Raw genomic sequence first — 115,343 nt, 5'->3', positions numbered from 1 at the left:
TTGCATTTCTAATTATGCGCCAACTTGGTGAAATGATTGTGGAAGAACCTGTTGCAGGTTCATTCAGCCATTTTGCCAATAAATATTGGGGTAAATTTCCTGGCTTTTTGGCAGGTTGGAACTACTGGATTCTCTATGTTTTAGTAGCAATGACTGAGCTTACAGCAGTTGCCAAATATATTAACTATTGGTGGCCTCATATTCCATCATGGATTTCAGTGCTGTTTTTCTTTATCGTCATTACGGCAATTAACCTAACAAATGTTAAGTTTTATGGTGAATCTGAATTTTGGCTCGCCATCATTAAAGTGGTTGCAGTCATATCGATGATCATTTTTGGTCTTTATCTTCTGTTCACTGCTGGACCAGATTCTACGGCGTCATTTAGCAACCTTTGGACACATGGTGGGTTTTTCCCGAATGGGTTTGATGGATTATTTTATATGCTGGCTTTTCTCATGTTCGCCTTTGGTGGAATTGAATTGATCGGTATGGCCGCAGCTGAAGCGGATAATCCAAAGAAAACTATTCCTAAAGCGATCAATCAGGTCGTGGTACGTATTCTAATTTTCTATGTCGGCTCACTGACTATTTTGCTTTCTTTAGTGCCTTGGAATCAATTGGATTTAGGTGGATTAGATAAAAGCCCATTTGTAATGATTTTTAGTCAGTTAGGGATTGGCTGGGCAGCGCACCTATTAAATTTCATTATTTTAACTGCGGCATTATCGGTTTATAACAGTGGTATGTATGCGAATAGCCGTATGCTTTATGGTTTGGCGCAACAAGGCAATGCACCTGCGGTATTTAAAAAGGTCAATAAAGAAGGCGTACCTATTCCTGCCGTATTGTTGTCTGCTGTTCTGATCTTTGGGTGCGTGTTGCTGAACTATTTTGTACCAGAAGATGCACTTGGTCACTTAATGTATGTAGTAGTAGGCGCATTGGTTCTGAACTGGGCCATGATTAGTCTGACACATTTGAAGTTTAAATCTGCAATGAAAGCACTTAATCAAAAAGTATCTTTCCCAGCACTTTGGTCTCCAGTCAGCAACTATATCGTTTTACTGTTTATTGCTGTTGTTTTGTACATTATGTGGACGCAAGGGTTTAAAGAATCGGTGATTATGATTCCTGTCTGGATTGTGGTCATGTATGTACTATATAAGTTGTTAAATTCAAAGCCATCGACTTCTGAATAAAAATTTAAAAAGTTATTGCTTCGGCAATAACTTTTTTGTTTATAATCATAAAATTATGCGCTTGTAGCTTAACTGGATAGAGCAGTTGCCTCCTAAGCGACCGACGTGGGTTCGAGTCCCGCCGAGCGCACCATCCTTATAGGATCTGAATTAATATTTGAACAAATATTAAAGAATTAACAAATCAATTAGAATTTCATAGAAGTTATTAACATTATGCTCACCTGAAATAATTTGAGCATTTTACTCCCCCTTATTTTTCCATTAATTAAATTATTATCCCAAAGAGTATCGATGTGTATTGTGTTCAGAAGAGTAATCTCCTCTCTAATAAACCGCAATACACCCAGTAAAATCCGCTTCTAGTTCTAATCGCTGTCGTTAAATCCCGTATCTGTGTTTTCAAATTTTCAAGCAATAGACTCGGTTGGAATATTCCATTCAAATTTTTGTATTTTGGTGAAGTAAATGCCTGCTGCTTCACTCGCAACTACTGCACTACCGCCTGCCGCGGGATCACCATTATTCACATACGGCAATGCTGCACCTAAGATGGCATAACTCACCATCTATGCTGCCGTATTCTTATCTTCTCCATGTCCAAACTTTTCTCCAATCTGTTGAGCTGCGTATGGTGCAAGGGTATTGGCTGCAACCTGTAAGTCAGTTTGTCCACCTAATGCACCTGTGACTGCATTTAAGGCACGACTCTTGTCTCCTCCCAGGCCCCAGTCTTGTGCTAGATCAGATGCAGCTTGATAACTCGATAAGTTATTCTTTACAATTTGCTGTTTTTTATTCGGATTCGTCCTATCTGTATACTGGAATACAATCTAGAGGTTCATAAATATAAAATATACGATTTTGATCTTTAAATCTTTCTATCCTTTTTAGCTTTATTGAGGCAAAATTTTGGCATTTGTAGTAATTAGCCCCCCCCTCCTTTGCAAATAAATACTGAGATTTAACTTCACCTTCATAATCCACTTTAAACCCATCCTTATATAACTTAGCACCATTTTTGTAAAATGTAATTTTCTCAAAATCTTCATTTGAAAGAGATATTAGAGCATAATCCCAGCTAAAATTAGTCAAATTTGATAACTTTATTATTGTTGAGTTATCTTTCATGAGTAAGTCACTATCAAATCTTTTCTGTAGAAACAAGTAATATATAATAGTTAAAACAATCATGATTAAAATAATTTGGAGAACTTTTTTCATTGTTTAATCCCCATAAAAATTGCAGTACTATTACTTTTTACCTTTTGACGTGTTTCACGTTGATTTTGTATCTCAATCCCAGCGCCTGTTTGATCTAAAGTATTTAACTTACTTTTAGCTAGCTCATATAATTGATTATTCAATTTAACCTTCTGGACACTATATGTTCCATTTTCATCTTTTATAGCTTGATATAAGCCTTCACTAGCATAAGTATCCAATACTTTTTTTGCTAAATCAGAATTACTTAATGAGGTAGAACTTAAATTCCGTCCAATTTGATTATTTAATTGATCAATTAACTCATCAGCTTTGTTTAAAGTTAAACCCGATTTCTGATTGTAATTTGTTCCCTCGTAACTTTCATGCGCATTACCAACCTCAATAGCAATATTTTTACCAAACTCTTTGGTAATCATTGCTTGCCATAGAGTATGACGTAAGGCATTACCCATACTACCTTCAAATACAACTTCATCTTTTGTATATCCTAATTTGAATAGCTCTGCTGGGTTTAATAAGTTTAATTGATAGGTTGAAGCGATAGTAGATATGTTTGGATTTAATATACTTGCAGGGTTTGGATCTACTGAACCTATCTGATAAGCAATTTGGGGATGCTTTATTGCAAATTTGGCTTGTAATAATAACTCATTATTCTCCACCGCATTCTGCCCAACCACACTAGCCAATTGTGCATTAAAAGCTGAATCTCCTACCGTGCCTCCAACCACTGCGCCTATCGCTGCGGTCAAATCTCGGATTTGGGTCTTTGCATCTTCTGGTAATAGGTTTGGATCGAACTGTCCTGTTTGTGGGTTAATCGCTGTCTTGCCATCATTATAGCGTTCAACTAAATAGTTGGCTGCTGCTTCACTCGCAACCGCCGCACTTCCTCCTGCCGCAGGGTTACCATTATTCACATACGCCAGTGCTGCACCTAAGATGGCATGACTCACCATTTGTGTTGTCGTATTCTTATCCTCACCATGTCCAAATTTTTCTCCAATCACATTGGCGGCATAAGGGGCTAAAGTATTCGCTGCAACCTGTAAATCAGTTTGCCCACCTAATGCGCCTGTCACTGCCATTGTGACTGCATTTAAGGCGCGGCTCTTGTCTCCTCCCATGCCCCAATCTTGGGCTAATTCTGAGGCAGTTTGGTAACTCGGTGACGTATTTTTTAGAATTTGTTGTTTTTCATTCGGATTGCTCGAAGTTTGGTATTTCTCCCATTCCTCTCCGCCTTTTGCCTGTAAGTCTGCAATCGCTTGTTGTTCTGCAACTTGCTTGTTTGCTACGGCTTGCGCTTGTTGATTCTGGCTATAGGTTCTCGTCGCTGCGGCAATCGTGGATGTCGCATTTGCAACGGTCTTTTGTTTATCCAGAATCTCTTGCAGGTTAGGTAAGGTTTCAACTTGTCGATTGGCTGTCGTAATATCACTGTGAATACCCAAGTCTTTTGCGGTTGTGGCTTTTCCTCCAATGCTGATATTGCCTTCACTTAAGGTGGCATAAGTGCTGCTGCTGTCCTTGTTTTCTTCATGCTGTGGCAAGCCTGGGCTAAAGCTGGTTGCATTACGCCAGTTTTCATTCGAGGTTGGATTGGCTGCTTTGGTTGCGTTGTTGTCGCTACCTGCTTTGTCTTTGTTGAAGCTTGTTCCACCTGATAGGCTCACGCTAGTGGTTTGGTAGTTACTTTGATTGTCGATGTTGCTATAGCTTAGGCTATTCGCTGTCAGGTCATTTTTGTCTTTAGTTGCTGTCGAGCTAATTGCACCACCTTGTAAATCCACATGATCTGCTTTGACATGATAACCACCGTCGCCTGCAAATAAGCCGCTTTGCTGGTTCACAGTGTTGGAGCTATACGAATATTGCCTGTAGCAATATTTTGTGGGGGCAACAAGACACGGGTCGTAACATAACCATCCGCAATAATTTTATTCTGGACTAGATCTAGTGCCTGATTCAGCCCCTTTACCCCGAGACAACGACCAATAATATTATTTTTGCCTTGAGTAATTTCATTAAATGCAGATAAAAAGTGTCCTGCATCTTCCCCCTGAAGCAGTATCTTTTTGATATCAAAACACGGGCTTTCACTGTGTGAACTTAAATACTGGAGTTGTTGGGATGGAATACTCATCTTAGGCTGATCAAGATGAACATTGACCTCAGGCTGGATTTGTTTTTGTAGAGCTTCATCGCGCTGTTGTTGGCGAATGCTCTGATCCGCTTGTATCTGTTGAAAATCTGATGGTTCCGCGGCATGTAGATGAACAAAAGCCAATAAACTCGTACAGAGTACATTCTTTTTATTAAATATCATTTTAGTAAACTTAGGTTAAAACATGTTAAATTTCAAAAAATAATCATAACAAAGTTTATTTATTTGTAAATATCATTTAAGTATTATTTTATACAGATCTGTCTATAAGTAAAAGTTAGAGGTGAAATTCACCGTTTACGATTCGTGGCTAGGTAAGTGATCATTACTTCATGCATTAATTTTACGAGCTGTCCCCCCATATGATTAGTTATTTTTTCGTAAGGCAAAATGATGCTATAGCTTTAGTTAATCTTAACGATGTAACAGGTATTGAACGATTCAATCCGCTCATCTAGAGGATAGATAACCCGTGAAGTACGATTTTAATTACGAAGAAAGGGGGAGGAATTTTAGCTTTAAGTGATCCGATTATATTTAAAATAGAATAAGTATTAAAATCCATTAACTTCCTAAATAATTGAACAATAAATCGCCCTATGTAAGTTCAGCCTTTCTTAGTCATCACCCATATTTAGTCACGTCCTATTCCTCCCTTATTGGTTTATAATATCTACAGCTGTTTTTCTGAATCATATTTTCAATTCAAAAATGGACAAACTGGATAAAGATCTGGACAAAACGGATAGAGATAAAATCACGCTCGCGGTTCAATCAATCTAACGTATTAGTTCAGAAAAAGGATTGGATCATGGGCTCACGTAATATGATTGAATGGCAGAATTTTGTTCAGGGATGTATCGATTTTCGCCCAGAAGAGGGTGTTTACCGTATCGCAAGGGACATGTTTACCCAACCCGAACTGTTTGACTTGGAAATGGAACTCATCTTTGAAAAGGTCTGGATTTATGCCTGTCACGAAAGTGAAATTGCAAATCCTCATGATTTTGTCACGGTTCAAATTGGTCGACAACCTCTGATTATTAGCCGTGATGCCAAAGGCGAATTACACGCGATGGTCAATGCCTGCGAGCATCGAGGTGCAACCTTGACTCGGGTTTCAAAAGGCAATCAATCAACCTTTACCTGCCCTTTCCATGCATGGTGCTATAAGTCTGATGGCCGTTTGGTCAAAGTCAAAGCACCTAGTGAATATTGTGAAGATTTCGATAAATCCAGCCGTGGCCTAAAACAAGGACGTATTGCAAGTTATCGTGGTTTCGTATTCGTCAGTCTGGATACTCAAGCAACCGATTCCCTCGAAGACTTTTTGGGAGATGCCAAAGTTTTTCTAGATCTTATGGTTGAACAGTCACCAACAGGTGAACTCGAAGTTTTGCAAGGAAAATCGGCCTATACCTTTGCAGGCAACTGGAAATTACAAAACGAAAATGGTTTAGATGGCTATCATGTCAGTACCGTCCACTATAACTATGTTTCGACAGTTCAGCACCGCCAACAAGTCAACATCGAAAAAGGTGAAGAACTCGATACACTGGATTACAGTAAATTAGGCGCAGGTGATCAAACGACTGATGATGGTTGGTTTAGCTTTAAAAATGGTCATAGCGTTTTATTCAGCGATATGCCAAATCCAACAGTACGTCCAGGCTATGCAACCGTTATGCCTTACCTGATTGAAAAATTTGGTGAAAAACGTGCGGAATGGGCAATGCATCGCTTACGTAACCTAAACTTGTACCCAAGTTTGTTTTTTATGGATCAAATTAGTTCTCAGTTACGTATTGTCCGTCCAGTGGCGTGGAATAAAACTGAAGTCATCAGTCAATGTATCGGCGTGAAAGGTGAATCTGCTGAAGCTCGACGCAATCGTATACGCCAGTTTGAAGATTTCTTTAATGTCTCTGGTTTGGGGACACCTGACGATTTAGTCGAATTCCGAGAACAACAAAAAGGGTTTCAAGCACGTCTGGAACGCTGGAGTGATATTTCACGTGGATGTCATCGTTGGGAATATGGTATGAGCAAAAATGCAGAGGATCTTGGTATTCAACCTGTAATGACAGGCCGCGAATTTACTCATGAAGGTTTATATGTCAATCAGCATGGCCACTGGCAGCGTCTATTGCTTAAAGGTCTCAATAACAAAGCCCTAGAAATGCAAGAGATCAGCTTTGAATTTGAAAGTAACATGGTTGAAGGAGTGTAATCATGTCTTTAGAACTTCATTTTTTAGTTTCACAATTTTTGATTAAGAAAGCTGAACTTTCTGATGCTTATGACTGGGACGCTTATCTTGATCTTTATGATGAAGACAGCGAATACCATATTCCGCAATGGATTGATGATCATCACTACGTACAGGATCCCAATCAGGGCTTGTCTTATATTTACTATGCAGATCGTGCAGGTTTAGAAGATCGCGTGTTTCGTATTCGTACCGGTAAAGCCGCTTCTGCAACGCCTTTGCCACGAACGTTACACACCATGAATAATATCCGTGTAAAACAAATGGATGATGGACTGATTGAAGCAAAAGTTGCATGGCAAACTCTGTATAACCGTCAAGGTTTAGAAGGTCGTTTTTATGGACATGCGACCTATATCCTACGCAAAACGGAGAATAACTTCCGTATTCGTCGCCAACATAGTGTGTTGCTGAATGACAAAATTGATTCTGTTCTCGACTTTTATCATGTTTAAGGAGAAATAGGATGGGACATTCGGTTGCTTTAAACTTTGCAGATGGTAAAACTTTTTTTATTTCAGTCAATAACGATGAACTACTACTCGATGCAGCAGTTCGTCAAGGTATTAATTTACCTTTAGACTGTCGTGAAGGTGTCTGTGGAACTTGTCAGGGAAAATGTGAAACAGGCATTTATCAGCAAGACTATGTGGATGAGGATGCATTGAGCGAACGTGATCTTTCAGAACGTAAAATGTTGGCTTGCCAAACCCGAGTTCAGTCCAATGCTGCTTTTTATTTTGATCACAACTCGGACATCTGCAATGCGGGAGAAACACTCAAAATAGAAACCAAAGTTACTCAAATAGAGCTCGTTTCTGAAACTACGGCAATTCTTCATTTGGATGCAAGTGCTTACACAGAGCAGTTGCAATTTCTACCAGGACAATATGCGCGAATTCGTATTCCAGATACCCTAGACTGGCGTTCATATTCATTTGCCAATCGCCCAAATACCCTTAATCAGCTTCAATTTCTGATTCGTTTACTGCCAAATGGCGTGATGAGCAATTATTTACGCGATCGTTGTCAAGTCGGGCAGTCTATCGTGATTGAGGCTCCATTAGGCAGTTTCTATCTGCGTGAAGTTGAACGTCCATTGGTTTTTGTTGCAGGTGGTACAGGCTTATCTGCCTTCTTAGGCATGTTGGATAATATTGCTGAGCAGGCTGATGCTCCGCCCATCCATCTTTATTATGGTGTAAATAGTGAAGCAGACCTTTGCGAGCAAACCCGGTTAAAAGCATATGCCGAGCGTATTACAAACTTTAACTATCATCCGATTGTGACGAAAGGTAGCGCTGAATGGCAAGGTAAATCAGGTTATATCCCTGAACATCTGAATAAACATCAACTGGCTGAACACGCTTTTGATATGTATTTGTGCGGTCCACCTCCCATGATTGAAGCCGTAAAAAACTGGTTAGACCAACAGGCATTACAAAACTATCGGATCTATAGTGAAAAGTTTTTACAAAGCAATACTGCACAGGTGTCATCGTAAAAACAGACTGCTATTAAATAATATAGGATAAAAAAAGCTTTCGTTTTAAAAATAAACTTCAAACCAAGAATGTGGCAAGCTCTTTAACTCAACTAAAAGGTATAAATTAAAGCCTGCCACATCGAAATGAGATGCATATGCAGAAAGTTAGAAAATAAACTATCAACAAAACGACTTTCTTATGAAAGAAATAAAATACAGTGTTTTGCCATGTCCATGCACCTATCCAGAGTTACTCTAGCGCACGTAGTGAATGATTTATTTCAGGAACTTAATCTGGATATTCAGCTATCAGAAGGCAGTAACAGCTTGCCTTTATTCTAATCACAATTTTCGACGCTTGGTGTCACTTGGGCTTTCACCAAACTCTTCACGATACGCACTCGAAAAACGGCCTAAATGTGTAAACCCCCAATCATAAGCAAGCTTTGAAATTGAAATTTTTTGATCTTCAACGGCCCGATTTAACACTTTATAAACCTGTTGCAAACGATATTTACGCAAATAGGACATCGGGCTCATGCCATAAAACTGTTGAAATTCATCATGCAACTTTGATTTAGATATGCCCACAAACCCATATAGATCTTCTATAGTCAGATCCTCACAGGCATGTTCTACGATAAAAGCTTCAACTTTCTTAAGATACGCAGGAATATATTGACCTGATAATGCCTTTAAAGCCGCAGAATAATTATTTTCCTGCGATAAAAGTAAAGCCTTAATAATAAAATTTTCATAATCCTCAGATAACATCTGTAAACCATAAAAATGATGATACTGCGACTTGAGCTGTAAAAAATTTTGAATATTACTCCACCACGTCCCGATCAGCTGTTCTGAATCAAGATGCATTTCTGGATTAAAAATAACAGGCTTATCAACCGGTTGTTTCAGCAAATCAGCTAAAACTACATGTAAACTTTTTTCTGGAATAACAACCTGTAATTTTTTGCAGTCTTTATCTATCACCAGATCTTGCCATTCAGCGTTGGAAACGATCAATCCACTTTTCTCATTTGAAAGGTAATGAACACCGGCCTTGGTTAAAGTTTGCTGTCCATGAATAGGCAGGCTAATACTATACGCCTTTAAATGAGAAATATTGATGGCAACGTTCGCACCATAGCTAATTGTACCTATTGCCAATTTTTTATGCGGTAAGCGCATCCCATCATAATGGAAATTGAGAGTATCGCGAGATATGGTATCCAGACGATGTTCGCCACAAATATTTGACATTAAACTCTGTGCAAAATCTGCTTCACATGAGCGATGGCTTAAATCCATTTCTTGGCTGAGTGGGCCCATAACCTTTCACCTAGCTAATTTACGTACTATCCCTGATAAAGCAAAATGTCTGCCATAATAACCCTAAATTTTTATTCTTTTGATTTTCACTCATCCACTATATTCAATGAATATACTTTAAATCCTAAATCCCAAGATAACTGAGTATCAGAAATGATTCAATCAAGTTTAGCCAAATCTTCTATTCATCTTAAATAGCAGCTCAAAAACTTTATGGGATAGAATGCCGTTATAAATTTCTTTAGCTATTATTCAATGGTATAAATATACGTTCAATTTATAACAAAATAAATCAACGAACTGCTACATACCACTGATTTTTACTTTTAAATCAGTAACAGATGCCCCTACTGCACCGATATTACCGATCGGGCCATTTTGTATACCATTAAAAACAGTAGAACTACTCTGCCCAGTCGTACCTAAGGTGACCGTACTTAAACTTGCATCCAATTTACTTGAAGTACCCGTGTTTCCAAATACAAAACCACCTGATTCTATACCTGCATAAAAGTTATTTAGTAAGAAACCATTGGTTGTATCATTTGCTTTTAAAGCCACTGTAAAAGAAGCACCAGCACCTGAATTATCTGAAATGAGTGTAATCGGACACCCCCCACTACAAATAGAGCCAATGGCGCCGCCAAACTGGATCATATGCCCCTGCGGAGCATTGCCGAGCTGAATATTCATTTTTGGCGAATTACCAGAAATAAAATTTACATTAACACTACTACCAACCCGTATTAACTCTTTGATATCACTATTTAGACTAGTTCCAGTAAATATAGATTTGGAGCTACTTATACTCGAAGTTGAATTAGTTCCCACTAAATAAATTGAAAATGGTGAAAGCGTTAGACCTGTAATTTGATTGGCAAATGAAATAGCTAGATTTGCAAATGCTTTATTATTGGCACCAGCATCTGTATCTACCACGATATTAAAAGTCGGAGAATTATTAGCGCCGCTAAAGTTAAGTGTTACTGGGGTATTGGTTGTACTCGCGAGGGTCATTCCAGCCCGAGATCCATAAGATGTATTGGCAATACCATTGGTATCAATCAGAGAAATCTGATTAAACTGGACTTTACTCATGCCTACACCAATGTTAATCCCGTCCTGTCCTGTCGTTGCTGAAAGACTTTGGTCATCCATTGGCTGCATAGCCATAATCATAGGTGCAAAGCATATTAAACTTATACATCCCAGTATTTTATTTTTTTTCATTGTCCTAATCCTTAAGACAAATACAATTTGGTTACTTCTTACACATACTACAGTAATTGAAGTAGTGTGTAAGTTTTTATCCGACTAAAGGCTGATCAACAAAACTTCAAACTTCCATAACAGTTTGGTTTAAAATTTTGACCTGTTAAGGTTAGATTTGTAAGAGGAAAGTCTAGTGTTGTAGTCATAGGAACATTACCTACTACCAGATCAGATCCTCCAACACAACCAGTCAAAAGATTACCACAATTACGTGGATTATTAGTTAAATCAGCATTAATACCAGCAATCGTTTGCTGTAGTACCGCATTGGTAATAGCTACTTGAGTTGTAGGGCTAAGACTTCCGAGTTCAACTTGATCTTCCATAGCCAACCACCATCCTTTTTGTGAAGCAGCAGCAGCTCCAGGCCAAAGCACAGCGCTCTTTTGTAAGGATAAAGAAGCAGGATTTTGTAGGTATAATGCATGTATTAATCCCAAGTTTTGATTAACTGTAATATCTGTTTTCAGACCAGTAATATTACCGGTAACATTTTTATTCAGATTTAAAAATCCAGCTACCGTAGCAACTAAGTTTCCTGAAAAGTCTATACGTTCAACAGTTCCACTACCTTTTAAATTAACTGTAGTTAATCTATTTCCAGAAACTACAGTAGAACCTATTGTAAATGGAGCATTTGTTGAAGATAGATTTAGATTATAGTCTTTAGAGGAATACGATATATTATAACAAGGGTCCAAAAAACCATCTTTACAAGTTGTTCCTGAGCTACTGCCTAATAATCGACCTTGCACTATACCATTTATTGCCATATTCGTATCATTATAAGTCATGGTGCGGGCTCCTGTTGTTGCAACCCCACTTGCTTCTTTTGTCTTCATATATCCACTGAATCTATTTAATCCATTTGGTGTAGATGAATTTTCTGTTCCTAATGTTAAAAGACCTTCAATTTGCTCTGCGCTTAAACGAAAGCCTAAAACTTCCCGAGTTGCAGCACTACCAGGATTTTTAATAGCAAATTGAATAAAAGGATTGGTAATCTTAGCTGAAGAAGATGTTCTATCATTGGATGTGTAATTATAATTAATTGTACCATCAGAGTTTTTGGGCAATCCACTTAATGCTAGATTATCAATATCCAAATCACATGCCCCTGCACCATTATCCCCCCCACAGCCTAATTGTAATTTTTTAATATTTGCATTTAACTCAACAATAGCTTCCATACCTAATTTATAAAAGCCTAAATTGCTCTGATTGTAGGTATTACCAAGACTGTCTGTTAAATTCGTCCCTTGTTGATATTGTAAGGTTAATAAACCTTGGCCAACTTCTTTGGATAATTCATGATCGGAAAGAGCAGTAAGTTCATTTCCATGGGTATAGGGGGTTAAAATTAACAATAGTACTAATAATTTTTTATTCATTTTACTCTCCCTAAAAAGTCCCATCCCTTGGCGTGATTTTCATTTCGCTTGTCAAACGTCCACCTGTAATTGCAAGCTCCCCTAAACGCTGCGCACTCCCTACCGTTCCGCTCACTGAAGGATAGAAGTCTACATTCTTAACACGAAAAACCTCAGCGGCAGTTTTATTCGGATTAAAGTTAAAACCCAAATTAAAGCCAACGTTATTACTATTCACAACTATTTTATTATCAAACGCTACTGTGCCAACAATATTATCCAAACCCATCGTTGAACCATCGATAGGATCAACAAGCTGAATTGAGTTATTTTGAGTTTTATCTAATTCCAATAGACCGATAAAGTTAAGTGCATTTTTATCTTCTTTAGGAGTGCCATCGCTATTGTAGTCTGAAGCAGCTAAAGAAAGAGGAATAATGGAAAAGTTAGCTTGGCCTGCGAGCCTTAACTTAATAGCAGCCAATACATCATAATTTTTGGTAAAACTATCAGAAGAAGCATAGCATCCACCACTCGTTGGACACGTCTTATATTTCGCTCCTGGTAAATAACCTGCTGCTAACTGAGCTGACATTGCCATAAGCAGTTTAGGCATACTGACATTAATTCTACCATTCTCAAAGCCCATACTACCTGTACCATTGAGTAGCATGTCAATGTTCCTCAAACCAACATAATAATCTGTTGGGTTATTATTATCGTTGGCATTTTTTCCACCATCAATTAAGATAATTGACGTTGTTTTTGAGCCATCTGTGCTTACGCCTTGAGTACTAATAGAACCACTAAATCCAATGCGTTCAGAACCACTGACTGCTGTTTTTTGAATAACACCATTATTATAAGCAACCAAGTAATCACCACTGGTTGCTCCATTACTTAAACGTGGACTAAATGCAAAGTTAGCATTTAAATTATAAATAGGTAGACCCAAGCCCCACTGTGTTGTTCCAGAAACGTTATTAACGACACTATTTGCATCCGTATAAATAAATTGTCCACGGCGAGACAATGCTGAAAAATTCATACCACGTATCGCCAACACCGTATAAGGGGTATTATTAGACGAGAGTGTTTGAATATAATCTGCGGCGGTCACTAATCTATTGGTATCTACAGAGTTCCCTAAATAAGTTGAAGTGAGCGCAGTATTGGTTGGCAGGGTAATTTGGTTAGCATTTACTAGATTGAAATATATACCATCCATGCTTAAACCAGCATGATCACTATTTAGCGCGACTCCAGAAGTCGTTTCTGTACCTGTCATATTTTTACGTGTCAACAAAGGAGTAATGTTGGCGAATCGTAATCCGTAGGTTTGATTCCCCGCTCCGCCCAATTCCAAACTCGTTGCCTCCACTCCTGACAAATTATCACGATCACTTGTGAATTCACCATTTAGACGAAATGCAAGACCAGTATCACCAGCAATTGAGTTACCATTTGTCACACCTAAAATAGTCGATGCAGTGTCTTTAGTACCGCGTAACTGCAATACACCATTGATCATACGACCATTAGCACCAGCACGTATTACTCCTTTTGCAGAATTAGCATTGAGAGTTGTTCCACTGCTTGCCACATTCGGTTGCACCATAAATTCTAGATTTAAACCAGATTTTCCATTTGCATCTCTTTTAAAATCAACATAACCAATGTCGGTTGCACCACTTCCTGAAACAGGATTGGTTCTTAAAACCAGACCTTCTGTTGGGTCAACATACATGTAGCCTTTGGCGCCAAAATTAAAATTAAAATCATTCATAATGAGTGCATTATAAGATGTACCTACATCTTTTTGGCTTAACCCAATATCTAGACCTTTAATACCTAAATCTAGTGAAGAAAATCCTGTTTTACTAAATAGTCCATCCGCAGTGGTTATATGCATGGTTAATGGGGTATTTGCAGTGTTTTGTATAGTTACTTTTCCAAATGATGCCGCATTAGAACAAGTAGTCATCGAATCGGATGTCTTACACAGCGTAAATTTGTCTGCCTGCACGGTTCCCAAATTAGCAGCAACGTCCAAATCAAGCCCAGTTTTACTGCCATTTGATAAACTTCCCGCATTCATTTTAAGCGTGATATTAGGCTGGGAAGGGTTTGCGGACGTTATTTTAACGCCAGTTAAACTCGCTCTTAAGCTATCTTGTGTACTGGCTGCTGTAGAACTTCCTGTTTTATCATCCCAATAAATCTGATCAAATCCAACTGAACCATAACCAACTTCGGCTACTATCCCATCCTGCCCATCAACTGCTCGCATATCGCTATCATTCATTGCTTGCATGGCATAACTATTTTGCATAGAAAATAAAATGCTACAGGTAAGAACCTTCAAGAGAAATTTTTTTTGTCTATCCATTTTAGCTGTCATTTTCAAACTCCCTTTTTTTATTTTTTACTCAACAACGTGGATGAGTTGAATCACAACTAAAAATCATGACTTTGCCGTTCAATGCAAGGTTTCCTGTCAGTTTCATTCCTGTGAAACCGACCTCTCTTCCATTGTCATATCCACTAACAGTATATATACCGTTTGAATATGAGTTTACATTAGCAGTTCCCCCAGATGTATTTGCCAAATAACCCGCTTTATCATCGCCTGTACCATTATCGGTTTCAATGGACATTGTATCAAAGCCAAAATTACGAAAGAGTATAGGACTGTCATATTTTGCGCCCAGCTGGATTGCTGGTTTTACGACCCCCACTCCACTTTTATTGTTATATTGTAAATCAACACCATCCAACCCTAATTTTTGAATATTAATTGTGCCCTGAACACCTTTGAAGACAAGCCATTGTCTATTTCCAGCGGCCTCCGTTCCTCTGTTATTAAAGTTTAATGCTAAACGACAATATCTCAAATCTGAACACAGAGTTGAATCAAACTGTCCGGTTGATGTTTGATTCAAAGTAACTTTTAAAGAAAGATCAGCACCAGCTTGACCTTCTATCTTTTGCAATTCGGTGTTATTCAATTGTTCGAGTGCAGCATGACTCTGTAATGAAATTAGAAATGCCAAACTCAATAAAATTTTTTGCATGTTTGACCCCTTTACAAACCTTTGGTCGTAATTTTCATATGCTGAATAAGCACACCATCTATTGCAGCGGATCCCAAATTAACCGCTGTACCAGTACCATCTTTAAAAGTAATACCTTTTGCTGTTGCTGAGGTATCAGCGGTAATTGATTTTGTGGTGGTGCTATATGCCACATCTCCCACTGTAATACTGCTGTGAGTTGGATTACGGGTTGTTGTACCCGAAGTTCCACATTCAAATTGACTACAAGTAGACCCCAGATAGGTCGTGCTACTGGTATTGCTATAGTCTGTATAAATCTGATTATAGACAGCCGCTACATTGGGTATACGAGTTACTTCTAAGACAATATTTTTCCCATCATCAGCCACACCTAAAATCACAGGTTGGTATAAGCTCCCCAATGCCAAGTTTATATGTGCATTATATAAATATAGGCCTTCCAATGAGTTAAAAATAGGAACCACACCACCATCTATTGCCGGGGTATTTAATAAATTATTTAAATTTGGGCTTGCAGTAGTTTCTTGAGTACTGAGTCGTAAAACACCATTATCATTGGTGGTATTTTTTTGTGTAGTGCCACTTGTAGTTATGGAACTTAAAGTATTAAATCTTAATAAAGCAGCTAGACCCAACGTATTATTATAACTAGTGACTGTAGAACCATCGAGCGTTTGGAATAATTTTAGATTACTACCATTGACACTTAAACCATTCCACACACCTTGTAAACGAATTCTATTCGCCCGCATATTTGTGCTATTAGTCTTACAATCCGCAGAACCATTTAGACAAAATTCTGCGGCATTCCCTTCTACTTTACTTGGATCCCGAACAAATGCGTCCGCCCATAAACCTAATTTGAGATTATAATCATCACTCGTACCGCTACTATCATACAAAGGTGCTTCATAAGTAAGATAACTTACATTTTTATTTGTTCCTGCAAAATTAGGAATATTGGATGCTGTTAATACTTTTAAAATCCATGGATTTGCCGCTGTACCCCAGCTTGAAATATTGGTTCCGCTATAGCGCGTATTTACATTATTATCATTCTTGGATAATGCTAAACCATATAGATAAATATCCGCTTTACCTATCTTGTTGGCTGCTGTCTGGTTATAAGTCTGTATGGTGGAGCTCAAAGGACCTACAGGCACAATATGCAAGTAACCGGTGCCTGGATTACTGTTATCAGAAATATCCGTTTTTGATATAGATGTACTGGTAGTACTCGTTGCACCATTTAATTGGAAAGAAAAATCAGTAGGTAATAAGGCAATTCCTTCACCTGTAGTTTGACTTAGATTTTCATCAGAAATTTCTTGCAACGCAAAACAAGATTGGCTTAAACATAAGCCTATTACACTTGCTAGAACGGTTTTCTTTAAATTTACCGTATAAGTAATTGCCGTCATCATTGACCATCCTTTTATACGATGCTCCGCACCATATTTCTTTTTCTATAAAATCCTTTAACTTAAGCAATCCAAGCTTAAGAGAAAAATATTGGCATCTTTTGCCAACTTTTACTCAATTTCTATTATGCGCATTAATTACGCAAATGCAAAAAAAAACATGTAAAAAAAAACTTTTCCGACAAATGAAAATATTAAAAAGCCAACCATTTGCTATAAATGATTGGCTTTTTTTAGATATGAAAAATTAAATAAAATGACTTAACAAAATTTTAAACTACCATAACAGTTAGGCGTAAAAGTCTGATTTGCAAGCACCAAATTTGTCAATCCCATTGATACAGCAGAGGAGTTTGATAAATTAACTGCGCCTGTATTAATGGTACCAGCCAAACAACTTGTCGCAAGAACTCCGCAGTTAATTGGATTATTTGTTAAATAATTGCTGACTTGACTTAATGTCTGTTTTACTACATCCGAAGTAATAGTGACAGTGTTAGCAGGCGTAACATCCCCAATATCAATTGGGTTTGAGAGCTCTAACCACCATCCTGTCTGAGCGGTGGATTTAGCATCAGGCCAAATTAAATTTTGCTTCTGCATGGATAATGATGCTGCAGTTCCGTTCAAATTTACTTTATGAAAATATCCCAAATCTTCACTTACAGCTACGTTAACACCTAAATTATTTACGGTGCCGCTTAATGTACCTGAAATTGAAATAGGTATAAAACCATAGACTTTCGCATCTGCATCGACCGTTCCACCTAACTGAATACCACTTACAACGGCAGTACCTGTTAAATTTGCACTTGTAATGCGTTTACCCGTTATAACTTGAGAAGGAAGCGAAAGAGAACCCGAGGCCGAGCTTAAAGTTAGATTATAATTTGAAGAAGTGAAATCAGCAGTAATAAGACCACTTGAACTTTTAATTTTACCAGTAATTGCCTGATTTAAACTACTTTGAGTTAATCCTGAATTTACAGCACCTGTGCTTACAGTACCAGTGGTATCCTTTGTAACCATATAGCCACTAAAGGAGTTTATGCCACTTTTAGCGTCTCCATTTTCCAAGCCAAAAGTAAGTAATCCTTGTATAGATTCAGCACTTAAACGAAATCCAGCCACCTCACGTGTAGAAGCTGAATTCGGATTCTTAATGGCAAATTGAATAAACGGATTAGTAATGGTAGCGGATGAACTTGCCCTGCCTGTACTTGTATCGGCTACTCCGCTTAGACTTAGATAATCAATATCAATATCACATGCACCCGCACCATTTACGCCGCCACAGCCTAATTGTAATTTTTTGATATTCGCATTTAAATCAACCTGAGCTTCCATCCCTAATTTATAAAAGCCAATATTACTCCCTGTATTCTGATTTTGTGAATCTGTTGGGGAAATATAGGAAAGTGTCATCAATCCTTGCCCTTCTATATTCCTCATTTCTCCATCATTTAAAGAAACAATAGCGGCATGAGTATATGAAAAAAAAGAAAGTAGACTGAAAGACAGAAAAGAGAGCGTGATTGCTCTCTGGTTTTTATTTTTCTTCATCTTGAGATTTCCTTGTAACTCATTTGACTTGCCTGTCATTTGAAGAAGAATAGTACTCTATGAGTTTTTTCGACTCATAGCCGTACATTTAACAATCAATTCAAGATTAAATGACCAAACAAAAACTAGATACATTGATTCACAAAAAAACAAATATGATGGAGAAAGAATGAAGACCGATGAACGTTAAATACAGCCCGTGATTTTACAAAATTAGCAGAATTTTAAATTTCCATAACAATTGGGAGTAAAGCCTTGTTTAGCCAATTGTAGATTATTTAAAGTCATACTCGCATGCGGTGCATGTTCTAAATCAACCGTACCGACAGGAATAGTATTTCCAGCTAAACAATTGATGGCCAGTATCGCACCACAATCGACGGGTTGCTTGTTCGTTAAATAGTCACCTACCTGAGTCATAACTTCATTTAATGTAGATTGGGGAATATCAACTTTAAGCGACGGGTCAATTTTTCCAATGTCAATTGGATTAGAGAACTCTAACCACCATCCTTTTTGAGCAACAGAAACCCCTTGAGTCCATTGGATATCTTGAGATTGTAAAGATAGTGAAGCTGCTGTTCCATTTAAACTTGCCTTATGAAAAAAGCCCAGCCCTTCATTTATCGTAGCATCAACTGTTAAATTTTTAATTGTTCCAGTTGCTTGCTTATTCAAATTTAATAGACCTGCGACCTGAGCAACAATATTTCCGGATAAGTCAATATTATGCACAACTGCTGAAGCCTGTAGAACAGCAGTATTAATACGTTTACCCGTAATAGGTTGCTGTTTCAGAATCAAATCTCCTTTTAAAATATTACTTCCTGTCTCTTGATCTCTAAGATTTAAATTATAACTTGTGGTTTTAAACGGTAAATTACCTGCAAATAAAAGACAGCAAGCATTACCACTAATTGCATTATAACCATCGGACTGTTTAAGTTGTCCCCTTGCTTCTTCTCCACTTACAAGACTAGTTCCATAACCGTTTACTAAAGCAGTTCCTGTTGTAGGAGCAACTTGCATGTAACCGCTTAAAGAATTAATACCATTCGGTTGCCCTGTATTTTCTGTACCAAATGTAATGAGTCCTATCGCTTTTTCAGCACTCAAATTAATTCCTACAACTTGTCGTGTTGCAGCAGTATTGGGGTTTTTAATGGCAAATTGGATAAATGGATTAGTTAAAACCGCTGAAGATCCTGCTCTTGCGTTACGATCAATAGCTGTATCTGTATTAGAAGTTGCAGAGTTTCCCAAGCCACTTAAACTTAAATTATCAATATCAATGTCACAATTACCTGCCCCATTTGCTCCCCCACACCCTAATTGAAGTTTCTTAATATTAACGTTCAATTCCAGATCAGCTTCAAGTCCAAGTTTATAAAAGCCGATGTTACTATTGGGGTCACGTTTTCTTTCTAGGTTTGCCGGGTCGGTAGGAGCAATATAAGATAAATTCATTAATGCCTGCCCTTGTATTTGAGCAAGTTCACTATCGTCCATAGGAACTAATGTTACTTCCGATTTTGCCTGAGTACTTAAAGCAAACCACACTAAAATACCCAAAACAAAAAACCGAAGTTGGTAATTCTGCATGTTATAATTCCTCTTACATCCTTATAAAAGTATCAACTTTTATATCCATTACTTTTTGTTTTTATAAAAGTAATCATACTTTTATTTTTAAATAACCAACCAAACAACTTATAAAGTTGAGCTGCTATTTAATCAAACATACTAAAATTACTGATAGCAAATACAATCAAAATAAATAGAAGAATGGAATTTTATGCTACTAGAATCGCTTTACTCATTAATTTATTTTAGAAATATTATTACTTATAGAAATTTTATAAGAAATTAAATTAATAAAAATCAATATTTAAACTATGTATCCACCTATCAGATTTACTCCTATATACGCTAAAATTTTATTTTATCACTTTCACTCAGTAACATTAATAATACACTGTAATTTAAATACACTAAAATTTTTCAACTGTTCATTTATTAAATCAAATAACTCAAGTTTTTCGATAAAATTAATCAACTCTAGTTAAGTATTTAATTCTTAAAAACATAAAATTATCAAAATATCTTTGGTATTAAGTACTTAATCATGAAATTAATTCCATAAAACATAAAAAGATTATATCATTTTATAAAATCAAATCTCTTTAAATGTACTAACACTGACAGCATGAGTACAGAAAATATTTAAAATAATAAGCTAAATAATTGTTATATAATTTAAATACACAAAAATTTTTCTTAATTTATCATTTAAGATTTTTTCAAATGTGACAAGCTAAAGAAAAAACATTTTTTTATACTTTAGCTTGTATATTGATAACACATTCTCATTTAGAGCAAGCACTTAGCTAAAATCTCGAGCAATAATCTAACAAAATTTTAGACTACCATAGCAGTTGCTTTTTATATATTGGGAGGTTAATTGTAAGTTATTTAAAGTAAGATTTGCAGTTTGACTACTTACATCAATATTGAGTTTCTTTTCAATTGGGCTATTTGCAACAGCTCCCAAAGCCTGACCAAAATCAACAGAAATATCAGATCCAGTCATTAGCGCCTGAGTTACAAAACCTGCAACCTGCGGTAATACAGCCGAAATATCTGCTTTATTTGTAGAGGTCAAATAACCTAAATCAATCGGATCTTTAAAAGACAACCACCACCCTTTTTGTGCAATATCATCACTATTTGCCCCAGGCCAACGCAAGACCTGACTCTGTAATGCTAAATAACCTCCGGTTCCTCTAAGTGGAATATTATGAAACATATTTAATGCTTCAGCAAAAGTTACGTTTAAATTTAAGCCATTTAAACTAGAGCCCGAAGCCATCTTAAATTTCGCAGTAGACACGAAGCATATAATAATTCTCACACAGCTCGAACTGTCACCATTAGGAGATACACTTTGTCCTGCTGAATAAGCTGCATAATCAATCAAATCCACGCCTAATTGATTTACATAACTACTTGTTGCGACATTACCACAAGCGGCAGCACTTGCTCGATCTGAACGTGCACAATCTAAGGGAATACTAGAGATAGCGACATTAATATTATTAACTATCGCTGCTGTCATACGATTGCCTGTAATAACTGAAGTCGTATTTTTAGTAAATGGCACTGTCATGCTGGGTACCGAAATACCTTGCGTATCACTAGTATGAGCAGATGTATAACTAACAAAATCACGTGAACCAAAGACCCCTAAGTCCAACTTACCTGCAATTGCTTGACATGTTCCATTTGCCCCTCCCACTTTTGCCGCACACCCATCACTACCCGCTGCACCAAAAGTTGACGCTTGTGTTGACACTTCCCCTTTTAACGCAGCTAACTGTAAATAACCACTCAAACTTTGAATACCATCCGTAGAAGACAACGAATTGTTATTATCCAATCCAAGACTTAATAAGCCCTCTATAGCTTCAGCACTCAAACGGAAACCAACCATTTGACGCGTGGAAGCAGTTTGTGGATTTTTTATAGCAAATTCAAAAAAAGGATTTGTAATTTGTGCACTCGTTGATGCACGGGGATTTGTAAAAGTAGGGCTACCCAATTGAGTGCCACTTGCTACGGTGCCATCATTTAAACCACTAAGTGAAACGTTTTTGATGTCGATATCACAAGTATTGGCACCATTTGCGCCGCCACAACCTAATTGTAGATTAGCAATATTTGCATTTAGCTCAACTTTTGCTTCCATTCCCAATCTATAGAAACCAATATTGCTACTACTGTCTCTTATTTTCTCCAGATTCGTACTATCATTTGGAGCAATATAAGATAAGCTCATTAAAGCCTGACCTTCTGTAGCTGCAAGTTCTGAATCAGACATTGTGATCAGACCACTAGCTGCATGTAAACTACCAACACTAGCAGTTGCACATACAGCAAGCAGTAGAGATATAAATTTTGTCATACCGATATCCATATCCTTTAAAACAATATAACAATTTGTTTTTATTTACTTATTCAAAAAATAGTATGTGTATCTCAATGACAATAAATATCTCTACACATTAAAACACAAATATTTTTAACTATTTTACAACATAAAAACCTAAAAAAATCCATCATTCATCGGTTTGTTACGAAAGTTATGCAACTGGACTAATAAAAATGTTGCTTATTGAAAATAAAAAAACGGCTTAAATTAAGCCGTTTTTACACAAAGTTTTGATTTAAGCTTTTGGCAGCGTCACGCCCACTTGCCCCTGATATTTGCCACCACGATCTTTATATGACGTTTCACAGACTTCATCACTTTCAAAAAATAGCATTTGCGCTACACCTTCTCCTGCATAAATACGTGCAGGTAAATTGGTGGTATTAGAAAATTCAAGAGTTACATGACCTTCCCACTCAGGTTCTAGTGGAGTTACGTTTACAATGATTCCGCAACGTGCGTAAGTCGATTTACCTAAACAAATGGTTAATACATTGCGAGGAATGCGGAAATACTCAACAGTACGCGCCAACGCAAAAGAATTCGGAGGAATGATGCAAACATCTGACTCAATATCGATAAAACTCTTTTCATCAAAGTTTTTTGGATCAACAATGGCAGAATGAACGTTGGTAAAAACTTTAAACTCAGGAGCGCAACGCACGTCGTACCCATAGCTTGACACGCCATAGGAGATCAGTTTTTCGCCTTGTTTATTAAAACGAACCTGATTTTCAGCATACGGTTCAATCATGCCGTGTTTTTCGCTCATCTCGCGAATCCAGCGATCAGACTTAATTGCCATTTGTTTATCCCAATACTTAAGATTTTACTGTCGGCTACTTTAACGTAATTCAACTCTAATGAAAATCATTCGATGAAATGAACAACGTATTGACAGCAAATTTAAAACTTTAAAATTGCAGAATAACTTAGTGGAATAGAAAAGCTAACGAGAACCAAAGACGCCGTACGCTGTAAGTTACGGGCATTAAGCCAATAAATTTTATTAGATGCAAGCAAAGAACCAATAAAAATCCAGAATACTGCAATCGGTAAAATCATAGCTAAAAAAGCCAAAATATGAACTAAATACGTTTGCATATTTATCCATGCACTGGCTGGAAAAATAGCCGAAGCAAATAACAAAGCTTTAGGATTCAATAAAGTTGCGCAGAATAACTCGCGGGGACGAATTGTAGGCTGATTTAAATTTAATTCGATATCAGCAGTGCGCCATAATTTAATCGCAAGATACAAGATATAAAATGCGCTTAAAAGTTTTAAGATCGTGGGCAAAAGTGCAAATGTTTTGGCGACATGATCAATCATCATCCCCCACGTGCTGATTGCAATAATATAACCAATGGCTTCAGCTGGAATAAGTTTAATTGAACGACGCACGCCCATCTGTATACCAGATGATGCCAATAAAGTATTAGTTGGGCCGGGAGTGAGAAGCAGTGCAGCCACAAGGCCGACAAAAATCCATGAAATCATAAAATGACCTCACCATGTAATTTCGCCAGACTAATCCAAACTGTTGAAAGAAGCAAAATAAACTTGAATAAGCCTTTGAAAAAATAATCAGAAATTTTTAAAAAGATTATAAAATCACGTAATTAATTGATTAGACTGCGGAGTCAATATTTTATGAGAAATCCTTTCGATTAACTTTTAATGTAAAACAGTCTAAGTACATGATAGCAATACGCTTATTTTTTAATCTTGAATTTTGGCACAAAGGCCTAACATATATAGGGAATTGACTTCGGACAGGTTAAGGCGTAATTTATAACCATCAGTCTTTAGTGTTTTCTTTTTAACCCATACTTAAATCTTGTTTTAAGCTTTGGCTAAGTTTTCACTCTCACTATGTCTGTATTAGAAACTTATAATCAATCTAGTTCATTGATTTATAAGATATACACAGGCAACATTCTCCGAACATCAGTCTATGGCAAAGCAATTTTTTCAATCCTGGCTTCCTTCTCCACAGAAAGTCTCCAGCCTGAAATTTATGCGGATTTTTGGTCAAAAAACCTTAAATCCTGTGCTTTGGTATGTCAATCGCAAATCCATTGCTAAAGCAGTCTTTATTGGAACATTTTTTGGATTACTGCCTATTCCATTTCATAGCATTTTTATTGTAGCCGCTATTTTATATTTTGAAGTAAATTTACCTTTAGGCTTGGCACTGGCCTGGCTAAGTAATCCTTTTACTCTTGTCCCGATTTTGTATATTGGTTTTTGGATTGGCTCACAAATTTTTCATGTACACATGATCAATAAAGAAATGATGTTGGGCGTATTACACCAGATTTGTAATTGGGTCAAACACTTTGGGCATGGTCATATTGATCTGAGTCTTGCCAAAATTTTAATGTCCGGGTTAGTTATAGAAGCTTTTGTTGTCGCTGTGCTTTTATATCTTCTCACTGAAATTTTTTGGCGTTTAAGTGTCTACCGTCATTGGAAAAAACGTAAGACAAATCACGTTAAATCTTTATCGATTACCCATCACAAGACCACATCTTAATTTTTATTGATATTGGCTTTTCATATATTCTTCGGCGACCTGTAGTACAAAATCCTGACACGCTTCTCCGGTCCCTACATCGTATCCTCCTTGATTGACCATATGATTGGATACCACTCGAATACTCATAAATGGAACTTTAAATTGACTGGCAATTTGTGCCACTGATGCAGCTTCCATTTCTTCAACAGACGTTCCATAGTGATTATAAAAAAAATGGATACGATCGAGTTCACTATTCCAGACATCAGCTGAACCAATCGTTCCTTCAACCACTTTACCTTTGGTGTAAAAATGTTGAATACGATGAGCCGCTGCCATTAATTTAGGATCTGCCTCAAACCTACGAATGGCAATGGGTTCTGGATCCGTTTCATCTTCAGGCAATACGTCAAATGCTTCAATCCAGTCAAGTGTGCTTGATCCCTTTCCAACAAGTTTCGATGGCGTTTTAAATGCGCCGATATTGATGGAATATTTGCCTAAAACAATGTCGTAAACATTTAATTTAGGATCATGTCCCCCCGATGTTCCCTGATTAATGATCGCAATTGGATGATAACGTTCTATGGCAATCGCCGTTGCAGCAGCAGAGTTGCTCATGCCCATCCGTGTTTTAGAAATAATCATAGGATAACCTTGATAACTTCCTCGCCAAAACGTCCAACCACCGATGGTTTCAATCAAAACATTATTTAGTTTGGATGCCATACGTTCGGATTCGACGGGTAAGGCTCCCTGAATAATAATCGGTGCTAATTGTTGTTCTAGTTTATGATGATTCATAACCGAATATCCTTTCTTACACAGCTTGGTGAGAGGAAAACATATAAAATCGCAGCAGGGCGCATTTTTAAAGGATTTTTCCGAAATATTTTTATTCGATAAATATTTAGCAATTCTCATACCATGCTATATCTTAAAAATGTGTTGTATTTATATCTAAAATAAAGCCTGAAATCTTATGTTTTCAGGCTTTTGAATAAGGGTGCTTAAAAAATTCGTTTATCATCACGCTGACGTTGGGGTTGTTTTTGTAGCTGCTGCCACACTGCATCTGCGATTTTGATATAACTCTCAGCCGTATCATCCATTGCAATGACACTCGGTTTACCAATATCTGCATTTTCACGAATTTGCACATTTAAAGGTAATCGACCCAATAGAGGAATGTGATATTGAGCAGACAGTTTATCCCCCCCCCCTACCCCAAAGATTTGTTCTTCATAACCACAATTTGAACAAATATGGGTCGACATATTTTCAATTACGCCCAAAACAGGAATATTCACTCGGTTAAACAATTCGATACCCTTGGTTGCATCCATAAGTGCAACATTTTGTGGTGTAGTGACAATCACTGCACCCGTCACAGGAATACGTTGTGCCAGTGTGAGTTGAATATCGCCAGTACCCGGTGGCATATCAATAACCAATACATCCAGATCTGGCCATAAGGTTTGGTTGAACAATTGCATCAATGCCCCAGTCGCTTTTGGCCCACGCCATGCCACAGGTGTATTATGGTCACCTGTAAGATGGCCAATTGAAAGTACCGCCATACCATAAGCATCTAACGGAACAAAATGTTCATTTTCAATCATAGGAGTTTTGCCAGCATTGCCCAACATAGTTGGAATGCTAGGCCCATAAATATCGGCATCCAAAACCCCAACTTTAAGCCCTCGTTGCTGTAAAGCTAATGCAAGATTTACTGTTGTCGTTGATTTTCCTACCCCACCCTTACCAGACGATACGACAATCACATTCTTAATACGCGGATGCGCAGCGACATCACGCTGTTTAGGTGCAGCTTTTTGAATAGGTGGATTATTCGGATCATTTGTGATTTGGGCAGAAGCATCAACAACTGGAGGTAAGTGTGTAGCTGGGGCGAAGTTATGAGTATTGTGTGATTGATCCTGTCCCAACTTCGCTGATTTTTGCTGGATAACATGTAAATTCAGTTCTTCGATTCCACATTTGTATAATGCAGCCGCAAGATCATCATGGATTTGTTGTAGATGATCAGCTTCTTGCGGATAGGTATTAATCGTTAACTGTAATATACGACCTTCAACATTGACCTGCGTAATTCGATCTTTAAGAAAGTATTCAGATTGTGGAAGCTGGTAGTGCTGTAAAATGGTCTGGATTTCTTCTTCTTTTACCTCTTGCGCAGGTGAAAAAGCTGATTTTAATGAAGAAAGCCACGACATATATTTTACTCCATATATGGAATTTTAAACTGAACGACTGATAGTTTAGCAGTATTATTTTATAGGCGCGTACTTGATTTTACTGATATGGTTTGAATAAATATTTTATAAACAAACTGCCCATATCAATATGAGCAGTTATTTAAGACAATTTCGTCATGTGGGAGATAGACGAACATTAGGTTTTATCGTCGCCCTTAATTTTGTGAAGCACATCAGTTGCACTTTTTTTAAGCTCATCAAATTTGTAGCTAGCCTGAGCTTTTAATTCATCAAACTTTTCCGCAGCATCATGTTTAAGTTCATTCGCTTTCAATTTAGCTTCATCTAGTTTATGACTAGCTTCCGTTTTAAACTGATCATATTTTTCCTGAGCATCCTGTTTGGTCTCATCCCATTTGTTTTTAGCCTGATCAATCTTTTCATCGGTGGAGGCTTTATTTTCAGCATAGTGTTCAGATGCATCATTTTTTAAGTCATCCAACGCTTTTTCGCCTTTCAGTTTAGCTTCTTCGGCTTTATGCTTAAGATTGTCCAACGCTTTTTCACCTTCGATTTTCGCTTCTTGCGCTTTGTATTTAGCTTCATCACCAAGCTCACTTGCTTTGGCTTTTAAATCATCGAGTTTATTTTCAGTTGTCATTATTTCGCCCTCATTGTTGATTTTAAAATTTTAGGAACATGCTCAGTTGCACGGTTCAATGTGATTGAATCTAATTTAGTTATACATGGGTTTAGATTTTTTTTAAGTGAAAACTGCAATTTGAAACAAAGCACATACAGGATGTATCTAAGCTTTTTCGAGTATAAATAATGCATACAAAGCTTAAAATCTTATCGGTTCGATTTAGTCATTTTTACAATAGAATATTCACTTATCAGTTAAAATATTTAGAACTTAAAACCGTGAGTACCGATCCGCTATACGACTGTCATTAAGAAAAAAAATTATCCACTTGAGTGATGAAAAAATGACTAAAAAGGGAAAATATCTGTCTGGCTTTTTCGGCATTTTTTAACCATAAAAACCACGATTCAGAATGATGGATGGAAGCAGCAGAATAATGGATCAAAAACTACCCATTAAGTTACTTTGAAAAGCAGTTGAGATTAAAAAACTTATTTTAGCTCAAAAGTAAATATTTCCATTTTAACTCCCTTAACCAAGTTAAACCTATAAACCCATGATTAAAATATATTTTTTACTTCTTACTTATTAATTCCAACACGGGACAAATCTTGCTTTGTTTTCCCCTGCTCAGTTAGAATCATTGACCTTCTGATGAATACGAATGAGAGAATGAAATCCGTGCGTAAAATTTTAGTCACCAACGCTCTTCCTTATGCCAATGGCCCGATCCATATGGGTCACTTACTCGGTTATATCCAAGCGGATATCTGGGTTCGTGCCATGCGCGCTATGGGACATGACGTGACTTATGTCTGCGCGGATGATGCTCATGGCACAGCGATTATGCTACGTGCTGAAGCCAATGGAATTACACCAGAACAGCAAATTGCCAATGTCCAAAAAGAACATGAACGGGATTTTGCTGGTTTTGGTATCAGTTTTGATCATTATGATTCGACACATAGCGAGACTAATAAATCCCGCTCTCAGGAAATTTATTTAAAAAACCGTGATGCTGACAATATCGCTATTCGCCCTGTAACCCAACTTTTTGATCCTGAAAAACAGATGTTTTTATCGGATCGATTTATTAAGGGTACGTGTCCTAAATGTAAATCACCGGATCAATACGGCGATAGCTGTGAAGTATGTGGTACGACCTATAATGCGACTGAATTAATCGATCCACGTTCGACTCTAAGTGGTGCAACACCTATAGAAAAATCTTCAGATCATTATTTTTTTAAGCTACCCAATTTTTCTGAATATTTACAAAAATGGACGCGAGACACAGGCCGTTTGCCTGTATCTATTGCAAATAAACTGGATGAATGGTTTGAAGCAGGTCTAGCAGATTGGGACATTTCCCGTGACGCACCCTATTTCGGTTTTGAAATTCCGGATGCTCCCAACAAATATTTTTATGTGTGGGTCGATGCACCGATTGGCTATATGTCAAGTTTTGAAAATTACATCAAAACTAAACGTCCCGATTTAAATTTTGATGATTACTGGAAAAAAGACAGTGAAAATGAGGTTTATCACTTCATTGGTAAGGACATTGTTTATTTTCATGCTTTATTCTGGCCTGCTATGCTCGAAGGCGCAAACTACCGTACCCCTACTGGTTTGTTTGTGAATGGATTCCTGACTGTAAACGGTCAAAAAATGTCGAAATCGCGTGGCACGTTTATTAAGGCAGAAACCTATCTGGAACATTTGAACCCAGAATATCTACGCTATTACTTTGCATCTAAGCTTTCTGACAAAGTTGAAGATTCAGATTTAAATCTGGATGATTTTATTCAGAAAGTAAACTCAGATCTGGTGGGCAAAGTCGTAAACATTGCGAGCCGTTGTGCTAAGTTTATCAATAAAGACTTTAATCACACTTTGTCAGGGAATTGCGCTGAATTAGAGCTGGTACAAAGCTTTATTGATGCAGGTGATTCCATTGCCAAAGCTTATGAAGAGCGTGAATTTAGCGCGGCAATTCGTGAGATTATGTCGTTGGCAGATCGTGCAAATCAGTATATTGATGAGAAAAAACCTTGGGCCTTAGCTAAAATTGAAGGCGAAGAACAGCAGGTTCATGATGTATGTTCTGTCGGGATTAATCTGTTCCGTCAATTAGCAATTTATCTGGCGCCAGTGTTACCAAAACTTGCAAACGAAGTTCAAACGTTTTTACAACTTGAAAGTTTTGATTTTGCATCTCGTAAACAGGTCTTAGTAAATCACGAAATTGCTCAGTTTGAGCCATTGATGCAACGTGTTGATCCAAAAGCTGTGACTGCAATGGTGGATGCATCAAAAGATTCTTTAGCTGCTGCCGAAGCACCAAAAGCAGAGAAGAAAAAAGAAAAGAACGTTGTGGATAAAAAGCCTGAGCCTAAAGTGGGTGAAGCAGAAATTATCGGCATTGAAGATTTTATGAAAATTGATCTTCGTGTGGCAGAAGTTTTAGATGCTGCAACTGTTGAAGGTTCTGACAAACTTCTGCAACTGACTTTAAATGTCGGCGAGGCTGAACCACGTAATGTGTTTAGTGGTATCCGCGGTTCTTATGCACCAGAGGACTTAAAAGGTAAACTGGTAGTGATGGTAGCAAACCTCGCGCCTCGTAAAATGCGTTTTGGTATTTCAAATGGAATGGTACTGGCTGCGGGAAATAGCGAAGCAATTTTTGTGATTTCGCCTGATAGCGGTGCAAAACCTGGCGATAAAGTTTCTTAAGATTTAGTTTTAAACAAAAAGCCTTTACACCCGTGTAGGGGCTTTTTTACTTTTCATCTTTACGATTACATGCTAAAAAATAAACAAATCAACTAGATTAGCGAATATTTATAAATGAATAAAACACTTGCATTAGCTTTGTTAGGCTCAAGTTTCTTCAGTTTTTCAGCATTAGCAGTCAGTCCACAAATACCAGCTCAGCAACAAAAACAGGTGGCAGGTTTTTATCAATATCAAGCAGGTGATGTACAAATTACGGCGCTTCTCGATGGTACAAACTTTATGTCACCTGCCCTTTTTAAAGACATTTCGCAGAAGCAAGTGCTTGAAATTTTAAAAAAATATTATGCGGATCAAGCTAAAGGTGTGCAAACTTCCATCAACGCATTTCTTGTCAATACAGGGAAATCTTTGGTATTAGTGGATAGTGGTGCTGCAAGCTGTTTTGGACCACATCTGGGTTCGATTATGAAAAATTTAATTGCTTCAGGATACAAGCCTGAACAAGTCGACACGATTTTACTGACTCATTTACATCCAGATCATGTTTGTGGCATTAGCAAAGATGGAGTCGCAAATTTTCCAAATGCTACAGTATACGTATCACAAGATGAAGTTGATTATTGGCTAAAACCAGATCAAGTTAAAAAATTACCTAAAGAAAAACAGGATGGTTATTTAAATACAGTCAAAATGATTCAACAAGCGGTCGCACCCTATCAAGCTAAACAGCGTTTTAAAACTTATAAACTTGGCGATGAAATTCAAGGGTTTAAAGTAATTAATACCACGGGTCATACACCGGGGCATTTTAGCTATGAGCTCAAAACTAAAGATGAAACGGTAGTTTTTATTGGTGATATTGTGCATTCTCATACGGTGCAATTTGATCAGCCTACAACAGCAATTGAATATGATATAGATCCCAAACAAGCCGTCCAAACCCGCTTAAAACAGTTTGCCAATTTTGCTAAAAATGGCCAGACCATTGCTGCTCCACATTTACCATTTCCAGGAATTGGACATATTTATTCGGCAGATGGTAAAAGCTATCAATGGGTTCCTATACATTTCAAAGATTGATTTATTATTTTTGCCTCAACACGCATCTTTCTAAGCATGTGATGCTGACAGGGAAATCAATTCACGATATTGATTTTCCTGTCAGGCGATCTGCTTTATGCGTAAATAGTTTCAGTAAATCTCTGATTGAGCTTTTCCACCAACAATTTTGGCTGAACTGCTTGCGGCACATGTCCTGTGCGCATGGTAATCACCTGTAAATTTTTGGGTTGCAACTGTTGCATCAAACGCTGCATATTAATCGATAAAGACTGATCATAGACGGCTTCCACATAAATACGAGGAACTGTACCAAAGCGCTCAAATGTTAAAGTGGGTTTTAAATCGCGCCCAGTTTCAGGCTGTGGTCTAAGTTTATCAATTAAGTGTTCTGCTAAAACAGCCTCACAATCTTGCAAAAAGATTTTTTTTGCACCTTCATGACTCACAATGCTATAGCCCTCTTCAGTAAACGTCAGATAAGGTGAAATTCCTGCAAAATCCTCATCTGGAAAATATTGTTCGCACAGTTTTTTAAAATCTAGAAAACTCATTTCAGAAGGCAGCATCATTCCAACTAAATAGACTAGGCTTTTAATTAAGTCAGGGATTCGTTCTGCCACTGCTGAAATGGTTAAACCACCCCCACTATGTCCGAGTAGTACCACTGGCTCTCCAATCTGTTGAATCGCCTCTACCACGAACTCACAATAAGAAGTTTGATTGGCAGGAAATTGTATTTTGGTATTCCAACCATTATCAGGTAAATCAAGTGCGTGTACAGTCCAGCCTGTTTGTTCCAATAATGGCTTAATCAAATCAAATGACCAACTGCCCTGCCACGCGCCATGTACCAATACTATATGTTTAGCCATAGGTTCTCCGGTACATTTCAATATGATGCTGTTCCACTGTAGTCGGTGCAAATAGTGCAGGTTCCTTTTCAGTTTTACAGTTGGGTAAACATTCCACTTGATAATCTGGATTACCACCAAAGAAAAAAGGAACGGAATATCGTTGCTTACCTGATTTATTAATCACCCGATGCAAAGTTGATTTAAAATGATTATTCGTCCAACGTGCGATTAAATCCCCTAGATTGATGACATACGTCCCTTCAATCGGCGGAGCATCGATCCAGCTTTCACTATTTTTATCCCACACTTGCAGTCCTCCTTGCTGATCTTGAAGCAATAAGGTTAATGCCCCAAAATCAGTATGTGCGCCGCACCCTTTTTCATTTGGTTCAGGGTTAGCAGGCTGAGGTGGATAATGCAGTAACCGCAAAGTCACGAGAGCATCCTGACAGAAATCATCAAAGTAATTTTCTGCTAGTGACAACGACAATGCCAAACCTCGCATGAGATATTTTGCCAATACTTCAAGTTCAGCCTGATAATGCTGCATAGTGTTTGCAAATTCAGGAAACTGTTCAGGCCATTGATTTGGTCCGTGATTAAAACGCTTTGCTAAAACAGCCTGACTGTCTAATGCATATTCGCGTCCTGCATAGAAACCTTCTTTTAAATCTGCGGGAGTTCCTGCTTCTAGCGTTTGATTTTTTAAAGGTTCATAACCACGATTGGCAATTGAATTTTTCTTATGTACTTTTTCTTTTTCATCCATCGATAAATCAAAGAATTGTCTGCTTTGTTCAAAGACCACCTGCTGTAACGCTGTAGAAATTCCATGATTTGAAATATAAAAGAAGCCTTTATCTTGGCAGGCTTGTTTCATTTGTTGTGCTACTGCCTGACGGTCTTGCAAATCTGAACTAAATAGACCTGATACATCAATCACAGGAATTGAAACACGCATAGCTTACTCCATCATCTAGACTTATTTATTACTCTGACTCAGTCCAGATTGAGCAATTGCTGTGCCACGAATAGAGACTGTCTCTGTTATATGTATTTTCATATTTTTAAATTTATGTTTATTTAAATAATTAGAAGATGGCATGCATGTTGCAAATTTTACCCTGTCACACAAAGTTAAAAGGGTTTTGATATGCACAGTGAATCTAAAGCAACCTCTCCTGAACATGAACATCTTGGAGTGGGTAAAAACTTAACCTATGGTTTTCAGCACGTACTGACTATGTATGGTGGTCTGATTGCTGCACCATTAGTTGTAGGTCTTGGTATTGGGTTATCTCAGGCAGATATCGGTCTACTGATCACTGCGTCAATTCTGGTTGCTGGCTTGGCAACTTTGCTACAGACACTTGGCTTTAAATGGTTTGGTTCAAAACTGCCTATCGTACAAGGGACATCTTTTGCTGCCGTGGCGAGTATGATCGCGATTGGATCAAATGGAGGAAGTTTCCAGTCCATTCTTGGTGCAATTATGGTCAGTTCTGTTTTTGGAATCATTATTGCACCATTTTTTTCCAAAATCGTGCGTTTCTTCCCGCCAATCGTGACAGGTTCCATTATTGCCATTATTGGAATCTCACTGCTGCCTGTGGCAATACGTTGGATTATGGGCGGTAACCCCAAAGCAGAAAACTGGGGTTCTATTGAAAACTTAGGCTTAGCCACCTTAACTTTAGTATTTCTGTTGTTATTGACTAAGTTTGGTTCGGCAGCGATTAAACGTTTAGCCGTTTTACTGTCTATCGTGTTTGGTGCGGTTTTCGCATTTGCTTTAGGCTTGGCTGATTTCTCTAAAGTCGGTGACGGCGCATGGATGGCATTTCCTAATATTTTAGGTTTTGGTATGCCTGTATTTGAGTGGCCTGCGATTTTATCAATGTGTATTGTCACCATTGTCATTTTGACAGAAACCACAGCAAGCCTTTTAGCCATTGGTGAGATTGTGGATACCAAAGTAGATAATCATCGTATCGCGGATGGTTTACGTGCAGATATGCTTTCCTCAGCACTTGCGCCTTTTTTTGGAGCATTCATGCAATGTGCATTTGTACAAAACGTGGGCTTGGTTGCTATTACAGGCGTTAAAAGTCGTTTTGTGGTCGCCACGGCGGGAGGTATCTTAGTAGTACTTGGCTTGCTGCCTGTATTTGGTCGTTTGGTGGCTTCTATTCCAATGCCTGTATTGGGTGGTGCCGGTTTAGTGCTATTTGGTAGTGTTGCGGTCAGTGGAATTCGTACCTTATCTAAAGTAGATTATCAAATCCAATCCAATTTAATTATTGTGGCTGTTTCACTTGCCTCAGGTCTGATTCCCTTGATTAGTCCAGAATTTTTCCACGCAATGCCAAGTGCAATTCAAACGCTATTCCATTCAGGTATCAGTATTACCTGTATCATGGCAGTTCTGCTTAACCTGTTCTTTAATCACTTAAATGTAGGGAAAGAAGTGGTTTTAAAACAGGCATTAAATGAAAATCCATCCACGATTCAAAACCGTTCTTAATTGAATTAAAAAAATAATCCTTCAAACTTTGTGGAATGCCAGTCAATTCATGTGACTGGCATTTAAATTTTTAGATATATAAAGCGAATTAAAACACTTTTATCTTCTTTATATCTTTTTATGTATATCAATTATATCCACGCTCAAAATCGTACAAATTGGTACATGCATTGCTTTTCTCACATCAATCAATCAATGAGAAATCAACATGTCACGTCTCTGGATCAAGCACCCTCTTGCGATTTTTACCGCAAATCAACATGATGGAAGTCATGGCATAGTCATTGAAGATGGCAAAATTGTCGAACTCGTTGCTCAAGGTAAAATACCGACTCATCCGATTGACCACGTCTTTGATGCACGAGAGTGTGTGGTCATTCCAGGGCTAATTAACTCACATCATCATTTTTATCAAACACTTACTCGAGCATGGGCTCCTGTAGTCAATACTCCGTTGTTTCCGTGGTTAAAAAATTTATATCCAGTTTGGGCAAAACTTACCCCTGAACAGTTGCATCTTGCAACACAGGTGGCTTTAGCAGAATTGGTCATGTCTGGCTGTACCTTTGCCGCTGATCATCATTATTTATTTCCACAACAATTAACAGATGCGATTGATATACAAGTACAAGCCGCCCAGATGTTAGGTATTCGTGTAATGCTCACACGCGGTTCAATGAGTCTGGGAGAAGAATCAGGCGGTTTACCTCCTCAGCATACCGTGCAGCAAATGGATCAAATTTTGCTGGATTCAGAACGTCTGGTGCAAAAATATCATCAACGTGATGCAACTGCGATGGTTAATATTGCACTTGCCCCGTGTTCTCCATTTTCAGTCACCCCAGAAATTATGCGCGAAAGTGCAGCAATGGCAGAGCGTCTGGATGTACGCCTACATACCCACCTCGCAGAAACATTAGATGAAGAAGCATTTTGTCTAGAGATGTTTGGAATGAGAACGGTAGACTATCTGGAAAGTGTAGGCTGGTTAAATGATCGAACATGGCTCGCGCATGGCATCCATTTTAATACTGAAGAAATACAGCGTTTAGGCGGTGCAGAAGTTGGTATTTGTCACTGCCCCCATTCCAATATGCGGCTCGCGTCTGGCATTTGCCCCACTTTAGATTTAATGCGGGCTGGTGCAAATATTGGTTTAGGCGTAGACGGTTCTGCTTCTGGAGACGCTTCAAATCTAATTCTGGAAACCCGCCAAGCTCTGTATTTACAGCGTTTAAAATACGGTGCAGAAAAAATCACGCCAGAACTGGCACTCGGCTGGGCAACAAAAGGCTCAGCAAAACTTCTAGGGCGTCATCAACATCTTGGAGAAATAACGGTGGGTCATCAAGCCGACTTTGCATTTTATAAACTAGATGAACTAAAATTTTCAGGAAGCCATGATCCAATTGCCGCTTTATTACTGTGTGGTGCAGATCAAGCTGAACATGTTATGGTCGGTGGCAAATGGATCGTCAAAGATCGACAATTACTTCATATTGATATAGAGAAGTTACAAGCTGAACATCGTAAAGCAGCCAAGAAATTATTAGCGGCTTAAGCGCATTCTCAGAGACTTTTAAAAAGTCTCTTTTCCTCAGTTTAATGACTGGTCTCTTTTACTTCAATGTTATTGGCCAATAATGGCTGCAGTTTGAAATCTTTCTCATATACTGGCATTCCCGCAATACTCATACTGCGAGCTGCTTTCGGAGGCTGCACATTATCTTTGAAGTCACACCCCATCAAACCAGCACCTGAACTCACGACAAAGACATATAGAAATATCCTTTTCATATGACCACCTGATTGTTCTGATTATTTTTAAAGTCAGCTTAGCACAAACTGATTAAAGCATGAGCAAAAAAGCATTTCAAATTATATAATTCACATGCAGATTTATACGCTCTGAAACGGACAGAGATTTTTTTTCATTCTATGATCATGTTATTTAGACCAAGATACTGAGTTATTATGAAACTTGCCGAAGCATTATTGCTTAGAAGTGATTTACAGAAAAAACTTCTTTCCTTGCAACAACGTATTCAAAAGAATGTTTTAGTGCAAGATGGCGACACACCCAGTGAAGATCCTAAACAATTACTACAAGAAGCTGTCATGGTGAACAGACAATTATTTCAACTTATTCAAAAAATCCATCAGACCAATGCACAAGCTCAGGCCAACAATGGAAAACCGTTGCTGGATATTCTTAATCAGCGTGATCAGTTGACGGCTGAACATCGGATTATTCAGCAAGCCATAGACAATACTCAAAAAGATACAGACCGCTACAGCGTTCGTGAAATTAAATGGATCAAAGCAATTTCTGTTTCAGAACTACAAAAACAAGCCGATGGAATCAGCCAAAATTTACGTTTAATCAATCTTGAAATTCAGGCATCCAATTGGCAGATAGACTTAATTGAATAATCTGGATATGATGAATCTGGGCATATTGGGCGAGTACACGACCTTTTTATACGGTTTGTAAGGTCTAAAATTCACAAACCGTCTGATAGAGGTAGTGCGCCTGCTTCGCCAAATTTTTACATTTTAGGCGCAGCACATTGCATCTATGATCTATTATTATTTACTGATGACGACCATGTACTGACAATATGCCCACCCATTTTTAACTTAACGACTTGAGAAAATTAGCTTTAAACCAAGTACCGTCACGATTCCACCAGTGACTCGATCAATTAAAGTTTTGCCTTTTACATACGCACGACGTGGTTTTTCAGAAGATAAAAGTAAAGCCACCAGCGAGTACCAGCCTGCATCAATCACAAAACAGATCACTGGTAAGGCAATATAATAATAATTTGGAATTTCTTTAGGCAACAACGCCGTAAACACACTGGCCAATACTACTGCAATTTTGGGATTACTCAGCTGGGTAATCAAGCCATAACGATAAGCGCTTTTATAGGTCATACTTTGTTGCTGCTTGGCATCCATTTCAATCGGAGATTTGGCATGTTTGATAATTTTATAAGCCAGCCAAAGTAAATAGAGTCCACCACCAATTTTTAGCATTAGATAAGCCGATGGCACTGCCAATAAGATCGCCTGTAAGCCCATAACTGCCAACAGACCAAAAATCGCGGCACCCGTCCCTGTTCCTAAAGCGGTAAATAAACCATGCTTACGTGATTTCCCGATTGAGTTCTGGGCGACATAAATAAAGCTTGGACCAGGACTAATTGCGCCTAGCATCAATGCCATGGCAATAGAAAACAAAGGTAGTAAACTATCCACGTGTGTATCCTGTGCTTAAATCATCGTAAACATGAATTTTAGCGCATTAGTCGGGCTTTGTAAGAACCAAATACAATACTTCACTTTGAAATGAACCATCCGATTGGATTTGATAGTAATTTTTTACCATATCCGATACCTTTTTTTGTAAATAATGTAATGTAGCTACTGCTTCAGGCGGTGTATTCATTCGTTCAACCCAGCTTTTAAAATCCAGTTTCAAACTTTGTTTCTCTACCTGCTCAATTTTAAATCCCGCACTTTCTGCAAAATTCATCCACTCTGCAAGTGAATAATCTCGTACATGGCTCGGATCGCGAATGATTTCTATACTCTGTAAAAATGTATCAAGTACAGGTTGCTGATTTCCCAAAATATCAATAAAAATGACTTTGCCACGAGGTTTAAGTACCCGATAAATTTCATTCATGGCTTGAGGGACATTTTGCCAATGGTGCGCTGAATAACGGCTCACTACTGCACATAAGCTCTGATCTGCAAAAGCAAGGTTTTCCGCTGCGCCTTGTTGTCCTGTGACATTATTTAGACCGCGTTCTTTAGCTTGCTCAACCACCAACCCCACCATTTCAGCAGTCAAATCATAAGCGATGACTTGCTCAACATACGGTGCGATATGATAAGTAACATGTCCTGCACCACAGCCCAAATCCAGAACACGTTTGAATGACTGCTTCTCTAAAGTTTTACAGATTTTTTCAAATTCAATACCTTGCGCGTGTACCTGACTATTTAAATAAGCTGATGACTTATCTTGATATTGTTGTTGATTAACGTCATGTTGCGTTGTCATATTCGAGTTCTCTGTAATTCAATTAATCTAGCTTAGTCCTAATCATTTAAAAAATAAAATAATGTATTTTTAAATAATTAATAACATTTAGTTATAATTACAATTTGATAAAAATTCCACTGGAAAATCGGACAAAAATGTCCGTAAAATATGCTGATCAAATTCAACTTACAGTACTTATGAGTAAACATGTCAAACGCGCAGCTAAAAATCGGGAAGACCTACTCGATGCAGCGGTTGAAATGTTTAAAATTCATGGTATGAATGTACCGTTACAAGTCATTATTGATCATGCGGGCGTTGGCCGTGCGACTTTTTATCGAAATTTTACTGATCGTAAAGCTTTAGTTTATGCTCTGCTCGAACAAGCGGTTTTACATCTGGAACTTCGTGCCGAACAATATCGCCCATTTGATGATGGTTTAATTCGACTCATTAAAAGTCATGTTTATAATTTAAATAATTTGTCCGCTTTGATGGAATATTGGCGAGTATTGGATCGTAACGATGAAGTGCTGATTCCGTTAGTGCAGCATCACCAGTTAATCGTGCAACCGCTGATTGATCAGGCGATTGTCAAACAAATTTGTCGTCCTGATTTTAATTTTGAAGATTATCGCAGTATTGTTTCCATGCTATCTTCCTCTTTTCGCGGACATGATGAAACTGAAAGAGTTCGATTTGCCAATCGTGCAGTCGACTTATTACTTAATGGCATCTGTTTAAACGGGGGGGCATATCATGGCTGATCATCCTCGTTATCTGGAAACCCCTCCTGACTGGACAGATGATGAACGCCCTGTTCTACCAGGTTCTCCCCCCTCCATTGAACATCCCTCTCATAAAAGATATCTATATTTTATTATTGGTACTTTTATTGCGTTGACCGCAGGTCTAAGTAATGGGTTTATCACAGCTAATTTACCGCAATTACAAGGTGAATATGGCTTAACACCCATTGAAAGTGCATGGCTTCCTGCCGCCTATGTTATGGCAAATGTCAGCTCTAATCTGATCTTGTTCAAAGCCAGACAACAATATGGTTTACGTATTTTCACAGAAATCGGGCTGCTGGCTTTTATCGCAGTAATGATTCTGCACATCTTTGTACAGAATTATCATATGGCTATTTTTGTACGTTTTATTAGCGGTATGGTCGCGGCTCCTCTTAGCTCTTTGGGCATGTATTACATCATGCAGGGTTTTACCAAAGAACATCGATTGAGAGGGCTATATATTGGCTTTGGTTTTGGTCAACTGGGTGTGCCACTGGCATGGATTATTTCGCCTGCATTGGTCACAGTAAATGACTGGACGGTTTTATATACTTTTGAGTTAGGTTTAGCAATTTGTTGCTACGCCATGGTGGTCTCGCTTAAATTGCCACGCAGTTTGCGTATAGCGGTTTTTGAACGCCAAGATATATTTACTTTTTTATTGCTGGCGCCGGGTTTTGCCTGTATTTGTGCAGTTTTAACACAAGGGCCTTTGCTGTGGTGGTTTGATTCACCATGGTTGGCGTATGTGTTGATGACTGGTTTTATACTGTTGGTCTTTGGTTTTATTTATGAACACCACCGGAGTAATCCTCTCATTATGACCCGATGGCTGGGTACCTTTGGGGTGATTCGGTTTGTATTCGGTGCTTTATGTCTGCGCTTTTTGCTTTCAGAACAAAGCTATGCTGCTGTTAATTTTCTAAAAACCATGGGCATGGGTCCAGATCAATTTGTCGGATTATATAGCGTTATCTTTTTTGGTATGTTGGCAGGTGTATTGTTTAGTGCGGTTACATTTTCCAGAGAAAGAACATTATTACATCTGGTACTGGCTTCTTTTCTAATTCTGGTTGCCAGTAAACTGGACGCGCATTTGACTAGTGATATCCGCCCACAGAACTTCTATCATAGCCAGTTTCTCATTGCATTTGCCAATGGGCTATTTATTGGTCCCCTGCTTTTGGTCGGATTTGGACGTGCCTTGAAAGAAAGTCCCGCGCATGTCGTAACTTTTATTGTGCTGTTTTCTGCAACCCAAAACTTTGGTGGTTTGATTGGATCATCATTTTATAACACCTATCAAAAGCGCCAGACTCAAGTTTATCAAATGGATATCAATAGTAATCTTGAACAAACAGACCCAACTGTAGATCAGCGATTAAAACAATATCAAGCAAAATTTAGCCCCAATATTACCGATCCACTTCAGGATCAATTACAGGCAACCAAAACCTTAGCGCAAACAGCAAACCGTGAAGCACAGGTACGTGCCTATAATGATGTGATTAATTTTAATAGCATCGTGGCGATTGTGTTATTTCTTTGGGGATTATGCAATATTATCTGGAGCAAGTATCTCGCCTATCGGGAGAAACTTGCAACCTCATCGACATCATCCTGATTTGGAGTGTTTGAGTATAATTTATGAGTGAAGAGCAAAAACCCAACACATCGAATAAACCAGATTCGAATGATACAGCTCAGGCGCCTACTAGTGCAGCCTCATCTGCAATGTCTCAGCCTACTCCGCTTAAACCTGTGCAACGAGTTGGGAAACTTATTCCCACCAAGAAATCGACACTGGCCATTATGTTGGTCGTACTATTGGTTGGTGTGGGACTGATTATGTGGGCATGGCGAATTGGGCCATTTCATACCGTAATCGAACAAACTGACAATAGTTATGTTAAAGGCAAGACTACGGTGCTTTCCTCACAAATTAATGGTTATATCAAAGATGTGCTAGTTAAAGATTTTGACTACGTCAAAAAAGGTCAACCGTTGATGCACATTGATGCCACCACTTATGACCAAAAAGTGACTCAGGCACAATCAGCTGTTGAACAAGCCAAAAATAATCTGACGAACCAAACTCAGACTATCGCCCAGCGACAAGCAGACATTGCTGCTGCTCAAGCTAAAGTTGATCAAGCACAAGCGCAATATGATTTGTCGGTGACACAACTGAATCGTTACCAACAGCTAGGTGATAGTGGTGCAGCCTCTAAATCAGAGAGTGATAAAGCAGCCGCTGATGTAAAAAATAATCTAGCATTACTCAAACAGGCCGAAGCCAATGTCAATGTCGCACAGGAAGCTTTAAAAACAGCGCAAGTTGCACAAACAGGTTTGGAAGCACAAGTCACGAATGCACAAGCGCAATTGGATCAGGCAACGACCACCAAAGACTATAGTGTAATTACTGCGCCGATGGATGGACAATTAGGCGAAGTAAATCCACGTGTTGGTCAATATGTCGCAGCTGGTTCACAATTATTGTATTTAATTCCACAACAAACATGGGTCATTGCTAATTTTAAAGAAACTCAAATCGCCAATATGAACATTGGTCAGAGTGCAACATTTACAGTGGATGCACTTAATCATCAAAAATTTACAGGGCATGTTGAACAGATTTCTCCAGCAGCTGGTTCAGAATTTAGTGTGCTAAAAGCAGACAATGCAACCGGAAACTTTACCAAAGTAGTTCAACGAATTTCAGTACGTATTGCGATTGATCCAGATCAAAAAGGACTAGAACGCTTACGTCCGGGTATGTCTGTAATTACATCTGTTGATACTTCCTCAAAATAATCCCATCTTTTTTGGTGGTCAGTGTTTTATACTCTTGATCACCGAAAATTATCATTTTTAATATGTTTGATTCCCTTGCCCATCCTATTTCTTATCAAAATCTAATCGATTACAACGCTATAAAACTGGATATCAAACGTCTAGATCTCATCCATCCACAAATTTCAGGCAATAAATTTTATAAACTGAAATGTAACTTACAGCATGCAAAAGAGCTTGGGTTGGATACTATCATTACCTTTGGGGGTGCATTTTCCAATCATATTGCTGCAACTGCTTATGCAGCCCATTATTTTGGCTTTAAAAGTATTGGAATTATTCGTGGTGAAGAACTTGCTCATCAAACCCTAAATCCAACCCTGGCGACTGCCTGTCAGTTTGGGATGCAATTGCAATTTATCAATCGGCAGGAGTATCGCAATAAAGAGCAATCAGATTTTATTGATAAATTACGGCGACATTTCCCAACGGCTTATATTATTCCTGAAGGAGGAACCAATGCCCTTGCCATTCAGGGTTGCAAAGAGATTTTGACTGCGAAAGATCGTCAAAATTATGATGTGATTTGTTGCGCTGTGGGTACAGGCGGAACAATTACAGGGCTTATTGAAGCAAGTGATGCTCATCAAACCATATTGGGTTTTTCTGCACTGAAAGGTGATTTTTTACAACAACAGGTTGCCAGTCTCACACACAAAATGAATTGGAATATTCTGGAGGATTATTGTTTTGGAGGATATGCCAAGACTTCAATTCAATTGCTTGACTTTATTCAATCTTTTGAAAAAACGTATCAGATTCCTTTAGAACCAATTTATACGGGGAAAATGCTCTTTGGTGTTTTTGAATTAATTGAACAGGGACATTTTGCTGCTAATACCCGAATTTTAGTGATTCATAGTGGTGGATTACAGGGCAGACAAAATCTTTTATAATGTCGCGCTTTTATATCGCTGAGTATGTTTATGTCCATGCAGTATGATGTCATTGTTTTAGGCGCAGGTGCGTCTGGACTGATGCTGGCCGCGCAGGCTGCACGGCGTGGACGCAAGGTTTTAGTGGTCGAAAAAGCCAATAAAGTGGGTAAAAAAATTCTGATGTCTGGTGGTGGTAAATGTAATTTTACTAACTTATATGTCGAGCCTGAAAATTTTATTTCACATAATCCACATTTTGTAATCTCGGCCCTATCGCGTTATAGCAACTGGGATTTTATTGGATTGGTAGGTGACTATGGGATCGCTTATGAAGAGCGAAAGCATGGGCAACTTTTTACCTTAAATGGCTCAAAAGATATTTTAAATATGCTTCTGGCTGAGTGTGAAAAAACCAAGCAAGTGACCATAAAAACAGATTGTGAAGTAAAAACAGTCAAGCAATTGCACAATCAATATTTTGAAGTCAATTCCATACTCGGCACTTTTACCTGCGAATCTCTAGTCGTTGCATCAGGTGGTCTTTCAATTCCTACTCTGGGTGGTTCTGGTATTGGCTATGAACTGGCAAAACAATTTGGTCATCAAGTTTTTGCGACTCGCGCAGGACTGGTTCCTTTTACCTTTTCTGATCAATTCAAAGAGGTCACCACTCGCTTAAGTGGGAATGCACTTGAAGCCACACTATCAAATCATCAAAATAGTTTTACCGAAGCTTTACTCTTTACTCATCGCGGTTTAAGTGGTCCGAGCTCTTTACAGCTTTCAAATTATTGGCAAGCTGGTGAGTGTTTTGAAATCAACTTTTTTCCTACGCAAAATTTAGCTGATTATTTTAAACAGAAAAAACAGCAACAACCTAAAGTATTATTACGCACGTTAGTTTCAGAATTTACGGCAAAAAGTATTGTGCAGGAACTTCAACAATTAATTTGGCCAAACTATGCAGAAACTGCAATCAGTCAACTCAGTGATACAACCTTAGAGCAAATCGCCGAACAGTTACATGGCTTTACAGTTAAACCATCAGGCACAGAAGGTTATCGTACCGCTGAAGTCACTTTAGGAGGAGTCGATACAGCCGAAATCTCATCCAAAACCATGCAAAGCCAACGTGTAGAAGGACTTTATTTTATTGGTGAGATTCTGGATGTCACTGGGCATTTGGGGGGCTATAATTTCCAGTGGGCCTGGTCATCTGCCTATGCTGCTGCACAATACGTATAAGTCTAAGGGGCTGCATCTATTTGCTCGTCTTTAATAGAAGCCGTTTCTTCTCCTGTTTGCTCTGTCTGTTCAGATTTCGGCTTGGCAAATACAAACTTATAGGCACTCACTAAAAAGCCTACGGTTATTCCCGCAATAACAATCGGTGCGATAAAACGATTGGGCTGCTTTTGCATATTGCACTCCTCTATTATTTTTATGAGTCATTCATTTTACCAGTCATTAAAGAAACGACCACTCTGGATAGAGTGGCCGATTCTGATTCAAAAATCAAAGTTTATTTAGGCAGATCGTCGGGTTTTGGAGTTAGATCATCCTCCCCCTCACCTTTAGAACCATATGGATTATTTAACGGTTTATGAGCTGGATCGACATCAAAGGTTGTCGGCACATTATGATCGGTGGCTGCTTCTTGCGGAGTCACGGGGGTTTCAACCACAACCGCCGATTGTGTTTTGGCGATTGGATTTGGCTTATTTCCTTCCGCTTTGGCTTTATCAATTAAGTCAGTCAGTACACGTTCTGCTGGTTGACGACCGCCCAAACCAAAGGCTAGAGCAAAAGCCACGGCAACAGAGCCCAATGTTAAACCAAAAGCCAAATTGACGATTGAATCGGCAATGCCCATCGCACGTAAACCCATTGCTAAAACGAGTCCCATAATCAGGATACGAACCAGATTCCCTAACCAACGTGAGCTGTTATATTCTCCACGTTGCACCACATTTGCCACGATATTAGCTAACCAGAAACCAATCACCAGAATCACTGCACCCAACAGGATATTGGCGCCAAATGCAATAAAGATAGCTATTAAATGACTAATCTGATCAAAACCTAGACGATTCGCTGCTTCTGCAACAGCAAACAGCATGGTAAAGAAAACAATTAATACACCAACCACGTGTGAGATTTTAGTCGTTCCCAAAAAACGCTGTAAATCGAATTTTGCTGGAACTTCATCCACTCCTGTGCCTGCCAGAATATCTTCAACCAGCTTTGCGACAAATCGAGATACCACGTAGGCAATAATAAGAATCAAACCAGCTGCAATAATGTTGGGAATTGCAAACATGATTTCATTAAGCATTGAAGTCGCAGGTTGCGAAATCGATTCGATTCCCAATGCTTCAAAAGCAATAATTAATGCTGTAATGAAGATTAAAGCAAAGACCAATGAACCGAATACATTACTCACATTACTGTTTTTAAACAGGCCAATTTTCTCAGCTTGTGCTTGTAGTCCCACACTATTAACCAAACCTTCAATAATGCCACGTACAATTTTTGCCAGAATATAACCGACAAAAATAATAACGCCTGCAATAAAGATATTTGGAAGATACCCAACAACGTCAGCCACCATCGCTTGTACAGGTAACAGTAGCCCTGAAAGACCTAAAATCGAAAGGACAATTGGCAAAAATAAAAGCAGAATCAACCAATACACAATATCTGCAATGTTTTCACTGAGTGGTCGTACTCCAACCTCTGTACTTAATTTTTCATCCAGTTGAGTTTTTGATAATACTTTGGACAGTCCAGCCCGTACCAAACGCGCCAATATCCAACCAACAAAAGCAACCACAGCCGCAGCAATGATATTTGGAACAAAAACTAATACTTGAGTGATCATGGCGCTAAATGGACCACTAACACTATAAATATTTAGGACATTTAAAGCAGCAATGAGCGCAATAATCAGAACAAACCAAAATACAAACCTTGAAATGATCGATTCAAAATCTGGTGCTTTACCTGTTGCTGAAGATAAATGACGATTGGTTCCGATTAAATTTAATAATTTTTTGATGCCAGCAGCGATAATCAGCGCCAAAATCCAACCAATAATAAATACTGCAATCGCAGCGATAATGGGCTGAAACATATCCCAATAGTACATAAATCCATAATGGGCTTGAGTAGGCCCATTTCCAAAGTAATCATTCATATGTGTCATGCCCTCTTGTTATATTTTTCACGGCTTAATTAAGCTAAGCAGTAAAATGAAATAGTTTTAGGAATTGATCTCATTTGTGATATTTATCACCATATTTTGTGCTTATTTTTTATTCAAGGTGCAATATAAGAACTACTACAAAAATGATGCAAAAGATTGCAAAGAAGCCATCCAATGTAATTGGATGGCTTCTTAAAAACTTGAATAAATAGCACATTAAGACTCATGACTATTTGCTGTCGAATTGTTCGGTGTCGCAGGCTCTGCATTTGGATTTGGATGGTTAGGCGGTGCATCACTCGCATCTGGCTTTTGATCCGCCACCATATACACAATAAGTGCTATCAGAAAAATACCGACAATCGCCAATATATAAACAGGTAAACGGCGTTTCTTTTCAGTTTCTTCCGGCGTTGATGTATGTGGTGATGGTTTATTGAAATCATGTGTCATTGGATTCCCCTCTTTTTATTTTCCATGTTTCTTATCATAACAAGCACTTATGTAGCATTGTGTGACAAAGCATAGCGCTATCGTGTTCTTTGTTTCTGCGTTGTATATAAAAGTGGGCTATAATAGCCCACCCATTTTTTTACTTAGGTCTTTATGTCGTATCGTCAGCAAAATGTTACTCTGGATTTAGACACTGACGTCACACATGAATGTTCTTTACATTACACTCGTGATGAGCATCTGATCGGCATCATTAATTTTAATAAATCCAGCTATAGCCTGAAATGGGGTGATCTGGAATACTTTAGACGTCGCACTGAAGAATTTTCAGTGATGCCCTTTCCAGATTGTATCAATGCTATGATCATTGATATTCGCAACGTTAATTCATTTCTGGACAATGAAGTTCCGATTCTGCCATGGCGATTACTGGAAGAAGAATGTCCAATTCGTCTAGTTGTTCCCCAAGAACGTCTTGAACATTACGCAGGTTTTTTTGAGCCCACATGGCTCAATACGGATCTAGATACAGCAATTCAGGAACTACGTGAATTCATGGATATGTTTGTGCATTAAAACCATATTCTTGAGTGCATTGGGTTCTGAGTTATCTTAAATCATCAATAAATTTTTTATTTTGTACAATTTTTACAGTACCTTAGTCACCCTTGTGCTGTTTTAGTCACCCCTCATTACCAATAATTTTCGACTGCAATATTGCCTTCGCCACGGCGATTCATACTTAAACCACGACGTTTTAATGCTTCTTTAGTATCTTCGACCATTTGAGGATTACCACAAAGCATGACATGACTCGTTGCAGGATTCAGCGAATATCCAATGACTTTTTCCAGTTCCCCATTTTCAATTAAGACAGGTAAACGCTCATGTAACTCAGCATGAGGATCACGGGTAATGACTGGAATAAACTTAAAACCAGTATGCCCTTCGCCAAAACTAGCAGCAATCTCGTGTATACGATCAACATAAGCCAGTTCAGAAGCTGTACGAACACTATAGACTAAATTAATCTGCGAATAATTTTGCCATGTTGCAAAATCCTGCAACATTGAAAGAAAAGGCGCCAGCCCTGTACCCGTTGCTAATAGCCATAAATCTTGAGGTAAAGGTAATTGATAACGGGCCAATGTCAAAAAACCATAGGGAATTTTTTCTAAATAAAGTTCATCGTCTACTTTTAGATGTTGCAGGTTTGACGTAAATGCACCATTTGGAACAACAATTGAAAAAAACTCCAGTGTTTCATCAAAGGGTGATGACACAACAGAATAAGCACGTACCACTAAATCATCACCGACTTTTAATCCAATTCTGGCAAACTGACCAGCGGTAAACTTAAAATGTGCTGGGCGTGTCATGGTAAAACTGAATAAATTGGTAGCCCAACGATGTACGGATAAAACTCTCTCTACGCTAAATTTCTCAATTGACATAATTTCAACATGGCACGACAGGGTATGCTCATGTTAGCATGACAGCAGAAATTATGACTACTTTTCAAGGGTAAGGCTTGATTCATGCGCATGACATTACGTCAGTTGGCTGTCTTTGTGGCAGTCGCTCAAGAGGGAACAGTAACAAAAGCCAGCGATGCAGTACGTCTCACTCAAAGTGCTGCCAGTATGGCACTGGCCGATCTTGAAGATGGATTAGGTGCTCCACTATTTGATCGTCTAGGTAAACGTCTACAACTGAATGATTTAGGGCGGTTTTTACTTCCTCAGGCCTTGGAAATTTTGGGTCGTTGTGAAGCTTTTGAACAAGCCGCCAAAGGTGAATTACAAAGTATAGATCTGCGTTTAGGCGCAACGTTGACCATCAGCGATTATTTAATACCAGATCTAATGGCAGATTTTCTTCAAATTCATCCGCAGGCCCATTTACAGTTGCAAGTAGGCAATACACGCCAGATGATTGAAGCAGTGAATCAATTTCAGCTTGATCTGGCATTGATCGAAGGTTCATGTCATTTACCCCAACTACAATGCATTCATTGGCGTAATGATGAACTTGCTGTGTGCTGTTCACCCGAACACCCCTTGGCGAAATTAGGTCGGCCTTTAACGCCTCAGGATTTTTTAAACGTAGAATGGATTTTACGCGAAGAGGGTTCAGGTACACGTGAAGTGTTTGATAATGCTATTTTGCAGGATGTTCCTGATGCCAATATACGTTTGACATTGGGTCATAATGAAGCAATTTTAAAAATAGTAGCAGGCGGTTTGGGTATGTCTTGTATTTCCCGACTGGCCATTGAACCTTTGATTGAGAAAGGTCAACTGGTGATTTTAGAAACTCCTTTCTGGGAGTTAACCCGTCCGCTGCATGTTTTGGTGCATCGTCAAAAATATCAGGGGCCAGGTTTAAAGGCGTTTATGCAGTTTTGTGAGAATCGTGTAAATTAAATGTTCTAGATCAGGCAATAAAAAACTCTTCATTAAGAAGAGTTTTTTATTGCGATAATTATTTAGAAATCAAATGTTACGCCGAGTTTATAAGTTCGCGCTTCACCAATAATAGCGTAGTTGTCATTAAACACACCCGCCCAATACTTTTTATTCGCGATATTATCTACATTTGCTCTAAATGTGGTATCTACTCCGCCTACTTTGACTTTATAGCTTGCACCCAAATCAAAGATCGTATAGTCAGGCAGTTTAAGAGTATTGGTGCTGTTTAAATATTGATCGCCCACGTGAGTAACACGCGTATTTACATTTACACCTTCGAGTACAGGAATAGCATAATCCAAACCTAGAGATGCTGTAAATTTAGGGATGCCGTAGATCGTATTACCTTGGTTAGTTAGAGCTTTTTTATATTCAGCATCAATATATGCTAAATTACCAATTACATTTAAACCATCAATAATGTTTCCTGAGAAAGACCATTCAATACCACGACTACGCGTTTCAGCATCATCTGTCGTAATTTGAGTTTTTCCATTTGCATCAGCGCTCGCAAATTTAGTTGTCATCAGGTCTGGTTTTTCGATTTGATACAATGCAAGAGTATTTAACCATGAACCTAATTGATATTTCGCTCCAAATTCATACTGTTTAGTCTGAAAAGGGGCAAACGTCTTTCTGTAATTCACATCTGTTGCATAAAGAGTGTCTGACAAATCTTTGCCTTGAGACAATCCTTCTACATAACTACCATAAAGTGAAAAATTCTCTCCAAAAGGTTTAACTACAATACCAACACTTGGTGAAACTTTGTCATCACTGTATTTAGTATTTGTGGTTAACGCTTTAATATCCATGTCTTGATAACGTGCTCCTAAAATTAGTTGCAATTTATCATCCAGCATAGAGAGTTGATCCGTCAGCGTGTAACTAACATACGTGTTATCAGCGTAAGGTACAATGACTGGATAGGCAGATGGCATCATGCCATTCGTACTAGGATTATATAAATTAGTATTGAAATTAGAGCTTGTAGCAGCTTTATGCTGACTGTACTCACGAGATAAATAATCTGCACGTAGCCCTAATGTATGCTTAATAAAACCTGTTTCAAATTTACCTTCAAAACCAGTATTTGCAGCAAAATCATGTTCCTTTGATCCTACACGATAGTACTGTGAGGTTGCATCACCAGTAGCCGCATTTTGTACAATCATACGTGTACCGAAAAGATGACCCGCGTATTCTTTTTCAGCATACCCAGTTCCAGCAAAAACTTTCCAATTAGGGGTAAACTTATACTCTCCTGATAATCCCACGTATTCACTATTTTGTTGACCGTGAATATTAGAAAAGTAGTTACTATCCCCTGCTGGCGCGGCAATTACTTGTTTAATTGTCCCCATAGAAACCATGGCTGGTGAACCATTATCACGTTTGTCACGTAAAGCATAAGCATCAAAATTAATTTTTAACTTATCGGTTGTATAGTCAAGGGCAATAACACCTGAAGCATTCTTATCTTCCATTCCCTCAATAATATGTTCACCTTGGCCATAAGATGCGCTGGCACGAGCACCAAATTCTTTATTTTCACCAAAACGGCGGGCTACATCAAAACCCGATTTATAATAACCACCATCTTCGTACATCGCTGAAACTTGAGTAAGGTCTTTATTCGCACGCTTAGTCTGAGCCATTACAACTCCGCCCACACTCCCTGCTGGTGCCATACCTGCTACCAATGCATTGGGGCCTTTAAGCAAAGAAACAGAATCAAGGATATCTGTTGGAATACGTCCTGTCGGAGCCATTCCAAATAAACCATTAAGGTTATAATCCTCAAAGCCTACAGAAAAACCACGAATCTGCACATTTTCATTTAAGTGTCCAGCATTTGTTGTTTCACGAATACTTGGATCATTTCGAAGTACTTCTGAAACAGTCGAGGCTTGTTGATCCTGAATTAACTTGTCCGAATATGTCGTTACAGAGAATGGGGTATCTATAGTTGATTTTTCACCCAAACTTCCTAAATTAGATTTTTTCTTTAATTTTCCAGAAGCATAGTTATCTTGTTGATCCGCTTTAACAGTGATCGTCGGCAGCACAACATTTTCTTCTGCAAAAGCAAAAGCTGGAAGTGCGATAAGAGACAAAAATAATATATTCTTTTTCACGTTATTTCCCCATAAAAATTGGGGGCAATTATATAAGATAAAATCCTAAATGAGAATAAAAATGATTACGAATTAAAATATCTTTTCTTTTTTTCTAAACAGCAGCACGTAAAAAAGTTGCTGCTGTCTAGTTGAATTATTTTAGAACTTATAATTCAAGGATACAATGTAGGTACGTGGATCACCATAAGTTCCATTTGATACATTCAGATGGTATTCTTCATCGCCCACGTTATTAACATTAAGACCTAAAGCAAAATCACGGGTTACTTGGTATTTCGCCATCAAATCTATTACTGCAAAAGAATCTTGTCTATTTGCATCGTAAGCAGCACCAGATAAAGTTGCATCTACGATTTCACTTTGCCATCTAATGCCCCCGCCCAGTTTAAGCCTCTGATCAAGAACTGGCAGATTGTAAGTTGTATAAAGTTTAAATTGTTGTTTTGGATAATCGCGATTGATAGTTTGACCAATCGATGTGGTTTTGGCATAGGTGTAACCCGTCTGGATGTTCCAATGAGGAAGAATTTGCCCATTTGCCTCTATTTCAAAACCTTCTGTTTTGGCTTTTACGCCCTCATAAATACTTTCTCCAATATGGGGACCATCAGCAAAACTGCCTACATAGTTTGCAAAATCCTTGAGATTGGATTGAAAGTAAGCAGCAGATAAATTTAGCTTATTCTCATAAAAGGCTGCTTTTAAACCGCCTTCATAGCTATCCCCTTGAACAGGCTCTAATACCGAATAATCCGCATTTCGCTCAGCTTGGGGCATAAAAATATTGGTGTAACTTACATAGGCAGTAAGATATGAGGTCAAATCGAATGTCAGCCCTGCGTAAGGCGAAGCTTTATCTTTTGAAAAATCAGCTGTCGATTCGCTGGCAGTGGTTTCTTTATAGTCATAACCTAAACCACGCACACCTAATATAAGGTGCAATCTATCTGTCGGATTTAAACGTGTTGCCGCATAGTAGCCATATTGCGACATATCAGTTGTATTTGTTTTTCCAGTTGTATTATACAACGTTGCTGGAACAGGAATATAACCGTTCCACGTATCCAGATTTACCCAATCTGAGCCAATCGCTCGATCATAATAAGGGTCATCTGCTTGCACATTTTGATAGCTCACACCAACCATCATCTGCTGTTCACGACCCAAAAGCTGATAAGGCCCTGACGCAGAAATATCCAGACCATGTAACTCTGGATGAAGTTTCTGGTAACCTGCCGTCACTCGACCTGTATTATCTGCATAATTTGCGGTACGTCCTGGATTTGAACCGACAACAGCATAAACCGCATCAGTATCCTGCGTTAAATAATTATAGTTAGCCTGTACTTTCCAGCCATTATCAAAGCGATGTTCCAATTCAATAAATGCATTAATCGTATCAACATTCCCATAAGCCCAACGTGCTGCTGAGTTATCTTCTCGATCACGAGTACTCAAGACACCATTACTATAATTGGTAAATGCATGCACACTTAAACCTTTAGATTTGGCTCGTTGATATAAAGCACCCACGTTTAGAGTCGTATTAGCGTCTAAATCAGCTCCCAAAGTGGTATAGAATAATCCAGAATGAGAATCTCCCCAATTCATAAATGAATCGTAGTCATCATAAGAGATGACTGTGCGACCACGCACTGTTCCAGATTCATTTAACGGTGTTTGAGCATCTAAAATTGTACGAAAACCCGCCCATTTATCATCAAATGAAGACGTACTTAAGTTGAGACTTCCTGTAGATACTTTTGACGTTGCAAGCTTTCTATTTAAATTAATTGATGCACTTGGATATCCCACTCCAGAAGTTAATCCTGTTGCACCTTTTACTACAGTAACATTTTCATAAATCGAGGGATCCAGCGTACTCATCGACATACCTGTTCGACCCGTTGTTACTGGTGTTGAAATCACGCCATCAATCAAGAAATTATTTACTTTGGAGCCTCGTGCATAATAACTTGCATATTCTCCACCTGTCCCTACAGCGCCAGCAGCACCATAACGCTGTTGATAAATACCTGGTGTTTGATCTAGCACTTCGCTCAGTGCTTTTAGTTGTTGATCTTGTATTTGCTCGGCAGTAATTACACTTACTGACTGTGGCGTATCTTTAAGTGCCAAATCCATTTTTGTAGCAGCATTGGTCTTTTTTACCGTATAACCGTGTTGATCCTGCCCCTCGGCTTTCAGTTTGATTATAGGTAAAACATCATCAGCATGAAGAAAACTGCTGCTTGCTGCCATGAACATCATGACTGAAATTATTTGTGCTAATTTTTTGGGTTGAGTATTAAACATTTAAGTACCCCTGTATAAAATTAGCGCAATACTATAGCAATTAATAACGATTATCACTAACATTATTCATATTATCTCCACAATTGTGATTGTATTTTTTTATGTAATTTGATCAAAAAATAGTTATTTTCACTGAATGTTTATTAAAAATTTAAGGTTTTTTTAATTTTTATAAAAAACTCTTTCAACAAAGTTTATACCCATCAATTAAATAATAGTGACGGTCATCATTATTCACATAAAAAAGCCACCAAAAATGGTGGCCCGTAGTAGGATTTTAATCTTTTTGTACACTTCCAAAGATTTTATCTCCCGCATCTCCCAACCCAGGTACAATATAACCTTGGGCATTAAGACCCTCATCAATAGAAGCCGTATAAATTTCAACTTCAGGATGCAATTCCTGCACTTTTTTAACGCCTTCAGGGGCAGCAACGAGAACCATAACCCGTATATCTTTACAGCCACTGGCTTTAAGGACATCAATCGCTGCAACTAAAGAACTACCAGTCGCTAGCATTGGATCAATAATCATAGCAATACGATTCGCGACATCAGGAACTAATTTTTTATAATAAGTACGCGCCTGTAAAGTTTCTTCATCACGCTCTAGTCCCAATACACTTACTTTGGCACTAGGAATCAGGTTAAGTACGCCTTCTAGCATACCAATACCTGCACGTAAAATCGGAACAATCGTAATTTTTTTACCCGCAATGCGTTGAGTTGTTACTTTACCAGCCCAACCATCAACATCATGATCAACCAGTTGTAAATCTTTCGTCGCTTCATAGGTCAGAAGCATCGTAACTTCTTGCGCAAGTTCACGAAAATTTTTTGTGCTGATATCCGAACGACGCAATAAGCCAAGTTTATGACGAATCAGAGGATGACGGATTTCTTGAATGGGCACGGGAGAACACCTAAAACAACATTAAACTTTTTATATTATAAAGAATTTTGCTCACGAAAATTAAAAAACCTCCACGAATGGAGGCTTTTTTTGTTAAAACTTAAACTTAGTGTTGTTGAGATAACACAAAATGTAAAGGAGATAAAATCTCGCCTTCTAACGCCAGTTTAATCACTGGATCTGGATAGATACCAATAATTAAGACCAGTGCAGCTGCAGCCAAGACCATGATACCACCTACTTTTTGGCCCCAATGCTTATCCGCATCGATACGTGGCACATCTGGCGGCGTCATATACATGACTACCATAACGCGTAAGTAATAATACAGACCAATACCACTACCCACGATAATCATCGCGGCAAGGAACCAGTGCTGGGTGGTTACCGCAGCCATTACGACAAGAAATTTACCAATGAAGCCAGCGGTCAATGGAATACCAGCCAAAGACAACATCATTACAGTTAAGGTTGCGGTTAATACTGGACGACGCCAGAATAAACCACGATAGTCAGCCAGACTTTCTGCTTCATCAACATTATTGTAGGGGCTAGACATCAAAGCAACTGCACCAAACGCACCAATTGTCGTCAATACATAAGTCACAACATAAACGGTAACGCTACCCAAACTCGCATAGGTCATGCTAATAAGCGCAATCAACAAATAACCAAAATGAGCAATGGATGAATAACCCAAAATACGCTTCAGATTTACTTGACGAACAGCCAACAAGTTACCCACTAAAATCGATAGTACCGCAATAACCGTTAAAATCGTAACCAGTGAATCAACGAGGATTGCACCTGAAGTCAACATATAACGAACAAAGAGACCAATCGTTGCTACCTTGGCAGCGGATGCCAAAAAAGTAGCCATAGGGGCTGGCGCACCTGCATAAACATCTGGTGTCCATTTATGAAATGGTGCCAATGAAAGCTTGAATGCAACAGCAAAGATAATCAGAGCCAGGCCTAAAATCACCATTGGCTGGCGAATAGCATTAAATAGTGCCTGTACAGAATCATAGAATGACAATGAACCTGTATATGAATATATATATGCCATACCCATCAATAGCATCGCAGATGCAGTGGCCGAAAGTACAAGATACTTCACCCCTGCTTCTAGTGAACGACTACGTTGATAAGTGTATGCAAGCATGCCATAAACTGGAATCGACATTAACTCAAGACTAATGAAGAAAGAAGCATAATGCGCACTTGCAACCATCAGCATTGCACCTGATACCGAAATCAGAAGCAACAAATAGAGTTCTTCGCGATTATCTTTGTAGGTTTCAATATAAGCATGTGACAAAGTACAACATGCAAGTGAAGCCACAATAATGAGTAATTGGTAGATCAGCGTAAACGGATCTACCATAAACATTCCCATGACATTGGAAGGCACAAAATGCCCCCCAAACATCGTGAAGAGAATATAAGCTGCTGCAAGATTTAGACCCACCACCGAAGCCGTTGCAATTAAATTATGGTTACGTTTAATTGCAATCAGGATCATCACGACAACTGCAGTCAAAGCCACAATCATCACAGGTGCCAAAGGCATGAGCTGAGAAAAAGACATTGTGAAGTTCATGATTTATTGGATCTCCACATTACTAAGCTGAGTCGCTGCTTGCTGAGTCAGATCAACCGCAGGTTGTATAGGACTATAGCTATTGGCTAACCATTGCATGCTTGAGTGAGACATGTCGAGGAAAGTTTGAGGGTAAAGACCTAACCAGACTAAACCAATCAAACAGATCATTAGAATACTCAATTCACGCAAATTCAAATCTTTGAGTGGTTGAGTATAATGCTGTTTTTGTTCAGGATTTGGTTCACCAAACAATGCGCGGTGAATTAAAATCAGACCATATAAACCTGCTAATACAAGGCTAACCGCAGCGAGGATCGTGAATACAGGATATTTGTTGAATGAACCCATAAGGATCAGGAATTCACCAATAAAGTTACCAAGTCCTGGGATACCAACCAAAGCAGCCACAAAGCACATCAGGAAGAACGGTAAATATTGAAGCTGTCCGCGCAGACCACCCATCAAACGCAAGTCACGCGTATGCAAACGTTCATACACTTGACCAGACATAATGAATAAAGCCGCAGATGATAAGCCATGTGCCAGCATCATGATCATAAGACCCTGATACGTCAGGATATTACCTGCATAGATTGCCAGAAGTACGAAGCCCATATGCGAAATAGAGGTATAAGCAAGCAAACGTTTCATATCTGTTTGCTGATACGCACACCACGCACCATAGAAGATACCAATCAAACCAAAAACAATCGCGATATCTGCAAACTGTGCAGAAGCCGCTGGGAAGAATGGAATCACAAAGCGCAGTAAACCATAAGCAGCGGTTTTAATCAAAATACCTGCCAAATCGACAGAACCCGCTGTAGGGGCTTGAGCATGTGCATCGGGTAACCAGCCATGTAATGGAAATACTGGCAACTTAACCGCGAAACCAATAAACATACACACCATAAAGGCATAAGCAACAGCTGGTGCTTGCTGATCAAGAGTATTAGCAACTGCAAGCAAGTAGTTATAATCAAATCCGATTGAACCCGTCATCATGTAGCCATAAACCACAAGACCCAGAATACCAATCAGCATGATTAAACCTGCAATCTGGGTATAAAGGAAGAATTTGGTTGCCGCGTAGACACGTGAACGACCATTTGAACCTTTATGACCCCAAAGTGCGATCAGGAAGTAGATTGGAACCAGCATCATCTCCCAAAAGAAGAAGAATAGGAACAAATCAACCGCAAGGAAAACCCCGATTACCCCACCTAATGACCACAATAGGTTTAAGTGGAAGAACCCGACATTTTTTTGGATTTCGCCCCAAGAACAACCGACTGCTAACACACCTAGCAATGCAGTTAATCCCACCATTAACAGAGAAAGTCCATCAACAGCAAGGTGAATGTTAATCCCTAAAGTTTGAATCCAAGGAAGATTAAACTCCGCTGACCACGTTGGAACTCTAGCACCTAGTTCATAATGAAATTGGCCGCTTTGCCACAATGCAAGCGTCAACCCCAAAGTCACTAACATACCAATTAACGCAATCCAGCGCGGTAAATGCTGATCAAGCTTATCGACCAGCCAGCAAATAAAACCAGCAATGAAAGGAATTAAAATCAGCGCGGGTAAAATTAAATTGTTTTCCATTTTATTTCCCCACCACTTGAATAACGATAAGGATCATCAACAGTACCACTATACCAAGCGACATGCTGGATGCGTATTCACGCAATGAACCCGTTTGACGTGAACTGGTAAAGCTATTACCACCTTTCACCAGTGCAGGAAGCACCAGCCACAGTCCATCAATTGGATCACGACCTACAAGTTTCGCAATAAACAGATAAGGTTTTACAAACACGATGTTATACAGCGCATCGAAACCAAATGCAGTACGGCAAATATGCGCCAATCCTGCACCTAAACTGGTTTGAGCAAAAGATTTCACCCCAGCATAAGCAAATACAAACAATAAGATACCGACAATTAACCCTACAATCGCGACACCGCTTGCCAAATGCTCAGCATGAGAAACTGCAGCTTCCAAATTTTCTGGAATCATAAATGCAGGAATATTAGCGCTGCTTAATAGCTTCAATACTGGAGCTTGTAAGAAATAACCAAAACCAGTTGATAAGAATGCAAGAATCGCCAAAGGTCCCCAGTAAGTCACGCCATGAATAGCATGCGCTTCTGTTTTCTCTTCGCCAAAGAATACCACCCAGATTAAACGGAAGGTATAGATTGACGTTAAGAAGGCACCAGCAACACCTACCCAGTACAACGTATGGTAAAGCGGTAAGTTTGCAATTGTCGATTGTGCATATACTGCACCTAGAATTGCATCTTTAGAGAAGAAACCTACTGTCACGATTGGGAGCGCCGCAAGCGCACCACCACCGATCACGAAACACCAGAATACAAATGGAATCTTCTTACGTAAACCACCCATTTTGAAGATATTTTGTTCGTGATGACACGCCAGAATCACCGCACCAGATGACAAGAATAATAAAGCTTTAAAGAACGCATGTGCCAACATGTGGAACAGACCCGCTTGATAAGCTTCTGCACCCACAGCCATAAACATATAGCCCAACTGACTCATAGTTGAGTAAGCTAGAATACGCTTGATATCGGTTTGAACCAGCGCTGCAAAACCTGCTACCAACAACGTTACTGCACCTGTAATTGAAATGAACTGCATTACCGCAGGTGCCATTTCAATCACTGTATGCATACGGCTTGTCAAATAAACACCCGCTGTTACCATCGTTGCAGCGTGGATCAATGCTGAAACAGGTGTTGGGCCTGCCATTGCATCTGCTAACCATGTTTGCAATGGAATCTGTGCAGATTTACCCGCGGCACCCAAGAACAACATCAACGCTGTCCAAATCGAAAGTGATGAACTTTGTGTCATCACCGTTGCAGCATTTTCAACGATGTATTGAGTATTTAACGTACCAAACTGTTGATAAAGCAGAAATAATGCGATTAGTAAAAATACGTCACCAATACGCGTTACGGTAAATGCTTTAATAGCCGCCCAACCATTATCTGGATTTGAATAATAAAACCCAATCAATAGATATGAACACAGACCTACGCCTTCCCAACCCAGAAATAATAATGCAAGATTATCACCAAGAACCAACACCAACATGCTGGCAACAAACAGGTTGAAATACGAGAAGAAACGTGCGTAACCTTCTTCACCACGCATGTACCATGAAGCAAAGATGTGGATCAGAAAACCTACACCCGTGATCATACCTGTCATAAGTAATGACAAACCATCTAGATGCAGCGTAATACCAGGCGCAAAACCACCAACATTAAACCACGTCCAAAGATGTTGAACAAAAATAGGTTGCCCACTACTAGTAAATGCCAACCCTGCAATTAACGCAAATAATGCAGAGAGTCCAACAGAACCCACACCAATAATCGCAGCTACATTTTCAGAGAGCTTATCGCGCCCTGCCGCTAAAAGAATAAAACCGATTAGCGGAAAAAGAATCGTTAAATATAAAGTACTCATCCGCGCATCTCACTAGCAGCATCCACATCCAAATGATGGAAGCGATGGTAAAACTGAAGGACGATCGCAAGACCAATACACGCCTCTGCCGCAGCAAGGGTCAAAATCAGAATAAACATAATCTGACCATCAGGTTGTGCCCATGCACTACCAGCCAAAACAAATGCCAATGCAGCAGCATTCATCATGATCTCAAGGCTCATGAGCATAAAGAGAAGATTGCGTCGCACCATGACACCGTAAAAGCCCAGTGCAAAAAGAATGGTTGCAACAATCAAACCATGTTCTAAAGGGATATTGCCCATTGTTATTGTTCCCCTTCCGCACTTGGTTCACGTTTACCTAAGTGGAATGCTGCAACCAAGGCTGCAAGCAATAACATCGCGGCAACTTCAACCAATAATAAATAATGAGTAAAAAGTGCTTGACCGACTGCTTTTGGACCGATCACTTCACGTCCCATAACTTGCCCTGGTATTGTGTAATCACTGGATAACATCCACACCAAGATCAAACCGAGTAAGAAACTCATGAGTGCGGGAACAGCCCATGTTTCAGAGCTTAACCATTTACGTTCCTGTTCAACGGTATGCTGACCTAAATTCAGCATCATTACCACAAACACAAACAAGACCATGATTGCACCTGCATAAACGATGATTTCAAGCGCACCCGCAAATGGAGCGCCAACAATCATGAAAATACCAGCGACTGCAAGGAGTGAAACAATCAGACTAAGTAAAGCATGTACTGGATTCGCATTGGTCACCACGCGAATCGTAGAAACTATGGCCACGAGAGCCATCAAATAAAACGGCCACATCATGGTAATAAACTCCGTACATCAATAGGTGCACTTTCTTTTTGCGCCTGACCTTTACCTTTACCATCAATTGCCATACCAGCAACACGGTAGAAGTTATAGTCAGGATATTTGCCTGGCCCAGAAATCAGTAGATTTTCTTTTTCATAAACCAAGTCCTGACGTACGTACTCACCTAACTCAAAGTCAGGAGTAAGCTGAATGGCTGTCGTTGGGCAGGCTTCCTCACACATTCCACAGAAAATGCAACGCGAAAAGTTGATACGGAAAAATTCTGGATACCAGCGACCATCTTCTTTTTCTGCCTTTTGTAATGAAATACAACCGACTGGACAAGCCACCGCACACAGGTTACATGCTACACAGCGTTCTTCACCATCTGGATCACGGGTTAGAATAATACGGCCACGATAGCGAGGCGGTACAATTTCCTCTGCTGGGACTTCAGGATAAAGAATTGTGTCACGTTTACGTGTTATGTGGGTAAATACCATCCACAAAGTACGAACGATTGACCCAACTCCAGCTAGAACTTTATACATTTTGTACTCCCTGCTGTCTTAGGCCTGATTCATCAGAATCACAGCACCAGTCACGAGTAAGTTGACTAACGCCAGCGGCAAACAAATTTTCCAACCAAAGTTCATCACTTGGTCATAACGCGGACGCATTAACGAACCACGAGCCAAAATAAACATCATCATAAAAAATGCTGTTTTAATAATGAACCAGAACACAGGTGGAACAAACGGAATTTCAAGGTTAAATGGCGCGAGCCAACCACCAAAGAATAAGGTCACAATCAAGGCAGAAATCAGCACGATATTCACGTATTCTGCAACGAAGAACATCCCCCACTTCATACCACCATATTCGACATGATAACCTTCAGCCAATTCCTGTTCAGCTTCCGGCTGGTCAAATGGATGACGGTGAGTCACCGCAACACCAGCAACCACAAACACCATAAAGCCAATAAACTGAGGAATAATGAACCATACATCACGTTGTGCTTCTACGATTTCACGTAAATTAAATGAACCTGCAATCGCCACTACACCCATCAGGGAAATACCCAAAAACACTTCATAAGAAATAGTTTGAGCAGCAGAACGTAGACCACCAAGCAAGGAGTATTTGTTGTTTGATGACCAACCACCAAAAAGCACCGCATAAACTGCGATACCTGCCATTGCCATAAAGAACAATAGACCAATGCTCATATCCGCAACGCCTAGCGTTGGGCTAACTGGAATCACCATAAATGATAAAACCGCAGTTGCCATTGCAACTGCCGGTGCCATACGGAAAGTCAGTTTATCGGCAAACTTAGGTGTCCAATCTTCCTTAAACATGATCTTGAGCATGTCTGCCACAATTTGGAACATCCCACCTGGACCAACACGGTTAGGTCCATAACGGTCCTGCCAGAGAGCCAAAAGACGGCGTTCAATAAATGACATTAATGCCGCAATCAACACCACTACTAGCATAATCACAATAGCTTGAACCACTGCATAAGCAATTGGCCAATTCTCAGCCCAAAGCGGTGTTTGACGCATAATTTCTTGTTGCATGAATTACACTCCTACCGCGACTGATACAGGTTCGGCCAATGACACTGTAGGTGCCAAACCAATTGGATAACCGATATAACCCGTTGGTAAATATTCAATCACCTGTACAGGTAAGCTAACTGTAGTTTCACCTGCTTGTACTGAAATGCGTTCACCGTCTTTCAGATTTAAACGTGTTGCATCTTGTTCACCTAAAGCAAAAGTTGCTTCTGGAATACGAGACTGCATGGCTGGTGTTTTAATCGTGAATTCACCCGATGCAAAAATATGATGCATGGGTACTAAGCGGAAGCTTTCAGGATTCACTGGTGCAACTGCCGGTGCAACAAAGCTACGTGCAGGACGTTTTGGTAAACGATCAAATAAACGAATACCTGAATCACCGCCTTTTAGATGTCCCCCGACTTCATCCTGATATTTATTCCAAGATTGTGGCGAGTTCCAACCCGGTGCCCATGCAAACGGTACTAATGACGATGCTTTTTGTGGGCCGACATAGCCTTCCATTGAGAATGTTAAGGCAGAGTCAACGTCGATAGGTTGTTTAGGTTCATGCACTGAAATTGGAGCGCGAAGTGCAGTACGACCTGAATAACGACGTGGTTCACGTGCAATTTTCAAACCATGCACACGATAACCTGCATCAGGTGCAACATCCTGAATAGCTTCTAAAACAGGAACATTTTTCACAACAGATTCAATGACATCATCCAGTAAAGTCCAGTTAATTACTTTACCATTTAATCCAGTTTCAATGGCATGCAACCAGCGCCATGATTCTTTAATCGCATATTCAGGATTGTAATAACTTGGATCATAAACCTGATAGAAACGTTGTGCACGACCTTCCTGACTCACTACCGTACCATCACCTTCAGCAAAGCTTGCTGCTGAAAGCACGATATCTGCCTGTTTCACAGTTTCAGTTTCGCTGTGGTCTAATACGATTACAGTTTCCGCTTTTGCAAGTGCAGCTTTTACCTGAAGCGCAGGTAAACGACGGAATAAGTCGTTTTCCACAATTACGACAGTGTCATAATCTTGTGCAAAAGCTTGTTCCAAACTTTGTCCACCAAACAGCGCCAGACCCATTGAGTTCACTTCAGGTACGGTTAGTGTTAAACCAGCATTACCCAAATTTTGTGCAACTTGTGCAGCAGCTTCCATAATCGCTGGATCTTGTAAGCTTGTACCAGAAATCACTAATGGTTTTTTCGCAGCTTTTAAGCTATCGGCAATGCTTTGAGCAAAGGCTTTAGCATCATCGTCCAAACCATTTATGGTCTCACCTTTAACTGCAGCCGCAATTGCAAACCCAAGACGCGCAATGTCGTTTGGAGATGCAACTACTTCACCTGTCGCCACATCGGCTAAACGGGTCTGAGTCGCAGCAAGGATATAAATCGGAGATTTCTCATCCTGACCAATACGTTGTACAGGTTCTGCTAACCAATCTGGAGTACGACGATCTGCCGCCATTTGCTTGGCTTTATTTTTTGCTGCTTGACGAACAGATAGAGCCATACGTGGCGCAGTTTGCGTCAGATCTTCACCTAGAATCAATACCGCATCATAACTTTCAACTTCACGCATGTTCGGGTTATAAACACCCTCGGTTTGCATGATTGATGCAGCAAGTTCAACCAGATTCTGTTCTTTTTGTGACAATCCTGTTGAGTAGTTATCCTGTCCAACTAACTCACGTAGCGCATAGTTAGATTCAAGGCTAGCACGTGGTGAACCAATCCCCAGTACTTTTTTTCCCTGAAGTTTCACAATCACTTCATCAAGTGCCTGATCCACTGAAACAGAACTTATCGCTTCACCGACACGGAACTGTGGTTGACGTGGACGATCTGAACGGTTGACATAGCCCGTACCAAAACGGCCTTTGTCACACAGGAAGTATTGATTTACTTCACCATTAAAACGGTTTTCTACGCGGCGCAATTCACCATAACGCTCACCCGGAGAAATATTACAACCAGAAGAACAGCCCTGACACACACTTGGTGCGTACTGCATATCCCATTTACGGTTATAGCGCTCTGAGTGCGTTTTATCAGTAAACACACCTGTTGGGCAAACTTCAGTCAAGTTACCTGAAAATTCAGATTCTAATGTCCCAGACTCTGGACGACCGAAGTAAACACGTGATGCATTCGCATACACACCAAAGTCTGTACCACCTGCGTAATCCTTGTAATAACGCACACAGCGATAGCAAGCGATACAACGGTTCATTTCATGTGCAATAAACGAACCTAACTCTTGGTTATAGTGGGTACGTTTAGTAAAGCGGTAGCGGCGACGGTCATGACCCGTCATCACTGTCATATCTTGTAAATGACAGTGACCACCTTCTTCACAGACTGGGCAGTCATGCGGGTGGTTCGTCATTAAAAACTCAACCACTGACTCGCGAAAATCAACCGCTTCCTTATCTTCAATTGAGATAAAGGTATTGTCAGTCGCTGGCGTCATACATGACATAACCAGACGTCCACGCGTATCTTCAGCATTTGCATACTGAGTCACCGCACATTGACGGCATGAACCAACAGAACCTAAGGATGGGTGCCAACAAAAATACGGGATGTCGATGCCTAGGGACAAACATGCTTGTAGCAAGTTTTCTGACCCATTGACTTCATATGATTTTCCATCGACATGAATTGTAGCCATAGTCGAATTCCTTAAACTTGTTCTACGTGGCTGGCTTGGGCAACAGGACGATTAGTCACTTTTGCTTCAAACTCGCTACGGAAATATTTGAGTGCGCCCATTAGCGGCTCCATCGCACCCGGTGCGTGAGCACAGAAGGTCTTACCGATCCACAACTTTTTGGTGAGTTCAGACAAATGTTCAATGTCTTCCATCTTACCTTCACCATTTTCAAGTGCTTTCAGTGCTTTGACCGCCCAAGGTAAACCATCACGGCATGGTGTACACCAGCCACACGATTCACGCGCAAAGAATTCTTCTAAATTACGCACTGCTGAAACCATACACTGGGTTTCATCAACCACCATCAATAAACAAGTTCCTAAACGTGAACCTGCTTTCATGATGCTTTCTGAATCCATCGGAAGATCAATATGTTCTGCTGCCAAGAAATCAGTTGATGCACCGCCCGGTAACCATGCTTTGAGTTTCAAACCATCACGCATACCACCCGCGTAGTCTTCAATCACTTCACGTGCAGTAGTTCCAAATGGTAACTCCCAAAGTCCTGGGAATTTAACTTTACCGGATGCGCCATAAATCTTGGTGCCTGGATCTTTGGATTTCCCCGCAGATAAACCGATATACCATTCAGGACCACGCAACATGATTGCAGGTAAGTTGTTATAGGTTTCAACATTATTGACAATCGTTGGACGCCCCCATGCCCCAGCAACCTGTGGAAATGGTGGTTTAGTACGTGGATTGGCACGACGTCCTTCCAGTGAGTTAATCAATGCAGTTTCTTCACCACAAATATAACGTCCTGCACCTGTATGAACAAACAGCTCAAAGCTCCAACCCGTGTCCAGAATATTGTTACCTAAATAACCTTTAGCACGAGCCTGTTCCAACGCCTCATTTAAGTATTGGGCAGCTTCGATATACTCACCACGAATAAAGATGTAACCTTGCGTTGCCTCTAGGGTATAAGCAGCGATTAACATACCTTCAATCAATTGGTGCGGAAGACGTTCCATCAATAAGCGGTCTTTGAAGGTACCTGGTTCCATTTCATCAGCATTACAGATTAAATAACGCGGACCACCATCATTCGGTGCCATCAACGACCATTTAATCCCTGCTGGGAAACCTGCACCACCACGACCTTTTACCGTTGCCGCCTTAATGACTTCCAGAACTTCAGCAGGTTTCATTTCAATAGCTTTTTTAAAGCCCGCATACCCTTCTAAAGCTTCATAGTCATCAGCATTGCGTACATGTTCCTGTTTGCTCAAACGCCAAGTCAGCGGATGAGTTTCTGGATTACCTTCGCCATAAATCGGTTTTGGTTCAGTATTCATACATACTTCTCCAATAACTGCTTGACCGAAGATACCTCAACCAGACCATGCGTATCTTCATCAATCATTAAAGTTGGACCCTTGTCACAATTTCCTAAACAGCAAATCGGCAATAAGGTAAAACGGCCATCTTGCGTAGTCTGACCATATTGAATGCCAAGCTCGCGCTGAAATGCTTCAGCTAAAGTTTCAGCACCCATTAAGAAACAGGCAATCGAATCACACAATAAAATTACGTGACGCCCCACGGGTTGACGGTAAATACGATTATAAAATGTCGCTACACCTTCAAGATCCGCAACACTAATGGTCAATAGCTGCGCTATTGCATTCATTTGAGCGTCATCTACCCAGCCATTACGGCGTTGTACACACTTAAGTGCATCTAATGATGCCGCACGTGGGTAAGGATAGTGATGAATGTGATGTTCAATTTCATGGATTTCATCTGCAGTCAAAATCCCTTCAACATTCACACGTGGCTTTTTATCAGTCAAAATCATCATAATGCGTACCCCTTAACGATCCACGTCGGCCATAACCACATCAATGGTTGCCAGATAAATGATCAAGTCTGAGACCAGACTTCCGTTAATCACCGAAGGAATTTGCTGCAAGTGTGTAAAGGTTGGTGTACGAATACGGGTACGATAACTCATCGTTGACTTATCGGAAGTCAAATAATAGTTAGACGCGCCTTTTACGACTTCAGCCATCACTGATGCTTCACCTGCAGGCATAACTGGCCCCCACGACACACTTAAGAAATGCGTAATCAGGGTTTCAATGTCTTGCAAGGTTTTATCTTTCGGCGGTGGTACTGCCAGAGGATGATCTGCTTTATATGCACCAGACGGCATATTATCCAGACACTGTTTAACAATTTTCAAGGACTCTTCGATTTCACGATAGTGCACCATCACACGAGCATAAGCATCGCCTTCGTATTCCAGAGGCACTTCAAAATCGTAATTTTCATAGCCACTATACGGACGATATTTACGCACATCAAAATCAATACCTGTTGCACGTAAACCAGTTCCTGTTACGCCCCAAGCTAACGCAGATTTTGCATCATATTGGGCAACATTACGTGTACGGCCTTCAAATACAGAGTTTTTCAGTGCAGCAGTATGATATTCCTTCAACCGTTTTGGCATCCATTCGAGAATATCACGAATCAGTTTTTGCCAATTATTTGGAAGATCGTGTGCCGTTCCGCCGATACGGAACCACGCAGGGTGCATACGGAAACCTGTGATCGCTTCAATTGCGTCATAGATTTTTTGACGGTCAGCAAACATATAGAATACAGGAGTCATACCCCCCGCATCCTGAATCGCCGTACCGATATACAACAAGTGGTTATTGATACGGAATAATTCAGACATCATGACACGAATACATTGCGCACGATCAGGAACGGTGATTCCAGCAAGTTGCTCTACGCCCATGACATACGGCATGTTTTGTGCGCAACCGCCTAGATAGTCAACACGGTCAGTATAAGGAATGAAAGAATGCCACGTTTGACGCTCAGCCATCTTTTCCACACCACGGTGGTGATAGCCAATATCAGGTACACAGTCTTTTACTTCTTCGCCATCCAACTGCAAAATAACACGGAATGCACCGTGTGCAGATGGATGGTTAGGGCCCAAGTTCAAGAACATAAAGTCTTCATCCGCATTACCGCGTGTTAGGCCCCAATCTTCTGGGACAAAACGAAGATGTTCTTGCTCAAAATCCTGTTTCGCCTTGTTCTGCATATACGGCGTATATTCAGTAGCACGAGCTGAGTATTCCTTGCGTAACGGATGCCCTTCCCAATAAGTTGGCAACAAAATTCGACGCAGCATAGGATGCCCTTCGAAATTGATTCCAAACATATCGTAAGCTTCACGTTCGTACCAGTTGGCATTCGGCCAAATGTTAGTCGCTGTTGGAATGTTAATATCATTCTCATTCAATGCAACTTTAATACGAATATCACTATTACGTTCTAAAGATAATAAGTGATAGAACACTGTGAAATCAGATGCAGGTAAACCATCGCGGTTATTACGCAAACGCTCATCAACTGCAGATAAGTCAAACAGCATCACATAAGGACGTGATACCGTACGCAAGTACATTAAAACTTCTTGTATACGTGCGCGCTCAACCCAGACCGTTGGAAAATCTTCAAACGTTGGTTGCACGTAAAAGTTCTCGCCAAATTTGGCTTTGAGATCTTCTACGATTGCAAATGCTGGGCGGGAATCAACTGGCGTTGATTCTGGCATAGCAATGTCAGTTTCAGCCATTGGCTTGGCTTCCTATTTAATACAAATTTTGTCAATTTTCTTGATGAACCATATCCTACGAATATGTCAAAACTTCATCGTGAAAATTATTTAATTTCATCCATAGAGCGTAAGTTTTTCACCGCAATACGTTCAGCATTTTTGCGATCGCGTTCTGGCATCATCTTTGGCTTATACACTGGCTTAAGATCATCACCAATTACGGCAGAAAGTGGACGGCGCTCTAGCTGAATCTGGTCTTGAAGTAACATGAGTGCTTGAATCAAAGCTTCAGGACGTGGTGGGCAGCCTGGGACGTACACGTCAACAGGAATAATTTTATCAACACCCTGTACAACCGAATAAATGTCGTACATACCGCCCGAGTTAGCACAAGCTCCCATAGAAATGACCCATTTTGGCTCTAGCATTTGCTCATAAAGACGTTGAATAACTGGCGCCATTTTTACAAAACAAGTTCCAGCAACAATCATTAAGTCAGCCTGACGTGGTGAAGCACGAATAACTTCAGCACCAAAACGTGACAAATCATGTACACCTGTTAATGTCGTTGCATACTCAACGTAACAGCATGAAGTACCAAAGTTAAATGGCCAGACTGAGTTTTTGCGTCCCCAGTTGACCACATTGTGCATCACATCTTCCAAACGAGTCATGAAGACATTTTTATTGACTTCTTCCTCAAGTGGATCAGTAACAATTTGGCGTTCTTGCAATGGATATTGATCAGCACTCGGATTCGCACGGGTTAATGTATATTTCATCCCGAGTTACTCCTGTTCAAATGACGTTTTAGTCGCTGAAATAGATTTCATACGACCTGAGGATTGAGCTGGAATATGACCCGTAGGATCCATAACCAACTCCTCAATAGAGTTGAAGCGGGTAATATCAGCAATATTCATATGTGCAGAACCCACTTTAGGTTTAATTCCTGCTGACTTACGGCGATCCGCAGGAGCCCAGTTTAATGCACCTACAGCAAATGCATAAACCAAAGCAATCAACAAATCGACAACGAAAATCACGACGGTAGTAAAACCAAGCCAACCCACTTCACGAACTGAGGTTGCCCATGCGTATAGATAGAGCGCTTCAAGGTCAAAAACAACGAAGAAAATTGCAACCAGATAGAACTTTGCTGACAAGCGGATACGTGCACCACCTGCGCTGACGACACCTGACTCAAATTGCTCTTGCTTCGCGCGCCCCCACGATTTACCCCCTAGGAGCAAGGGAACGGTAAGCATAAAAACGCACAGAAATGTAACACCGATCACGAAGGCAATAATTGCCCAATCGTATGGAGTAATGGCACTCATGCGGGGATAACTCCTGGCAGGCCTATTATTTAACAAAGAATGTATGTATTGGCCTTCAAATACACCAAACATAAAATTAATCCCGCCAATTGTACCTGATTTCTAATTTCTGTTGCTAGTTGAAGCACCTTAGTCTTTAGGATGATTTTTTGGACAATTTTAGAAAACATATGGCTTGAACGCCAAATCCACTGGTAGTTATCGGTTTATCAAATCAATTCTCACATTATGATTATTTTTTTCATTTTCTTACATTTTAACCAATATTTCGGACATTTTTGTCCTTATTTAAATTTTGCTCTTTCCAAATCAACGTACAATGTATTTTTCCGGATTATTTTACTATTTTTTTAAAAAATATTATCTCGTTATTCCTGACTGCACAAAACCACATCAGAATCGAGTTTTGTCGAAAATTAAAGCATTAAAAAAGACTATCTCCAACGTAAAAGAGCATGCTATTTTGAGAATAGATCAGAGATTCCCCGTGTATTCTTTTTCTTCCGATTCAAAGAGAAATCGCTATAAAGAATAAAAATATTCGGGATCATCCGATTTATGAGCAAAGGAATACACGACAAGCAGAATCAATTTTATAAATCGTTGCAATTCAGCTACATGCTTTAATTAACTTTATACACATCTGTTTTGAAGCGATGTGTATGCTAAAACAAAGAATAAGGAGTAAAATCAATGAGTCTGCAATACACCCACAAACCTAATTATTTTCTTTATGCTCAATTGCTTATTCGTCACATTCAAGAATATGTCCAGAAGCACCCCGATGCAGACAATGCCATTTTTGATTTACGTGATATTTATGATTTGTTTCGTCAGGACTTTGCATCAACCACGACGAATCTAGAGGGTATTCTCAATATCACTGATGAATATCGTGTGGAAACCATTAATGGCGACCAAAAAATCATTAGTGGATATAAAATTGATGTTGAAAATAATTTTCTTCTCATTGATTTCAATCAAGATGCTTTGATTAGTTTACGTGAAGGCAAATCATTGATCGTTCCCGATGCTACACTACAAGAATAAATATCGTACAAAAAGAAAGCACTCTATTGAGTGCTTTCTTTTTGTTTCTGCTGATTTTTTTGTTTAAGTTTTTGATTAAAGCGCTTTGCTGGCCACAACATAATAAACCGAGCGCCCCCTAGATCAGGACTCTCATCCACAGTAATTGTGCCACCAAACCAGTACGCAATTCGGCTGACGATGGATAACCCCAAACCATAACCACCCGATGCACGGGTTCGACTGTCATCTAGACGGGCAAATGCCTCAAAAACACGTTTACGATCTTCTTCGGGGATGCCAGGGCCATCATCTTCCACGCAGACAAAAGCATTGCCATCCGCCTTTATGCCACCACTCATACGCACTTTATGATCACAATGGCGCACTGCATTTCCTACCAGATTTTGCACGACACGATGTAAATAACGACGTTCTGCATCTGCAATGACATAATTTGGTGGCGGTATAAGTTCAATTTCTTTCTGAGTTTTTAACGCTTCTGTTTCAACTGCAACTTGATCCAACACATCCAGTAAGGCAATTTCTTCAAAATCCAGTGATGGAGTGCCCTGCTCTAATTTGGCATAAGTCATGATCTCATCAATCAAGGTATTTAGTGCTTCAATATCTTTATCGATCATTTCCATTTGCTGAATCCGATAATTGTAATCATCTTCTTCAGCCAACATTTCCATACCAAAACGAATTCGGGCTACAGGAGTTCTCAACTCATGGGATACGGCTCGCATCAATTCACGCTGCGCTTCTATAAGCCGCTGAATATGATCAGACATATTATTATAACTGGATGCAAGATTTGCCATTTCATCACTACCTTCAATCGGCACTCGTAATGACAAATCACCCGACTTCATACGATTCAATGCATAACGTACTTGCCGAATTTTTCGCTCCAAAGGCAAAATCAGTCCATAGACTCCCAGACTCAACAGAAACAAGCTAAATAATGTAATACCTGCTGATAACTGAAACGGCATCCAATTAAACATGGGCACTGGCCCTAAAACCAGAACCTCAGTCGGATTATTTGGCATTGGAGAAACAATTGAAATCGTGGTTCCACGTACAGTTGCACTGTCTTTATACAACATCACACTTTGATCCTGACGCAAACGACCAATTTGCTCAGAATCCAGTTGAATATCTTTGACATTTTGAATCGAAAGTGGGTAAGAAAAGTGTTTTTGAATACGGCTGATATATTCTTTTTCTTGTCCCGGATAATAAATCAGGTAATCCAAAATAAAAATAGGTAGCGCTTTCATTTGGCGCTCACCTATTTTATCGACTTTGACATAAAGAAAATGCTTATTATCTTCAGGCAAGCCGATTATCACGTAGGCAATGCTATTCTCAGCATCGTAACGGACGATAGATTTTTGTTCTTCAATACGTTTTTTTTCAGTTCTGGAAAGCTCGATTTTATTTGAGTCGACGTAATAAATAGGCAACTCAAGTAAATCAGAAGCATCTGAAATCCAGTCCAGTCTTTGTTGCTCTCCCGGTTGCCGAGCTACTCCCTCACTAATGACATATGAAATACCATCCGTCAGGGACTCACGATATTCCTGAGCACGCTGGTAATTGATGATCTGAACCAACAGGTAGCCAAACAAAGCCACCAGCATGACCAAGACCACCAAACCCGCATAAATGCGTAAGAAGATACTGTGTTTAAACACTCAATCAACCTTATAGGGAGATGTTTAACAAACAATGGATGCGTAAATTACATACCATTGGTTTCTTTTACAAACAGATAACCTTTACTACGCACAGTTTTAATACGTTTCGGGTTTTCTGGATCATCGCCAATTTTTGGACGAATACGTGAAATACGTACGTCAATTGAACGGTCTTGACCATCATATTCAATACCACGCAGACGTTCAAAAATATCTTCACGTGACAAGATACGACCTGCATTAGAGGCTAATAGCCATAATAAGTCGTATTCAGCGCTCGTGAAATCTACCAGATCACCATTTAAAGTCACTGAACGACCACCATTATCGATGACCAAATCATCAAATTCGATACGCTGTGCTACTTCATCTTCAACAGTTTTATCGGTACGACGTAATAAAGCACGAATACGCGCTAATAAAACACGTGGTTGCACAGGTTTAGCCACATAGTCATCTGCACCCATTTCCAGACCTAAAACCTGATCCATATCTTCGGTACGTGCAGTTAACATTAGAATAGGCTGATGATAATGAGGACGAACTTCACGACAAACGGTTAAACCATCTGCACCAGGTAACATCACATCAAGTACCACTAGATCGGGTTGCTCACTGATAATACGGCGGATTGCACGATTACCATCTGTTTCAACCCCAACCTCCAATCCATTACGAATTAGATATTCCTGTGTTAAACGTGCAAGACGTTCATCATCTTCAACAATAAGGATCTTGGGTAACTTTTCTTCTTGGCTCATACAATTGCCCCTGTAATATGTTTAAGTGTATCTGTTTAAAATCCGACAGATAGACATGCTTCATAGAATGCAATATACACACGTTTACATTGTAAACAAGTCCTCGTTCACCAAACTGATACACGCCAGTTGTATTTTGTTGCAAATTTATTAGCTCTTGAATTTCCAGTAATTTTATTTTTTTGCTTTAAAAATTACCATTTATCTTAATCCTTTAAATAGTACGCATAAATATTAAACAAATTATTTCCATGGGGTCACTTTAGGCATCTAAATGTTTGTTTTTTGAGTTATCCACATAGTTATCTATACGTAATTTTTCAGGACTTTGCTAAGCTATGCATCGCAGAATCAGACAGATAATGAATGAATAAAAAATTAATAAAATGTCAAGATTGATATCAGGTTAAAATTACCGTATCTTGTGTTTAAAACAAACATTAACCACTAAGTCTTGTGTTTATTCCTCAAATATCGAGCCACCATTTTCGCCCGATTCAAACGGTCCAATGAACATAACTATAGATGACAATGGAGCTATGCTGACATGAGCGTAATCACTTCAACTCCTGGCCAACTTCAGGTGATTAAACGCACTGGGGAAGTTGCTGTATTTGATGCAGAGAAAATTTCCGTTGCGATTGGTAAAGCATTTTTGGCGGTCGAGGGTCAACAGGGCGCGGATTCAAGTCGTATCCACGATCGTATTACTCAACTTACAGAAATGGTCATGAATACTTTTAACCGCCGTTTACCTTCAGGCGGTACGATTCATATTGAAGAAATTCAGGATCAGGTCGAACTTGCGCTAATGCGTACTGGTGAGCAAAAAGTTGCTCGTGCTTATGTCATCTATCGTGAGCAACGTGCTAATGCTCGGCAGCAAGCAGGTGCCAATCACCACCCGACGTTACAGATTACAGATGCCAATGGCCAACTTCAGCCTTTGGATCTGGATGCCCTTTCAGCAGAAGTTGAAAAAGCTGCTGAAGGTTTGGAGGGTATCGATGTTCAAGCCATTGTCGATGAAACCATCAAGAACCTGTATAACGGCGTAAAAGCCAGTGATATCGCCACCACCATGATGATGGCAACGCGTACCCGTATTGAACATGAGCCGAATTACACTTATGTGACTGCACGTTTATTGCGTAATGAACTGGTAGCCAAAGGTCTTGAGTTTTTAGGTCTATCTGAAGATACACTGGAAAGTGATGCGCTTGAAACTTTCTTGAAAAAAGGCGTCGATCTTGAGTTACTAGATCCAGAATTATTAAATTTTGATTTAGTCAAACTTGCCGCAGCAATTAAACCAGAACGCTCAAATCAGTTTACTTACTTAGGTTTACAAACGTTATATGACCGTTACTTCATTCACTCAGATGGTATCCGCTACGAACTTCCACAATTGTTCTTTATGCGTGTTTCCATGGGTCTGTCACTGAATGAAGCAAATCGTGAAGAACGTGCAATCGAGTTTTATGACTTATTGTCTAGTTTCGATTATATGGCTTCTACGCCGACCCTATTTAACTCAGGGACTTTACGCCCGCAGTTATCTAGTTGCTATCTAACCACAATTGGCGATGACCTATATAACATTTATGGTGCAATGCGTGACAACGCAATGCTATCAAAATGGGCTGGTGGTTTGGGGAATGACTGGACACCAGTTCGTGCCCTTAATTCGTACATTAAAGGGACCAATGGTAAATCGCAAGGCGTAGTTCCATTCCTGAAAGTGGCCAATGATACAGCTGTTGCAGTCAATCAGGGTGGTAAACGCAAAGGTGCAGTGTGTGCCTATCTTGAAACTTGGCATTTGGATATCGAAGAGTTTTTAGAGCTGCGTAAAAACACAGGTGATGATCGCCGTCGTACCCATGACATGAATACAGCTAACTGGGTGCCTGACTTATTTATGCAACGTGTCTTTGAAGATGGTGAATGGACATTGTTCACTCCTTCTGAAGTTCCTGATCTTCATGATTTAACAGGTCAGGAATTTGCAGAACGTTATGCACATTATGAAGCGATTGCTAAAGAGCAAAACTTCTTACATAAGAAAGTTCGCGCTCAGGACTTATGGCGCAAAATGCTGTCCATGCTGTTTGAAACAGGTCATCCATGGATTACGTTCAAAGACGTGTGTAACCTGCGCTCACCACAACAGCATGTCGGTGTAGTTCACTCATCGAACCTGTGTACCGAAATTACGCTGAATACTAATCAGGATGAAATCGCAGTATGTAACTTAGGTTCAATCAATCTTGTGCAACATGTACAAGGGGGTGCATTGGATCGTGAGAAACTGGCACGTACCATTAAAACAGCAGTACGTATGCTCGATAACGTCATCGACATTAACTACTATGCTGTGCCACAAGCAAAAAATTCAAACCTGAAACACCGCCCTGTCGGTATGGGAATTATGGGTTTTCAGGATGCCCTGTATGAATTAAACATGGCTTATGGTTCTGATGAAGCAGTTAATTTTGCGGATGAATCAATGGAAGTCATCAGCTACTATGCAATTCAAACATCAAGTGAACTTGCTGTGGAACGCGGTGTTTATTCAACATTTGAGGGCTCACTTTGGGATCAAGGTATTTTGCCAATCGATTCTCTGGATATTGTGGCTAAAACTCGTCCTGAACGCATGTTTGAAGTGGATCGTACTCAACGTCTGGACTGGGACACATTACGTGCCAAAGTTAAAAAAGATGGTATGCGTAACTCAAATGTGATGGCAATTGCACCGACTGCAACGATTTCCAATATTTGTGGCGTGTCTCAATCGATTGAGCCGACATTCCAGAATTTGTATGTCAAATCAAACCTGTCTGGTGAATTCACAGTGATCAACCCTTACCTTGTTCGTGCTCTGAAAGAGCGTGGTCTTTGGGATAGCGTGATGGTCAATGACTTAAAACATTTTGAAGGTTCGGTACAGAAGATTTCACGTATTCCTGAGGAATTAAAAGCCATTTTTGCAACTGCATTTGAAGTTGAGCCACGCTGGATCGTAGATGCTGCCTCACGTCGTCAAAAATGGATCGATCAAGCACAGTCATTGAACCTGTATATTGCAGGTGCAAATGGTAAGAAGCTGGACATCACGTATAAAATGGCTTGGTTACGTGGTTTAAAAACAACCTATTACCTTCGAGCTTTAGGTGCAACTTCTGCTGAGAAATCAACCATTAATACAGGTGCATTGAATGCAGTTAAAGCCACAACTGTTGCAGCACCTGCTGCGGCAGTCGCTCAGGAAATAAAACCAGAAGCAACTGAAGACGGTTTTACCCAAGCAGCCCCTGTTCCAATGGCTTGTTCAATCGATAATCCTGATTGTGAAGCTTGTCAGTAATTAAAGTATAAAAAAAAGCCCTCTAGCGTCCGTCAAAACTAACTAGAAGGCTTTTCAATCTCGAAGTGATACCAAGATGGTCACAACGGGGCTGGCATAAGATAATGCGTTAAAGATTCTACCATTGAATTTATTAACGAGCCAGTAAGAGTCATCTTGATTTGTATCAGGAGATAATAAATGGCGAATAAAGTCGCAAGAAGTGCTGTGACTGGACAATATGTAACTTTGGAATATGCAGAAAAGCACCCAAAAACTACAGTTGTTGAGAAAGTTAAGCCTACCACGAAATCATCTAAAAAATAATTTCGTAAATGTGGATCTTAATTTCGGTTAAGATTCACGATTAAATACAAAAGGTATACGATCATGTTACATCTCAGTCATAACTATACACTTGGTTTAGCTGTACTGGTCTTTGCTTTTGTTTTTTTCTACGCGCCTATGGTTTACGCTTTTTTTAAAATTCGTAAGCAACAGCGTAATCAAAATAAGTAGTGGGGATATAGGTTCTATCGAATAACTTTAGAACATCTATCGACAAAACTTAATTTTGCTTACACAGAATAAGCGTATAGTAATGGCATCTTCGTAGAAAGATGTCGATAACGATATTAACAACGAAGAGAGAATTTGATTATGTCTATCCTGAGTTGGGACGATTTCGAAGATGATTCGCAAAAACCGGCTGCACCTGAACACAAGTCTGCGCCCATCGAACCGCAAAAAGCGCCTGCTACGCCGTTGGTATCTGATGCAGAGCCATCATCGCCGCGTGTGGCAAATGTACAATCCACTGGAACCTCTACCAGTCGACCAACAGATTCAACCGATTCGGTGGCTCGAGCATCTGAATCCTTAAAAAATCTGGATATTAGCGCAGGTTTGCAAGAGATTGAAACAGGGGCCAATCGAGTACAAGTTGATGATAAAGCCATGATCAACTGTCGTGCTGACTTAAACCAGTTAGTTCCTTTCAAATATGAATGGGCTTGGCAAAAGTATCTAGATGGCTGTGCCAATCACTGGATGCCGCAAGAAGTTAATATGAACCATGATATTGCATTATGGAAATCTGAAAATGGCTTGACGGAAGATGAACGCATTATTGTTAAACGTAATCTTGGCTTCTTCTCTACAGCAGATTCACTTGTGGCAAATAATCTGGTTTTGGCGATTTATCGTCTGATCACTAACCCTGAATGCCGCCAGTATATTCTACGTCAGGCTTTTGAAGAAGCGATCCATACACATGCCTATCAATATTGTATTGAATCTTTAGGTATGGATGAAGGCGAAATCTTCAATATGTATCATGAAATTCCAAGTGTTGCCCGTAAAGCAGCATGGGGCTTAAAATATACGCAATCTTTGAGTGATCCGAAATTTGAAACAGGGACACCTGAAACCGATCAGCAGTTATTGCGCAATTTGATTGCATTTTATTGCGTACTTGAAGGGATCTTTTTCTATTGCGGCTTTACTCAGATTTTGAGTATGGGTCGTCGTAATAAAATGAATGGTGTATCTGAGCAGTTCCAGTACATCTTGCGTGATGAATCAATGCATGTGAATTTTGGGATCGACATGATTAACCAGATCAAGATCGAAAACCCGCATTTGTGGACAACCGAATTCCAGCAGGAAGTGATTCAGATGATTCTGGAAGGCACTTTGCTTGAAATCGAATATGCTCGTGACACCATGCCACGTGGTGTATTGGGAATGAACGCGGCAATGATGGAAGAATATTTAAAATTTATTTGTAACCGTCGTTTGGCACAACTTGGCTTAGCAGAACAATATCCAGGTGTAACTAACCCATTCCAATGGATGTCTGAGATGATGGATTTGCGTAAAGAGAAGAATTTCTTTGAAACGCGCGTAACAGACTATCAGACTGGCGGTGCATTAAGCTGGTAATTTTATCGTCCCGTGATAACCCAATTATTATCTAAATAAAAAAGAACTGTCTTATTTGACAGTTCTTTTTTATATTTCATGCATCTCAAAAATTAGATCAAATCAAATAGAAAAATCACACAAATGAATATCTGAAATCTAACATAAATAGTTTGATAAACTTTGCATACGATAAATGGATTTAATGAAAAAAGAGTGTCTTTTGCAAGTGACTAACTCCCTTTTACTCTCAAGCAATATAGTAAAATCAACCTGTTAATCTCATCAAAAAAAGAAACGTAAATAAATTATTCCTACTCTAAGAGATGGTTTTTGGAAATGACGAACATTTTTACATTCATTTATCTGTTAATAAGGAACATTTTAGACCATCTGTTCAATAAAACAGCATGAAAATTCAAGTGAATTTTTGTTGATTAAATTTTAAAACATGGTTAGATTTTTGAGATTCATTGTTGGTAAACAATGATGGGACAATTTTTTAAATTTATGTGGTCAAGTCAAATGAAAATTCAGGGACTGAAACAATTCAGCATTGCAAGTATTGTTATTGCACTATCCAGTTTTAATTTAAGTCATGCAGATGATGCCTTTAGTCCTCAAAGCAAATATTTGTTTGGTGACTGGAATGGTAAACGCACAGAGTTAGCCAGTCAGGGCGCAAATTTTGACGCCAATCTTTATGTCGATACAGACTATCTGGCTGATGGTGGCTACAAACCAAGAGATGGTGCAACTTTTGCCAGTCAACTTTGGTTAGGCAGTAGTCTTGATCTGGAAAAACTGTTGGGTTGGAGTGGTGTTTCAGTACGTGCCATTGTTACTGCTCGTCAGGGTCAAAGTACGAGCGCAGAAAATATTTCATACCCAGGTGCGCCGCAAATGGCCAATACTCAAGCGACTTGGGGGCGTGGCAATGTTGACTCACGTCTTACCCAGCTTTCGATTGAGAAAATTTTTGCAGATACAGGCTGGAGCGTTCGTGTAGGCCGTATGGGTATGGGATCATATTTTAACGTCATGGGCTGTGACTTCCAGAGCACGTCATTTTGTACCGCACAAAACGGTAAATGGATGGGGAACGTCTGGTACAACGAACCTGTAGCGCAATGGGCGGGTATTGTTAAATACAGATTTACGCCTGAACTTTCTGCACAAGTGGGTGCATTTGAGTTTAATCCAACCAATATCAAGGAAAATCAGGGTTGGAATTTAAAATCTGAAGAAGCTGAAGGTGTTACGGTTCCTGTTGAATTACATTACCAACCTAAACAAGGGATTAACCAGTTACCGGGAAGCTATCGTCTAGGTGTGTTTTACAACAATGCAGATAAAACACAAAACAAAGATGTGCTGACTGGCGAGCAAAAAGATCGCGCCTATGCAGGTTGGCTGACCGTAGATCAACAATTAAGTTCTATCGATGGTAGCAAACGTGGTCTATATGGATTTAGCAATATTTCTTTCCACGACAAAACCGTCAATAAAATCGATAATACCCAGCAAATTGGAATTCGCTATTTAGGTCTACTAGATGAGCACCCCAATGATATCTTGGGTTTGGGTGTTAACCGAATTCATGTTAATGACCGTTATCGCAAAGGGATTTACAATAAAGGTGCGATTAATGAAGATGCTGAATACAATATTGAGCTCAACTATTCCCACTACGTCACGCCATGGTTGATGTTACGTCCTGTAGTTCAATATGTTATTCAACCTGGTGCAACCGATAAGGTAGATAATGCATTGGTACTGGGTTTGACAACCAAAGTCATTTTTTAAAACCAGTTCAATGCTTAAAATGCTGTGAGTTTAAAACTGACAGCATTTTTATTTGATTGGTTCGTCATTTTTAAATGAATCACTAAAATTAACATCGCCTTACTTTTTTATTGGATTAATCTCTGCCAAGATAAAAATACAATAAAAGCAAAATAAAGAGGTAATGCCGATGATTTCAAGAAACCTCCCTCTCACCGATCTCCATCGACATCTGGATGGTAATATTCGCGTACAAACCATTCTGGATTTGGGTCAGCAATATCACGTTAATCTGCCTGCACAAACTGTGGAAGAATTGCGCCCACATGTACAAGTCATGGACAATCAACCTGATTTACTCAGTTTTTTAGCCAAACTAGATTGGGGGGTAAAAGTTTTGGCAAGTCTGGAGGCCTGCCATCGTATCGCTTATGAAAATATTGAAGATGCCAAACAACATGGTCTGGATTATGTCGAGCTACGTTTTTCTCCGGGCTATATGGGAATGACACATCAACTGCCTTTAGCTGGTGTTGTTGAAGCGGTGATTGATGGGGTACAGCAAGGTTGCCGTGATTTAGGAATTAAAGCCAATTTGATTGGTATTATGAGTCGCACTTTTGGACAAATAGCCTGTCAAGCTGAACTTAATGCCTTACTGACACATAAAACTCATATCACCGCACTGGATTTAGCAGGCGATGAGTTGGGGTTTCCCGGAACTCTTTTTCTAGATCAATTTAAACAGGCCCGAAATGCAGGCTGGCGTATTACCGTACATGCAGGTGAAGCAGCAGGGCCAGAAAGTATTTGGCAAGCCATACAGGAACTTGGTGCAGAACGAATCGGTCATGGAGTGAAAGCTATTCAAGATCTGAAACTTATGGATTATCTAGCTCAACATGAAATTGGGATTGAGTCGTGTATCACGTCAAATCTACAAACCAGTACCGTCAGTGCGATAGAACGACACCCGATTAAAGACTTTTTGCAACATGGCATTCTAGCAACGATCAATACCGATGACCCTGCAGTAGAAGGAATTGAGATTCAGCATGAATATCAGGTGGCGGCACCGCAGGCAGGCTTAACACAAGAGCAGATCCGAACCGCTCAGGAAAATGGCCTCAAAGTGGCTTTTTTATCGGAACAGGAAAAGCAATTATTAAAAAATCAGGCTTTGGCTCGTCAACATGAAATCGTATGATTTTGAAGACTTAAACAGATATCGTTTAAATGGCTATAAAAATGGCCATTTATTATGGTTTAATCAATCAATGCTTGTTTTTTCTGATGTAAATTCTCAATATGAACACGATTGGTTTTCCAGGATGGATCAAGTATTTCTTTTTCAATGCGATATTTAATGCGTTTTTGCTTCATAGCAGGAATAACATCTTGATTAAATTTTTTCACATGTGTAATCCAGTCTTTACCTTGACAAACATGTTCTGGCATGGCGGTTTTAAACTCACTACGTGATGTAAATACAATCACTGAGTGTAAATATTCAGGAGTAACCACATCTCCAAGAATTTGCTCCAATGCCTTTACATGCTTAAAGTTTTGATGAATTGGATTTTGAAATCGATAACTTTTCTTATAAATTTTTTGTGTCCATTGTTTCTGATTAATACTGCCAAAAATCCAGCCTGTATAGTTTTTAGTTTCGATAATAAAAATCCCATAGGGACTAATCAAAATATGATCAATTTGTGTTGTCCCGTTTTGCTCATCAGGAATTGTACAATTATTTAGCATAATATATTCTTCACCCAGATAACGCTTGGCATGATCGATGACCATACTCTCTCCCATTTTCCCCTTAAAAGTGGGTGAAGATAAATAGGCCAAAAGACCCATAATGACAATAAAAAACACAATATATAAAAACATGGAATTATCCTTATATTTTATAGGTTTAGAATATGAATCACACTTAAATATTATTCATTTCTAAGTCCAATAAAATTTCTTTTTTATCTAATCCACCTGCAAATCCAACCAATGCTCCCGCCGCTCCAATTACACGATGACAGGGCGCAATGATCGAAATAGGGTTTTTCCATTTGCGGCACCTACGGCGCGCACCGCTTTTTCATTTCCTATTTGCTGGGCAATTTGTTTATAGCTTCGTGTTTCACCATAAGGAATGCTTAATAATGCAGCCCAGACTTGTTTCTGAAAATCAGTTCCCTCAAAATCAAGCGGAATATCAAATACTTTACGATGACCTGAAAAATATTCAATCAGCTGTTTTTGAGTATTTAATAAAATTGGATGAGAGACATCTTCAGTCAGTTCAGCTAGACGTACTCTTTTTGGATTTTCATTATCCCAAAGAATGGCAACCAAAGCCTGTTCATTCGCCACTAATTTCAGCTGCCCTACAGGTGAAGACATATAAAGATACGATAATTGCATATGAACTGCCTTTAAGTAGGAGATGACAATTTCATCAATACAAGACCTGAAACAATTAAAATCGCAGCCGTCATTCGCATTGCGCCCATAGGTTCATGCAAAATCAGAATACCAACGATAAAAGATCCAATTGCGCCAATTCCAGTCCAGACTGTATAAGCCGTGCCGAGTGGCAAGCTCCGCATTGAAATTGATAATAATATGACACTCAAAACCATAAATATAACGGTAATGATACTTGGCACCAAACGGGTAAAACCTTCTGACATTTTCATTGAATATGCCCAAATGACTTCAAAAAGTCCCGCCAGAATTAAGATTGCCCAAGCCATTTTATTCTCCATGATCAGGCGTCAGGTCGGCCTGACATTTTTTCCCTCATATGGGGGAGGTCGTTCCTCCTAGACAGTGATTATAATCAATTTATGTGACATGACCAATTCGAGTCGGTTAAATTTCTAAGACTCACGCCAGATCATTTGGTCAACTCGCATCAATTCACATGCCCCGTCACCTGTATCTTCACGTGATAAAGAACTTCGCCAACGCCAACCATCACTGGATTGAATTTCAATTAATGTGCCTTTGAAGAAAATTAAATCATCTTTTTTTATTTGTTGTATTTGTTTAGCAATCTCTGGAGTGGCTGGAACCAGATGCATATTGGCACTATGTTTATTGATTTCACTCAGCGAAATGGGAGGAACCGAGGTAATACGCCAGTGGTACCAGCGGTTGGCTTGTGAGATATCAATCTGTTTATAAATACTCGGGTTAGCCATCTCCCCCCATCCTACCGCAATATCTGTAGGTGAAAATTGGGCTTCCCTCCCTGTATGATAGTCTTCACGTGACAAAATCCTAAACGTACCTTCATAAGGCTGTAATTCCTGAATATGGATTTGACTATTTGAACTAAAATTTTCGACATTTGGAGTAGGTTTAATCCAATTTATCCACACTCCCCATCCCACGGCTATAATCAACACAAAATACAACCATTTACGCATCGTACATTCTCAATATTGTTATGGTTTTAAGGCTAATTTATTCAAAATAAGAATGTTAAACACTCTTAGATAAATTAAAAATATCACCAACATCGCCATGATTAAATCAATGCTGGCTTTCCCAGTGAATTGAATTAGCAATCCAGTAACAACCAATCCAGTCGCAACGGTTACATCAATATTCTGTACCAGATGACTCCAATGCAAAGGCCGATTTCTTATATAATCTTTGGCAATTAAATAACGTGATAAAATGGAAGCCGTCAGGATAATAACTCCTTGTAAAATCATGAAACTGGCTAAAGGCACGTGGGGATTATAATAACAATGTACAAGATCAACCAATAAACAGGTTGCAGCCAACAGTTCAAACCAAGCCAAGGCATGAATTAGTTTATTTCTGAGCAACGGCTCTATCGCAATAGCATTGTTAGCAACTAAATAAATGAGTGCATCCATTAAAACCAAGAGACTAATTGCAACTAAACTCAATGACGATGCCAAAATCGCCATACACAACGTCACCAGACACAACACAATATAAATGGAAGATAACCATGAAAGAATTTGTGTCGTTTTAATCACAGGTTTCAATGTTGTGGTAACTGGAACAAAGTTAGATAAGGTTTGTTGGTAATCTAAGTGTTCCAATTGTTGTTTTAATAAATCCGTAACACGCTCAACGTCACCATCATGAAAAATTGCCATATGCTGAGTTTGATGATCCATCTCAATATATTTAACCTGATGGCATTGTACTAAAGCTTTGCGCATTTCACGTTCATGCAGCATATCCAGTTTGGGAATATAGTAATAACTGACCCATTCCGACTGGATATTATCTTGTTCTGAAAAATCATATTCATCATCTGTAAATAAATCGACGTCTGCGTGTAACTCCCTTTGAGATTGAAAAAAAGCATTAGAAAGCAGAAAGCGTTGGTACTGTTGTTTTAGGCTCATTGACGCACCAGATCAGATGCAAAAAGAATGTCATCAGGTTAGTTATGATGACATTCTATACAGCTTTATTTTGATGAATCAATTAAAACTTGAAACTAATCCCTGCGCCATAGCGCCAACCCGATTCTGAATTCGTTGCGACTTGATGACTGGTTTGGCGATCACCTTTTTCATGCCGATAAGCAATATCAATGAATGGCATCACTTTTTTACTGATTTCATAACGAGTTTGAATACCCGTTTGTAAGGATGTTAATCCCGCTTTTTGAGCATAATCTGATTCATCCCGAATCAGAATGTCTGCTTTGATATAAGGTTGAGTAATTAACTTTTGCGTAAGCAGAATATCACGCTCAGTTTCTAGACTTAAACTTATATGTTGATCTTGTCCTATATAAAGATAGGCATCGGTTTCAAAGAAATACGGAGCTAATCCATGTAAACCAAATGCAGCATCAATCGCCTCCTGACGATACACATCAACGGCTTTATTACGATAACGTAATCCTGCTTGAACATCCCAAAACTCAGCAATATTTCGGCTATATAAAGCTGAAATAGCATAATCGGCTTTCTCACTTTCTGACTTTTCACTATGAGCTTTAATGAAAAGCTTATTTTCATCTGTACCCACCCACGTTTCCAGCTCAGTAGTAAACTCACCCTGCCCGTGCTTATCCACTCGCCACTGATGATCCAGTTTAGTTGCCTGATAAAGTTGCCCGCCATGTTCCCGACGATGATCATGATCTGAATGATCGTCAGAAAATACATTTGAGTGCATTTTATCTACTGTCGTTACAATCTTCTTTTCAGGTATTGGTATTTTAGAATGATCTTGAACATCTGACATAGCCATGTCAGGCATCATCATGTCATCTCCTTCATGAGCAAAAGTCCATGAACTCATCATAAATCCCGTTGAGAATATCAATGCAGTCATCAATTTAGTGGTGTGCATGTTGACCTCCTTGAACGGGTTTTACGGTATTTGCGGATGAAATATCAGGTAATTCATCTTTATCGACTTTAGCCACGATCAATTTATTCATCATGCCTGCCGACATGTGGTACAACAAATGACAATGAATCGCCCATTCGCCGAGTTCATCTGCGGTCAAAAGTACGCTCACAGTTTTACCCGGTGGCACAATAATGGTGTGTTTATTCGGAAGATTCTGTGAAGATTGGCCATTTTCCAGTTGTACAAACATTCCATGCAAATGCATCGGGTGCGCCATCATGCTGTCATTAATAAATTTAAGACGAATACGTTCTCCATATTTGACTACCAAAGGCGTGGCCTCATTATATTTTTTACCATTCATCGTCCAAATATAACGTTCCATATTTCCGCCTAAACGGATCACTAATTCTTTTGTTGGCTGACGAGTATCTGGTTGAGGCGCCAAAGATTGCAAATCCTGATATTGCAATGCTTTTAAACCTATAGGCGTTGAAGCGTTTGCCCAACCTTGTACCGTTTGCGTTGACTGGGGTATAGATGACTGATTCGATGTCTCATGCTGCATCATTCCCTGATGATTCATTTGATCATGCGATATGCCATGTCCCATCTGCTGATGCGACATGACATCATCATGCAGATGTTCTGGCATTTCAGACATCGATGAAGAGGGTGCAGATGTATGTTGCATTTTCTCTGGCATATGCATCGGCATAGAAGAATGATCTGAAAGTTTTGAATTTTCAGACATGTTGGCATGTCCCATGTCTTGCATGCTAAGTAATGCGCGTGGTCGTGCAACTGGAATGGCAATGTGCTGAGGTGCAGGCGTAGCCCCATTTTGCAGACTTGCCAATGCAAAACCGCTACGATCAATCGATTCAGCCTGTATCTGATAATGTGGGGCCGTCGGCTCAACGATCACATCATAAGTTTCAGCCGTACCAATCCGAAATTCATCGACCGCAACAGGTTTCACAGGCTGGCCATCTGCACTCACGACCATCATTTTCAAATTGGGAATGCGTACATCAAAAAATGACATGGCAGATGCGTTAATAAAACGTAATCGGACTTTTTCACCCGATGTAAATGCTCCACTCCAGTTCTGGTCAGGGGTCTTGCCGTTGACCAAAAAAGTATAGCCTGTGACATCAGATAAATCGGTTTTAAGCATCCGCATCTGATTCCACATTTTGCGATCTTGCCAGGTGGCTTTCAGACCGTGATGTTTGAACTGCTGAAAGACATCGCCTAATGTTTCACGCTGATTTTGATAATATTCGGCCGACTTTTTCAGATTTTTCATGAGTGTTTCACTCGATGAATCATGAAAATCCGACAACATCACCACATAATCACGCTCAGTCTGTTCTTGCGCTGTAAGTGGTTGCTTATTCTTTGGATAAACAATAAAGGCCCCATATAAGCCATCTTGCTCTTGTCCCTTACTATGCGCGTGATACCAATACGTCCCGTTTTGACGCACTTTAAACTGGTATTCAAATGAACCATCAGGTTTAATTCCCTGAAACCCATTAAACCCAGGTACACCATCCATAATGCCGGGTAGTAATAAACCATGCCAATGAATCGAAGAATCCTGATGCTTCAGGCTATTATGAACATGAATAACCGCTTCTTCTCCTTCTTCAAATTCAAGCTTGGGTGCTGGAAACTGACCATTCACCGTAATTCGCTGAACTGATTTGCCTGTGACATTGACTGTTTGTTGTGCAATATCCAAATAATATTCCTTCACCGCAGCCAGACAGAACGGAGAAACAGTAAAACACAGTCCTGTAAAAAGAACATTTCTTAATAAAATAGACATGACTAACCTCAAAATTTAAAACGTGATGTTTAGCTTGATTTTGAGATTAGACTTTTGGCGGCCTGAGAATTTCGTGCCAAAAACCAGCAAGATGCTGAACCTTATAATCAGGATGGGATGCTATGTTTGCAGCAAATACAACTGGTTGGGGTAATGCCGGACTCACATTCTCAACATAACTATTTAAATTTTGACAATGCAACTGATGACAGTCCTGACAGGATTGTAAGATCGCAGAGGAATGTAATGACGTCTTCTGGTGACAATGCACCATGCTTTCATTTGTTTTTTTTAAATCATTCTGTACTGTTGCATGTTGCATATTTCTGGAATGACATGGCGATATATTTGAAGCATGCTGCATTGTATGAACCGCATTTTGCATCATTCCTGCATGCATATTTTTGACAGAAGCAACAGCCACACCACTCCAGCTCATGATAAAAACCATAAGCAACACAAACCATGTTTGCCTGCGCTGAAGTTGATACAACCCTAAAATCCCCTCAAGTACATCTTTCATACCATTAAGCGGAATAGCATACCCAAGTTTATGTATAGATACAAATACGCGCAATTTTTCCTAAAGAAATCATTATTCCTTTTTCTATTTATTTCTGATCAGTTTCTACTTTTTAAACAAAACTCGTGAGATGTATCACAGACTAAAAGTAAAACAAAATAAACGACTTAAAATGCATAAAAAGAAATCGAATTGATTTCTTTTTATGCAAATTTCATGGATTTTTTAAACGATTGATATTATTTTGATTATTCTATCAGCAGCTTATCCACCGCGTTATCAACATAGTTATCCAGAGAGTTATAAACAAAGTTATCCACATCTACCTAAAATAAAGCAACGCTTTATTTTGAGGGCAATACCCAGTTTTACTGTGTATAAAAATATCGTGTTGAACGCAGAATTAAACCTGTTGTGCACCGACTTTAGCCAATTCAGTACGCATTTCGTCAATCACAACTTTATAATCTGGTTTGCCAAAAATAGCAGATCCAGCCACAAACATATCAGCACCAGCTTCCGCAATTTCACGGATATTGGCTGGTCCTACGCCACCGTCTACTTCCAAACGAATTTCACGTCCACTGGCATCAATAATCTGACGAGCTTGACGTAATTTTTCCAATGTCATTGGAATAAATTTTTGACCACCAAAGCCTGGGTTTACACTCATTAATAGGATCTGATCAACTTTATCCAGTACATAATCCAAATAATGTAACGGCGTGGCAGGATTAAATACTAAACCAGCTTTGGCTCCCCCCGCCTTAATCAACTGTAAGGAACGATCAATATGATCTGAAGCCTCGGGATGAAAAGTAATAATATCAGCACCCGCTTCAATAAAATCCCCAATCATACGATCAACTGGCGAAACCATTAAATGTACATCGATCGGCGCTTTGATCCCATAATTCTTCAAAGCCTTACATATCCCAGCACCAAACGTTAAATTGGGTACATAGTGATTATCCATGACATCGAAATGCACCACATCTGCGCCGGCCTCCAAAACTTTTTCAACATCTTCACCTAAACGTGCAAAATCAGCAGAAAGAATAGATGGTGCAATTAAATAAGGCTTGGACATGCGGGACCTGGCAGATAGCAAACAAAATGTGATTATAGCAAAAAGTGCCTTTACTGTGGGTCACACACTTCATTTGAATCTATAATCATTTGCAAAAAAGTAACACTCCCAATGATTTTATCTATCATTTTCAAGCGTACATTCGTTAGGATAACTCCTATCTTCTAAAGCATCTTCCCAAGGAAAATCAAGATATGCAAAGCTCAACCTCTATTGCAACAACAGAAGCACGACGGATTGCAAAACGTTTACTCAACCATTGGAAACATAAATTTGAAGTCGCTGAAACAGAACATGACTTTAAAATCTTTATGCCGACTGCGACCGTTACATTGACGCCTCTTGAACAAACATTGGAGGTTCTGATTCGTGCTGAGAATGAAGACACTATTCGTCTGGAAGGGGTGGTACTAGATCACCTTAACCGAATGGCACAACAGGAATTTGAGGCAAACTGGACACATCAATAAATTTATGTACGACTACTGACTAATAAAATGAAATCCAAATTCATGGATTTCATTTTTAACATGCTGAATCGCTTATATACGCTCGAGTTGCACGGCATGAAACTGTAGATGATCATCGATAAAGCTTTGAATAAAATAATAGCCATGATCATATCCAGCATGTTGTCTTAAACTCAGTTTTTGCCCAACATTACTACAGGCTTTTTGGAATAGCTCAGGATTTAACTGACTATAAAATTGATCGTCTAAACCTTGATCGATTAAAATTTCAGAGAATAACGCGCCTTTTTGTTCAATTAATGCCGTGGCGTCATGCTGGTTCCATAAACTGCGATCATCGCCCAAATAATGGGAAAATGCCTTTTCACCCCAAGGGCATTGGCTTGGTGCACAAATAGGAGCAAATGCTGAAACCGATTTGAATTTTTCAGGGTATTTTAGTGCGAGTGTCAGTGCCCCGTGCCCTCCCATACTGTGACCAAAAATTCCCATTTGACCTTGGATGACAGGAAATTGCGTCTTAATTAAGGGATAAAGCTCATCGATCAAATAACGCTCCATTTGATAATGTGCTGCCCATGGCGTCTGTGTCGCATTAATATAAAACCCAGCTCCCAGCCCCAAATCCCAACTGTCACCTTTGGCAACGTCTTCACCACGTGGAGAAGTATCTGGCGTGATAATAATAAGATCAAGTTGAGCAGCCAAACGCTGTGCATGTGCCTTAATTGCAAAGGTCTCTTCAGTACAGGTTAAGCCCGCAAGATAAAATAAAACCCCACACTTTTCACCATTCAACGCTACAGGCGGCAAAAATACACCAAATTTGCTCATGCCATTCAATGCTTCTGATTGACATTGATAAATGCGCTGTTCACCCTCAAAGCAACGATTTTTTTGCAACATTTCCATGGTTTTTTTCCTCATGTTTGGCAGCGGTGGTTTGGGGTAGATTTTGTTGAGGGAATAAATGCTGTTCCAATTGTGGCAGCATGAGTTCCATATTTTTACCAATTACCCATTGTGGTTCAGAGGGTTCAAAGCCCTGAGCTGATTCCCACGTCGCAACAGTTTCCTGAGCTTGTTTGAATGCATCTTTCATTGAATGCTGGTCACGCATGGCCTGATCAAAAAAAGCGCGACCAAAATAGGTGTAATCCGCTTCATTGGTACAGCCAAAAGACTGACGATCAGCAGCAGAGGCTGTGATAATCAAGGTATCAGGAGATTGTAATGCAGGAATAAAACTTCCCGAAAAACAGGATGAAATCACTATCACACGCCAGCGAATACCTGATTTATCTAGCGTCTCACGAAGCCATTTTGGATCGACTTGATTTAAATCCAGAGGCGCATTTTCGATTTCAAATTCATTGGGTCCGCCGTGCGATGTCATATATAAAAACAATACATCACTTTCTTTATTCATTTGCTGGCCAATACGACGCAAGGCAATGGTCATACTGGTTTGTGATGCAATCGGAACCTCAGTACGAGTATCAGGATTATTAATTAACATCATAGAACGGCCAAAAGTGCCAAAACGTGTATCAAACTGCTCCTTGATACGCATAATTTCCGACTTAAACACATCCTGATAACTAGCACCCGCAACACCAAGAAAATACCAGTGGCTTTGAGCAAACTCACCATATTGAATCTGCTCAAGTGACTTATTTAATAAACGACTTTGGGCATAAAAAGCATTTTCTGCAAATGTTGGGGCAACATCTTCAACTTTCCAGATGGGCTGACTGCGCACAGAACCTTGCCAAACGACTAATGTCACCAGCGTGGCAATCATGATTAATGCACGCTCCCACCACGGCCATTTTAATTCACGCGAAAAAACCCAAACCACTGCCAGACTTTGCCAGACAAACAACACCATAAATAATGTAGGTAAATAGTCGTAGGTAAAATAAGGTAGATAATCTAACTGTCCAAGGAACTGAATAAAACTTTGTAGCAAGGCAATATTGGTATCCAATACCAACCATAAAATTGTCGGCACCAACATCAAGCGGGAATTGTTAGTACGTTGTGACAGAAAAATTCCGACAATTAAGGCAAGAAAAGGCCAAAGCGCATAACTGACCAAACCTTGAGAATTAAACTCACCATTCTGACCTGCAACCAGCCAACTAAATAAAGTATTGGCTGCACCGCCAAGTACACCCCAGACTAAAAGCTGAAAAATCGAAGGATGGACAATTTGCAAACAACGTCTCGACCCTAAAAATAACCACATGCCAGCAATTTGGTTACTTTTGAAATCATGCCAAAAATTGATGGAAGGTTTAAGGTCGATCATAAAAAATTATTCAGGAGTAATAATGCATAATCAGTTTATGCTGGTGTGAAATTATATCAATAATGCTTTTATCTATATAACAAATATTTGCTGATTATTGAAGCAATGATCACAATTCATCACAGAGCAAGCTGGAAATATGCATCGAAACGACATGCGTCACCCAGCCATTGATGATCAGGAGTTTGCGCATTGAGAAAAATAGCATGTCTTGGACGTTTCACAATAACTCGTTTAGCCACTTGTTGGGCCAAAGGTAGCAATGAATCCCCCAAATCCATTTCACCTTGTTCAGGTAAAAGTAAATGCAAAAGTTGCATTTGTTTTTTTACCTGTGCCTGTTTTTTTACAGTGTGTTGATGCTGATCACGCTGTGGAAACATAGGATCCAGATAAATCACATCCACTTGCTGATCATGCTCAATACATGACTGTAAATAATGTGCAGAATCAGCAAATACCAATACGATTCGATCCACGACTTTCGCCAAGAACATATCTGATCGCGCCTGCTGCTGCGCATCTTCAAGTAAAGTAAATAAAATTGGATGACGTTCAAGCAAGGTTACCTGTGCACCCAAATGAGCCATTAGCAAACTATCGTGACCTAAACCTGCTGTTGCATCGATCAATTGAGGAGCTTCACTCAACTGACAGGCACGAGCAATCATTTCAGATTTAATGCTGGCACGTTTTAAACGAGAGATTTCAGCTTTCCAGTCTGGCTGCATTTTCATGCCATTGGCACATAACCAGAGACTGTGTTCATCAACACAAAGTGCCAAGTCTGGATGCTGTCTGAAAAAACGTGCATTGAGTTGTTCAACTTCACACAACTCAATGTCCACACCTCGTTCACACAAGACTTGCTGATAGTGTTGTGCAGATTTTAGCTCTGAGGCGGTGAAAAATAATTGCATGATGATTGATTCAAACTCCCTATTACCAAAGTTTCCAGCCAGTAAATGCAAAAAGTAAGATAATCAAACCAGAAACAATTCGATACCATGCAAAAATCATAAAATCACGTTTAGCAACATAAGCCACCAAAGCACGGATCAATAACAATGCTGAAATGAATGAAACTAACAAACCCACAACTAGAACTACCCAATCCTGTTGTCCCTGAAATACATCATGGCTCTGATATAGATCAAGCAACCCTGCACCAATAATTACAGGAATACCCAAAAAGAAAGAAAATTCGGTTGCTGCTTTACGTGATACACCTAAAAACATAGCTCCAATAATAGTCGCACCAGAACGGGATGTTCCTGGAATCAGAGACAATACCTGAATTAACCCAATCCAGATTGCTTCTTTTAGACTGATATTTTCAACTTCAACTGCATTCACCTTCGGCGGATTTTTCTCAATCCACATAATGATTAAGCCACCAATAATCAATCCCATGGCAACTGCAACATCGTTGAATAATAAATCTTTAACTGTTTGTCCAAATGTCAGACCAACCAATACAATCGGTATAGATGCGACAATCAGACTAATCGCCAAATGACGGCCCTTGGCTTCACCTGTCACCATGCCAGTAGCAGCACCCCAAAGACGTGACCAATACTCATAAATAACTGCAGCAATTGCACCCATCTGAATTGCGACAACAAAAACTGCACTTTTCTCAGGCGTCCAGAAATTCAATAATTCAGAGGTTAAAATTAAGTGTCCAGTGCTAGAGATGGGAAGGAATTCAGTAATGCCCTCCACGATTCCCATAATCGCTGCTTTTAATAGCAGTAAAAGATCCATAATTTATCCTAGTTCGACTTACCTTGTTCTGCAATTTTTTTCCAAGCATTATCCCTTAAATACACAGGTAATGCCTGCTCCGCACTGACCCAACACTTCTGTTTAGCATAATGTCGAGCAAGTAACGCAATATCACGTGCGGATGGACTCAGGCTACTTGACGGTTCAGAAACAGAAGAAGAAATAAGCTTGGCACCTGAACCTACACACGTAAATTGAGCATAGGACTGTGCCAACTCATAATTTAAAAGTTGTTCTTGGCCGTGGAGTTGCATAATGCCATCTTCATCACAACTAAAATTGGCTAGATATACTTCCTGCATGCGTGCATCCAGAATCGCCGTTACCTGACTCAGTTGTAACTCACGATAAGCTGCTTGCGCCAAAGCCTGTAAAGTAGAAACAGGAATCACAGGTAAATCATTAGCCCATGCCAATGCTTGAGTCACCGCGGCATTAATACGGACGCCACTAAATGATCCAGGCCCACGACTAAATGCGATTGCGGTTAAATCGCTATAGCTGATTTGTGCCTGTTGCAAAGCCTGTTCAATCATGGGCAAAATGGTACGTGTTTGAGCCTTAGCCTGCGTATCCATTTGAAAAAAAAGCTCATTTGACTGATCAATCAAGCAAACAGAACAATGATCATTTGCCGTTTCCAATGCCAGCACATTCATGCAACTTCACGCCATTATCTATTTAAAAAACGTGGGCTATCATACTCTAGAACCTATATTTAGGCGAGATTTTCAATTTTACTGATACAAAAAATCTCATCTGTAACAGTTCACTCAGTAGATGTTATTTAAAGGAAAAAGGGTGTAATTGCATAAATCGCTTATAGTGCTCCGCATAATGTAAGGCACTCAGACGTAATTTTGCTGCTCCAAAATCATCTAGAGTTTTCACAATTTTACCGGGGGAGCCCATCACGACAGAATTATCTGGAATTACCTTGCCTTCTGGGATCAAAGCATTTGCACCAATAATACAATTTTTGCCAATTACCGCATGATTCAACACCACCGCATTGATACCAATTAGACTATTTTCACCAATCGTACAGCCATGCAACATGGCTTGATGTCCAACCGTCACATAGTCACCAATATTGAGTTCAACACCTGCATCAGTATGCAGTACGGCATTTTCCTGAATATTGGTAAAGTGCCCTAAACGAATTGGACTATTATCAGCGCGAATTACTGCGCCAAACCAAACACTAACCTGTTGACCCAGTTCAACTTGACCAATGACAGTAGCATTGTCTGCAATCCATCCATCCCAAGGTTCAATCAATGCTTTTGGTGAATGTCCTTCAAAGCTATACATCATAATGACAACATCCTGTTGTTTTTTCGAATTAAAATTTACGGGGTTGAAAATTAGGAGAATTTAAAAGAAAAGGCCAGTCTTTTTGATAATCCAATCCATAATGAAACAATGCAATCAGCATTCTTGCCGTCAATCCCCAAATGACTTCATTTTCCACTTGTAAACTGGGGAAATACAATGATTGATGCGCGTATTTCACTTCATAGGGGGTTGCTGGTACAGTGAGCAATTGATTCAAAGACGCAAAAAAGATCCGATCAATTTCTGTCGGCTGTGCAATCAGCTCAACAGTGGGAGGAATCAACCCCACAACGGGTTTCACCAACATACCGCTACGTGCGCGTTGCATTGGTAAATCGCCAATCAACTCAACATCAAAAGGATTCAGCGCCGTCTCCTCCTGAGCTTCTCTTAATGCGACCACAATATTACTGGTATCACCTGCATCACGCTTTCCTCCAGGAAATGACACTTCACCCGCATGATTGGTTAATTGAGTCGAACGGCGCGTCAACAAAACCTTTGGATTTTGTTCATTGGTAATCGCAATTAACACCGCCGCCTGTGCAGGCGAAGTACGTTTTGAAAAACGTAAGCGTTGCTGCAAAAGATGCGTGAGTTGCTGCTCTACCATGCTTTTCTCTCTATATTCTTCTCCTTGTCATCATAGCCGAAAAATCTAGTCGTTCGTATAGAAATGATGCGAAAGTCCAAAATTTCAGTTATGCTGAGGCATCTTTTTAGCTGATGATCATTATGAGTTTTTGCACCGTTTGTGGACATGAAACTGAAGATAAAATTCCGTTGGGCGATCATCAGATTCGTCGTGTGTGTACACATTGTGGATATATTCATTATGAAAATCCAAAACTGATTTGTGGAGCTTTAGCCATCTGGGAAAATAAAGTCTTATTATGTCGTCGTGCTATCGAGCCTCGTTATGGGTTATGGACACTTCCAGCAGGATACATGGAATTATTTGAGACGATGGAACAAGGGGCTGCACGTGAAACTCGCGAAGAAGCCGAAGCTGAAATTGATATTGAACAATTATATTGCACATACAATATTCCACGAATTGGACAAATCTATGTGCTTTTTAAAGCAACACTAAAAGATGGCGTTTTTGGTGCAGGTGAAGAAAGTATTGAATGTCGTTTATTTGAAGAAGATGAAATTCCATGGGATGAGTTGGCTTTTCCAAGCGTAGAACGAACATTAAGACATTATTTTGAAGATCGAAAAATTCAACACTATCCTGTACATCTGGAAACATTAGGTACACGGTTAGATCATACTGGATAGTTTTTCACTTATTATTAGTTTAAATAAAAAAACAGGGGAATCATCACGATTACCCTGTTTTAATTTTAGACTGAATTACTTCTGTTTAATGGTGTAACAACTTGGTAATTCAATCGCCAATGTTCCATTTACCCGTTTTGCCAACTCTTTTTGTACGTCTGTTGGGGCTGGTGAAACATCCTTGATATTATTATAAACTTTTTGATAAGCCGCATGAATATTAATCCAGTTGGCTTGCTCATTACTAAAGTTTGTAATATTTATGCCTCGAGCAGTATTATGATCTGTTAAAAGATTGTGTAAATTAATTTTCACACCGCCCGAACTCAGAACTTGAGCAGTTCCACTAGAAGTCGCCGTAACAGATAAACTCTGGTTAAGTCCCAAAATCACCCCTTCTAACAGGCCAAATTTAGTATTAGTCAAAATCATACGGATAGTTAATGATTTATCAGTTGTATCATAATTACCAGTACCCGTCGTTCCTACCCTAAATTGTTGAACCCCATTACTATCTATCATGGTATCAGGGTTAACTGTTGCACATGTGCCTGACATATCATTAGCAGTCGCATCGGGTTTAATATCCGAACGAATATCACCATTTTCATCAATCACAATTCCCAGTTTTACATCTTTAACTGTCGTATCGCTAAATTTTACAATCAAAGTTGCATACATTGGGAATACATAATATTCACCCGTTTTGACATTCTTTTGGGTTGTCAGGATCTTTTTGTCCAGATAGGTAATTGGATTGGTTTTAGAAATATCAATAGTCCCATCAAACTGCTCTGGACTAAATTGCTGTGTCCATTTACCGTAGCTTGCAGAATCACCCGTACTATAACCAGTGGCCTGTTTATAAACAGCTTCTGTGCCAGGTACGATATAACCGTTGATTAAACGACCTTGTGTAATGCGTAAAGGATCACCACTTTGATCTGCCATAGAGAACACAAATGGGGTGCTTGCTAACTTTTTAGTTAAAGGATTAATCCAGTTAGTCTGTGCTTCGGCATTCATTTTCTTCGGTGCGATTTTACTAATGAGCGTTAAACGTTTTAAAGAATCGCTAATAACTGTTCCTTCACTGGTCTTATCATCAGGTTTGCCTTTCCATTGCAAACCATAACCAAATGTATGACCTGTACGATCAGAGAGCAAATACATATTACCAATAATTTCATTACCTAACAGGCTCTTGCCATGAAAGCCTTCAATGTACTGCTGATCAACGCCACTTTCAGCGGGCAACGGCCATGGTAAAAAATCAGATTGGAAACTGCCTGCATTTTGCATATTGAGCATTTTGGTAACAATATCAAATGCCGTCTGGTCATCAACCACAGAAACATCTACCCATGGTTTCAAAATTGCAGGATAGCTACCATCTTTAAAATTCGTCACATCAATCGATTGACTGATATTTTTTAGGTTACTCTTATAGTCTTCATCTAATTCTATTGGTTGAAGATCACCAATTGCATTTTTCTCGTTAACGGCTCCAGCAGCCTGAAAAATTTTAACTAAAGCCATGGCGACTTTAATCGTTTCATCATTTTGATCCAGACTGGCAGGCGCTTTACCAACCATTGCAGTTGCAATATCTACTAAGGAAATCGGAGCATCTGAAATTTTTAAAGAGGTGATTGTTTTTAAATCAACCGCACCTAACGTTATTTGTTTGTCCGTTCCTTGCCCTTTTATAGAAAAAGTTGCTGTATCACCCAACTTACATGCACCTGAAACAGCATTTGAACTATTTTGAGTAATAAAGTGGTTAGTGGTATCACTGCTACAGTCAAAATTTAACCCAGCTACAGGATAATCAAAAACAAATTCCAAACAATCATCAGAAGTGGCAGAACAACTAGTACTTGCTGTAACACCCGTACTACTCGGTGGGTCGACATTAATATTTCCGCCTTCACCACCACATCCACTTAAAGCAGCCATAAGAGCTGTTAAGGTGAAAGGAATTAATATTTGTTTTTTCATAATACAATCACTTTAATTGCCTAACGGATCGCCGTTAATTTTATTTGTCCCTGATTTGATAAAGCTTTTTCCTGAACATCTAATGCTGAAGCCAAAGGCGTCAACAAAATATAAGATGTTTGATCTGGAAGTCTTATCGTTCCTTCAATTGCAGCATGTTGTAACATAGTGGCGGGAAATTCCTGATTTTTATAACCACTTACGCCCTCAAGTATGCATCCGTTCCGATCCAGAAATACCACGAAAGGCCAATAGAACGTAGGATTTTGTTCTGTCGTGGCATACGAAGTAAGTTTCATCTGCTTTAATGGTGCAGAAAGTTTTACAACATCGTAATCAAAAATATCTTTTAGTGGTTTTCTTGGCCATAACCCAATTTGCTTTTCAACATTAAATAGTTTGGCGTCCTTTATCTTTTTATCAGTAAAGCATGCTGTTGCCAAACTTTCTACCACTTGTTCCTTAGGCATTCGATAATAAGTTGAAGATAGGGCCAGCACCTCCTCTTCCTTTTCATTTTGATTCTTTTTCAGCATTGTTTGTAAAAAAGATTTACTGACCCCTTTTTCACGTTGCTCGGGCTGCATACGAACTGCACCCAACCGAGCATCCACAATCCCTTCTGGCATCATGTAAAAGCGCTTTTTACCTTCAAGATTGAACTCTTTATCTTCCAGATATTCGCTATCGATATATTTTTCGCCGTTTACTTCCACAATATGCTCATCTGTTTCAGTGACGGGTGATGATTGATCCGTTGCGTTTGAATAAACATTTGACTGAACTTTCTGAGTTGGAGGCAATGTTGTTGCTTTTGTCACAGGCTGAGGCTGAGGCTGAGGCTGAGGCTGAGGCTGAATATAACGCGATTGCTCAGAGTTTACTTTATTTTCTTTTTTTTGCTGTGATGGAATCTGGGCAGGAATTACTACTTTTGACTCAGGAGAATTCTTAGGCTGAATATTGGCTTCTGACAAGGTCTCCGTAACATGTTGTTGTGTTGTATGACCTGATTTTTCCTGTAAAGAATCCTGTTTTACAGACTGGGGCTGAACCATTTGAATAGGTTGAGACTGTTTTGATTCAACTGCCTTGGGCGTATCAGTCTCGCTCACTATTTTCTGGTTGGTCGTCTTTTTCTGTTGCGTTGGATCACGAGGAATAACTAGAGGACGACCATCAGGACCAATAATAGTAAAAAAGTCGGCAGCATATGCCGTTGGCCCTGTTCCTATTGAAAACAGCACCAACGATAAATAGCCAATTGATTTCTTACTTTTAAACATATTTACCATCTTGTTCTGTAGTTAATCCCTAAAATAGTCACTTGCGTATTGGTACGAACATTCAAGCCGGCATAAGGGTTTAAGATTAAATTATCAACCCCTGTTGCATTTGATAAACTACTGGTATTGGCAGGAATGTTATCTCGGCTACGTAAAAATGCTAGAGTTAAGTCGATGTCAGTATCAGCATCAAACCGATAACCCAATCCCAAACCAAATAATTGCGCATTATTGATTGGAATTAAGGTATTTCGTTTGTCATCTGGTGTTGCAGATGAACGTGGTTCATATCCAGCACGCAGTTTTAGACGATCTGTTGCAGAATACTCTATCCCTATTCCCCAACTCCATGGAGATGTGAATTTTAAAGGGACGCCCAAAGAACTATCAGTCGCACTGCTGGCCAAAAGTTTTGCAATTTTAAGTGCTGAAACTTGTCGGTCAAATTCAAATCGGAACTGATCCCATTGTTTATAATCTGTCCAGCCCACATCAAAATTGATTTGTAAGTCTGGTAAAATTTTATATTTGATCCCCGCCTGAAAATGCGCTGGATATTTTAAATCCATTGAGACTAAACCAGATTCGCTCGCAGGAATATAAGATGGGAATCCTAAAATAGCTGCAAAAATTTGTCCCGTTGCAGACGAATTTAATGCACGAATTAACTCACGCGGTGCATTGGCATTATCGACATAATATTTACCTTTCAAACGCATTTTACTTTCGCTTTGATACACCATACCAAAAGCAAAATCATCTGTTGGCTCCCACATTAATCCCAAGTTATAACTTGGAGTTAAAGATTGTTCCATCGTCGCTTTTAATTGTCCGAACTTACCAAATGGATTGAGGCCTTCATTGGCATTACATAAACCCAAAAGTAAAAGATCAGTAATAATATCTGAGTTATCACGAAATGGTGAGCAGACCACATCATCAACCATACGCAATACACCAATGAGTTCATTGGGAAAACGTAAGTCGGTTTTTAAAGACATGGCCTGATAAGACATGCCCAATGATGCCCCAAGTGACAATTCATCATTCACCTGAAAAGCAAATGAAGGTGATAAATAAGTTATACGCTCAAATGCAACCTGTTGCCCCATAAAGTTGCCAGGATTACCGTTTTCAGAACCATAACCCACGATCAACGGTGCATAAATTGCTGTTGCATAAGTTACTTTTGAACCTGGTGGTTTGTATGCAATACCCGCCGTTGGTGCAGCAATAGGAACGCCTTCACCCAAATCCACCATTTTCTTTAAGATAGGCACATAAATACTGGCATATTCAACATCTGCATTCACTGTACCTTTAAAGTCGGTACATAAACTCGATGGATTTTCAGGCGCGTCATTACACACTAAAGGATCGTCTGAATAGCCAAATACGTTATAACCCGCGGGGGCAGATAGATCACGTTTTACGTTAAAGTTTGCAACAATTCCTTGTACATCCGTTTGCAAACCTTCAATTTTAGCCAGTCCCGCAGGGTTAAAGTGAATTGCACTAATTCCTGGAGGATCAGCAGTAACCGCATTCCCCAATGATAATGAACGAATATCAACCGATAAGTTTTGTCCAAGTTGCGCAAAAGCCACACTTGAAAAGCCCGTTAAAAAAATTGCAGCAGCTAACGGGCGTAGTCTCAGGTATAACATACCGACTACTCCCTTTAATTACGAATTTTTTTAGCAAAACCGATAATATCCAATGGGAAAGACAGCCCCAGTGAGACATCAGGTGCATCTTCAGTTAACCCTATTCCCAAGGTCCCATTCACAATAGTATCCGGTGAAACACGAACACCTAAGGCAATCGAAAAAGTCGCACTGGTCTGGTCTGCTGGCTTATAAGTCTCACCAGTATTGTAGGTAAATTCACTCTCAGTATTGAAACTTTGCTGATAAGACATCGTCAAAGAGACATCATAGTTAAACGAATAAGCAAAACCGAAAGCAAAACCACCACTAATGCCTGGATCAAACTCATCAATAATTCGCGTACCACGAACCTGATTTAGACCAGTTTCCTTGAAGCCATAATTTGCCGAAACTGAAGCGAATAATACAACTGGATCAATATATTTACGTGTACTTGCGCCAATACCAGCCGAATAATACCCTTTACCTGTTGATAAATCCTTGGTTGGATTCACTTCATACGGACTGTCGCCTGTTTTAGTAGAGATATTACCAAATAGAATCAGAGGTAAACGCCCTGCTTTTAGAGGAAAGGGTTCCCAACGTGCACCAAATGAAATATCACCTAATCCTGCTGTGGTGGTATCTTTTAAATTATCTGACTTGGCAACAAAAGGAAGAGAAGTGGATAATGTCAGGTTATCACGTAGACCATATTGCAAAGTAAATGTATTAGTCAGAGTATGAGTCGCATCTTCATCAACTCTTAACTGTGCAACACTGCCATCTTGAATCGCAAGGTTAAGTTGACTATCTCGATAGTAAGTATAATCGATATCATAATAAGTCGAGATCTCACCTCTTTTGATCAAAGAGTATTGACGCTCATTTGAAGTAAATACTTCTTGCAGGTTACTTTCCTGTGTTGCGTCACCCTCTTGCTTTTGCAATGCTTCTGCTGCACTTGCTGGCTGTGCTGAAGCCGCATGTGCTGGGGCAACTGGAGCAGGTTCAATCGCAGGCGCATCCCCAGGTTGTACTGCTGTTGCATTTGGATCTGGTTCAGTAAATGCAGTTGCGGGTTCTGATGTTGCTGGCACATCCTGTGCTTTTACATCTGCTGCATATACACCACCCACCATAAAGATTTGAATACTGACTGCAAGTAGAGTTTTATTCATCCATTGAGCTCTCATCATCTAATTCCCACCACTTATTTTTTTTCTGACTATTTACGCTTGTAATACAGGCGCATAAAAGTATTAATGTTCTGACCATAAGTATCTGATTCTTTATTTAAATCAGGGCCTCTGCGTACAGTCGATGCTCTATCTGCAATCTTTTCCATATAGAAAGTTGGGTATTGAATATCAACTAATGCATATTTATTGACTGTTGCATCTTCCACATGGCGCATATCAGAATCTTGTAATGCCAACAAATTCTGTCTTTGGGCTTCTGGAACATTGATTAAGAATAAAGTATTGTTTTCCCAAATCTCTTTAAATCTTTCCTGATCAAAACTGATATTCCCCAAAGCAGGGTCAGCGACATAAACACGCCCATTTTTATAAGCTTTGTAAACTACGAAATGTTTAAAACCTGCATAGGAAATTGGAACAATTGCAGGTTGTCCCTGTTTAATCAGGTCAGAAAATTCCCCACGATAACCACCACTTTCCAACCCTAGTGCAGTCACAAAACGTTTCATATCCAGTAATGAAAAGCTGCGACGTTCTACGATGCGGTTATATTCACCAAAGCGCAATAATCCGTTCATGGTTTGCTGCTCGGTTAAACGAGTACCCACATAACCATTTAAAAGCGTTGTTAACGCTGCTGAACCACAACTATAGTCATAAGCTTGGCGTACAATGCCACGGAATTGATCTTCAACCGCGGGTTTAATATTAACCTGTTCACGGTGAAAACGAGTGAATGAAGGTTCACGTGAATCGAGAACCTCTGTATAGTTGACAGTACCTGGCGGCTTTTCCTTTATATCAAAGGCTTGAGTCGCAAAGTAATAGATCAGTGCCGACCCCAATGTAATCTCTAACATAATCTGACTTTTCTACTTTTGGCATCTGATGCCCTTACGTTGGTATTATTTTTAGAGTAAGCACTCTACGTTCCTTGTCTGTTGAAGATACCTTTTTTTATAAAAAAATACAGCTTTTTTTTTATTTTTTTGACGGAATGCGTCTTTTTTTGTAAACAATGTAAATAAAAAGACGCGCATAAATGCGCGTCTTTTTAATGATTGATACTAAACTAAATTAGTGACCAGTAATGGTGATTTGCGAGCCAGCAGTACCGTTAAGACCGTAATAGGTTCTTAGGCCGCTTACTTCAACATCACCAATTGAACCAGCAGCTGCACTACCTAAATGAACGCCTTTGATATAGATGTTATTACCCGTTGCATCATTAGAGGTAATTTTTAAACCACCTGTTGTAACACTTACAGATGCATCCAATGCCAAATCAGAGCTACCTACAGATGCAACTTTGATGCTATCCAATACGATATCACCACCGCCATTTGTACTGCCATCATGAATAGAAAGATTAGATAATTCTAAACCACCTTGCATAGTAGAGTTCAATTTGATCATTGCACCTTGAGGAGCAGAACCTAACTGAATATTCGCATCCATTACACCAGTAGTAATTGTTAAGCCATTTAAGATTTTATTGTAGCTAGAACCACCTTCTACACCACGTACAACAGCTCCAGTTGTGTAATCATTACTTTTATCAACGCCAATTTCACCCACTTTGATTACCAAGCCAGATACTTGAGCACCGACATTTAAGAAAGCACCGTTTGTACCAGCATCTGTATCGATAGTTAAATCAGCAAGGTTATGAGAAGCTAAAAGAGAACTTGTATTTGCTGTAATCTCAACACCATGAGCCACAGTACCATTTGTACCATCACCATTTGCTTTGATCACAATTGCACCAGCTTCACCAGTACCGCCATTCGCTGTTGCCAAACCATCATTATCATGAATAGCCAATTGATCAATTGTTACTTTAGAAATACCGATACCGATATTCAAGCCATCCTGACCCGTGGTAGAGCTAAGCGCAGCATCATCCATAGACTGCATTGCCATTGCATTTGCACTGATCGCGATTGAAGAAACCAAAGCTAGTTTAGTAAACATTTTCATTCCGTACTCTCCCAAGAGCATTTATTTTTTTTGGTTTTCACTACTCTATGTTTCTATGGTTTTTTGAATTTCCCCAGCAGAAACGTCCTATCCATGAGTAGCTGAATTTGCCTCTCCTAAATTACAGCTCTGTTAATTTTTGTTCAACTGTTGTTGATCAAATTTGATCAACAACCCGATAAACGGTTCATCAACTTATGTCTGTTGAAGTTCTGTAGTAAAATCACACCTTCTACTCTATTCATGATTTTAGGCTTGCCTCAGTGAAGTTTTTTTGTAAAATAAATCAAGATATTAGCTCTACCTCTGAAATACTGTCAAAACTTCACACCATGAGTGGACTGGTTTTTTTGAAAGATCAAAATTATCCTGTTATTGCATTTAACCCTAACCATTATTTAATTTATAAGAATAATCAATTTAGTTTTTTTAAAATAAATTCAGAAAAGCAGTATGAAATGATGGATGAGTTCGCTATTGACAGCTTACTTCAATTTGATTCATCACAGAATCATCCTGTTTTTACACAATTTCAGGGAGGCTATATTGGCTTTGTTTCTTATGATTATGCGGCGAAACAATTTACCTCAGTTCGAGAACGTCCCCAACCTGCTTTTTACTTGGGGCGATATGAAAGTTTTTTAAAACAGCAAGAGGATGGCTGGTATTTTTATAGTCATGCGGATGATGCCGAACAGCAATTTATTCAACTAAGAACATTACTTTCTCAACCCATAACAATTGAAGAACTTGAATTAACTCAAGCCTGTCATCCGCGTTGGTCAAAATCAGAATACGCGAACGCTTTTCAACAGATTCAAAATTATATTGTGGCAGGTGATTGCTACCAAATTAATTTAACTCAGGAATTTACCGCAAAGGGCCAAGGTTCATTATTAAGCCGTGCAGAATCTCTGTGGAATTTGACGGATGCACCTTATGCTGGCTATTTAAAACTAGATGATTTTGAGTTACTCAGTTGCTCTCCAGAACTCTTTATCGAATTTAAGCAACAACAACTCATTACTCGTCCGATTAAAGGCACAATGCCACGTTTTGCTGATCCTGATCTAGATGCAGCATCAAAACAAAAACTACAGAACTCGGAAAAAGATCAGGCAGAAAATGTCATGATTGTTGATTTATTGCGCAATGATCTAAGCATTCATGCAGAAACGGGTTCAGTAAAAACCACCAAGCTATTTGAAATTGAAAGCTTTAATCAAGTTCATCATATGGTGAGTGAAATTGAGGCTCAATTAAAATCTGAGGTAAATCCATTTGATGTCTTGATGTCGGCGCTTCCGGGTGGCTCAATCACTGGAGCACCCAAAATTCGTGCCATGCAAATTATTGAAGAACTTGAGGGTGGTTCACGCGGCGCCTATTGTGGCTCACTCGGTTACTTTAACTTTGATGGTTCAGGGCGCTGGAATATTTTAATTCGCAGTATTCAAAAATTTCAGGATGAGCTTTCCATCTGGGCTGGCGGTGGAATCACTATTGCCTCGGACTGTGAGGCTGAATATCAAGAGTGTTTCGATAAAATTTCTGCCATGCTAAATTTACTCAATACATGGCAGATTAAAAATTAAAAACTTCGGTCAGACTTCACTTTAGATTAGGCTTGTTAAAGTATCAACTAGCCGTTGGTTTTGTTCATCTGTACCAATGGTAATCCGCAAATATTGATCAATCCGCGGTTTATTAAAATAACGGACAATAACGCCCTGTTCACGTAATTGTGTTGCCAATTCTGCCGCAGCATGGGCTGGATGTGTAGCAAAAATAAAATTGGCTTTCGATGGCAATACTTGAAAACCAATCGATTGTAATTGCTCAACCAACACATCCCGACTTTGGATAACTTTTTGACATTGCGCCTCAAAATAGGCTTGATCTTCAAAAGAAGCGACAGCTGCGGCAATGGCAAAACGATCAATGGGATAAGAATTGAAGCTATTTTTAACTGCTTCAAGCGCTGCAATTAAATGTGCCTGAGCAATCGCAAATCCCACCCGTAAACCAGCCAATGAGCGTGATTTGGACGTGGTTTGACAGACCACTAAATTGTCATATAGATTGACTAAACTCACCGCAGATTCTGCACCAAAGTCTACATAAGCTTCGTCAATAACTACGACATGATCAGGATTGCTTTTTAAAATTTGCTCAATTTTTTCAAGAGACAACGCGATACTGGTGGGGGCATTCGGATTGGTAATAATAATGCCGCCATTGTCCTGCTTATAATCTTCTACCACAATCTCAAAGTTTTCATTGAGTGGAATCTGTTGAGTTTTTACTGCAAAGAACTGACTATAAACTGGATAAAAACTATAAGTGATATCCGGATATAGAATCGGTTTATCCTGAATAAAAAAAGCTTTAAAAATGTGCGCTAGAACTTCATCCGAACCATTACCAACAAAAACCTGCTCAACTGCGACATTTTGCTGCGTAGCAATGGCCTGTTTCAGCTGGCTAGCATCAGGATCAGGATATAAACGTAAGGCATCAGCTTGATGATTGAGCACTGCCTGCACAGCATCAACTACTTTTGGTGAAGGGGGATAAGGATTTTCATTGGTATTTAATTTGAGTAAATTCTGGATTTTTGGCTGTTCGCCTGGTGTATAGGGTTCTAATTCACGAACCTCTGGACTCCAGAAACGCATTTGTTGATTGCTAATTTTCATCTTGATATTCATTCCGTTTCATCAAAACCGCCTCGCTTTTTTCATCTTAATTGATTACGACACCTAACATCACAAGCAGAATCAAGTGCTAAAGCAAGTCAATTTTTAAATTTTACTTTTTTCATCTCTTTAAAAAGGGCTGAATTTTCAGCCCCTCGATCTTTAAATATTTGTTTCAGGACAATAACGATAACGTGCAGAACGAGCATGGGCATCCAGATTTTCCTGTTGTGCCAATATGTCTGCGGTTTTTGCCAACGTTTTGACGCCCTCTTGTGAGCACATAATCAAGCTGGAACGTTTCTGAAAGTCATATACACCAAGCGGTGAAGAAAAACGTGCCGTACCTGATGTGGGTAGAACATGATTCGGCCCTGCACAATAGTCACCAATTGCTTCTGGCGTAAAACGTCCCATAAAAATTGCACCTGCATGGCGAATATCCTGACTCATTGCTTCTGCATCATCCAGACAAAGCTCTAAATGCTCTGGCGCAACCTGATTAATCAGTTCAATTGCTTCTGCCCGATCTTTGACCAGAACCAATGCCCCACGATTAGCAATCGAGGTACGCGCAATATCTGCTTTAGGCAATGCAACTAAATGCTCTTCTACAGCCTGAGCGACATCTTCAAGTAGTTTTTCATCTGGAGTAATAAAAATCGCTTGGGCTACGGTATCATGTTCGGCTTGAGATAAAAGATCCATTGCTAGCCACTTGGCATTATTCTGACCTTCAGCATAAACCAAAATTTCTGAGGGCCCTGCGATCATATCAATTCCGACCTGACCAAAGACCGCACGTTTTGCAGCAGCAACAAAACGGTTACCTGGTCCAGTAATTTTATCGACAGCTGGAATAGTTTGAGTACCATACGCTAATGCGGCTACGGCTTGGGCACCGCCAATAGTAAAAATACGAGTCACCCCAGCCAAATATGCCGCCGCTAAAACTAATGGATTAAGTTCGCCATTGGGAGCAGGAACGACCATAATAATTTCAGGAACACCTGCGACATGTGCAGGCAAAGCATTCATGAGTACCGACGATGGATAAGAGGCTAATCCACCTGGCACATAAATTCCAACACGATCCAGCGGTGTAACTTTCTGACCTAACGTATTCCCCAGATCATCAACATAAGTCCAACCTTCCTGCTTTTGTGCCTGATGAAAAGTACGGATACGTTTTGCGGCAAGTTCTAATGCTTCACGAATTTCAACACTTAAACCATCAAATGCAGTTTTAAGCTGTGTTTGAGTCAGTTCTAAGTCAGAGAATTGATGCGCTGGATGTCGATCGAACTGTTGCGTTAATTTAAGCACATGATCATCACCATGCTGACGTACATCAGCAATAATTTGATCTACAGTTTGTATTAATTGAGGATCATTAACCGTTTCAAATGCTAAAAGTTCAGCAAATGTCTGTTTAAAATTTTGATCCTGAGTCGATAAACGTCGCATCAATTTACCCACAAGGCGAAAAAGAGAACGCTAAGTTTACTCTTTTTCAGTACGCTTGTGGGCACAATGTAGGCTAAAAAAATCAATGGGAAAGAATGAGTTCTTCGATCACCCCGTCATTCTACTTTTATTTGCTTAATCAGAATATTTAAGCAACAAGAACAAAAAGTTAAAAATTATTTTACTTCCCGTGTCACAAAGCAAAAGGATGACTCGTCAAATAGGTACCTATTTTGATTTTAATCAGGAACACGACAATGACGACGCTCAATATTCATCCTAAAAAACATTTACCAGAATCAATTCATTATCTCTATCAGGTTCATCAAAATATTCTCGACTTGGACCTGATTGCTCGCTCGCTTTATCATCTTGTTCTACTACGCGCCTCGCAAATCTATGGCTGTGCTTTTTGTGTGAAGATGCATATTTCAGAAGCCTTGGCAGATGGTGAAGTACAATCACGCTTGGATCGTTTGGTGGTATGGCGACATTGCAATGATTACACTGATCAGGAAAAAGCAGCCCTAGCCTGGGTTGAAGCATTGACCACTTTACATGCGCTCACCGATTATGAACCGTTACGCTTGACCCTGTTAAAACATTTCAGTGAAGCACAAATTTCAGCTTTAACTTTACTCATTGGCATGATTAATTTATGGAACCGCATTGCAATTTCACAGCATTAACGTCTATGAAAACGTCAGACATGATAAGCCAACATGATTTAAATCTTTTTGAGGCAAGCCGAACGTTTCTGTTCGGCCTTGCTTACCGACTGTTAGGCACAACCAGTGATGCTGAAGATGTCTTGCAGGATATCTTTATAAAATGGCAACAGCAAACTAAACAAGATATTATCAATCCTCAAGCTTGGCTGACGACAGTATGCACACGTCACTGCATCGATTTACTCCGTGCTCACCATCGAGCTAGAACTGAATATACCGGAACATGGTTACCTGAACCCTATCATCATATAGAAACGCCCTCGATCGAATCCGACTATACACTCTCTACGGCCTTCCTTTTGGTTCTTGAAAAGCTCTCAGTCAAAGAACGGGCAGCTTATTTATTACATGACATCTTTAATCTTGACTATGTTGAAATTTCGGAAATCCTCCAGGAGCAACAAAGTAATTGTCGACAACTGGTAACCCGTAGCAGAAAACGTATCTCAGATGAACCGAATGTTCTCTCAAATCATCCTACTCAGCAGCAAGTCAAATTACTCAATGCATTCAAAGTCGCCATTCATTCACATGATCTAGATCAATTAACACAATTACTCAGTGAAGATATCCAATTTGCAGCAGATGGCGGTGGTAAGGTCTCAGCGATTCGGCAGCCTTTCATCGGCCAACCTGCTATATTACGTTTCTTTGAACGCTTGCTTTTTAAGGCGTGGAGTGAACTCTCTTGGGAAATGTGCCATCTCAATGGCGGTGTCGGTTTTAAACTCTATGACTCAAACCATTGTTGTGTCATGGTACTGACTTTCGCATTCAATGATCAACAACAACTGCAAAGTATCTATTCTTTACGTAATCCAGAAAAACTCAAATAAAAAGGCCAACCAAAGCTGACCTTTTTATTCAATTTTATCTAAAACTTAGTTTTGACGTGCTTTAACTGCTTGTTCGACTTGTGACAAGATCGGATCGAGTAATGCCTGTTTTCGTTTAAAACTAGCTTTATTCACAATCAAGCGTGAAGATACTTTCATAATCTCATCAAGAGGTTCCAAGCCATTGGCACGCAAGGTATTCCCAGTGTCAACTACATCTACGATATAATCGCCTAACCCCACTAAAGGTGCCAACTCCATAGAACCATATAATTTAATCACATCAACTTGTTCACCCAAGCTCGCATAATATTGACGCGTTAAATTAACATACTTGGTCGCAATTTTTAAACGGCCTTGCGGACGTTGCATACCGACTTTACCCGCCGTCATTAATTTACAGTTGGCAATTTTAAGGTCTAGCAATTCATAAACATGTTGTGCGCCATGTTCCATCAACACATCTTTACCAGCCACGCCAATATCTGCAGCACCATTTTCAACATACGTAGGAACATCAGAAGCCCGCAAAATTAAAATACGAACTTGCTTATGTGTAGTAGGAAAAATTAATTTGCGTGACTTTTCGGGATCTTCAAGCAAATTAATGCCCGCTGCTTCCAGTAAAGGTAAAGTTTCTTTTAAAATTCGACCTTTACTAAGTGCCAATGTTAAACCATGATCAAAATTTCCCATGACGTTAAAGTTTGGGTCATCGTTTCTCATATCATTCATTAACTGACTCGCTTAATTTTCGCGCCTAAACCTTGCAATTTTTGTTCAATATTTTCATAACCGCGATCAATATGATAAATACGGTCAATCAGAGTATCGCCTTCTGCAACTAACGCAGCCAGAACCAAAGAGAAAGACGCGCGCAGATCCGTCGCCATCACAGGCGCTGCCTGTAAAGTATCGACTCCAGTCACGACCGCATCATTGCCTTCAACCTGAATATTAGCCCCCATACGCGCAAGTTCTGGCACATGCATAAAACGATTTTCAAAAATCGTTTCAGAAATTGTTGCAAAACCACGGCCAATTACATTTACAGCCATTAACTGAGCTTGCATGTCGGTTGGAAATTCGGGATGCGGTAAAGTTCTAAAACTCACGGCTTTAGGGCGTTTCCCTTGCATATCTAGTTCGATCCAGTCATCACCACGGGTCACTTCTGCACCCATTTCTTCAAACTTATCGAGTACTGATTCTAGTAACCTTGGATCAGTATGCGTGGTCTTAATACGGCCACCAGTAATAGCCGCTGCTGCCAGGTAAGAACCTGTTTCAATTCGATCTGCAACAACTGCATATTCACAGCCGTGTAAACTCTCAACACCTGTAATCGTAAGTGTATCTGTGTCGATACCTTCAATTTTTGCGCCCATTTTCACGAGCATATTGGCTAAGTCGGTAATCTCAGGTTCACGTGCAGCATTACGTAGGATGGTGACGCCCTCAGCTAGGACCGCTGCCATCAAAATATTTTCAGTCCCACCAACAGTCACCATATCAAAGGTAATATCTGCCCCTTTTAAACGACCATCGACTGTGGCATGTACATAACCATTTTCTACATTGATATGCGCGCCTAAAGCTTCCAAAGCTTTTAAATGTTGATCGACAGGTCTTGACCCAATAGCACAACCACCCGGTAAAGAAACCTGAGCATTACCATAACGTGCTAACAAAGGACCAAGCACCAAAATCGAAGCCCGCATGGTTTTAACTAATTCATACGGAGCAAACTGATTAGATAAAGTTGAAGTATCTGCCTTTACCGTATCACCTTCATATTCCATAGTGATGCCTAAACCAGCAATCAACTTCACTAATGTGTTTACATCTTTTAGATTTGGAACATTCGTGAGTGTAATTGGAGAGTCTGCCAAAATCATGGCAGCCAATAAAGGCAAAGCAGCATTTTTGGCCCCTGAAATACGTACCTCACCCTCAAGCTTAACACCGCCCGTAATTAAAAATTTATCCATTAATTATTATGCTCCGAAAAGGCTTGCTTTGCGCCATTCGGCTTTGGTCATTGCCCGAATTGTAACTGCATGGACTGCGCCACTTGCAATATAAGAATTTAAAGGTGAATAAACGGCCTGCTGACGAGCAACAGTACGTTTCCCTTCAAATTGGTCATCTACAATACGCAGGTCAAATTTTCCCGCCTGACCAGTGACAGCCACTTCCGCATCTGGAAAAGCTTCTTGTAAAATTTGAGTGAGCTGCTCACTATTCATTGCTAGACCTCATATACAAGCGTAGGCGTAAAAACGCATTATTTTACTATAAATCATCGATATAATTCAGCACATGTTGATATTTTACAAATAAAAAAAGAGGCTAATGATTAGCCTCTTTTAAAGAAAAAAACTACATATCAACAATGAGTTGCTGATAATTACACTGCATTTTACGATGTTTTTGTAATTGGCGTTTTAATTTTTCAGTCAGTTTTTTAATCGACATATACATGTCATCCGCTGAAGCTTGAGCAAAAAGCTCAACACCAGGTAATCTTACAATTGCCTCTGCAATATGATTTGCACTTCCTTTATGCGTTCTTTTATCAATTTGATGATCTTTGGAAAGCTTAACCTGCATACTATTGACCTGATCCAGATGTTTGGTCAATTGATCAAACTTGGTTTTAATACTGTTTTCAATTGCAGGGGTAATAACTAAATGATGTCCACGAATTGTTATTTGCATAATTCTATCCCTCACCTTCTTTCAGGATATAAAGTCATAGCCAAGACAATCTAATGACAAAACAGAATTCTGCATCACAATCATTAAATCATTTGAGCTACTCCTTTGGTGAAAAAAAATTCATTATTTTGCAACAATGAATCTCTAGAATAGTCATACTTTAAAAATCAGATCAAGACTTTTCGTTCAGAAGATGAAGGAATATGTAACGATTCGCGATATTTTGCCACTGTTCGACGGGCGACATCGATACCTTCTTCTTTTAATAATTCTGCAATCGCATTATCCGACAAAGGCTTACGCGGATTTTCTGCTGAAATCATTTTTTTAATACGGGCACGAATAGCAGTTGAAGAGCATTCCCCCCCCGATGTGGTCCCCACGTGGCTTGAAAAAAAGTATTTAAGTTCAAATAAGCCACGTGGCGTTAACATATATTTATTGGTGGTGACCCTTGAAACAGTAGATTCATGTAACTCAACTTCTTCTGCAACATCACGCAGTACTAGGGGTTTCATGCCTTCGGCACCAATTTCAAAAAAAGTACGCTGATGTTCCACAATGCAAGTTGCGACTTTTAATAACGTTTTATGGCGCTCATCAATACTCTTAATAAAATTTTTAGCTTCTAACATTTGATTACGCAAATAAAGATTTTCGTCACTCTGGTCCGCTCGACGAATCATATTAGAGTAAAAAGAATTAATTCTTAGCTTTGGCAAAACATCCGGATTTAATTGAACTTGCCAGCTATTGTCTTTTTTATTTACTACGACATCAGGAATTTGATAATCAAACTCCTGATTTTGAAAATCCGCGCCCGGATAAGGTTTGAGGGTCTTTAATAACCCGATTGCCTCTTTTAACTGATTCATCGTTAGACCTGAAGCTTTTAAAAGCTTATTCAAATCATTGGCTATGAACAGCTCATAATATTGCAATAAACTTAATGCTTCTTTTCTTAATGGCGTATTCACATCCATTACATCTAATTGAATTTTTAAACATTCAGCCAAATTAACCGATGCCACACCGACTGGATCAAGCCGTTGTATATATTTAAGTACGACCAGAATTTCGTCATGCTCAATTTCTTCATCATAATCTGCCTCAGCAAGCAAATGCTGCGCTGCCAATAAAATCTCTTCAACTTCAGCATCAAGAAAGCCCTTTTCATCCAGACAATCAATAATGCAATAAGCAATCAACTTATCTACTGTAGAAAAATGCAGTAAATTCACTTGCTCTAAAATATGTTCTTTTAAAGTATGATGAGCTTGACGATTATCTTCACGTTCTTCAAATTCTGGTGAAGCTAAAGCTGTTGATTGATGTGTATAAACATCATCCCAATCTGTATCGACAGGAAGATCATTTGGTAAATGATCTGCATTCAAATCCTGTGTTAAATCATTGGTATCTTTAGTGTCTAAATGAGTTAGGCTTTCTGTACTACTTTCATCTTCTATTTTTTCAAGCAATGGATTACTATCAAGTTGTATTTGAATTTCTTGTTCAAGTTCCAGACTAGACAGCTGCAATAAACGAATTGCTTGTTGTAATTGAGGCGTAAGCGACAAACTATTCGCAACTTTCAATCCAACAGATAACTTCATAAATCGACATCCCAACTATACTTACAAAGCAAAAAATGTGCCTACAAAGTTATTTATAGCATAAGTTTTAACGATATCCTACACAAACCATATGATTGAATAACATTTCATAATTATTTTAAATTCGTGAGATATTTCATAATACTTAGTAAAAAAAGAAGCCCCGCCACTGGCTAGTGACGGGGCTTATATTTAAAAGCTGGCGATGACTTACTCTCACATGGCTAACGCCACACTACCATCAGCGCGAAGAGGTTTCACTTCTGAGTTCGGGAAGGGATCAGGTGGTTCACTCTTGCTATTGTCGCCAGCAAACTGTTGTGGTGTTTTCGGGTCTTATCTACATTTATTTCTCATGTATGCCTTACTTAACAACCAAAGAACGATTAACGGATTGGAATTGA

General features: G+C 39.4%; 101 protein-coding genes, 1 tRNA gene, 1 rRNA gene and 3 pseudogenes (1 of these 106 running past the window's edge). 30 read left to right on the top strand and 76 right to left on the bottom strand.

What is annotated here, in order from left to right:
* A protein-coding gene (locus IAE19_RS11280; protein WP_200461023.1) for an amino acid permease crosses the window boundary here: on the top strand, positions 1–1,202 show its 3' portion. It extends 163 nt beyond the left edge of the window; 1,202 of the gene's 1,365 nt are visible here — the last part of the coding sequence; its start codon lies beyond the left edge, outside the window; its stop codon occupies positions 1,200–1,202.
* Between the two features lie 57 nt (positions 1,203–1,259).
* A tRNA-Arg gene (locus IAE19_RS11275) sits at positions 1,260–1,335 on the top strand.
* A gap of 277 nt (positions 1,336–1,612) precedes the next feature.
* Here IAE19_RS11275 and IAE19_RS11270 read toward each other — a convergent pair.
* The 5 genes and pseudogenes from IAE19_RS11270 to IAE19_RS11255 all read right to left on the bottom strand — a co-directional run.
* Positions 1,613–1,771: a hypothetical protein gene (locus IAE19_RS11270; protein WP_200461022.1), complete on the bottom strand. Its 159-nt coding sequence runs from the start codon at positions 1,769–1,771 to the stop codon at positions 1,613–1,615.
* 241 nt (positions 1,772–2,012) lie between these two features.
* Positions 2,013–2,426: a hypothetical protein gene (locus IAE19_RS11265; protein WP_200461021.1), complete on the bottom strand. Its 414-nt coding sequence runs from the start codon at positions 2,424–2,426 to the stop codon at positions 2,013–2,015.
* Positions 2,423–3,091 carry a DUF6973 domain-containing protein gene (locus IAE19_RS16835; RefSeq protein WP_413784519.1) on the bottom strand — a complete coding sequence of 223 codons (669 nt, stop codon included), beginning with the start codon at positions 3,089–3,091 and terminating at the stop codon, positions 2,423–2,425. Before IAE19_RS16835 ends, IAE19_RS11265 begins: the two co-directional genes overlap by 4 nt.
* Positions 3,074–4,300 (bottom strand): annotated as a pseudogene (locus IAE19_RS16830) (VENN motif pre-toxin domain-containing protein); the annotation flags it as partial. The gene IAE19_RS16835 and the pseudogene IAE19_RS16830, both read right to left, overlap by 18 nt.
* Positions 4,294–4,758, bottom strand: a pseudogene (locus IAE19_RS11255) (POTRA domain-containing protein); the annotation flags it as partial. The pseudogenes IAE19_RS16830 and IAE19_RS11255, both read right to left, overlap by 7 nt.
* Positions 4,759–5,407: 649 nt before the next feature.
* On the opposite strand from IAE19_RS11255, the gene antA reads away from it, so the two are divergent.
* The 3 genes from antA to antC are packed head-to-tail and all read left to right on the top strand — an operon-like array spanning position 5,408 to position 8,369.
* Positions 5,408–6,826 (top strand): anthranilate 1,2-dioxygenase large subunit, encoded by a 1,419-nt coding sequence (gene antA / locus IAE19_RS11250; protein ID WP_200461018.1) that lies wholly within the window; start codon positions 5,408–5,410, stop codon positions 6,824–6,826.
* 2 nt (positions 6,827–6,828) lie between these two features.
* Complete coding sequence (gene antB / locus IAE19_RS11245; RefSeq protein ID WP_200461017.1) at positions 6,829–7,320, top strand: anthranilate 1,2-dioxygenase small subunit; 492 nt, start codon at positions 6,829–6,831, stop codon at positions 7,318–7,320.
* 11 nt (positions 7,321–7,331) lie between these two features.
* Complete coding sequence (gene antC, locus IAE19_RS11240; protein WP_200461016.1) at positions 7,332–8,369, top strand: anthranilate 1,2-dioxygenase electron transfer component AntC; 1,038 nt, start codon at positions 7,332–7,334, stop codon at positions 8,367–8,369.
* Between the two features lie 324 nt (positions 8,370–8,693).
* Here antC and IAE19_RS11235 read toward each other — a convergent pair whose 3' ends face one another.
* The 11 genes from IAE19_RS11235 to IAE19_RS11185 all read right to left on the bottom strand — a co-directional run bounded on the left by IAE19_RS11235 (position 8,694) and on the right by IAE19_RS11185 (position 23,871).
* Positions 8,694–9,680, bottom strand: a complete 987-nt coding sequence (locus tag IAE19_RS11235) for an AraC family transcriptional regulator (RefSeq protein ID WP_200461015.1) — start codon at positions 9,678–9,680, stop codon at positions 8,694–8,696.
* Between the two features lie 303 nt (positions 9,681–9,983).
* Entirely contained in the window at positions 9,984–10,910 is a 927-nt protein-coding gene (locus IAE19_RS11230) for a DUF6160 family protein (protein WP_200461014.1), read from the bottom strand.
* Positions 10,911–11,005: 95 nt separating this feature from the next.
* Positions 11,006–12,343, bottom strand: a complete 1,338-nt coding sequence (locus IAE19_RS11225) for a hypothetical protein (protein ID WP_200461013.1) — start codon at positions 12,341–12,343, stop codon at positions 11,006–11,008.
* 10 nt (positions 12,344–12,353) lie between these two features.
* Complete coding sequence (locus tag IAE19_RS11220; RefSeq protein ID WP_200461012.1) at positions 12,354–14,723, bottom strand: DUF6160 family protein; 2,370 nt, start codon at positions 14,721–14,723, stop codon at positions 12,354–12,356.
* Positions 14,724–14,751: 28 nt separating this feature from the next.
* Positions 14,752–15,396, bottom strand: coding sequence for a hypothetical protein (locus tag IAE19_RS11215; RefSeq protein WP_200461011.1), 645 nt, complete (start codon positions 15,394–15,396; stop codon positions 14,752–14,754).
* An 11-nt stretch (positions 15,397–15,407) separates the two neighbouring features.
* Positions 15,408–16,823 (bottom strand): hypothetical protein, encoded by a 1,416-nt coding sequence (locus IAE19_RS11210; RefSeq protein WP_200461010.1) that lies wholly within the window; start codon positions 16,821–16,823, stop codon positions 15,408–15,410.
* Between the two features lie 258 nt (positions 16,824–17,081).
* Positions 17,082–18,383 (bottom strand): hypothetical protein, encoded by a 1,302-nt coding sequence (locus IAE19_RS11205; protein ID WP_200461009.1) that lies wholly within the window; start codon positions 18,381–18,383, stop codon positions 17,082–17,084.
* Positions 18,384–18,596: 213 nt separating this feature from the next.
* Entirely contained in the window at positions 18,597–19,985 is a 1,389-nt protein-coding gene (locus IAE19_RS11200; RefSeq protein WP_200461008.1) for a hypothetical protein, read from the bottom strand.
* A gap of 805 nt (positions 19,986–20,790) precedes the next feature.
* Positions 20,791–22,344: a hypothetical protein gene (locus tag IAE19_RS11195; protein ID WP_200461007.1), complete on the bottom strand. Its 1,554-nt coding sequence runs from the start codon at positions 22,342–22,344 to the stop codon at positions 20,791–20,793.
* A gap of 262 nt (positions 22,345–22,606) precedes the next feature.
* Positions 22,607–23,176: a dCTP deaminase gene (gene dcd / locus IAE19_RS11190; RefSeq protein WP_200461006.1), complete on the bottom strand. Its 570-nt coding sequence runs from the start codon at positions 23,174–23,176 to the stop codon at positions 22,607–22,609.
* A gap of 101 nt (positions 23,177–23,277) precedes the next feature.
* A complete protein-coding gene (locus IAE19_RS11185) occupies positions 23,278–23,871 on the bottom strand; it encodes a LysE family translocator (protein ID WP_200461005.1) in 594 nt (197 codons plus the stop codon).
* A 457-nt stretch (positions 23,872–24,328) separates the two neighbouring features.
* Here IAE19_RS11185 and IAE19_RS11180 point away from each other — a divergent pair, with 457 nt between their 5' ends.
* Positions 24,329–24,910 (top strand): DUF2062 domain-containing protein, encoded by a 582-nt coding sequence (locus tag IAE19_RS11180; RefSeq protein ID WP_200461004.1) that lies wholly within the window; start codon positions 24,329–24,331, stop codon positions 24,908–24,910.
* A 3-nt stretch (positions 24,911–24,913) separates the two neighbouring features.
* Here IAE19_RS11180 and IAE19_RS11175 read toward each other — a convergent pair whose 3' ends face one another.
* From IAE19_RS11175 to IAE19_RS11165, 3 genes are all read right to left on the bottom strand, one after another.
* Entirely contained in the window at positions 24,914–25,816 is a 903-nt protein-coding gene (locus tag IAE19_RS11175) for a 5'-methylthioadenosine/S-adenosylhomocysteine nucleosidase (RefSeq protein ID WP_413784492.1), read from the bottom strand.
* Between the two features lie 86 nt (positions 25,817–25,902).
* Complete coding sequence (apbC, locus tag IAE19_RS11170; RefSeq protein WP_200461002.1) at positions 25,903–27,129, bottom strand: iron-sulfur cluster carrier protein ApbC; 1,227 nt, start codon at positions 27,127–27,129, stop codon at positions 25,903–25,905.
* A gap of 178 nt (positions 27,130–27,307) precedes the next feature.
* Positions 27,308–27,772, bottom strand: a complete 465-nt coding sequence (locus tag IAE19_RS11165; protein WP_200461001.1) for a hypothetical protein — start codon at positions 27,770–27,772, stop codon at positions 27,308–27,310.
* A gap of 657 nt (positions 27,773–28,429) precedes the next feature.
* Here IAE19_RS11165 and metG point away from each other — a divergent pair.
* The gene (gene metG / locus IAE19_RS11160) at positions 28,430–30,496 is read left to right on the top strand and encodes a methionine--tRNA ligase (protein ID WP_227611072.1); all 2,067 of its coding nucleotides are present in this window, start codon (positions 28,430–28,432) and stop codon (positions 30,494–30,496) included.
* Between the two features lie 114 nt (positions 30,497–30,610).
* On the top strand, positions 30,611–31,579 hold the full coding sequence (locus IAE19_RS11155; RefSeq protein WP_200461000.1) for an MBL fold metallo-hydrolase: 969 nt from the start codon (positions 30,611–30,613) through the stop codon (positions 31,577–31,579).
* 95 nt (positions 31,580–31,674) lie between these two features.
* Here IAE19_RS11155 and IAE19_RS11150 read toward each other — a convergent pair whose 3' ends face one another.
* Positions 31,675–32,433, bottom strand: coding sequence for an alpha/beta fold hydrolase (locus IAE19_RS11150; protein WP_200460999.1), 759 nt, complete (start codon positions 32,431–32,433; stop codon positions 31,675–31,677).
* A complete protein-coding gene (locus tag IAE19_RS11145) occupies positions 32,426–33,376 on the bottom strand; it encodes an isopenicillin N synthase family dioxygenase (RefSeq protein WP_200460998.1) in 951 nt (316 codons plus the stop codon). Before IAE19_RS11145 ends, IAE19_RS11150 begins: the two co-directional genes overlap by 8 nt.
* Before the next feature lie 192 nt (positions 33,377–33,568).
* Here IAE19_RS11145 and IAE19_RS11140 point away from each other — a divergent pair, with 192 nt between their 5' ends.
* Together IAE19_RS11140 and IAE19_RS11135 are read left to right on the top strand one after the other, a co-directional pair.
* Entirely contained in the window at positions 33,569–34,939 is a 1,371-nt protein-coding gene (locus IAE19_RS11140; RefSeq protein ID WP_200460997.1) for a nucleobase:cation symporter-2 family protein, read from the top strand.
* 208 nt (positions 34,940–35,147) lie between these two features.
* The gene (locus tag IAE19_RS11135; RefSeq protein ID WP_227611056.1) at positions 35,148–36,500 is read left to right on the top strand and encodes an 8-oxoguanine deaminase; all 1,353 of its coding nucleotides are present in this window, start codon (positions 35,148–35,150) and stop codon (positions 36,498–36,500) included.
* Between the two features lie 41 nt (positions 36,501–36,541).
* Here the strand turns inward: IAE19_RS11135 and IAE19_RS11130 are convergent, their stop codons facing one another.
* On the bottom strand, positions 36,542–36,736 hold the full coding sequence (locus IAE19_RS11130) for an NF038215 family lipoprotein (protein WP_200460996.1): 195 nt from the start codon (positions 36,734–36,736) through the stop codon (positions 36,542–36,544).
* A gap of 177 nt (positions 36,737–36,913) precedes the next feature.
* Here IAE19_RS11130 and IAE19_RS11125 point away from each other — a divergent pair, with 177 nt between their 5' ends.
* Positions 36,914–37,372, top strand: coding sequence for a DIP1984 family protein (locus IAE19_RS11125; RefSeq protein WP_200460995.1), 459 nt, complete (start codon positions 36,914–36,916; stop codon positions 37,370–37,372).
* Between the two features lie 207 nt (positions 37,373–37,579).
* Here IAE19_RS11125 and IAE19_RS11120 read toward each other — a convergent pair whose 3' ends face one another.
* Positions 37,580–38,170: a LysE family translocator gene (locus IAE19_RS11120; RefSeq protein WP_200461065.1), complete on the bottom strand. Its 591-nt coding sequence runs from the start codon at positions 38,168–38,170 to the stop codon at positions 37,580–37,582.
* Positions 38,171–38,249: 79 nt separating this feature from the next.
* A complete protein-coding gene (locus IAE19_RS11115; RefSeq protein WP_200460994.1) occupies positions 38,250–39,014 on the bottom strand; it encodes a class I SAM-dependent methyltransferase in 765 nt (254 codons plus the stop codon).
* Between the two features lie 179 nt (positions 39,015–39,193).
* Between IAE19_RS11115 and IAE19_RS11110 the strand changes: the two genes are divergently transcribed.
* From IAE19_RS11110 to IAE19_RS11090, 5 genes are all read left to right on the top strand, one after another.
* Positions 39,194–39,763, top strand: a complete 570-nt coding sequence (locus tag IAE19_RS11110) for a TetR/AcrR family transcriptional regulator (RefSeq protein WP_200461064.1) — start codon at positions 39,194–39,196, stop codon at positions 39,761–39,763.
* Positions 39,756–41,414, top strand: a complete 1,659-nt coding sequence (locus IAE19_RS11105) for an MFS transporter (protein ID WP_200460993.1) — start codon at positions 39,756–39,758, stop codon at positions 41,412–41,414. Before IAE19_RS11110 ends, IAE19_RS11105 begins: the two co-directional genes overlap by 8 nt.
* A 23-nt stretch (positions 41,415–41,437) precedes the next feature.
* Positions 41,438–42,607, top strand: coding sequence for an HlyD family secretion protein (locus IAE19_RS11100; protein WP_200460992.1), 1,170 nt, complete (start codon positions 41,438–41,440; stop codon positions 42,605–42,607).
* Positions 42,608–42,669: 62 nt separating this feature from the next.
* Entirely contained in the window at positions 42,670–43,542 is an 873-nt protein-coding gene (locus IAE19_RS11095) for a 1-aminocyclopropane-1-carboxylate deaminase/D-cysteine desulfhydrase (RefSeq protein WP_200460991.1), read from the top strand.
* Between the two features lie 30 nt (positions 43,543–43,572).
* Complete coding sequence (locus tag IAE19_RS11090) at positions 43,573–44,769, top strand: NAD(P)/FAD-dependent oxidoreductase (protein WP_200460990.1); 1,197 nt, start codon at positions 43,573–43,575, stop codon at positions 44,767–44,769.
* Between the two features lie 2 nt (positions 44,770–44,771).
* Here the strand turns inward: IAE19_RS11090 and IAE19_RS11085 are convergent, their stop codons facing one another.
* From IAE19_RS11085 to IAE19_RS11075, 3 genes are all read right to left on the bottom strand, one after another.
* Complete coding sequence (locus IAE19_RS11085; RefSeq protein WP_200460989.1) at positions 44,772–44,945, bottom strand: hypothetical protein; 174 nt, start codon at positions 44,943–44,945, stop codon at positions 44,772–44,774.
* Positions 44,946–45,046: 101 nt separating this feature from the next.
* On the bottom strand, positions 45,047–46,720 hold the full coding sequence (locus IAE19_RS11080; RefSeq protein WP_200461063.1) for a mechanosensitive ion channel: 1,674 nt from the start codon (positions 46,718–46,720) through the stop codon (positions 45,047–45,049).
* Positions 46,721–46,945: 225 nt separating this feature from the next.
* A complete protein-coding gene (locus IAE19_RS11075; RefSeq protein WP_200460988.1) occupies positions 46,946–47,182 on the bottom strand; it encodes a hypothetical protein in 237 nt (78 codons plus the stop codon).
* 153 nt (positions 47,183–47,335) lie between these two features.
* Between IAE19_RS11075 and IAE19_RS11070 the strand changes: the two genes are divergently transcribed.
* Entirely contained in the window at positions 47,336–47,758 is a 423-nt protein-coding gene (locus IAE19_RS11070; RefSeq protein WP_200460987.1) for a hypothetical protein, read from the top strand.
* A gap of 116 nt (positions 47,759–47,874) precedes the next feature.
* Here the strand turns inward: IAE19_RS11070 and IAE19_RS11065 are convergent, their stop codons facing one another.
* Positions 47,875–48,636, bottom strand: a complete 762-nt coding sequence (locus tag IAE19_RS11065; RefSeq protein ID WP_200460986.1) for a ferredoxin--NADP reductase — start codon at positions 48,634–48,636, stop codon at positions 47,875–47,877.
* 84 nt (positions 48,637–48,720) lie between these two features.
* Between IAE19_RS11065 and gigC the strand changes: the two genes are divergently transcribed.
* On the top strand, positions 48,721–49,608 hold the full coding sequence (gigC, locus tag IAE19_RS11060; protein WP_200460985.1) for a LysR family transcriptional regulator: 888 nt from the start codon (positions 48,721–48,723) through the stop codon (positions 49,606–49,608).
* A 62-nt stretch (positions 49,609–49,670) separates the two neighbouring features.
* Here gigC and IAE19_RS11055 read toward each other — a convergent pair whose 3' ends face one another.
* The 16 genes from IAE19_RS11055 to ndhC form a co-directional block, all read right to left on the bottom strand.
* A complete protein-coding gene (locus IAE19_RS11055; RefSeq protein ID WP_200460984.1) occupies positions 49,671–51,791 on the bottom strand; it encodes a TonB-dependent receptor in 2,121 nt (706 codons plus the stop codon).
* Between the two features lie 141 nt (positions 51,792–51,932).
* On the bottom strand, positions 51,933–54,110 hold the full coding sequence (locus IAE19_RS11050) for a TonB-dependent siderophore receptor (RefSeq protein WP_200460983.1): 2,178 nt from the start codon (positions 54,108–54,110) through the stop codon (positions 51,933–51,935).
* 277 nt (positions 54,111–54,387) lie between these two features.
* Positions 54,388–55,023, bottom strand: a complete 636-nt coding sequence (gene upp / locus IAE19_RS11045) for a uracil phosphoribosyltransferase (RefSeq protein WP_200460982.1) — start codon at positions 55,021–55,023, stop codon at positions 54,388–54,390.
* A gap of 106 nt (positions 55,024–55,129) precedes the next feature.
* On the bottom strand, positions 55,130–56,626 hold the full coding sequence (nuoN, locus tag IAE19_RS11040; protein ID WP_200460981.1) for an NADH-quinone oxidoreductase subunit NuoN: 1,497 nt from the start codon (positions 56,624–56,626) through the stop codon (positions 55,130–55,132).
* Between the two features lie 3 nt (positions 56,627–56,629).
* Positions 56,630–58,237 carry an NADH-quinone oxidoreductase subunit M gene (nuoM, locus tag IAE19_RS11035; protein ID WP_200460980.1) on the bottom strand — a complete coding sequence of 536 codons (1,608 nt, stop codon included), beginning with the start codon at positions 58,235–58,237 and terminating at the stop codon, positions 56,630–56,632.
* A 1-nt stretch (position 58,238) separates the two neighbouring features.
* Complete coding sequence (gene nuoL, locus IAE19_RS11030; protein ID WP_200460979.1) at positions 58,239–60,134, bottom strand: NADH-quinone oxidoreductase subunit L; 1,896 nt, start codon at positions 60,132–60,134, stop codon at positions 58,239–58,241.
* Positions 60,131–60,439 carry an NADH-quinone oxidoreductase subunit NuoK gene (gene nuoK, locus IAE19_RS11025; protein WP_004987386.1) on the bottom strand — a complete coding sequence of 103 codons (309 nt, stop codon included), beginning with the start codon at positions 60,437–60,439 and terminating at the stop codon, positions 60,131–60,133. The genes nuoL and nuoK overlap by 4 nt, the downstream gene beginning before the upstream one ends.
* A gap of 2 nt (positions 60,440–60,441) precedes the next feature.
* Complete coding sequence (nuoJ, locus tag IAE19_RS11020) at positions 60,442–60,957, bottom strand: NADH-quinone oxidoreductase subunit J (protein ID WP_200461062.1); 516 nt, start codon at positions 60,955–60,957, stop codon at positions 60,442–60,444.
* Positions 60,957–61,499, bottom strand: a complete 543-nt coding sequence (gene nuoI, locus IAE19_RS11015) for an NADH-quinone oxidoreductase subunit NuoI (RefSeq protein WP_004987388.1) — start codon at positions 61,497–61,499, stop codon at positions 60,957–60,959. Before nuoI ends, nuoJ begins: the two co-directional genes overlap by 1 nt.
* Positions 61,500–61,517: 18 nt before the next feature.
* A complete protein-coding gene (nuoH, locus tag IAE19_RS11010) occupies positions 61,518–62,534 on the bottom strand; it encodes an NADH-quinone oxidoreductase subunit NuoH (protein WP_200460978.1) in 1,017 nt (338 codons plus the stop codon).
* A gap of 3 nt (positions 62,535–62,537) precedes the next feature.
* A complete protein-coding gene (gene nuoG / locus IAE19_RS11005; protein ID WP_200460977.1) occupies positions 62,538–65,219 on the bottom strand; it encodes an NADH-quinone oxidoreductase subunit NuoG in 2,682 nt (893 codons plus the stop codon).
* 11 nt (positions 65,220–65,230) lie between these two features.
* Positions 65,231–66,562, bottom strand: coding sequence for an NADH-quinone oxidoreductase subunit NuoF (gene nuoF / locus IAE19_RS11000; protein ID WP_200460976.1), 1,332 nt, complete (start codon positions 66,560–66,562; stop codon positions 65,231–65,233).
* Entirely contained in the window at positions 66,559–67,068 is a 510-nt protein-coding gene (gene nuoE, locus IAE19_RS10995) for an NADH-quinone oxidoreductase subunit NuoE (RefSeq protein ID WP_200460975.1), read from the bottom strand. Before nuoE ends, nuoF begins: the two co-directional genes overlap by 4 nt.
* Before the next feature lie 12 nt (positions 67,069–67,080).
* Positions 67,081–68,868, bottom strand: coding sequence for an NADH-quinone oxidoreductase subunit C/D (nuoC, locus tag IAE19_RS10990; protein ID WP_200460974.1), 1,788 nt, complete (start codon positions 68,866–68,868; stop codon positions 67,081–67,083).
* A gap of 86 nt (positions 68,869–68,954) precedes the next feature.
* Positions 68,955–69,632: a NuoB/complex I 20 kDa subunit family protein gene (locus tag IAE19_RS10985; protein ID WP_004987404.1), complete on the bottom strand. Its 678-nt coding sequence runs from the start codon at positions 69,630–69,632 to the stop codon at positions 68,955–68,957.
* Positions 69,633–69,638: 6 nt separating this feature from the next.
* Positions 69,639–70,190: an NADH-quinone oxidoreductase subunit A gene (ndhC, locus tag IAE19_RS10980; RefSeq protein WP_200460973.1), complete on the bottom strand. Its 552-nt coding sequence runs from the start codon at positions 70,188–70,190 to the stop codon at positions 69,639–69,641.
* 693 nt (positions 70,191–70,883) lie between these two features.
* Here ndhC and IAE19_RS10975 point away from each other — a divergent pair.
* Complete coding sequence (locus IAE19_RS10975) at positions 70,884–71,240, top strand: hypothetical protein (RefSeq protein ID WP_200460972.1); 357 nt, start codon at positions 70,884–70,886, stop codon at positions 71,238–71,240.
* 23 nt (positions 71,241–71,263) lie between these two features.
* Here the strand turns inward: IAE19_RS10975 and bfmS are convergent, their stop codons facing one another.
* Positions 71,264–72,925, bottom strand: coding sequence for a sensor histidine kinase BfmS (bfmS, locus tag IAE19_RS10970; protein ID WP_200460971.1), 1,662 nt, complete (start codon positions 72,923–72,925; stop codon positions 71,264–71,266).
* Between the two features lie 47 nt (positions 72,926–72,972).
* Positions 72,973–73,689: a response regulator transcription factor BfmR gene (gene bfmR / locus IAE19_RS10965; RefSeq protein ID WP_004881343.1), complete on the bottom strand. Its 717-nt coding sequence runs from the start codon at positions 73,687–73,689 to the stop codon at positions 72,973–72,975.
* 547 nt (positions 73,690–74,236) lie between these two features.
* On the opposite strand from bfmR, the gene IAE19_RS10960 reads away from it, so the two are divergent.
* From IAE19_RS10960 to add, 6 genes are all read left to right on the top strand, one after another.
* Positions 74,237–77,059 carry a ribonucleoside-diphosphate reductase subunit alpha gene (locus IAE19_RS10960; RefSeq protein ID WP_200460970.1) on the top strand — a complete coding sequence of 941 codons (2,823 nt, stop codon included), beginning with the start codon at positions 74,237–74,239 and terminating at the stop codon, positions 77,057–77,059.
* Positions 77,060–77,239: 180 nt separating this feature from the next.
* Entirely contained in the window at positions 77,240–77,365 is a 126-nt protein-coding gene (locus tag IAE19_RS16745) for a hypothetical protein (protein ID WP_265092547.1), read from the top strand.
* A gap of 60 nt (positions 77,366–77,425) precedes the next feature.
* The gene (locus IAE19_RS10955) at positions 77,426–77,557 is read left to right on the top strand and encodes a preprotein translocase subunit YajC (protein ID WP_200461061.1); all 132 of its coding nucleotides are present in this window, start codon (positions 77,426–77,428) and stop codon (positions 77,555–77,557) included.
* Positions 77,558–77,698: 141 nt separating this feature from the next.
* Entirely contained in the window at positions 77,699–78,982 is a 1,284-nt protein-coding gene (locus tag IAE19_RS10950) for a ribonucleotide-diphosphate reductase subunit beta (RefSeq protein WP_200460969.1), read from the top strand.
* Between the two features lie 504 nt (positions 78,983–79,486).
* Complete coding sequence (locus IAE19_RS10945; protein ID WP_200460968.1) at positions 79,487–80,767, top strand: carbohydrate porin; 1,281 nt, start codon at positions 79,487–79,489, stop codon at positions 80,765–80,767.
* A 169-nt stretch (positions 80,768–80,936) separates the two neighbouring features.
* Positions 80,937–81,953: an adenosine deaminase gene (add, locus tag IAE19_RS10940; protein ID WP_200460967.1), complete on the top strand. Its 1,017-nt coding sequence runs from the start codon at positions 80,937–80,939 to the stop codon at positions 81,951–81,953.
* A 59-nt stretch (positions 81,954–82,012) separates the two neighbouring features.
* Here add and IAE19_RS10935 read toward each other — a convergent pair whose 3' ends face one another.
* The 9 genes and pseudogenes from IAE19_RS10935 to rpe form a co-directional block, all read right to left on the bottom strand.
* Entirely contained in the window at positions 82,013–82,642 is a 630-nt protein-coding gene (locus IAE19_RS10935) for a nuclease-related domain-containing protein (protein ID WP_200460966.1), read from the bottom strand.
* 43 nt (positions 82,643–82,685) lie between these two features.
* A pseudogene (locus tag IAE19_RS10930) lies at positions 82,686–83,170 on the bottom strand (methylated-DNA--[protein]-cysteine S-methyltransferase).
* Between the two features lie 11 nt (positions 83,171–83,181).
* The gene (locus tag IAE19_RS10925) at positions 83,182–83,502 is read right to left on the bottom strand and encodes a DMT family transporter (protein WP_200460965.1); all 321 of its coding nucleotides are present in this window, start codon (positions 83,500–83,502) and stop codon (positions 83,182–83,184) included.
* Between the two features lie 126 nt (positions 83,503–83,628).
* Positions 83,629–84,180, bottom strand: a complete 552-nt coding sequence (locus IAE19_RS10920; protein ID WP_200460964.1) for a hypothetical protein — start codon at positions 84,178–84,180, stop codon at positions 83,629–83,631.
* An 18-nt stretch (positions 84,181–84,198) separates the two neighbouring features.
* Positions 84,199–85,143 carry a hypothetical protein gene (locus IAE19_RS10915; RefSeq protein WP_200460963.1) on the bottom strand — a complete coding sequence of 315 codons (945 nt, stop codon included), beginning with the start codon at positions 85,141–85,143 and terminating at the stop codon, positions 84,199–84,201.
* A gap of 82 nt (positions 85,144–85,225) precedes the next feature.
* Complete coding sequence (locus tag IAE19_RS10910; RefSeq protein WP_227611063.1) at positions 85,226–85,927, bottom strand: copper resistance protein B; 702 nt, start codon at positions 85,925–85,927, stop codon at positions 85,226–85,228.
* Between the two features lie 163 nt (positions 85,928–86,090).
* Complete coding sequence (locus tag IAE19_RS10905; protein ID WP_200460961.1) at positions 86,091–87,944, bottom strand: copper resistance system multicopper oxidase; 1,854 nt, start codon at positions 87,942–87,944, stop codon at positions 86,091–86,093.
* Positions 87,945–87,990: 46 nt separating this feature from the next.
* Positions 87,991–88,521: a hypothetical protein gene (locus IAE19_RS10900; RefSeq protein ID WP_227612251.1), complete on the bottom strand. Its 531-nt coding sequence runs from the start codon at positions 88,519–88,521 to the stop codon at positions 87,991–87,993.
* A gap of 349 nt (positions 88,522–88,870) precedes the next feature.
* On the bottom strand, positions 88,871–89,557 hold the full coding sequence (gene rpe, locus IAE19_RS10895) for a ribulose-phosphate 3-epimerase (protein ID WP_200460960.1): 687 nt from the start codon (positions 89,555–89,557) through the stop codon (positions 88,871–88,873).
* Positions 89,558–89,751: 194 nt separating this feature from the next.
* On the opposite strand from rpe, the gene IAE19_RS10890 reads away from it, so the two are divergent.
* On the top strand, positions 89,752–90,027 hold the full coding sequence (locus IAE19_RS10890) for a DUF2218 domain-containing protein (RefSeq protein ID WP_200460959.1): 276 nt from the start codon (positions 89,752–89,754) through the stop codon (positions 90,025–90,027).
* Between the two features lie 72 nt (positions 90,028–90,099).
* On the opposite strand, the gene fghA is transcribed toward IAE19_RS10890, so the two are convergent.
* The 7 genes from fghA to IAE19_RS10855 form a co-directional block, all read right to left on the bottom strand.
* Positions 90,100–90,939, bottom strand: coding sequence for an S-formylglutathione hydrolase (gene fghA, locus IAE19_RS10885; RefSeq protein WP_200460958.1), 840 nt, complete (start codon positions 90,937–90,939; stop codon positions 90,100–90,102).
* Positions 90,908–92,341, bottom strand: coding sequence for a C13 family peptidase (locus IAE19_RS10880; protein ID WP_200460957.1), 1,434 nt, complete (start codon positions 92,339–92,341; stop codon positions 90,908–90,910). The genes fghA and IAE19_RS10880 overlap by 32 nt, the downstream gene beginning before the upstream one ends.
* A 119-nt stretch (positions 92,342–92,460) precedes the next feature.
* Positions 92,461–93,261 (bottom strand): class I SAM-dependent methyltransferase, encoded by an 801-nt coding sequence (locus IAE19_RS10875; protein ID WP_200460956.1) that lies wholly within the window; start codon positions 93,259–93,261, stop codon positions 92,461–92,463.
* A 22-nt stretch (positions 93,262–93,283) separates the two neighbouring features.
* Positions 93,284–94,108 (bottom strand): undecaprenyl-diphosphate phosphatase, encoded by an 825-nt coding sequence (locus IAE19_RS10870; protein WP_200460955.1) that lies wholly within the window; start codon positions 94,106–94,108, stop codon positions 93,284–93,286.
* Positions 94,109–94,116: 8 nt separating this feature from the next.
* On the bottom strand, positions 94,117–94,788 hold the full coding sequence (tsaB, locus tag IAE19_RS10865; RefSeq protein WP_200460954.1) for a tRNA (adenosine(37)-N6)-threonylcarbamoyltransferase complex dimerization subunit type 1 TsaB: 672 nt from the start codon (positions 94,786–94,788) through the stop codon (positions 94,117–94,119).
* Between the two features lie 124 nt (positions 94,789–94,912).
* Positions 94,913–95,443: a gamma carbonic anhydrase family protein gene (locus IAE19_RS10860; protein ID WP_200461059.1), complete on the bottom strand. Its 531-nt coding sequence runs from the start codon at positions 95,441–95,443 to the stop codon at positions 94,913–94,915.
* A gap of 31 nt (positions 95,444–95,474) precedes the next feature.
* Positions 95,475–96,080 (bottom strand): CoA pyrophosphatase, encoded by a 606-nt coding sequence (locus tag IAE19_RS10855; protein ID WP_200460953.1) that lies wholly within the window; start codon positions 96,078–96,080, stop codon positions 95,475–95,477.
* A gap of 122 nt (positions 96,081–96,202) precedes the next feature.
* Between IAE19_RS10855 and IAE19_RS10850 the strand changes: the two genes are divergently transcribed.
* Positions 96,203–96,751 carry an NUDIX hydrolase gene (locus tag IAE19_RS10850; protein ID WP_200460952.1) on the top strand — a complete coding sequence of 183 codons (549 nt, stop codon included), beginning with the start codon at positions 96,203–96,205 and terminating at the stop codon, positions 96,749–96,751.
* A 75-nt stretch (positions 96,752–96,826) separates the two neighbouring features.
* Here the strand turns inward: IAE19_RS10850 and IAE19_RS10845 are convergent, their stop codons facing one another.
* The 6 genes from IAE19_RS10845 to IAE19_RS10820 all read right to left on the bottom strand — a co-directional run bounded on the left by IAE19_RS10845 (position 96,827) and on the right by IAE19_RS10820 (position 104,869).
* Complete coding sequence (locus tag IAE19_RS10845) at positions 96,827–98,752, bottom strand: hypothetical protein (RefSeq protein ID WP_200460951.1); 1,926 nt, start codon at positions 98,750–98,752, stop codon at positions 96,827–96,829.
* A gap of 20 nt (positions 98,753–98,772) precedes the next feature.
* A complete protein-coding gene (gene filE / locus IAE19_RS10840; RefSeq protein WP_227611051.1) occupies positions 98,773–100,038 on the bottom strand; it encodes a putative pilus assembly protein FilE in 1,266 nt (421 codons plus the stop codon).
* Between the two features lie 2 nt (positions 100,039–100,040).
* A complete protein-coding gene (locus tag IAE19_RS10835) occupies positions 100,041–101,705 on the bottom strand; it encodes an OmpP1/FadL family transporter (RefSeq protein ID WP_200460949.1) in 1,665 nt (554 codons plus the stop codon).
* A 14-nt stretch (positions 101,706–101,719) separates the two neighbouring features.
* The gene (locus tag IAE19_RS10830) at positions 101,720–102,868 is read right to left on the bottom strand and encodes a hypothetical protein (RefSeq protein ID WP_227612250.1); all 1,149 of its coding nucleotides are present in this window, start codon (positions 102,866–102,868) and stop codon (positions 101,720–101,722) included.
* 47 nt (positions 102,869–102,915) lie between these two features.
* Positions 102,916–103,749 carry a C39 family peptidase gene (locus IAE19_RS10825; RefSeq protein ID WP_200460948.1) on the bottom strand — a complete coding sequence of 278 codons (834 nt, stop codon included), beginning with the start codon at positions 103,747–103,749 and terminating at the stop codon, positions 102,916–102,918.
* A gap of 217 nt (positions 103,750–103,966) precedes the next feature.
* Positions 103,967–104,869 (bottom strand): DUF6160 family protein, encoded by a 903-nt coding sequence (locus IAE19_RS10820; protein ID WP_200460947.1) that lies wholly within the window; start codon positions 104,867–104,869, stop codon positions 103,967–103,969.
* Between the two features lie 263 nt (positions 104,870–105,132).
* On the opposite strand from IAE19_RS10820, the gene pabB reads away from it, so the two are divergent.
* The gene (pabB, locus tag IAE19_RS10815) at positions 105,133–106,464 is read left to right on the top strand and encodes an aminodeoxychorismate synthase component I (protein ID WP_200460946.1); all 1,332 of its coding nucleotides are present in this window, start codon (positions 105,133–105,135) and stop codon (positions 106,462–106,464) included.
* 21 nt (positions 106,465–106,485) lie between these two features.
* On the opposite strand, the gene hisC is transcribed toward pabB, so the two are convergent.
* Both hisC and hisD read right to left on the bottom strand, forming a co-directional pair.
* Positions 106,486–107,568 carry a histidinol-phosphate transaminase gene (hisC, locus tag IAE19_RS10810; protein ID WP_200460945.1) on the bottom strand — a complete coding sequence of 361 codons (1,083 nt, stop codon included), beginning with the start codon at positions 107,566–107,568 and terminating at the stop codon, positions 106,486–106,488.
* A gap of 162 nt (positions 107,569–107,730) precedes the next feature.
* Positions 107,731–109,047, bottom strand: a complete 1,317-nt coding sequence (hisD, locus tag IAE19_RS10805) for a histidinol dehydrogenase (protein ID WP_200460944.1) — start codon at positions 109,045–109,047, stop codon at positions 107,731–107,733.
* Between the two features lie 245 nt (positions 109,048–109,292).
* On the opposite strand from hisD, the gene IAE19_RS10800 reads away from it, so the two are divergent.
* Positions 109,293–109,724 (top strand): carboxymuconolactone decarboxylase family protein, encoded by a 432-nt coding sequence (locus tag IAE19_RS10800; RefSeq protein WP_200460943.1) that lies wholly within the window; start codon positions 109,293–109,295, stop codon positions 109,722–109,724.
* A gap of 5 nt (positions 109,725–109,729) precedes the next feature.
* On the top strand, positions 109,730–110,602 hold the full coding sequence (locus IAE19_RS10795) for a sigma-70 family RNA polymerase sigma factor (RefSeq protein ID WP_200460942.1): 873 nt from the start codon (positions 109,730–109,732) through the stop codon (positions 110,600–110,602).
* A gap of 45 nt (positions 110,603–110,647) precedes the next feature.
* Here the strand turns inward: IAE19_RS10795 and hisG are convergent, their stop codons facing one another.
* From hisG to rrf, 6 genes are all read right to left on the bottom strand, one after another.
* Positions 110,648–111,337 carry an ATP phosphoribosyltransferase gene (gene hisG, locus IAE19_RS10790; RefSeq protein ID WP_200460941.1) on the bottom strand — a complete coding sequence of 230 codons (690 nt, stop codon included), beginning with the start codon at positions 111,335–111,337 and terminating at the stop codon, positions 110,648–110,650.
* On the bottom strand, positions 111,337–112,593 hold the full coding sequence (murA, locus tag IAE19_RS10785; RefSeq protein WP_200460940.1) for a UDP-N-acetylglucosamine 1-carboxyvinyltransferase: 1,257 nt from the start codon (positions 112,591–112,593) through the stop codon (positions 111,337–111,339). Before murA ends, hisG begins: the two co-directional genes overlap by 1 nt.
* A gap of 6 nt (positions 112,594–112,599) precedes the next feature.
* The gene (gene ibaG, locus IAE19_RS10780; RefSeq protein WP_200460939.1) at positions 112,600–112,851 is read right to left on the bottom strand and encodes a BolA family iron metabolism protein IbaG; all 252 of its coding nucleotides are present in this window, start codon (positions 112,849–112,851) and stop codon (positions 112,600–112,602) included.
* Between the two features lie 133 nt (positions 112,852–112,984).
* Positions 112,985–113,323, bottom strand: a complete 339-nt coding sequence (hpf, locus tag IAE19_RS10775; RefSeq protein WP_200460938.1) for a ribosome hibernation-promoting factor, HPF/YfiA family — start codon at positions 113,321–113,323, stop codon at positions 112,985–112,987.
* A 167-nt stretch (positions 113,324–113,490) separates the two neighbouring features.
* Positions 113,491–114,939: an RNA polymerase factor sigma-54 gene (locus IAE19_RS10770; RefSeq protein ID WP_200460937.1), complete on the bottom strand. Its 1,449-nt coding sequence runs from the start codon at positions 114,937–114,939 to the stop codon at positions 113,491–113,493.
* Between the two features lie 197 nt (positions 114,940–115,136).
* A 5S ribosomal RNA gene (gene rrf, locus IAE19_RS10765) occupies positions 115,137–115,251 on the bottom strand.
* Positions 115,252–115,343 lie beyond the last annotated feature (92 nt).

The sequence above is a fragment of the Acinetobacter sp. S40 genome (assembly GCF_016624705.1).
In the GTDB taxonomy this organism is placed as follows: domain Bacteria; phylum Pseudomonadota; class Gammaproteobacteria; order Pseudomonadales; family Moraxellaceae; genus Acinetobacter.
The sequence above is the reverse complement of the archived record's forward strand: the minus strand, read 5'-3'. Positions and strand labels throughout refer to the sequence as shown.

What these genes read in the sequence shown, in the direction of transcription:
- IAE19_RS11080 (WP_200461063.1), bottom strand. Translation starts at nt 46,720, where the DNA reads ATGAATGATTACTTTGGAAATGGGCCTACTCAAGCCCATTATGGATTT.
- nuoK (WP_004987386.1), bottom strand. Translation starts at nt 60,439, where the DNA reads ATGGGCAATATCCCTTTAGAACATGGTTTGATTGTTGCAACCATTCTT.
- IAE19_RS11070 (WP_200460987.1), top strand. Translation starts at nt 47,336, where the DNA reads ATGTCGTATCGTCAGCAAAATGTTACTCTGGATTTAGACACTGACGTC.
- tsaB (WP_200460954.1), bottom strand. Translation starts at nt 94,788, where the DNA reads ATGAATGTGCTGGCATTGGAAACGGCAAATGATCATTGTTCTGTTTGC.
- IAE19_RS10925 (WP_200460965.1), bottom strand. Translation starts at nt 83,502, where the DNA reads ATGGCTTGGGCAATCTTAATTCTGGCGGGACTTTTTGAAGTCATTTGG.
- IAE19_RS10975 (WP_200460972.1), top strand. Translation starts at nt 70,884, where the DNA reads ATGAGTCTGCAATACACCCACAAACCTAATTATTTTCTTTATGCTCAA.
- nuoG (WP_200460977.1), bottom strand. Translation starts at nt 65,219, where the DNA reads ATGGCTACAATTCATGTCGATGGAAAATCATATGAAGTCAATGGGTCA.
- IAE19_RS11050 (WP_200460983.1), bottom strand. Translation starts at nt 54,110, where the DNA reads ATGTTTAATACTCAACCCAAAAAATTAGCACAAATAATTTCAGTCATG.
- IAE19_RS10950 (WP_200460969.1), top strand. Translation starts at nt 77,699, where the DNA reads ATGTCTATCCTGAGTTGGGACGATTTCGAAGATGATTCGCAAAAACCG.
- IAE19_RS10850 (WP_200460952.1), top strand. Translation starts at nt 96,203, where the DNA reads ATGAGTTTTTGCACCGTTTGTGGACATGAAACTGAAGATAAAATTCCG.
- IAE19_RS10800 (WP_200460943.1), top strand. Translation starts at nt 109,293, where the DNA reads ATGACGACGCTCAATATTCATCCTAAAAAACATTTACCAGAATCAATT.
- IAE19_RS10820 (WP_200460947.1), bottom strand. Translation starts at nt 104,869, where the DNA reads ATGAAAATGTTTACTAAACTAGCTTTGGTTTCTTCAATCGCGATCAGT.
- IAE19_RS11235 (WP_200461015.1), bottom strand. Translation starts at nt 9,680, where the DNA reads ATGGGCCCACTCAGCCAAGAAATGGATTTAAGCCATCGCTCATGTGAA.
- IAE19_RS10860 (WP_200461059.1), bottom strand. Translation starts at nt 95,443, where the DNA reads ATGTATAGCTTTGAAGGACATTCACCAAAAGCATTGATTGAACCTTGG.
- IAE19_RS11165 (WP_200461001.1), bottom strand. Translation starts at nt 27,772, where the DNA reads ATGACAACTGAAAATAAACTCGATGATTTAAAAGCCAAAGCAAGTGAG.
- hisG (WP_200460941.1), bottom strand. Translation starts at nt 111,337, where the DNA reads ATGAATGATATGAGAAACGATGACCCAAACTTTAACGTCATGGGAAAT.
- nuoC (WP_200460974.1), bottom strand. Translation starts at nt 68,868, where the DNA reads ATGGCTGAAACTGACATTGCTATGCCAGAATCAACGCCAGTTGATTCC.
- IAE19_RS10920 (WP_200460964.1), bottom strand. Translation starts at nt 84,180, where the DNA reads ATGCGTAAATGGTTGTATTTTGTGTTGATTATAGCCGTGGGATGGGGA.
- gigC (WP_200460985.1), top strand. Translation starts at nt 48,721, where the DNA reads ATGCGCATGACATTACGTCAGTTGGCTGTCTTTGTGGCAGTCGCTCAA.
- hpf (WP_200460938.1), bottom strand. Translation starts at nt 113,323, where the DNA reads ATGCAAATAACAATTCGTGGACATCATTTAGTTATTACCCCTGCAATT.
- IAE19_RS10830 (WP_227612250.1), bottom strand. Translation starts at nt 102,868, where the DNA reads ATGAATAAAACTCTACTTGCAGTCAGTATTCAAATCTTTATGGTGGGT.
- IAE19_RS10945 (WP_200460968.1), top strand. Translation starts at nt 79,487, where the DNA reads ATGAAAATTCAGGGACTGAAACAATTCAGCATTGCAAGTATTGTTATT.
- ndhC (WP_200460973.1), bottom strand. Translation starts at nt 70,190, where the DNA reads ATGAGTGCCATTACTCCATACGATTGGGCAATTATTGCCTTCGTGATC.
- IAE19_RS11155 (WP_200461000.1), top strand. Translation starts at nt 30,611, where the DNA reads ATGAATAAAACACTTGCATTAGCTTTGTTAGGCTCAAGTTTCTTCAGT.
- filE (WP_227611051.1), bottom strand. Translation starts at nt 100,038, where the DNA reads ATGTTTAAAAGTAAGAAATCAATTGGCTATTTATCGTTGGTGCTGTTT.
- IAE19_RS10985 (WP_004987404.1), bottom strand. Translation starts at nt 69,632, where the DNA reads ATGAAATATACATTAACCCGTGCGAATCCGAGTGCTGATCAATATCCA.
- IAE19_RS11115 (WP_200460994.1), bottom strand. Translation starts at nt 39,014, where the DNA reads ATGACAACGCAACATGACGTTAATCAACAACAATATCAAGATAAGTCA.
- IAE19_RS11270 (WP_200461022.1), bottom strand. Translation starts at nt 1,771, where the DNA reads ATGGTGAGTTATGCCATCTTAGGTGCAGCATTGCCGTATGTGAATAAT.
- IAE19_RS11120 (WP_200461065.1), bottom strand. Translation starts at nt 38,170, where the DNA reads ATGGCATTGATGCTAGGCGCAATTAGTCCTGGTCCAAGCTTTATTTAT.
- IAE19_RS10875 (WP_200460956.1), bottom strand. Translation starts at nt 93,261, where the DNA reads ATGCAATTATTTTTCACCGCCTCAGAGCTAAAATCTGCACAACACTAT.
- IAE19_RS11195 (WP_200461007.1), bottom strand. Translation starts at nt 22,344, where the DNA reads ATGACAAAATTTATATCTCTACTGCTTGCTGTATGTGCAACTGCTAGT.
- IAE19_RS10960 (WP_200460970.1), top strand. Translation starts at nt 74,237, where the DNA reads ATGAGCGTAATCACTTCAACTCCTGGCCAACTTCAGGTGATTAAACGC.
- IAE19_RS11130 (WP_200460996.1), bottom strand. Translation starts at nt 36,736, where the DNA reads ATGAAAAGGATATTTCTATATGTCTTTGTCGTGAGTTCAGGTGCTGGT.
- IAE19_RS11185 (WP_200461005.1), bottom strand. Translation starts at nt 23,871, where the DNA reads ATGATTTCATGGATTTTTGTCGGCCTTGTGGCTGCACTGCTTCTCACT.
- IAE19_RS10880 (WP_200460957.1), bottom strand. Translation starts at nt 92,341, where the DNA reads ATGATCGACCTTAAACCTTCCATCAATTTTTGGCATGATTTCAAAAGT.
- IAE19_RS11085 (WP_200460989.1), bottom strand. Translation starts at nt 44,945, where the DNA reads ATGCAAAAGCAGCCCAATCGTTTTATCGCACCGATTGTTATTGCGGGA.
- IAE19_RS10855 (WP_200460953.1), bottom strand. Translation starts at nt 96,080, where the DNA reads ATGGTAGAGCAGCAACTCACGCATCTTTTGCAGCAACGCTTACGTTTT.
- IAE19_RS10835 (WP_200460949.1), bottom strand. Translation starts at nt 101,705, where the DNA reads ATGTTATACCTGAGACTACGCCCGTTAGCTGCTGCAATTTTTTTAACG.
- IAE19_RS11215 (WP_200461011.1), bottom strand. Translation starts at nt 15,396, where the DNA reads ATGCAAAAAATTTTATTGAGTTTGGCATTTCTAATTTCATTACAGAGT.
- IAE19_RS11230 (WP_200461014.1), bottom strand. Translation starts at nt 10,910, where the DNA reads ATGAAAAAAAATAAAATACTGGGATGTATAAGTTTAATATGCTTTGCA.
- ibaG (WP_200460939.1), bottom strand. Translation starts at nt 112,851, where the DNA reads ATGAATAGTGAGCAGCTCACTCAAATTTTACAAGAAGCTTTTCCAGAT.
- nuoJ (WP_200461062.1), bottom strand. Translation starts at nt 60,957, where the DNA reads ATGTGGCCGTTTTATTTGATGGCTCTCGTGGCCATAGTTTCTACGATT.
- IAE19_RS11200 (WP_200461008.1), bottom strand. Translation starts at nt 19,985, where the DNA reads ATGCAGAATTACCAACTTCGGTTTTTTGTTTTGGGTATTTTAGTGTGG.
- fghA (WP_200460958.1), bottom strand. Translation starts at nt 90,939, where the DNA reads ATGGAAATGTTGCAAAAAAATCGTTGCTTTGAGGGTGAACAGCGCATT.
- add (WP_200460967.1), top strand. Translation starts at nt 80,937, where the DNA reads ATGATTTCAAGAAACCTCCCTCTCACCGATCTCCATCGACATCTGGAT.
- hisC (WP_200460945.1), bottom strand. Translation starts at nt 107,568, where the DNA reads ATGAAAATTAGCAATCAACAAATGCGTTTCTGGAGTCCAGAGGTTCGT.
- IAE19_RS11065 (WP_200460986.1), bottom strand. Translation starts at nt 48,636, where the DNA reads ATGTCAATTGAGAAATTTAGCGTAGAGAGAGTTTTATCCGTACATCGT.
- antA (WP_200461018.1), top strand. Translation starts at nt 5,408, where the DNA reads ATGGGCTCACGTAATATGATTGAATGGCAGAATTTTGTTCAGGGATGT.
- IAE19_RS11135 (WP_227611056.1), top strand. Translation starts at nt 35,148, where the DNA reads ATGTCACGTCTCTGGATCAAGCACCCTCTTGCGATTTTTACCGCAAAT.
- IAE19_RS11125 (WP_200460995.1), top strand. Translation starts at nt 36,914, where the DNA reads ATGAAACTTGCCGAAGCATTATTGCTTAGAAGTGATTTACAGAAAAAA.
- antB (WP_200461017.1), top strand. Translation starts at nt 6,829, where the DNA reads ATGTCTTTAGAACTTCATTTTTTAGTTTCACAATTTTTGATTAAGAAA.
- IAE19_RS11220 (WP_200461012.1), bottom strand. Translation starts at nt 14,723, where the DNA reads ATGACAGCTAAAATGGATAGACAAAAAAAATTTCTCTTGAAGGTTCTT.
- antC (WP_200461016.1), top strand. Translation starts at nt 7,332, where the DNA reads ATGGGACATTCGGTTGCTTTAAACTTTGCAGATGGTAAAACTTTTTTT.
- IAE19_RS11210 (WP_200461010.1), bottom strand. Translation starts at nt 16,823, where the DNA reads ATGATGACGGCAATTACTTATACGGTAAATTTAAAGAAAACCGTTCTA.
- IAE19_RS11265 (WP_200461021.1), bottom strand. Translation starts at nt 2,426, where the DNA reads ATGAAAAAAGTTCTCCAAATTATTTTAATCATGATTGTTTTAACTATT.
- murA (WP_200460940.1), bottom strand. Translation starts at nt 112,593, where the DNA reads ATGGATAAATTTTTAATTACGGGCGGTGTTAAGCTTGAGGGTGAGGTA.
- dcd (WP_200461006.1), bottom strand. Translation starts at nt 23,176, where the DNA reads ATGGCAATTAAGTCTGATCGCTGGATTCGCGAGATGAGCGAAAAACAC.
- IAE19_RS10910 (WP_227611063.1), bottom strand. Translation starts at nt 85,927, where the DNA reads ATGCACTCAAATGTATTTTCTGACGATCATTCAGATCATGATCATCGT.
- IAE19_RS11090 (WP_200460990.1), top strand. Translation starts at nt 43,573, where the DNA reads ATGTCCATGCAGTATGATGTCATTGTTTTAGGCGCAGGTGCGTCTGGA.
- nuoI (WP_004987388.1), bottom strand. Translation starts at nt 61,499, where the DNA reads ATGTATAAAGTTCTAGCTGGAGTTGGGTCAATCGTTCGTACTTTGTGG.
- IAE19_RS11110 (WP_200461064.1), top strand. Translation starts at nt 39,194, where the DNA reads ATGAGTAAACATGTCAAACGCGCAGCTAAAAATCGGGAAGACCTACTC.
- IAE19_RS11100 (WP_200460992.1), top strand. Translation starts at nt 41,438, where the DNA reads ATGAGTGAAGAGCAAAAACCCAACACATCGAATAAACCAGATTCGAAT.
- IAE19_RS11075 (WP_200460988.1), bottom strand. Translation starts at nt 47,182, where the DNA reads ATGACACATGATTTCAATAAACCATCACCACATACATCAACGCCGGAA.
- IAE19_RS10870 (WP_200460955.1), bottom strand. Translation starts at nt 94,108, where the DNA reads ATGGATCTTTTACTGCTATTAAAAGCAGCGATTATGGGAATCGTGGAG.
- IAE19_RS11150 (WP_200460999.1), bottom strand. Translation starts at nt 32,433, where the DNA reads ATGGCTAAACATATAGTATTGGTACATGGCGCGTGGCAGGGCAGTTGG.
- IAE19_RS10770 (WP_200460937.1), bottom strand. Translation starts at nt 114,939, where the DNA reads ATGAAGTTATCTGTTGGATTGAAAGTTGCGAATAGTTTGTCGCTTACG.
- IAE19_RS10825 (WP_200460948.1), bottom strand. Translation starts at nt 103,749, where the DNA reads ATGTTAGAGATTACATTGGGGTCGGCACTGATCTATTACTTTGCGACT.
- nuoE (WP_200460975.1), bottom strand. Translation starts at nt 67,068, where the DNA reads ATGATGATTTTGACTGATAAAAAGCCACGTGTGAATGTTGAAGGGATT.
- IAE19_RS11145 (WP_200460998.1), bottom strand. Translation starts at nt 33,376, where the DNA reads ATGCGTGTTTCAATTCCTGTGATTGATGTATCAGGTCTATTTAGTTCA.
- bfmR (WP_004881343.1), bottom strand. Translation starts at nt 73,689, where the DNA reads ATGAGCCAAGAAGAAAAGTTACCCAAGATCCTTATTGTTGAAGATGAT.
- rpe (WP_200460960.1), bottom strand. Translation starts at nt 89,557, where the DNA reads ATGTCCAAGCCTTATTTAATTGCACCATCTATTCTTTCTGCTGATTTT.
- nuoM (WP_200460980.1), bottom strand. Translation starts at nt 58,237, where the DNA reads ATGGAAAACAATTTAATTTTACCCGCGCTGATTTTAATTCCTTTCATT.
- nuoL (WP_200460979.1), bottom strand. Translation starts at nt 60,134, where the DNA reads ATGAGTACTTTATATTTAACGATTCTTTTTCCGCTAATCGGTTTTATT.
- IAE19_RS10915 (WP_200460963.1), bottom strand. Translation starts at nt 85,143, where the DNA reads ATGAGCCTAAAACAACAGTACCAACGCTTTCTGCTTTCTAATGCTTTT.
- metG (WP_227611072.1), top strand. Translation starts at nt 28,430, where the DNA reads ATGAAATCCGTGCGTAAAATTTTAGTCACCAACGCTCTTCCTTATGCC.
- IAE19_RS11225 (WP_200461013.1), bottom strand. Translation starts at nt 12,343, where the DNA reads ATGAATAAAAAATTATTAGTACTATTGTTAATTTTAACCCCCTATACC.
- IAE19_RS11140 (WP_200460997.1), top strand. Translation starts at nt 33,569, where the DNA reads ATGCACAGTGAATCTAAAGCAACCTCTCCTGAACATGAACATCTTGGA.
- nuoN (WP_200460981.1), bottom strand. Translation starts at nt 56,626, where the DNA reads ATGAACTTCACAATGTCTTTTTCTCAGCTCATGCCTTTGGCACCTGTG.
- nuoH (WP_200460978.1), bottom strand. Translation starts at nt 62,534, where the DNA reads ATGCAACAAGAAATTATGCGTCAAACACCGCTTTGGGCTGAGAATTGG.
- IAE19_RS11095 (WP_200460991.1), top strand. Translation starts at nt 42,670, where the DNA reads ATGTTTGATTCCCTTGCCCATCCTATTTCTTATCAAAATCTAATCGAT.
- apbC (WP_200461002.1), bottom strand. Translation starts at nt 27,129, where the DNA reads ATGTCGTGGCTTTCTTCATTAAAATCAGCTTTTTCACCTGCGCAAGAG.
- IAE19_RS10890 (WP_200460959.1), top strand. Translation starts at nt 89,752, where the DNA reads ATGCAAAGCTCAACCTCTATTGCAACAACAGAAGCACGACGGATTGCA.
- IAE19_RS10845 (WP_200460951.1), bottom strand. Translation starts at nt 98,752, where the DNA reads ATGAAAAAACAAATATTAATTCCTTTCACCTTAACAGCTCTTATGGCT.
- IAE19_RS16745 (WP_265092547.1), top strand. Translation starts at nt 77,240, where the DNA reads ATGGCGAATAAAGTCGCAAGAAGTGCTGTGACTGGACAATATGTAACT.
- IAE19_RS11105 (WP_200460993.1), top strand. Translation starts at nt 39,756, where the DNA reads ATGGCTGATCATCCTCGTTATCTGGAAACCCCTCCTGACTGGACAGAT.
- IAE19_RS10935 (WP_200460966.1), bottom strand. Translation starts at nt 82,642, where the DNA reads ATGTTTTTATATATTGTGTTTTTTATTGTCATTATGGGTCTTTTGGCC.
- IAE19_RS11205 (WP_200461009.1), bottom strand. Translation starts at nt 18,383, where the DNA reads ATGAAGAAAAATAAAAACCAGAGAGCAATCACGCTCTCTTTTCTGTCT.
- IAE19_RS10905 (WP_200460961.1), bottom strand. Translation starts at nt 87,944, where the DNA reads ATGTCTATTTTATTAAGAAATGTTCTTTTTACAGGACTGTGTTTTACT.
- nuoF (WP_200460976.1), bottom strand. Translation starts at nt 66,562, where the DNA reads ATGAATACTGAACCAAAACCGATTTATGGCGAAGGTAATCCAGAAACT.
- IAE19_RS10795 (WP_200460942.1), top strand. Translation starts at nt 109,730, where the DNA reads ATGAAAACGTCAGACATGATAAGCCAACATGATTTAAATCTTTTTGAG.
- IAE19_RS11180 (WP_200461004.1), top strand. Translation starts at nt 24,329, where the DNA reads ATGGCAAAGCAATTTTTTCAATCCTGGCTTCCTTCTCCACAGAAAGTC.
- IAE19_RS11175 (WP_413784492.1), bottom strand. Translation starts at nt 25,816, where the DNA reads ATGAGAATTGCTAAATATTTATCGAATAAAAATATTTCGGAAAAATCC.